This window comes from Chryseobacterium sp. MHB01 (assembly GCF_034651565.1).
Taxonomy (GTDB): domain Bacteria; phylum Bacteroidota; class Bacteroidia; order Flavobacteriales; family Weeksellaceae; genus Chryseobacterium; species Chryseobacterium nepalense.
The window spans coordinates 57,672-173,014 of record NZ_JAYEDA010000006.1 but is presented as its reverse complement, the minus strand read 5'-3'; the positions used below and the strand labels follow the sequence as shown (position 1 = coordinate 173,014).

Here is a 115,343-nt window from a genome sequence, read left to right as displayed (position 1 = left end):
TCTTATGTTAAAAAATTTGAAATCAATAAAGAAAAATACATCGGGAAACCTTTTTCTCTCCTGCTAAAGGATATGACTCAGATGCAGCCTAAAAAAAATAAATCCGAGTTTAGAGAAGGCACAACGAACCCTCTCCCGAGCACTTCTTTCTCATTTTCTGATAAAGATATCAATTCTGTAAACAATGTTACAATGACCATCAAATGGAAGGCTGATGACAGAGCAACAACTCCGTTGGAATTTTTTGAGCAGGAACACAATTACCGGTTTACGCCCAATGAAAAGAATTTTCTTGAGAAAAAAATTGTGATGGACATTACGGTATATAAGCGTTAATTGTTTAAAAATCCTGCTGTATATATCATTTCCCGTTGAAAGCAGACATGGTGTTATTGATTCCGGCAAATACAAATGACAAACTTGCTTTGGAGAACTTTTCAATTCTTTCCGGAAGTGTTGCGTTTTCTTCTTCAGTCCAGGTTCCAAGGACATAATCTACCTGCCGACCTTCGGAAAAGTCTGCCGAAATCCCAAAACGAAGCCTTGCGTAATTTTGTGTCTGAAGAACTTCATTGATATTTTTAAGTCCGTTATGCCCTGCATCAGATCCTTTTCCTTTCATTCTTAATGTTCCGAAAGGAAGTGCAAGATCATCCGTTACGATCAATATATTTTCCAAAGGAATATTTTCTTTTTGCATCCAGTATTTTACAGCATTTCCCGAAAGGTTCATATACGTATCCGGTTTTAAAACCAATACTCTTCTCCCTTTGTACTTCCCGTCTGCCATCCATCCGAAGTTGGTGCTGTTAAAAGGAGCTTCCAATGTTTCAGCAATTTTATCCGCCACTTTAAAACCTATATTGTGGCGAGTATTTTCGTACTCTGAGCCTTTATTTCCGAGGCCTACAATCAAATATTTCATTGAGAAATTTTTTGCAAAATTAAGGTATTAAAAACAAAAAACTCAATCTGTAATAGATTGAGTTTAGTAATATTTAAAGATTATTTTTATAGCGGTTTGTAAATGTAGTTTACACCGTATCCTTTTCTCATATACGTTTGGGCGTCATAATTGTAATCTGTAGATACAACTACTGGTACCGGTACCGGCTGCATCAGATCAGAAACGGATTTTCTTTTAGGACTGTTTGGAGACAGAATCCAGCTTTCCATGTCATTTTGCTCAGTAGATAACAATCTGGAAATTTTATAAGCCAGTGGCAATAGCGTAAAGGGATTGATCTGGGCATCATAATTGGAGTACTCATAGCCATATTTTGTGTTTACTGCACCGAATACACCTCCTGCGATAGGTCCGTAACCTCTTATTACTTTTGTTACATTATCCCCCGAATATTCATAGGTTGTTTCTGAAAAATTGCTGTACGCAAAAGGAACACCTATTGTTTCGTTTCCGGTCTGCATAACAATCTTGGCAAGTTTTGATGTTGTAGAATTGTATGTAAGATTATAAAGTGTTTTTGATTTTCTAAGAATAGTCCAAGGTCCAGGAGTTGTTGATGGCGGAACCGGGGCTGTTCTGTTGTATACGGAACGTGTTTCGGAAATAATTTCTAATCTTCCCGTATTGCCATAAGTGAACTGTTGTTCGTATGAAGTACTGTCTGCATCAGGTGTACCGTTATTATCAGCATCCAGAAAACCTTTGAAGGTTACCCTGCTTATCTTATCCCCACTATACTGTACATCTGTTACTGAAGCCTTTCTTGTATCCACTCTGGACACCTGGAGGCCGTTATAATGATAGGTTGCCAGTGTATCAGCATCAGTGATTTCTCTGTAAAGTGCACGTGCACCGATAAGTCCGGTATTATTGTTAATATCCAGCAACGGATTTCCGTCTTCATCCGATAAATCTTTACAAGAATGAACTGCAGAAATACCTACTAAAAGCAAAACAAAATAAAAAAGTCTTTTCATTCCAAGGTGGGATTATTTATTTTTCCACAAATATAGTTTTTTTTTGAATAAAAATCATGTTTTTATTCCTTTTCAAACAAAACTAATAAAGATAAAATGTAGTTATAAAGGCTTATATACATATTTAACAATCTGTCCGGGATCTGAAACCGGATAATTTTGAGCATCATACAGATAAGATTTCGGCACGCTGGTCTGCGGCGCACCCGAGCTTATTAAAGTGTTCTTTCCCGTATTATTAGATGACAATGCATTAAAATTAATTGGGAATAAAGTACCCGTAACTATAAAATATTCTTTCGGTAGAGTGGTATAAGGATTTATTTTGTTATCATAATTATCATATGCATATGACATGGTAGTTGAGGTTGAAGGATCCGGATTTCCACCATTCATGAGCATGGTTGTATAATCAAGCTTTGCCACGTTACCTGCAGCGAAGGTAAACTTATTTTCCACGTAATGGGTATAAGTAGCACTGCCTCCCATTTTTTTCTTCTCTACAATTCTGTATAACTGTCCGTTTGCATCATAATACACGGTGAAATCACTGTGGTTTGCGGAAGAAACTAACGTTTGGTCCATTGTTATTTCAGACAATTTCCCTCCGGTGTATGAGAGCGTATAGAGATGATTAATAACATGAGGATTTACATTATCCAGATATTTGATTTTTGAAATCTTGTCGCCGGAATAAGTAACCGTAGCGGTAATGGTATTGTTGCTCCCCGCATCTCTGATCAGCGCCTGAGAAAGAACTCCTGCATTCGTAATATACTCTTCCTGGTCAATATTTCCGTTTGTGATTTTACTCAAAATCCTTGGCCCTGTAATGGTTGTTCCGCCCGAATTACTATTATTTTGGTTAGGAGGATCTTCTGTAGTGTTATCACAGGAAACAGAAAAACTTAATGCCAAAAGAGCAAGAGATGAAATGAAGTATTTCTTTATCATACGTTATTAATTTTTAAGCTCTCAAATATAATTGAATTTCTTTGATCGGAAAACTAAATTTCGAGATAAATATTAAAGCAAAAATCTAAAAAAACTGTTTTTTTTTAGATTTAATTACATTTCATACCATCTAATAAGGCTGCAATACTGAAGTTGTAAAGACAGATTGTGCCATTGCAGCATTAAGAAAAGAAGTATTAACAGGAAAACCTATTCCCAACGTTCCTGAATTTATATTCCTTTTAGTACACGCTACTTTTACAGAATAATTGTTTTTAGGAACAATATCAGTAAGTGTTGCATTCAGGTTGAAAATTTTGTAAGTCCCATCCGTACCCAGTACGACATCTGTTCTTACAGCCTTTAGTTTATCATCCAGAAAAACACCACATGCAAATCCTGATGAAGAATTGCCATTTCCTGTTTTTTGTGCAGTTGTCTGAAATGAAAATACGACTTTGTTAGTAGGTTTACTGATTGAAAAAGTATCCTGCGTTCCGGATAGTACGGTCCAGGTATTATCAATTACAGAGTCTTCCGTATATGGAGTGGTAGCGCCGTTGGATCCGTTAAACGTTGCCCCAGACTGATCTATTAAAGTATTGATGAAGAAAATAGACATGCTGCCTTGTCCGTCAGCAATTTTTATATTTTTCCAGTCGTTTACAGTAAGATCGGAACTATTATGAAAAATCATCCCCGCTGTGCCTGCGTTTCCCTTTACAGTATTTGTTCCTCCTGTTCTCAGCTCATTTCGTATGTTAAGATCTCCGTTAATATCCAAGGTACCCACCGGAGTAGCCGTATTTATACCCACCTGGGCATATGAGCCAACCGAAGATAGTGAAATTATGATGATAAATATTTTCTTCATGATTTAGTTTGTTACTGGGTTAAATACTTCAGGAACTTCATAAGCATCCACTTTAAGGGATGACTGGGCAATAAAGCTGTCAATATTGGAAGCTACATTAATTCCTATACCAAGTGTTGCTGTAGAATTATATGATTTTAATCTAGCACAGGCTACGCTTACCGTATGATTACCTTTTGAAAGATTTTCTGCGATACCTATCTGATTGTGAGTGATAAATGTATTGGTCCCGGAGCTTGCCTTAATATTTCTTTGTCTTAAATTGACCAGTTTATCATCAACAAAAATTCCGCATGCATAATCTATGGAGATATCCGGATTGCCATTGGAAGGGAAATCTGCCTGCACCACAGTTTCAAACTGAAAATACATCTTACTTGTAGCACTATATAAAGTAAACGGCTGAAATAATGATGAAATTTTTCTAAACAAGTTTAATGTACTGATGTTTACATTTTTTACAAAGGTAGTCGATATTGTTGCAGCATTGGAAGATTCTTCCGAAGAGGTGAATTTTAAGCCTGTCCTGTCTGAAAATGAGCTGCTGAAAATGAGATAAAACTTATTCTGTTCATAGTCAGGAATACGTAAAGTTTTCCAGATGGGAGGATACCCTTCACCCTGAGAAACAAGTACCTGATCATTGATCCCGGTAGTGATCTGGTTATTGGTGGTATTCAATACAGATAATTTTCCTCTTAGATTCACATCTCCGTTTACATGAAGAACAGATTTGGGAGATCTGGTATTGATCCCCACCTGAGCACAAAGATAAATTTGGGTTACTGATAACAAGATTATTAATAGTTTTTTCATAATTATATTTAGTAAGTTACAAATTCAATGATATCTAATTTAAATACAGATTCTAAAGTAAATGCATTGGAAATTGTATTGCTATTAGAAATATTCCTACCTATTGTGAATTCAGTAGTCAGGCTAGAAGAATCTATCTTACGACAGGCTATTTCTATTTTCTGATTACCTGCAGGAATATTCTGTTCCGTGTAATTAAGTGTGAAAATATAATCCTGAAGCCCTTGCTTGGTGCTATTATTATTGGAAGAAATTTTATCGGGTCTTACTGCTACAAGCTTTCCGTTTCTGAAAACAGCACATGTAAAAGTAATATTTTGCGAAGTTGTTGCAGCCGGCGCTTTCATTTCAACGCCTGTCTGAAATTGGTAATTCAGCTTATTTTTACTGTTTTTAATGACAAAGTTGTTTTCCAGACCTGTAATTTTTACCCATTTTCCTTTAGTAATATCTGTAATATCATCTCCTATATTGCTTTGATATATTCCATCAGCAGCAACATTGGCAGAAAGACTTGTTATACCAACCTGATCTGTAGACAAATATGAATTAATTAACTTATACTGCCCTTCTTCCACAAAAGACACATTCAAAGACTTCCAGACTGGAGGCAGACCCTCGCCCTGAGAAACCAAAACCTGGCCATTAAGCCCGGCGCTACCCACTTGACTGGCAGTGCCTCCAACTCTGAGTTCTTTCCTTAAGGAAGCTGTTCCATTAACATCCAGCAAAGCATTTGGATTTTGTGTTTTTATTCCAACCTGTGCGTTTAGCGTCACATAAAAAAACAACCCGGCTATACATTTGTGTTTATTTTTTTTCATGGATACAAATATAAAAAAAATTCACACCGAGTTGATATACTTTAAAAAAAATAAAAAAACAAACTGTCTAAATATGATATTAAAGAATTAACCGGTCTTAAGCATTGATTTTAAAAGAGAATTTACCTCATCAACATTCCTTACTTTATCCTTCCGCATCATCAGCTGGTTGCCTTCTTTACCGGTTTTTTCTTTAAGCTGTGCTTCTGCCGGGTTTTGGGTAAGATAACTGATGATATGTCTGAATTTGTCTGTCTGATAAAATTTATCCTGTGGGTTACCCGGGAAATACCCCAGAAATACGCCATTCTTCATAACAATTTTCTCAAATCCGATTTCCGATGCCAGCCATTTTAAACTGACACTTTTAAGCAAATTCTTTGCTTCCTCGGGCAGATTTCCAAAACGGTCTTTCAATTCAGATTCAAATTTCTCGAGGTTTTTTTCGTTATCAATATCAGCAAGCTTCTGGTAGAGTAATAATCTTTCTTCCGTATTGGAGATATACGAATCCGGCAGCATCAGCTCAAGATCCGTATCAATATTAATATCTTTTGTTGTTTTAAAGAGCTTATTTCTTTCCTCCTCATTTTCAAATAAATTTTCAAATTCCTGGTCATCTTTCAGCTCCTCCAGTGCTTCCTGCATTAATTTCTGATAGGTCTCAAATCCCATTTCATTAATAAATCCACTTTGTTCAGCTCCCAATAGATCTCCTGCACCACGGATTTCAAGATCTTTCATAGCAATCTGGAAACCACTTCCCAAATCAGAAAACTGTTCGATGGCCTCCAGCCTTTTCCTGGCATCAGAGGTCATCATATCATAAGGCGGTGTAATGAGATAACAGAATGCTTTTCTGTTGCTTCGTCCTACCCTCCCTCTCATCTGATGCAAATCTGCCATTCCGAAACGTTGTGCATCATTAATGAAAATAGTATTGGCATTAGGAACATCCACTCCACTTTCAACAATCGTCGTAGAAACCAGCACATCATATTTTCCTTCCATAAAATCAAGGACATTTTTCTCCAGCTGCTTCCCTTCCATCTGCCCATGTCCCGTAATAACCTTTGCATCCGGTACCAGACGCTGTATTAATCCCGCAATTTCTTTCAGGTTTTCAACTCTGTTGTTGATAAAATATACCTGGCCGTCACGCTGGAGCTCATAGGAAACAGCATCCCGGATTATTTCTTCATTAAAGCCTACCAATTGTGTTTCCACAGGTTGTCTGTTCGGCGGTGGAGTCTTGATTACCGAAAGGTCTCTTGCAGCCATTAATGAGAACTGTAATGTTCTCGGAATAGGTGTAGCCGTAAGCGTGAGCGTATCAACATTGCTTTTAAGCGTTTTTAATTTATCCTTTACGGAAACTCCGAATTTATGTTCTTCATCGATAATCAGCAATCCCAGATCTTTAAACTTCACGGAACTGCCCGCCAGCTGATGCGTTCCGATAACAATATCAACCTTACCGTTTTTAAGTGCTTCCAGAGTTTCAGATTTTTGCTTGGCCGTTCTGAAACGGTTGATATATGATACATTTACCGGAAAATCTTTAAGTCTTTCTTTAAAACTCCTGTAATGCTGAAAAGCCAGAATTGTGGTAGGAACCAATACGGCAACCTGCTTTCCATCTGTTGCCGCTTTAAATGCAGCCCTGATCGCTACCTCCGTTTTCCCGAAACCTACATCCCCGCAAACCAGCCTGTCCATTACCGTATCTGCCTCCATATCTTTTTTCACATCAATGGTTGCTTTCTCCTGATCCGGAGTATCTTCATAAATAAAGCTCGCTTCCAGCTCGTTCTGCAGATAAGAATCCGGAGTGTAGGCAAAACCTTTGGCTGTCTTTCTTTGAGCATAGAGTTTTATAAGATCAAAAGCAATTTGTTTTACTTTCGCTTTTGTTTTCTGTTTTAAAGATTTCCAGGTTGGTGATCCGAGCTTACTCAAAACCACTTCACGTCCTTCAGGACCATTGTATTTTGAAATTTTATGAAGTGAATGAATGCTTACATACAAGAGATCCCCGTTTTTATAGGTAAGTTTAAAACATTCCTGAATTTTACCGTCATTATTTACCTTTACCAACCCCATAAACTTTCCGATTCCGTGGTCGATATGGGCAATATAATCTCCTATTTTCAGAGACATTAAATCTTTTAAGGTAAGCTGTTCCGATTTTGCAAATGTATTTTTTGCCTTATAGCGCTGATATCGGTCGAAGATCTGATGATCTGTATATACAAGCAATTTATGGTTATGATCTACAAATCCTTCATGAAGTTCAGATTTAAAACTTTTAAAAGGAAGCTCATGCTCCAATTCTTCAAATATAGATTCAAGCCTTTCTTTCTGCTTTTCTCCCGTAAATGAAATCCAGGTATCAAAACCGTTACTCTGTTTTTCTTCAAGATCTTCTATCAGCAGTTCAAAATTTTTATGAAACGACGGCTGTGGAATCTGATCTATTTTGATCTCCTCCAGATCAATAAGACCTTCAATAGAAACGCTTCCGAAATCTACCGTGGTAAATTTTTTGTAATCGAATAAAAATTCCTGATCGGAGATAAAAAGTTCCTGAGGCGCTCTGTGGGCAATATCCTTACTTAAAGTATCATATTTTTCCAGCGCTTTCTCATAGAACGTTTTAAGCTTCTGCATTCCGATAATCCCGTTTTTGGAAACCACCATACTTTCCTTTGGCAAAAGCTGAAGAAGAGAAACCCGGCTTCCGGTTACCGTAAAATTCATATTGGAAACCAACTGGAAATCCTCAACCTTATCTACAGAAAGCTGTGTTTCGATATCGAACGTTTTGATGCCTTCAATTTCATTCCCGAAAAAAGTAATACGGTAAGGCTTTTCATTGGAGAAAGAGAAAACATCTACAATCCCTCCTCTTACAGAAAACTCTCCCGGTTCAGAAACAAAATCGGTCTGTTGGAAATTATAGTGGTTCAGGAGTTCATCCACAAAATCAAAATCAAGCTGATCGCCCACTTTTATATGATGGGAAATGGCTTTAAAATCCTCCTTTTTAAGCACCTTTTCCGAAAGCGCGCCAGCGTAGGCCACAATTACTTTCGGAGATTTCCCCGATGTTATTTTATTAATAGCTTCTGTTCTTAAAACAAGATTTGCATTTTGGGTTTTCTCCACCTGATAAGGCTCAAGATGGGTTGCTGGAAAATACAGCACTTTATCTTTTCCCAGAAGGTCTTCCATCTCCGTATTGACATACAGTGCATCTTCTTTATCATCAACGATATAAAGAACAGTCTTTTTACGGGTGAGAAAAAGTTCGGCCACAACTATAGAAACGGCTGATCCTGCACTGCCTTTTACGGATATATGTTGATGGTTTTCCAGGTGAATGAAAATTTCTTTCCCAAATTCCTTCTGAAGGAGATCCGGAAGGAATTTTTCATTAATGGTTTTTAATTGCATAAAAAATAGTATAAACGACAAAAGCGATTTCGGGAGTTTTCCGAAACCGTTTGATCTTTACAAAGATACAACTTAATTTCCATTCCAGAATCACGCCAATTCTTCGTAAACAGAGTGTTTAAAGATAGAAATCTTAATTTTTATTAAAATCTTAAACAAAAAAGTTAAAATAAGTAATCATTTTTCTAAATGGCACATTGTTTGGAAATTCAAGACTACCAAAATTAAAGAATATTATTATGAAAAAAACAATCAGAATTTTAGGAATGTTCGTGCTATTATTTTTTGTAGTCACGACAATTACATCATGCAGCGACGACGACGATCCTGCCAACAATGATTTTTTTGCAGGAACTTACAGAGGTAGCGTAGGCTATACAGATGGAGACAACAACATCAGCTCGAATGACGGGAGTGTATTCGTAACAAAAATTGCAAGCGGAACCAAATACAACTTCGCTTTCTCAAACGGAATTCCTGATCTTAACGGAGTAGAATTTAACCAACAGGGCGATAATACTCTGGTAATGGTAGGATCTACAGCGACATCTTACATCAGAATTGATAATAATGAACTAAAAATATTATATTTAAAGGACGGAAAATCGTGGACGGCTAACTGTACCCGATAACCAACTTTTCATACATTATGTAAGGACCTGCTTTTCTTTATTAAAGGAAAGCAGGTTTTGTATTCTAAAAGACTTCTCTGAAAGGATGTTTAATGTTTTTTTAAGCTGTGATAAACTTTAGTTAAGGTTCTGAAATTGAGTTTTTTCAGTAAAAATTTTATATACCTTTGATTCAAGAAACAAGAAAAAAAAGTTCTTATGAAAAAATTCTTATCCGCAATGTCAATCGCACTTGGACTTGGCCTTGCAACCGCTCAGCAAACTGCTCCGGCAACTGCCGCCAATCATCACCAGCCAGCAAAAACAGCACAGGCTTCAAAGCCGGCCAAATCTGCAGCAACGGCTACACCAGCCAAAGCTGAAGCAGCTCCGGCAGCTGCGAAAATGAAAAAGGACGGAACACCGGACAAACGTTATAAGGAAAACAAAAAAATGAAAAAAGACGGTACCCCGGATAAGAGGTACAAAGAAAACAAGTAATACTCAACAATAGTTGTTATTTTCATAATCAAATTTCGAGAACCGATGACCACTCATTCATCGGTTTTTTGTTGGATATTGCTCATAAAGTTTCAAAGATTCTTCAGTTATTTATAAATTTGAAGAATGATAAACTTTCTTAAGAAAAATATCGCATTGCTTTGGGCAAAAAAACATGTGCGCAAAGCTGAAGAATTTAAAAAAAATGCTGAACAAAACCAGGAGAAATTATTATTTTCCCTTGTGGATACTGCTAAAAAAACGCTTTTCGGAAGAGAACATGATTTTGAAAACATCAGATCCGTTAAAAATTTCCAGGATAAGGTGAAAATTTCGGATTACGAAGACCTAAAACCTTATATTGAAAGAGTAAAAAAAGGACAGGCAAACATCCTTTGGACTGATGTTCCGGAATATTTTGCAAAAACTTCAGGAACAACTTCAGGCTCAAAGTATATTCCTATTTCCAAGGAAGGAATGCCATTTCAGGTGAAAGCTGCCCAAAGCGCTCTTTTTCATTACATTGCTAAAAAAAACAATGCCGATTTTGTAAACGGCAAAATGATCTTTCTCCAGGGGAGTCCTGAACTTGAAGAAGTGTTCGGGATTAAAACCGGTCGTCTTTCAGGAATTGTAGCCCATCATATTCCCAAATACCTTCAAAAAAACAGGCTTCCGAGCTGGGAAACCAATATCATGGAAGACTGGGAGGCCAAGGTTGACAAAATTGTAGAAGAAACGGAGAAAGAAAATATGACTCTCATTTCCGGGATTCCGCCATGGCTGATTATGTATTTTGAAAAGTTAGTGGAAAGACATAGCAAAAAAATCAAACATATATTTCCAAATCTTCAACTGATTGTGACAGGAGGCGTAAATTATGAGCCTTATCGCGACAAAATGGAAGAACTTCTCGGAGGAAAGGTAGATATCGTACAGACATTTCCGGCATCTGAAGGTTTTTTTGCCTTTCAGGATGACCATACAAAAGAAGGACTGTTGCTTTTAACCAACCACGGAATATTCTACGAATTTGTTCCTTTGGAAGAATATGGCAAGCCTGATGCGAGAAGATTAACTTTAAAAGATATTGAGCTTAACAAAGACTATGCTTTGATTTTAACTACGAATTCAGGATTATGGGCGTATTCTATCGGCGATGTAGTGAGATTTACCGGTAAAAATCCACACCGGATACAGGTAAGCGGCAGGACGAAACATTTTACGTCTGCCTTTGGCGAACACGTTATTGCGTTTGAAGTAGAGGAAGCAATGAAAGCAGCCATAGAGAATTGCCCTGCACAGATTACCGAATTCCATCTTGCCCCGCAGGTGAATCCTGAACATGGCCTTCCCTATCATGAATGGTTTATTGAATTTGAAAAACAACCTGAAAATCTTGAGCTGTTCCGGGATGAACTGGACAATCAGCTTAGAAAACGCAATACTTATTATGATGATCTTATTTCAGGAAATATTCTTCAGAAACTTTATATTACGGTTTTAAAGAAAAACGCTTTTCAGGAATATGCAAAATCACAGGGAAAACTGGGCGGACAAAACAAAATCCCCCGACTTGCCAATGACAGAAAAATTGCAGATTTATTGAAAATATATAAACTTTAAGCACATTTTTTCAATTCCGGAAACATATATTCGAAAAAAATTATAAATTTGGAAAACTAAAAAATAATAATGAAAGCATCTGTACTTTTAAAATCATCTTTATTAACGTCGTTATTTGTAATTTCATCTTGTGCAACCACAAAATATAGTATGGATACTGCTAAAAATGATTATTCCAATCTGGAGGCAGGAAGAACGTATACTGTAATGATGAGAGACGGTTCAGAAAATCAAAAAATATTATTCCGTAATGTAGATGGAGATAATATCATTGGGACTGCCGGCAAAAAAGACAGTACAGTTGTAACAATACCGAAGGCCAATGTTGCTGCCGTGAAAGACAGCAGAAAAGCAAAAACGGTAATAGGAGCTTCAATCATCGGAGCCGCTGGCGTTGCAGCCTTAGTGATCAGTGCATCACGTGCAGACAACTAAATAGATTTTATCTTTTAGGAGTCATTCAATTTTTCATTTAAAAATTTACCATATACATAGCCTTAAATCCATATTTGAGGCTATTTTTGTGGAATGATTTCTTTTACCCCGTTACAGACATTAAAAAATGTCGAGTTCAGAAACCTTCTTACGGGAAGATTTTTTATAGTTTTAGCATTCAGAATGCTCGCCACTTTATTGGGATGGTGGGTGTATCAATTAACAAAAGATCCGTTTTCAATAGGCCTCATCGGTTTCTCAGAGGTAATTCCGGCAGTAAGCTGTGCACTCTATGCCGGCCATGTGATTGATATGAACGAAAAGAAAAGATTATTACTGATTTGCAATTATGCTTATATTTTTTTAATCGGACTGCTGCTAATTCCCGCTTTTTTTAATGTAGAAATGCATTTTACGGGACATCAGATTACTTATTTTATCTATGGTGTAATTTTTTTCACCGGTATTGCAAGAGCTTTCATAGGACCTATCGTTCCTTCTATGATTCCTAAAATTGTAAAAAAAGACAACCTTCCGAATGCGGTTACTTTAAATCAGGCAACATTCCTCATTTCCTCTGTTTGCGGTCATGCAGCAGGCGGATTTCTCATTGGCTATTTTGGAGTAAAATGGACTCTTGTTGTAATTATTTCACTCATCTTTTTGGCATCATTATTTTTTTTCCAGCTAAATAAACAACATTCCGAATACAAAAAAGAGAATATTAACGTTATAGAAAGTATGAAAGAAGGAATTTCTTATATATTAAAAACAAAAGAAATTCTTGGTGCTCTTTGTCTTGATATGTTTGCTGTACTCTTTGGTGGTGCCGTTGCCATGATACCGGTGTACGCTACCGATATACTTAAAGTTGGTGCTGAAGGTTTCGGATTGCTGAATGCAGCTTCAGACATAGGTTCTATGTGCATCATTACCATTTTGTCCGTAGTTCCGCTGCGAAAAAATCAGGGTAAAATCCTGCTGGCGGTGGTTACAGGGTTCGGACTGTGCATTATCGGTTTCGGATTATCACGATTATACTGGCTTTCCTTTCTGTTTTTAATGATGAGCGGAATGCTGGATGGCATCTCTGTTGTGATCAGAGGAACCATTGTACAATTGAAAACCCCGGATAATATAAGAGGAAGAGTGCTTAGTGTGAACTCAATATTCATCATGTCAAGTAATGAAATGGGGCAATTTGAAAGTGGGGTGATGGCTAAATTGCTAGGAGTTGTACGCTCTGTAGTGTTCGGCGGAACAATGACTGTTTTAATTGCACTAGCCGTAGGAACCACCAATAAAAAATTGAGAAAAATGCAATATTAAGACAATAAAGATCAATTTATTAAATTAATTTTAAAAACTTTAATTTAAATTTAATAATTTTTTATATTTGTGATATAAAATTCCCTTACATGAAAAAAACTCTACTTATTTGTTTTTTGGTAATTGGTTTTTGCCTAAATGCTCAGAACTATACCGAAAAAGACTTCAAACAAACTGTTTCGCAGGTAAATAATGCTAAAACAGAAAACGACTTCGACAATGCTTTTCAAAAGCTTTCCAGGTACACTTCTACAAAACCTACGGAAAAATGGGAAGCGTATTATTATGCGGCAGTAGCCATGTATATGAAAGCAGAACTGCAGCTTAAAAAAACGCCATCCCAGGATGTTTCTGAAATCAATGCACTTGCCAGAAAATATGGAAAAGCAGCTTATTCAGACAACAAGCAGAATAATGCAGAAGCAGACATACTGCTAGGTTTGATCGCGCTTCAAAGATCTCAGATCAGCGGAGCAGATGCTAAAAAAGATCTGGAAGCGGCTTCGCAATTCATTGCAAAAGCTGAACCCAATGCACAGAACAATCCCAGGCTGGCTATATTAAAAGCCAAATTTCAGGAAAGATCCGGCAATAAAGGAAATGCCGAAAAACAATTTCAGAACGCATTGAAAGCATTTGAAAATAAAAATCCTTCTACCGGCTCAGCAACATGGGGCAGAATACTGATTCCATCTATGAATTAATCTAGCATTGCAAACTTTAAAACAACTAAAATGAAAAAAGCTCTATATATTTTTTTAATTTTAATTTCCCAGACCATTTTCGCACAATCCAGTTCAGATTGCGGCGGAAACGTACAGGTTTGCGGAAATACACCTATTTCTTTTACACCAACAGGTCCTGGTAACGTAATGGAAACCCTTGGAGGATGTTTAGGCACTGAACACTTCTCCATTTGGTACACTTTTACCATTGCGACATCAGGTACATTAACGTTTGTTATCAACCCGAATAATTTCAGTGATGATTATGACTGGGCTGTATATGGGCCTAATGTTACTTGTGGAAATTTAGGAGGACCTATCAGATGTAATTATTCTGCTGACGATGGCCCAACAGGACTTAACACAACCGCAACCAATACCTCTTCAGGCGCAGGAGGCTCTGCATTCTGTTCCAGCATGAACGTAGTAGCAGGACAAACCTATTATCTCCTTGTAGATAACTTCTCATCGAGCGCCAATGGTTTCGTATTGTCATGGGGAGGTACTGCTACACTGGTTTCACCTTTCAACAGTGCATTCCAGCCATATCCTTTCATGGAGCCGGGAACTCCAGGACCTACACCAAACTCTCCAAGAGAAGTTGTAGTATGTTCAAATCCTGCTGTTTTTGATTTTACAACGCTTTCAGCCGGTATTGTAAACAATAACCCGAACTTTAATGTATCATATTATTATAATCAAAATGATGCGATCTCGGGAAACAACCCTATTACGACACCTATTACCGTAAATACTACCAGTACCTATTTCTATGCAATTACCTATTCGGTTCCGGGGGCTCCGGCTACCGCTATTAACAGATGTAGAATTCCGGGTAGTTTCAAATTCATACAGAAAGCCATTACCGGGACCAATGTAACGCTAACGAAGTGTAACAATAACAACCAAGGGACTGCTGTTTTTGATCTTACGACGGCTAACGTAAATGCCGATCCTACGGTAACCCGAAAATATTACCCGACATTAGCGGATCTTAATGCCGGAACCAACGAAATCACAAACCCTTATCAATATGTTTCTGCTGGTGGTAGCGTGTATGTATTGCTCACTTCACCATTTGACTGTAAAGCAACTGCAATAATTACATTAGCCTTCTTCCCGGTAGTAACGGTAACAGAAGCAACGCTTAGATCTTGTTTCATCGAAACAAATCCCGCTACGGCTTCATTCGATCTTACAGTAGCACCAGTTACGACACAAACAGGAGTTAAAACGTATTATCCGTCAATGGCTGATGCAGTAGCAGGAACCAATCAGATTGCCAACCCAAGCACCTATATCTCTCCGAACGGCGTGGTATTTATAAAAGTAACGGATGGAAACGGATGTTACGGAGTCGCTAAAGTAAATCTAGTTGTTTTACCACCGGTATATTCAAATACGCTGGATGATAAGATCATTTGTATAGAAGATACAACAACGCTGGATGCAGGACCAGGATTTACAGGATATAAATGGAGCACAGGTGCTACAACACAGACCATTAATAACGTAACTGTAGGTACTTATTGGGTAGAACTGAAAACAGGAGACTGTATTACAAGACAAACCGTAAAAGTATATCCTTCTGATCAGCCTGTTATTTCCGGTATTGACATTGCCAACAATAGCGTTACTGTGAATGTTGTAGGTGGAACCGCACCTTACAAATATTCTCTTGACGGAATCAACTGGCAGGATTCTAACATTTTTACAAATGTTCCAAGAGGTGACAATTCAATATATGTAAAAGACGGATACGACTGCGATCCTATTACAGTTACTGTAGTTGTTCCGAATCTCGTAAATGTTATTACTCCTAACGGAGATGGTGTGAATGACGTAATTGATTATTCCGCATTGGCAAGTAAGCAAAATCTAATACTAAGTATTTTTGACAGATACGGTGTAAAAGTAGGACAAGCCGATAAATTCAACGGATACAAATGGGACGGAACTACAGGTGGCAAGAAAGTACCTACCGGAACTTATTGGTACACCGTAACATGGAATGAAAATGACAAGAAAAATACGCCATTCAAATTCTCCGGATGGGTGATGGTGAAAAATAGAGAATAAAGTAATAAAGAAAACCGCTTTCTTAAGCGGTTTTTTTCACATGTAAAAAATAATAAATTATAAAAATCATTTCTAATGAAGAAAGTACTATTGCTGACTGTTTTATTTTTCTCACAATTATTTTTTTCACAGTCGGATTGTATTACTGCTATTCCGGTATGTGGAAATTCAAATATTTCCTATGATCCTACCGGCCCCGGAACAGTTACTGATATCCCCAACCCTGCACCGGACTGGCTATGCCTAAAAGGTGGAGAACACTACTCTGTATGGTACAGCTTTACGGTAGCAACTTCGGGTACATTAACTTTCGAAATAACACCCAATGTAGATTTAACCCTTCCTGCTACCGCACCGGGAAACTCAGCCGATTATGACTGGGCAGTATGGGGACCAAGCCCTACATGCGGAAACTTAGGAACGCCCGTAACGTGTAATTATGCAGGAATGACGGGAACCTGGCCAAACCCAACCGGATTATCGGCCAACCCGCCAAATGCACCGAATGCAGGATACAATCCACCTATGAATGTAACTGCCGGCCAAACTTATGTTTTATTGGTAGATAACTTTAGTCATAATTCTTTAGGATTTTCTTTAACCTGGGGAGGAACTGCAACCCTTACTTCTGCATTTACAGACCCTGCATTAACACCGAATCCATTTATTGCACCAGGTTCTCCGGCTGCAAACCCTGCAGATCCGAATGAAATTTTAAAGTGTGCTCTGCCTACCATGTTTGATTTCAGTACTCTATCTACAGGAATCATCAACGGTAACCCGAACTTTACGGTATCTTACCATTTAACAAGCAATGACGCCATCACAGGAAATGCGCCAATTACGACGCCTATTATGGTGAATGCAACAACCATCTATTATTACAGATTAAAATATACCGATCCTGCCAACCCGAACAATCCTATAAACGGATGTTTCCAAGTTGGTAAATTCAAATTCAGATCAGGTAATATTGTAGTACAGGACGCAACAATATCTTCATGTAATTTCGATAATACCGGTATCGGGTACTTCGATTTAAATTCTGCGAATGTCTACAACCCTACCAACGTTACTAAAAAGTATTATCCTACCATGGCCGATCTGAACGCAGGAACCAATGAGATTACCAATCCTTCTTCCTATGCGTCTGCCGCTCCGAAAACAGTATTCGTAAAAGTTACAACTTCAGAAGGATGTGTAGGAACAGCCCAGATAACACTGCAGTTCTTACCTGCTCTTGATGTAGTTCCTACTACTGTAAAGGCTTGTAATAACAATAATGCAGGAACCGGAGTTTTTAATTTGACGACTGCAAATTCTTATCCGACTTCAACGAATGTAACCAAAAAATACTACCCTACCCTTGCGGACCTGAATGCAGGAACCAATGAAATTATAACCCCATCTGCATATACCTCTGTTGCTCCAAAAACAGTATACGTAAAAGTAAGAACGCCGCAGGGATGTACAGGATACAACCAGATTACTTTACAGTTTAATCCTGTTGTTGTAGTAAATGATGCCTCTATTGAAGAATGCTATATAGCTACAAATGTAACAACAGCTTCGTTTGATTTGACACAAACAGCAGTAACGTCTCAGACAGGAACTTCCAAAAAATATTTTAAAACAGAAGCCGATGCTGTAGCAGGAACAAATGAAATATTAAATCCCGCAGCTTACATTGCAACAACAAGTGTGGTATATGTGAGAGTAATTAATGACACGAATTGTTATGCTATTGCAAAAATTAACCTGAAAGTTTTACCTCCTGTAACATCTTCCATTCTTAAAGATAAGATCATCTGTATAGAAGATAAAACCACTTTAGATGCAGGTCCTGGATTTGACGCTTACGAATGGAGCACAGGTGCTACCACACAATCTATTTCCAATGTGTCTGCAGGTGTTTACTGGGTTAAATTAAAAACAGGAAAATGCTGGACATTACAGCCAGTAAAAGTGAGCGCTTCCGTACAGCCGGTTATTACCAATATTGAGATCACAAACGATTCTTTTACCGTAACCGTAAACGGAGGAAAAGGTCCTTACCAATATTCACTTGACGGTACGAACTGGCAGGATTCAAACGTATTCTCCGGGCTTCCGAGAGGCGAAAATACAGTATATGTGAAAGATTCTTATGATTGTAACCCTATCAGCGTTCAGGTAACGGTTCCTAATCTGATCAATGCCATTACGCCAAACGGGGACAACAAAAATGATTATATAGATTATTCAGCACTGTCATATAAGAAAAATGTTGTTTTCACCGTGTATGACAGATACGGAAACATGCTGTACCGTGCCGATAAAATCAGGAACTATACCTGGGACGGAACTTCCAATGGCAAGAAAATCGTAACCGGTACATACTGGTATACCATAACGTGGACTGAAAATGATAAAAACAATACCGAAACCAAATACAGCGGCTGGGTATTGGTAAAAAACATCGATTAATCAACCCGTTAATTTTCAAACACTTAAATCACCTCTTAACAGAGGTGATTTTTTTATGCACATCAACACAAAACCGCATTCTTATTATATTTTAACAATGTTGTGTTCATAAATTGTTGAATACTATTTTTTAATTGCTTTTCAAAAAAACTATCTTTGCAGAACTATGGCGCAGAAAGAAACATTATCTTCATTGACGAACGGAAACTTTGCAAAAGAACTCTCCATTGCTGACGGAAAAATGCCGCCAAATGCTCTGGATTTCGAAAGACTGGTTATCGGAACCTTTTTAATTGACAAAAAGGGTCTGGACCATTCTATTGATTTACTTACACCGGAAGTTTTTTATGATCCGAGACATCAGGTAATTTTTTCTACCATTTTAAAACTTTACGAAGGAAACCAGCCGGTTGACTTAATGACCATCATACAGGATCTGAAGAAGGAAGGCAGATTGAATCTTGCCGGCGGAGACAGCTATATCATTGATCTTACGATGGGAGTAAGTTCGTCTGCACATATCGAATATCATGTTCGTGTTATTCTCGAAAAATATATTTTACGAAGTTTAATTAATGTATCGGCGAACGTTATTGATGCCGCCTATAAAGAATCAACCGACGTTTTTGAATTGTTGGATAAAGCCGAACAGTCATTTTTCGAGATCACCAACGGAACGATCAAAAAAGGGTTTGATACCGCTAATTCATTAGTAAAGCAGGCCATTGACACCATTAAATCTTTAAAAGATAAAGAAGGGCTTTCTGGGGTACCTTCAGGATTCCGTGATGTGGATAAAGAAACCGGAGGATGGCAGAATTCCGACCTTATCATTATTGCGGCACGTCCGGCAATGGGAAAAACCGCATTTCTTCTTTCCATGGCAAGAAATATCGCTGTAGGACACAAAATTCCGATGGCTCTGTTTTCCCTTGAAATGGCTTCCGTACAGCTTATCACGAGGATGATTGCGTCCGAAACGAGAATTTCTTCCGAAAAATTAAGAAAAGGAACACTGGACGATGAAGAATGGCAAAGACTGTTCTCCAATGTATCAGAACTTGAAAATGCTCCGCTCTATATTGATGAAACTCCTTCTCTTTCTATCTTTGACTTCCGTGCAAAATGCCGTAGATTGGTAATGCAGCATGGTGTACGATTGATTATGGTCGATTATCTTCAGCTGATGACAGCCGGTGGCGGCGGAAAAGGAACCGGAAACCGTGAACAGGAAATTTCCATGATCTCAAGATCACTGAAAGCCATCGCAAAAGAACTTAACGTTCCTGTTATTGCTCTTTCGCAGCTTTCGCGTAGTGTGGAAACACGTCCCGGAAAAAGACCCCAGCTTTCCGACCTTAGGGAATCCGGAGCAATCGAGCAGGATGCGGATATCGTATCCTTTATCTTCAGACCGGAGTATTATAAAATCACCGTTTGGGATAATGATGAAGAAGGCCAGGAAACCTCAACGGAAAACCAGGCAGAGCTTATTATCGCCAAGCACAGGAACGGTGCAACTGCCGATGTACGCTTATCCTTCCTGAAACATTTTGCTAAATTCGGGGATATTGAAGCAGCTTTTGATGGCGGAATGGGTGGCGGATACCCTTCTAATTTTGGGTCTGCCGAACCAAGTGGCTTTGATAAGATTAAAACAACCATACAGCCCGGAGCAGCATTTGATCTTCCGAATAATTCCCAGGTATCAGGATCTTCTATGAATGATTTTGATGATGACGATGATTTTCCTTTTTAAAATAATTGATAGTTAAATCATTCCTTATTTTTTTAAACTAAATCTTAGCCTCAGCCTAAATCTGATATGAGAATTGAAATATACACCGACGGCGCATGCAGCGGAAATCCCGGAAAAGGCGGGTATGGAATTCTCATGCGGGTCCCCGAAAAAAACTACCAGAAAACATTCTCAAAAGGTTTCAGGAAAACTACCAACAACAGAATGGAGCTTCTCGCCGTAATTACTGCTCTGGAAAAACTGAAATCTCCTGAAAATGACATTCATGTTTATACCGACAGCAAGTATGTTGCCGATGCCATCAATCAGAACTGGCTTGCCGGATGGATCAAAAGAGGCTGGAAAAATGTAAAAAATCCTGATCTTTGGCAAAAATTTGTGGTATTGTACAATCTTCATAAGCCAAAAATGCACTGGATTAAAGGCCATGCCGGCCATTTTGAGAATGAACTGTGCGATAAACTTGCCGTAACTGCCGCAGCATCAGCAGATTTAGCCATTGACACTTACTTTGAAAATATGGAAAAGAATTCTCTTTTTTAATTTATATTCAAACTAAATACAAGTAATAACCTTTCAGTATTTACTGATATAACTTATCATTTATTATAAAATAACCATCTATTTCGGTAAAATTAACATTAAATATATATTTATTGATTAGGATTTAATATCTTTGACACGTCTAAATCTAAGTGTCTAATAAATGAGTAAAAAAATCTACCTCTTTTTATTGGTAAATGCATTGCTTCTTTTTCCGAAATATGCTTTATCCCAAACCTATCAGCTTACAGGAAATCCCGTAAATACAACAGGATGGACCATGGTCGCCCCCACTGTAGTTAATACAGATTTTGTACAGCTGACTCCGGACACCAACAACCAATCCGGATCAATCCGCTTAAACGATCCAATTAATCTTAAATATTGTGACAAGTGGCGCGTGGAGTTCGATTTCAGAATGGATTCCAACCAGACGGCCAATGGAGACGGTATTGCTTTCTGGTACCTTGCCAACCCGCCGGTAGCCAGCGTTTTAGGTTCAGGACTTGGTGTATCACAGAATGCGGTAGGATTTATCGTAGGATTCGACACCTACAACAATACCACTACTGCCGTAATGAGCAAAGTGCATGTTGCCTACGGACAAGTTGCCAACACTACCGATAATAATAATGTTGAATTTTTCAATGTTGCCGGAAGTTCTTTCCACTCACCGGACATGAACACCACGCTTCCTTTTCAGGGAACAACATATAAACATGTTGAAGTGACCGCACAGGTAGACCCCGCGGCTCCTGCCAACTGGATTGTAAAAATTACCATCGATGGAAATCAAATCTGTAACCAGTCTTTTGCCCCATCAGGAACAGCAGCGGCAATGACGATAGGTTATTTCGGATTTTCAGCTTCCACAGGAGGAAACAGATCAAGACATTCCATTAAAAACGTAAAGGTTTACATTGACAAAGTAGCCCTTAATCAGACAACAGTAACCGATACTTTTTGTCCGAACCCGACTACGGGACAGGGAACGGTAAATCTAACGAGTTACCAGAATCAGTTTGTAGCTAACCCTTCAAACTACACTTTCTCGTACAGTGTATCAGGAACCCCCATCACAAACCCTACGAATTACCAGTTCAGCGCCAATACCACTGTTTCGGTATTGGTTAAAGATAATTCAGGATTACTCTGTGACAACCCGGATGGTAAAATACAACTCAATCTATCACCATTTACTGCAACTCCGGCCACGCTTACTGCATGTAATAACAATAACGCCGGAACAGCAACCTTTAACCTTACTTTAGCAAATGTAAATGAACCCGCAGGCTCTACAAAAAAATACTATAAAACATTAGCAGACCTTACTGCCGGGCTTGAAATTTCAAATCCTGCAAATTATGTTTCTGCAGCGGGCACGGTATATGTAAAAGTAACCACACCGTTAGGATGTGTGGGTTCAGCACCAATTACGCTGGCATTTTTCCCACCGATCGTGTCAAATGATGCCACGATAGAATCATGTTTTATAGAAAATGCTCCTACAACAGCATCATTTGATCTTACACAGGCAAATGTGACTTCAGCATCAGGCATTACAAAAAAATATTATAAAACCGAAGCTGACGCACTTGCTGATACCAATGAAATTGTGCCGGCAAACAATTATATTTCGACATCGTCTACAGTTTATGTAAGAATCACCAATCTTGCCGGTTGTTTTGTGATTGTTAAAATAACACTTAAAGTTTTACCTCCTGTTTATTCTTCAGTATTAAAAGATCAGACGATCTGTATTGACGATAAAACAACACTGGATGCAGGCCCGGGGTTTGATACCTACTTATGGAGCACGGGAGCCACGACACAATCTGTTCAGGATATTACACCAGGCTTGTATTGGGTACAGCTAAAAACAGGAAGATGTATAACAAAGCAGATGGTAAGGGTAAATCCTTCACCTCAGCCTGTTATTGCTACGATCGACATTACAAACAATACCATTACCGTAAACGTAAAAGGAGGAAAAGGCCCTTATCAATATTCCCTTGACGGTGTAAACTGGCAGGATTCTAATGTATTCACAGGACTCGCGAGAGGTGAAGTAAAAGTATACGTGAAAGATGCTTATGACTGTACACCAATTCAGATACAGATTACGGTTCCAAATCTTATTAACGCCATCACCCCGAACGGCGATAATGTAAACGATGTGATTGATTATTCTGCGCTTGCTTACAAAAAAAATCTTGTTTTCACCATCTTTGACAGATACGGAAATAAGCTTTATCAAGCTGACAAAATCAGAAATTATAAATGGGACGGAACAACCGGCGGTAAAAAAGTAATCACTGACACATACTGGTACACCATTACATGGAACGAAAATGACAAAAATAGTACGCAGACCACTTACAATGGCTGGGTATTGGTAAAGAACAGAGAATAATAATTTACATTAAGATCACTTCGGTTTGCGGAGTGGTCTTTTTTTAAGCAATACTAAAACCAAAAACATAAATGGCCAACTAAAAAAACTCAATAATTAATAACCAATCACTTCATGAAAAACAATCTGCTCTCTTATTTTCTCCTGATTTTAATCTGCTTTTCCGGCAAAATTTCTGCGCAGACCTATCAGCTTACGGGCAACCCTGTAAATACTTCCGGGTGGGATCTGGTTTCCAGCGCCTCTGTCAATACGGATTTCATACAACTCACCCAGGACATCGGAAACCAATATGGAGCGATAAAGCTTCAGGATCCTATCAACCTGAAGTATTGCGATAAATGGAAAGTTGAATTTGATTTCAGGATTGACGGAAACGGAACTGCACAATATGGGAGAGGCGACGGATTTACTTTTTGGTACCTGGCCAATCCTCCTACGGGATTTGTTTCGGGAGGAGGTCTCGGAATTCCTGCTAATGCCAGCGGACTGATGGTAGGATTTGATATTTTTAATAATTCTACAGAAGGCCAAATGAGCAAAATCCACGTTCTGTACGGAACAAATAACGGGCTGAATAACAATATCGAGTACAATAATACCGCAGGAAGCACTTTTCATTCAGCAGACCTGAATCCTACACAGCCTTTTGTGGGATCAACATATAAACATGTAGAAGTAAACGGAGAAACAGATCCGGCCAACCCCACCAACTGGCTTATCAAAATAAGAATAGATGGTGTACTGATTGTTGACCAGTCTTTTGCCCCTTCAGGAGGAGCCACAGGCATGACGACAGGTTATTTCGGATTCTCTGCAGCAACAGGCGGAGCAAGTGCAAGACATTCCATTAAAAATTCAAAGATCTATATTGATAAAGTGCCCATCTTAACAAATACAATCAACCCTTTTGTATGTGTAAATCCGGCAACAGGAAACGGAAGTGTGGATCTAACTTCATTCCAGAACCAGTTTGTAACAAATCCGGCCAATTATACTTTCTCCTATTTCGGACCTGGGGGAACACCAATTGCCAATCCTGCCGATTATCAATATTCTGCAGGCACAACTATTATTACCGTTGTAGTAAAAGATCCTTCTTCCACATTATGTGACAACGGGGACGGAACTATTGTACTTACACCAAGTCCTTTTGCCGCCAATGATGTAACGCTTACCGGATGCAACAACAATAACGCCGGCGGAGCAGTGTTTGATCTTACATCAGCAACATTATCATCCGTTCCGGGAAGTACCGCTGTATTTTATAATACAATGTATGACCTCAATAATCATATCAACCCGATCACCAATTTTTCTGCTTTTCTTTCTCCTGCGGCTACTATTTATGCTCAGGTCACTACTCCACAAGGATGTACCGATGTAGCACAGATTACATTAGCATTATTTCCTGTAGTGGAAGTTCAGGAAGCAACTTTAAGAGCATGTGCTATTGAAAGCAATCCTTCAACAGGATTATTTAATCTTACAACAGCTCCTGTAACGACTCAAAACGGAGTTGTGAAACAATATTATCCTTCCCTAACCGATGCCCAAAACGGAACAAACTCAATTTTAACATTTAATTCTTATATCTCGCCAAACGGAGTCATTTATATTAAAGTTATTAACGGAAATGGCTGCTATGCCATCGCCAAGGTTAATCTTATCGTTATCCCTCAGGTTTTCTCAAACACTCTTGAAGATAAGATTATTTGTATGGAAGATACAACAACCCTTGATGCAGGACCCGGATTTACCGCATATGAATGGAGCACCGGCGCAACAACTCAAACAATTTCAAATGTCGGGGTGGGTACCTATTGGATAAAGCTGAAGGCAGGCGATTGTGAGGCAACCCAGACCGTAAAAGTCTATGCTTCTGACCAGCATGTTATCTCAAGTGTTGATATTTCAAACACGACCGTTACAATATATGTGAACGGCGGAACCGCACCTTATCAGTATTCTACGGACGGAATTAAATGGCAGGACTCTAATGAATTCAATAATATACCTAGAGGAGACAACCATATTTTTGTAAAAGATGCATACGACTGCAATCCTATTGACATCAATATTGTAGTTCCGAATATCATTAATGTAATAACACCGAATGGAGATGGCATCAATGACGCTATTGACTATTCTGCACTTTCAGGAAAACAGAATCTCATATTCAATGTATATGACCGTTACGGGGCCAAAATCCACCAGGCAGATAAATCCAACCAATACCGATGGGACGGAACTGCAGCAGGAAGAAAAGTTCCTACAGGAAGTTATTGGTATTCCGTTTCCTGGAATGAAAATGACAAGAAAAATACGCCTGTAAAATATTCCGGATGGATCCTTGTTAAAAACCGGGATTGAGAATAAAGTATCTTAAAGCTCACTTCAATATGAAGTGAGCTTCCATTTCAGCAGATTATGATACACATTATCTACTCACAGGCACTTTACAACAGCAATACACCGTACATGCCTTTTAAATTTAATTACATTTACAATCATAATTAATACGACTAGCATATGAAAAAAAACTACCTTTTTTTATTTTTTATCTTCACACTTTCTTTTTACAATACCCTTTTCTCCCAAACCTATCAGCTTACAGGAAATCCCGTAAATACAACAGGATGGACAATGGTAGCTCCCACTGTAGTCAATACAGATTTTGTACAGCTGACTCCGGACACCAACAACCAATCCGGATCAATCCGCTTAAACGATCCAATTAATCTTAAATATTGTGACAAGTGGCGCGTGGAGTTCGATTTCAGAATGGATTCCAACCAGACGGCCAATGGAGACGGTATTGCTTTCTGGTACCTTGCCAACCCGCCGGTAGCCAGCGTTTTAGGTTCAGGACTTGGTGTATCACAGAATGCGGTAGGATTTATCGTAGGATTCGACACCTACAACAATACCACTACTGCCGTAATGAGCAAAGTGCATGTTGCCTACGGACAAGTTGCCAACACTACCGACAACAATAATGTTGAATTTTTTAACATTCCGGGAAGTTCTTTCCACTCACCGGACATGAACACCACGCTTCCTTTTCAGGGAACAACATATAAACATGTTGAAGTAACTGCGGAAGTCGATCCTGCAGCTCCTGCCAACTGGATTGTAAAAATTACCATTAACGGAAATTTAATTTGCAATCAGTCTTTTGCTCCATCAGGAACAGCAGCGGCAATGACGGTAGGTTATTTCGGATTTTCAGCTTCCACAGGAGGAAACAGATCAAGACATTCCATTAAAAACGTAAAGGTTTATGTTGATAAAATTCCTTTGCTGCAGACTGCAATCACAAAAAATATTTGTCCGGATCTTACAGGAATGGCAACAATTGACTTAACAGCATTAAACTCCCAGCTTACTGCAGTTCCAAGCAATTATAATTTTGCGTATTATATAACAGGCAGCGGAACTCCAATAGCTAATCCAGCCAATTTCCAGTATAGCACAGACACAAATATTTCTGTAGTCATCAAAGATCCAACTTCAGTTTTATGTGATAATAATGACGCAACCATTTCCCTGAAAGTAGCACCTACAGTCACCACAACAGACGCTACCCTGAGAACATGTTTCCTGGAAACCAATCCATCAACAGGACATTTTGACCTTACCACAGCTCCGGTAATTACAACATCAACAGGTATTACAAAAAAGTATTACCCTTCTTTTACAGATGCTCAGAATCAAACCAATGAAATTTTAAATCCTACAAATTACATTGCTCCAAATGGTGTTATTTATATCAGAGTGAGCAACACATTCGGATGTTTCGATATTGCTAAAGTAACCCTTCAGGTAATTCCTCCGGTTTTTTCAACTGTTCTTCAGGATAAAATCATCTGTATAGAAGACACCACCACCCTTGATGCCGGAGCAGGATTTACATCCTATGAATGGAGTACCGGTGCAACAAGCCAAACAATTTCCAATGTGGGAGTCGGCACCTATTGGGTAAAATTAAAAACAGGCGATTGTATTGCAACCCAGAAAGTTAAGGTGTATGCTTCTGAACAGCCTGTAATTTCGAGTGTCGACATTTCGAATAATGTTGTTTCGGTATATGCAATCGGAGGTACTGCACCTTATAAATATTCCATTGACGGAATTAACTGGCAAGACTCCAATGAATTCAAAAATATTCCCCGTGGTGATCTTAAAATTTATGTAAAAGATGCTTATGACTGCCAGCCAATTGATATTACCGTGGTGGTTCCAAATATCATCAACGTGATTACGCCTAACGGAGACGGTGTAAATGACGGCATAGATTATTCAGCACTTGCGGGAAAACAAAATCTTGTTTTCAATGTTTTTGACCGATACGGAGCATTGATTCATAAAGCAGATATAACCAACCGATACCGATGGGACGGAACTATGGGAGGAAGAAAAGTTTCCACCGGAAGTTACTGGTATTCTGTTTCCTGGAATGAAAATGACAAAAAAAATACACCTATTACCTACTCAGGATGGGTGCTTGTAAAGAACAGGGATTAAATTATCAACCTTATTAAAAGCTTACGGCGGCCTGAAAGGCCGCCGTAAGCTTTTGTATCAACACGTGGCCAAACCTTCAAGGTTCCTTAACACCTATAATAATCACGCAGTAATAATTTCGCATATTTCGTGTTAAAACCGAATTAATTCACGTTCAATCCTTAAATTTGTGATATGAATTATTTGGAAGCTTTAAGCAGAAGATATTCTGTGAAAAAATTTAACACCGAGATTATTCCCCGGGAAATACTGCATAATATTCTGGAATCAGGAAAGTTATCTGCAAGCTCTCTGGGTCTTCAGCCTTATAAAATTCTTGTAGTGGAAAGTAAAGAGATGAAGGAAAAACTAATTCCGGCATTTTACAATCCGTCACAGATTTCCACCTGCTCGCATCTGATTGTTATTATTTCAAAAAAGAAATTGGATGAAAGCTACATCAACGGATATTTCAGACACATTTCGGAAGTAAGGGAAACTCCGGAGGAGAAACTGGACCTCTTCCGAAAAAGCATCAATCAGCATATTAATCAAAAAACTCACGATGAAATTTTCAACTGGGCAGAAAAGCAGTCTTACATTGTATTGGCAAACCTCATGTACGCTGCGGCTATTGAAAACATAGACACCTGTCCCATGGAAGGCTTTCGCCAGGATCTTATCGAGGAAATTTTAGAAATAAATCCCGAGTCAGAAAAGGTAACCGTTACCCTTGCTTTAGGCTACCGTTCGGAAGAAGATCATTTCCAGCACATGAAAAAAGTAAGAAAACCAAACGAAAAATTGTTTAAATTTATTTAATTATTTAGACGATTGTCTTAAACTAAGGATATGATAAAAGCGGATGTACTAGTAATCGGTTCCGGGATTTCGGGGCTTTCCTATGCCATAAAAGTTTCTGAGCAGCTTCCTGATGCCAAAATAATTATTGTAACAAAATCTGATGAAGACGAAAGCAATACCAAATATGCACAGGGCGGACTTGCCGTGGTTACGGATTCTAAAAATGATAATTTCGACAAACATATTGAAGACACCATGCGTGCCGGAGACGGTGAAAACAAACGTGATGTTGTAAAGATGGTCGTCACCGAAGCTCCTGCAAGATTCAATGAAATCGTGGAATGGGGTGCTAATTTTGATATGAAAAACGGCGAATTTGCTTTAGGAAGAGAAGGCGGCCATACGGAAAACAGAATTGTACACCACAAGGATATCACAGGTTTCGAAATCGAAAGGGCATTACTGGAAACAGCCAATAAAAGCAGCAATATTGAAATTCTTGACCATCATTATGTTATAGACATTATTACCCAGCACCATGTTCCCGGAAAAGAACTGAATGAAGGCGACATCCACTGCTACGGCGCTTATATTTTAGATGAAAAGTCTAAAAAAATAAAAAAAATCACCTCAAAAATAACTTTGGTAGCCACAGGAGGTGCCGGACATGTTTACAAAAATACTACCAATCCCACTATTGCTACAGGAGATGGAATTGCATTCGTTGCCAGGGCCAAAGGAAAGGTTTCCAATATGCAGTATTACCAGTTTCACCCCACCGCTTTATACAGTAAAATTGACGGAATGCTGTTTCTGATTTCCGAAGCTGTGCGTGGAGACGGAGCAAAATTAAGAACAAAAAGAGGCGAAAAATTCATGCAAAAATATGATGAGCGTGAAGAACTAGCCTCCAGAGATATTGTGGCACGAGCTATTGATGCCGAAATGAAAATTACAGGTGATGAATATGTAGGACTGGACTGCCGTGAAATGAATCATGAAAAATTCCTTGAACATTTCCCGAATATCTATAAAAAATGTAAAGATGAAGGAATTGACCCCTTCAAACAGCTTATTCCCGTAGTTCCGGCATGCCATTACCTCATGGGAGGAATTGAAGTAGACAAAGACGGACAATCTTCTATAAGAAATCTTTTTGCGGTAGGAGAATGTACCAATTCGGGACTTCACGGAGCGAACCGGTTAGCATCCAACTCACTACTTGAAGGATTGGTATTCGGGCATAATGCAGCCATTAAAACGGTTGAACTTTTAAATGAAAACCATTTTAATTTCGATGATCTCAAAGCTGTTCCCGAATGGAATGAAGAAGGAATGAAAATCATGGATGAAATGGTGATCGTCTCTTATCTCAGAAAACAACTTCAGGAAATGATGAGCGATCTTGTAGGAATTGTACGCAGCAACCGCCGTCTGAATATGGCACTTCAGAAACATCAGGAAATTGCTGCTGCCGTGGATGAAATTTACCACTATTCTATTTTATCTCCACAGCTTTCAGAATTGAGAAATCTAACAACCGTTGCTCACCTCATCATCACCCAATCAATGGAAATGAAGGAGAATAAAGGAGCTTTTTACAATAAAGACCTGGCTTAATATTTTAAAATTATTAAGAAAAATAATTTTTTACTTTTTATAAATCATGATCTTTCATTTGGAAAAAGATCTTGCTTTACTAATAAAATATGAAATATGAAAAAACCACCATACGTTACCGATAAAGCTTTAAAACAGTTTATAAAAAATGCTTTGGAAGAAGATATCCGGGATGGAGACCACTCTACCCTTTCTACGATCCCTAAAGACCTGGAACAAAGTGCCAAACTTCTGGTAAAACAGGATTGTATTATTGCGGGAGTAGAACTGGCAAAAATTATCTTTAAAACTTTTGATAAAAATTTAAAAATTGAAGCTTTTGTGAAAGATGGTGAGGCCGTTAAAATTGGCGATGTCGCTTTCATCGTAACGGGAAGCGCAAGATCTATTCTTTCAACGGAAAGACTGGTTTTAAACTGCATGCAGAGAATGAGCGGAATTGCTACCCTTACACATGACTGGGATTCCCGTCTTGTCGGCACTAAAACCAAGCTTCTGGACACAAGAAAAACAACACCGAATTTCAGGATCTGCGAAAAATGGGCCGTTGCCATAGGCGGCGGGACAAATCACCGCTATGGCCTTTATGATATGATCATGCTGAAGGATAATCATATTGATTATAACGGCAGCATTATCAATGCTGTAAAAATGGCAAAAGATTACATCAAAAAAAATAAGAAAAAACTCAAAATTGAAGTTGAAACCAGAAATCTCGAAGAGGTTCGTGAAGCGATCAACGCAAAAGTTGACAGAATCATGCTTGACAATATGGATATTAAAATGATGAAAGAAGCAGTTAAGATGATCAACGGCTCATGCGAAACCGAAGCATCAGGCGGAATTACGCGCGATCAGCTGAAAGAAATAGCTTCTACCGGGGTCACCTATATATCTGCAGGAGCTTTAACACACTCCGCCGAGAATATGGATCTTAGCCTTAAAGCTATAAAATAAAGTTGAATTTTTAATAAAAACCACAGCCTTTTGTTAAAAATTCAATAATGTGATTTTTTTCATGTGAAAATCCAATTATTATTCAATGCATTGTAAATCAGAATTATAGAGCTTATTAAGATTGAGTAAAAATTAACATAAAGTTAATATTAGTTAAAATTTATTTCCCGAATTTTGCAGAAAATTTAAATCTAACTATTACTAACGATTATGAAATTAATCAACAAATCAATGCTAACTGCGATAATCACATTATCTACAGCTAGTGTTTATTACGCTCAACAGGTTCAGGATTCTGCATCGAAATCTAAAGACATTGAAGAGGTAGTATTAACAGGTGTTGCCGATATCGCTAAAGATAGAAAGACTCCTGTTGCAGTTTCAACAATCAAAGAAGCACAGATTGTTGAAAGATTAGGAAATCAGGAATTTCCTGAAATCTTAAAAACAACCCCTTCCATTTACGCTGCAAAAGGTGGTGGTGGTTTTGGAGACGGGCGTGTGAACATCAGAGGTTTTGACACCAACAATACAGCCGTTATGATTAATGGGGTACCCGTTAATGACATGGAAGGAGGTACTGTATATTGGTCTAACTGGGCCGGGTTATCCGATGTAACTTCTGCTATGCAGGTACAAAGAGGTCTCGGTTCTTCAAAATTAGCTATTGCTTCTATCGGAGGTACTATTAACATTGTTACAAGAGCTGCGGACAAAAAAAGAGAAGGTAATGTATCAGTGGGCGTAGGTAATAACGGTTATTTAAAAACATTATTTTCATACAATACCGGAAAAAATGAAAAAGGATGGTCTACATCATTCTTAATGAGCAGAACTGCTGGTAATACATATATTGATGCCAGTGAATTTGAAGCATACAATTATTATTTTGCTTTAGGGTATCAGCCAAACAAAAAACACGATTTCCAGTTTACTTTTACAGGTGCTCCTCAATGGCACATGCAAAATTTCCAAAGTTCAATCGCTAACTTTATCAAGTATGGTAATGGAGTTGATGAGCCTAACAGAAGATATAATTCTAACTGGGGGATGCTAAATGGAGATGTAATGTCTCAATCCATCAACTTTTATAGCAAGCCGGTAGCATCTATCAACTGGGATTGGAATATTTCTGAAAAATCAAAATTATCTACAGTAGGATATGCTTCTTGGGGAAGAGGTGGAGGAACCGGTGTTATAGGAAGTATTAACGGAACAAACATCAACAGCTTACCTAAAACTGCAGAGGGACTTATCAGATTTGATGATATCGTGAGATGGAACCAAGGTCAGGCTGTAACAGGATTTGGTAATGTAAACGCTACTCCTGGTATTGCTACAAGAACAAACGGATTAACAAGAAGAGCAAGTATCAACTCACATGACTGGTACGGAATTCTTACCAACTTCCAGCATAAGATCAATGACAACTGGAATTTTTCAGCCGGATTTGACGGAAGATATTACTACGGTTACCACCCGGGAGTTTTAACTGAACTTTGGGGCAACACAAAATATATCGAAAGAGATAACAAAAATATTCCCGGAGGATATGATGTAACGTTTGTACAGGATCCGAAACCTTCTGCAAATCCTTTTGCAAAAGCATTAAAGAATAAAGATCAGGTAGTTTACAGAAACTACAACGGTGAAGTTCTTTGGGGTGGTATTTTCGGTCAGCTTGAATATACGAATGATAAGATTTCAGCATTTATCCAGGGATCTGCTTCAGAACAAGGATACAGCAGAATCGATAACTGGATTGTTGATGGCGTTACTATTCAGCAAGGTCAAACGGTAAACACCAAAACTCCTATGAAATTCTTATTCGGATTCAACGCAAAAGGAGGTATTAACTATAACATTGATGGAAAAAACAACGTTTTTGTAAACGTTGGCTACTATTCTAAGCAGCCAAACTTCAATGCGGTTTATAATTCAGCTCTTGCGGGAGCTACTACTTCAAACCCGGCATTTAATACGGCTGATGGTAGAGCAACAGGAAACCAGCAAATTGTAAATCCATTATTAACCAATGAAAAAATTGCTTCTGCTGAAGCTGGTTATGGGTTCAGAAGTGGTATCTTTAATGGGAATGTAAACCTTTATTATACTTCTTGGAAAGATAGATATCAGAGATTCTCAAATTTACCAAACATTCCAAATCCTGCCGGAGGAAACTATAGCAGGCCATACGCTAACGTAACCGGAATTCAGGAAATTCACATGGGAGTAGAATTTGAAGGAACTTTAAAAGCAACCGATTATCTATCATTTAACGGAATGTTATCTATTGGTGACTGGTATTATAAAGGAAATCCAATCGGAACTATTTTCGATGAGAACGGAACTCCTATTTTATTCAATGGTAAATCTGAAGTAACATTAGCATTTGACGGAGTAAAAGTTTCTGATGCAGCACAAACAACAGCCGCTTTAGGATTTACAGTGAAACCTGTGAAAGAATTAAGTGTATTTGGAACTTGGAACTACTATAACAACTACTATGGTCTGGTAAATTTCAATGGAGACTATTTAGTTGCTGCAGACGGATCTATCTCTAGAAATGCACAAAAAGGAGCATTAAAATATCCAAGCTACAATCTGTTTGATTTAGGTTTGTCTTATACATTCAATGTGGGAAGAGGTCAGAGATTAGTACTTACAGGAAATGTATATAACCTGCTTGATACTACTTATATTTCTGACGGTAAATCATCTAACCACGTAAAAGAGCTGGCTGATTTCAAAACTTCATCGAATACAGATGCACAAGCACAGGCAGCATATAACACATATATCAACAACCCTCTGAACTTCTATAAAGGTTTAGATACAAGCAATACAGTGTATTTTGGTTTTGGTAGAACGTGGTCTGCATCAATTGCTTTCAAATTCTAATCAAATAAAAACATTCGATTTTCTCAATATCAATCCCGGCTTTTCGCCGGGATTTTTGCTATATTTGTGTACTTTAAAAAAGAAAAAATTAGGATATGGATTTTTACAAAATTTTCCTTAGTGCCCATAAAGGCTTTGGGTATTTAGAATTAGTTTTAGTCGCTTTATTTACTGTTGCCCTTTTAACGGTCATGTTTGGGTTCAGCGGCAAAGTGAACAAATTCTTAAAGAAAACAACGCTTTTCACGATGATTTTCTTTCACATTCAGTTTTTAGTGGGAATTTGCTTGCTGCTAATTTTTTCTCCGGGCTTTAAAGCAGCTTTGGATTCAGGAACTTTAATGAGTGATTCTTACGCCAGGTTCCAATATGTAGAACATCCGTTTTCTATGCTGATCGCAGCCGTTTTAATGACAATCGTAAACAAAAAAGTAAAAGCCAACCCTACCATCTCTTTAGGAGTGGTGATTATGGGACTGATCGCAGTAGGTTTATTTGCATTCGCGTTCCCGTGGACAAGAGTCTTCGGGGCATAAATATATTAACAAAACATTTTTTAATTAAATCAATGAAAGTAGCTGTAGTAGGTTCAACAGGAATGGTTGGACAAGTTATGCTTAAAGTTCTCGAGGAGAGAAACTTCCCTGTCACAGAATTAATCCCGGTAGCATCCGAAAAATCTGTTGGTAAGAAGGTGAAGTATAAACAGGAAGAATTTACGATTGTAAGCATGAAAGACGCTATAGCTGCCAAACCTGATATTGCCATTTTTTCTGCCGGAGGCTCTACATCACTTGAGTTTGCACCACTTTTTGCCGAAGCGGGAACAACCGTGATCGACAACTCTTCTGCATGGAGAATGGATCCTGATAAGAAACTTGTCGTTCCGGAAATCAATGCAGATGTGTTGACGAAAGAAGATAAAATCATTGCCAATCCAAACTGTTCTACAATTCAGCTGGTGATGGTTTTAGGGCCTTTAAATAAAAAATATGATCTGAAAAGAGTAATCGTTTCTACATACCAGTCTGTAACCGGTACCGGTAAAGCAGCCGTAGATCAGCTGAACTCTGAGATCAGCGGAGATGAAACCATCGCCAAAGTATATCCTTATCAGATCTTCAAAAATGCTCTTCCTCACTGCGATGTTTTTGCAGATGATGATTATACGAAAGAAGAAATCAAGCTGATGAAAGAACCTAAGAAAATTTTAGGGGACGACACTTTTAACCTTACGGCAACTGCAGTACGTGTTCCCGTTCAGGGAGGACACTCGGAAAGTGTGAACATTGAGTTTGAAAATGAGTTTGACCTCGATGAAGTAAGAAAAATCTTATCCGAAACTCCGGGTGTTGTAGTGGTAGACAACGTTAAAAACAACGAATATCCGATGCCTCTTTATTCAGAAGGAAAAGATGAAGTTTTTGTAGGAAGGATAAGACGGGATCTCTCGCAACCCAAGACCCTGAATCTCTGGATTGTGGCAGACAATCTGCGGAAAGGCGCTGCAACCAACGCAGTACAGATCGCAGAATATCTTGTAGCCAACAACTTAGTATAAACTAACAAACATAAAAAGAGTCTCAGAATTGAGATTCTTTTTTTTATCAAACCTATGAACGTTCAGAAAAATAATAATAAAGATAAATTAGCCTTTCAAAAGCTAATTGCCGCTTTTGGAATCATCCTTTTTATAGGAAAGATCATCGCGTGGAAACTTACGGATTCAGATTCTGTATTTTCCGATGCCATGGAAAGTATCGTTAACGTAATCAGTGCGTTCATGGGATTGTACTCCTTATATTTGGCAGCAAAACCTAAGGATGAAGACCATCCCTACGGACATGGAAAAGTAGAGTTTGTAACATCAGGAATAGAAGGTGCCCTGATCGCCATTGCCGGTATGATGATTATCTACGAAGGAATCAACAGCCTTATCACCGGTAAAATACTGCAGAAGCTCGACTGGGGAATTGCCATCATTGCAGCAACAGCTATTATCAATTATCTTTTAGGCTATATTTCTATTAAGAAAGGTAAGCACGAAAATTCGCATGTCCTGATTTCATCCGGAAAACACCTTCAGTCCGACACCATTACCACATTGGGAGTGGTAATCAGTTTAATTGTTGTTTATTTTACCAAAATTTATTGGCTGGATTCGGTTGTAGCGCTACTATTCGGGTTTTATATCATCTATATAGGCTATAAGATCATCCGCAAATCACTAAGCGGAATTATGGATGAACAGGATCCCGATCTGTTGAATCAGATCATTAAAGTACTTGAAGAAAACCGCCGTACGGAATGGATTGATGTTCACAACATGAAAATCCAGCAGTTTGGCGCCAATCTCCATATTGACGCCCATATTACTTTACCCTGGTATTACAGCCTTCGGGATGCACACAATGAAATGGAGAAAATGATCATCCTTCTTGCAAAAAATACCAAAAGAAGTGTAGAGTTCAATTTCCATATGGACGACTGCAAACCCATCTCATGCCCTATTTGCCAGATTGCCGACTGCCCCGTTCGGGAACGGGATTTTGTAAAAAGAGTAACCTGGACCCCGGAAAATGTAACCTGCGTTGATAAACATACGGCAGAATAAAAAATCTCCGTGGCAAAAAGCTTACGCTTTTATTCCTAAAGCAGCTTTATAAATTGCAATTTCTTTTTCCATATCTGCTATTCTTTGTTCTTTTTCAGCAAGTTCTTTTACAATCTTAGCATCCTCGTTGAGAGGTAAAGACGGAGGATAGTAATCGGTAAGGGCTGTCAGAAAATCATACCCTATTACCATACTGAGGTTCCACAGGATACCGAACTGGAGAGAGGGCTGACGGAAATATTTGGCAATGGAAGAAGGAGTGAGTGCCATGCGTCTGGCTACCTCAGCCTGGGTAATTTTCTTTTCCCGCATTACCCTTTTTATTAACTGCCCGATATGAGGATGGGGATGTTGGCTTTTCTGCAGGTACTTTCTGTTAATCATCATAGTATTTTTTTAAGTTATTGTGTTCGCAAATCTACCTAAGATATATATTTCTACGTCTTAGACCTATATTTTTACGTCTTAGATATATCCGTATACATGTTACATATATAAAAATACATTTTAAATATCCAGCTATACGCTTTATATAGTACCATACATGTATTACATATATATTTATACATCTTAGGTATATCTAAATATATCTTAAACGCCTAAGTATTATTTTCAAACGTATACTGGCGGTAATAGAACAGAGGAATGATCAGCAATAGAATCAAAGGCTGGATCACAAACCTTCTCATATAAAAAGAAAAGAGGTAACCCAGCTCAAACCGGTCAGAAATGCAATACAGGTAGATTGGAAAAGTAATGGCAAAGACAATGACCATTAAAAGAGCTCCCTGTATAGTCCAGCGCTTATTGTTGAACCAGAAATGAATGATTAAACAGGAGAAAAAAAGATTCAGAAAAAACCTGAACAGGTGACCGGCCATCAGCTTCCCCCATTCAAAATCCGGAAAATGCTGGTTTTTATTGGCTTCATGAAAATAATCAAGGAAAGGATCATAAGAAAGCCTATCCTCGAAAACACGTACGGCAATAAGGCCGAAAACGCCTAAAATAACAACAAACCAGTTAAGAATTTTCATTTTTTAAAGCAAAGAATTTTATCCAGACCAGCCACAGAAGCACAACAGTTCCATAGATTACGGCAGGAAAAATAAAATCATGAAAAACTTTACCATATTCCTTATGATCGGTCATTACAATATTTAATCCCACAATTCTGAAAAGGTTCATTATATAAAGTAAAACAAGTCCCGCCAATATAAAAATAAAAGTTTTAAAACCTTTATAAAAGGCTATTACAAATGCAACAAAAAGGATCATTACCGATATCGCATTACATCCTTCCACCATTCGGGTCGGATAAAAATTTCTTACATAAAAATATACCTGCTCTCCCTTTACATCATCATAAAGCTGAGTAGGATACCCAAGATAATTCTGAACATCCTTTACCTGTTCCGTAATGAGACGAGAGAAAGGATCCAGACCTCCATAGCGGAAACTGTTCAGGTAATATTGGTAAGCAAGGAGTAACACCACGTATACAATAACGAAGCGTAACAAAATGTTTAACACCGGTTTAAAATCCTTTAACATGTAACAAAGATAGAAATTAGACTGTAATTTACTATATTTGTTTTGCCTATGAATGTTGAGAACGCAAAACGGTTTTTTGAAAATATTACAGGAAAAAAGTCTTCTGAGTTTATCACGTTAGCTCAAAGCGGCTCTTCGAGAGTAAATTTTTTCGCTAAAGCCGATAGAAAGTTTATAATTACTTACAATGAAAATATTATGGAAAATGAAAGTTTTCTGTATTACTCGAAAATATTTTCTGATTTAAAGCTCAATACACCTGCGATTTTTGCTGTTTCTGAAGACCGAAAAATGTATATCCAGGAATACCTTGGAGAAAATACCCTTTCCGATATTATCACAAAAGAAGGATTATCTGAAAATGTAAAAAACTTAGTTCGGCAGACATTGGAACAGCTTTATCAGCTGCAGATACTCACGCAGGATAAAATCAATTTTACAAAAGCCTTTGAATACGAAAGCTATGATGAACTTCCTGTAATTCATGATCTTTATTATTTTAAAAATTTTGTGGCCGATGTTCTCGAACTGGAATATCACAAATCTGCCTTGCTCAAAGAATTTAAAAAAATAGCTGTATTGATAGAGAATCTTGAGCCCAAGGGCTTGATGATTCGCGATTTTCAGTCCAGAAATATTATGGTAAATGAGCGGAATGTGGTTTCATTCATTGATTATCAATCTGCTATGAAAGGACCTTTCATGTATGATGTAATCTCATTTTTGTTTCAGGCAAAAGCCAATTTTCCGGAAGACTTTAAAAATGAGATGCTTAATTCTTACATCCATCAATTTGAGAGTGAAACTACAAAACAGGATTTAAAACGATCCATAAAACCACTCCAGATGATGCGATTTATGCAGGTACTCGGAGCTTACGGCTTCAGAGGTTTGATCCAAAGAAAATCTCATTTCATTGCAAGCATCGAAAAAGGAATTGAAAATATTACAACATTTGCAGACAGTTGGGAGAATATGAAAGAGTACCCTGAACTTAAAAAAGTGATTGAACAATTACGCTTGCCAAAAACAAGTTTAAAAATTAAGGATATCTTGAACCATTAAAGTTTTTAAGAAGTTAATGGTTAATTAAAATAAATTAAAAAATAAAATGCTACACATTGACATACACAGTTTCTCCTACAAAAAAGGAGGAATTCCGAAAGATACAACAGGTAACGGAGGTGGTTTTACCTTCGACTGCCGTGGTATTCTGAATCCCGGAAGAATTGAAGAATATAAAATCCAGACCGGCAACGATATCGGTGTTCAGGAATTTCTCGAAACAAAAACCGATATGCCTAAATTTTTAGACCTTATCAAGAGTCTTATTTCCATCAACATAGACAATTACCTGGAAAGAGGATTTGAGAACCTGCAGATCAATTTCGGGTGCACCGGAGGACAGCACAGGTCCGTATATTCCGCCATAAAGATAGCTCATTTCATTGAAGAAAAATATGCTGATAAAGTGGAAATAAGCCTGCATCACGATGAGCAGCACCAACTTAATCATAAGTAATGAGTAATGTGCAATAAGTAATATTTTTAAACTCGTTGATATTTTATTATTTATTGTTAATCATTTTATTACTCATTACCAATTACTCATTACTCATAAAATATGAAGGCTCTAATTTTTGCGGCGGGAAAAGGAACCCGGTTGAAACCATTCACTGATCATCATCCGAAAGCATTGGCGAAAGTGAATGATATTCCGCTTTTGGAAAGAAATATTAAATATTTAAAAAATTTCGGGATAAATGATTTCGTCATAAACATTCATCATTTTGGAAATCAAATAATTGATTTTTTAAACCGGAATGATAATTTCGGGTGTAAAATTGAAATTTCAGATGAATCTGAAGAGCTGCTGGAAACAGGAGGCGGCTTAATTTTTGCTAGAAAATTCCTCGATCATGGGGAAGATTTTCTTATTATGAATGCTGATATTCTTACCGATATGAATATCACACAATTTGTAGAATATCATAAAAAGATAAAAGATTTTGCTACATTAGCCGTTTCGGACAGGGAAAGCTCCAGAAAACTGCTTTTCAATGATGAGATGATTTTAAGAGGCTGGCTTAATGTACAGACCGGTGAGCAAAGGCTTGCAGAATTCAATAAAGGCTTCAGAGCATTGGCTTTTAGCGGAATTCATTGTATTAACCCTCTGATGTTTGACAAAATAAAAAGAACGGGCAAGTTTTCCGTGATGGAAGAATATCTTGACCTTATGCAGACGGAACAAATTCATGGATTTGTACATGAAAGCATATTGATAGATGTTGGAAAGCCGGAATCTATAAAACGAGCCGAAAAATATTTTAAATAAGTTGAAATGGAAGGAACCAGAGATGAGAGTTTGGTAAATCCTGAACTTGACAGTAATGACGTAAAACTTCAGAACAGTCTTCGACAGAAAACGTGGGATGAAACCATCACCAAAGACAGTTGGATGGTCTTTAAGGTAATGGCTGAATTTGTGGATGGCTATGAAAAGCTGGCCAAAATTGGTCCGTGCGTTTCTATTTTCGGATCGGCAAGATTAAAACCGCAAAGCAAATATTATAAAATGGCGGTGGAAATTGCAGAAAAAATCACAAAGCTAGGTTTCGGAATTATTACCGGTGGCGGACCCGGCATTATGGAAGCAGGAAATAAGGGCGCTTTCAATGTAGAGGGCAAATCTATCGGACTTAATATTGATCTTCCTTTTGAACAGCATTTTAATCCTTATATTAATAAATTATATTCCATGAACTTCGATTATTTCTTTGTGAGAAAAGTGATGTTCGTGAAATATTCACAGGGTTTTGTAGTAATGCCCGGAGGATTCGGCACGCTGGATGAGCTTACGGAAGCATTAACATTGATTCAGACCAATAAGATCGGAAAATTCCCGATTGTTTTGGTGGGATCTGACTTCTGGAGTGGTTTGCTGGACTGGTTTAAAGCCACGTTACTGAAAGAAAAAATGATCAATGAAGCAGATCTTGACCTTTACCGTGTGGTAGATACAGCCGATGAAGCAGTAGCACATATTAAGGCGTTTTATGACAAATATTCTGTAAATGTGAACTTTTAATTGGCATATTATTTGTCACTTTTAATAAACAATCATGATTGTAAAGCTATTATCTAAGATGAAAAATTATTTTTATATATCAGGAATATTAACACTTTTTGTGTTAATGAGTTTCATGAATGTAGACTTTTTCTCTTCAATGACAAAAGTGGACTATATCGAGGGAAGCAAAACCTTGAAGTTCACCACAAAAATGAATACAAACCATATTTCAGACGCTATTAAAATAAACCCTAATACGGCAGCATTTGAAGCAGAAGTAAAAAAATATGTAAACAATAATTTTGATGTGTATGTCAATGGCGCTCCTAAAACAATAACGTTCACAGGAAGCCAGGTAAGTGGAGAAACAGTATGGGTATACTTTGAAACGGGGGGCGTTTCAGATATTAATACCTTAAGAATTAAAAATACCATACTCCTCAGTGCTTTTCCTAAGCAGATTAACCTAGTAAATATCGCTTATAAAGGAAATCAGAGGACCATGAATTTCCAGCGGGGAAAAGAAGTGAATGAGGTTTCCTTTTAATTTAAAAACATAATATTAATATGGCCACTGCAGATGCAGTGGCTTTTATTTTTCATTTAATCTTAATTACTTAAAATATCATCATTAAGGGATTTATTGCGTAAAAATACCCATTATGAAATTTCAGCATTTATACTCTATCTTTCTCATTTCCAAACATATAAATTTGCTATGTAATATTACAAAACCAAAGTGGAGATCAGAAACCACTATAAATAACGAGGCGATTTCCGAAAAGCCAAACGAGTAGGAAAACCAAAAACAAAATTAATACAATGGACTTAGAATTAAACTCATCGAGCCAAGAGATTGACATCTTGGTAGTTATTGACACCGACTATGTAAAGTCAAATTACCCCAATCCAAGTCAGGATCCAAATAACCCGACAGGAATTGATCACAACAGTCAGCATATGATTGTATCAAACACAAATGCAATTTCGGGACAGGGTACAGCAGATTTAAATTTCAGTGCAAAGGCAGGAGATGAAGTGTCTTTCAGGAGCACTTCAATATCACAAAATTCAGATGATGCAGTAATTATATACAATATTAAATACTGGTCCGGCGATCAGGTCTTTAACACCTTTGTATATGATGCTGTAACAAGACAACAGGCCGTAGTTCCCAATTATAATTCGGCAAACGGACTGCCCGCAAATACTGCCAATATTACATTCTCAAGCTTCGATTCTAAAGTAAGAAGCACCGGAACTGAGAATTTCTATGTACAATTTGCACTCTATCAATTAGACCCAAATAATAGTAATAATCAGATATTATTTGGTTATTATTACTGGGATCCAACGATTACAGTTAAATAAGTCATATTTGAGATTCTTACAATGAATTTAAAAATTCACTGAAATAAAAAAGACTGTCTTTTGGACAGTCTTTAAATATTTAAATTTTAAAATCTTACTGAACCTGAATATTATCCAGCTGAATGGTCGTAGTGACACCACTTCCGTTTCCTGAATATTCAAATAAGATAAATCCGTTACCTGTTAAAGTAGTTGGGAACGTATAGGTTCCTGCCGGAGCTAATGTTCCGTATCCGCTTGTAGGAAGCACAGGAATGGTAAATGCAGAAGTAATATCTGTTTTGGTAGCCTGTGTAATATCTCCCAGCGGAGTATAGTTGGTAGTGTAATATACTTTTAAAGCATTCCCGTTGAAGAATCCTACGTTGACATCAAACTTTAAATTATTTGCAGCCGTAAAATCAACAGGCACCGCAAAATATGTTACATATGGTCCTGAACCTGAATTTGCACCAAGCTGAATATATTTATTGTTACTGAAAGTTTTCAGCTGCCAGTATCTGTTTCCTAAAACAGGATCGTTTACATATTTAGGATATACTTCAAGATTGGTAGGATTAGTAGGATAGCTTTCAAAATTTTCAAGGAAAGATCCTGAATAGGTGATAGCCGTACCCCCTTTTGGCGGTGTAGCATCTACTCTTGTTCCTGTAAATTTAATATCCGAAATACTTCTGATAAGCATCTGCCAGGTTGAATTATAACGGCTTACGACAAAAGTGATGTTTCCGTTTCCTGTAGGAAGAAGCTCTCCTCCCGTTTTAAAGAAGCCCGAATTTCTGATCACTGCAGAATTTCCTAATTTATCTTCGATGTTTCTGTCTGTATCCAACCCCTGTCCTCCAGCATCATAATCGATATATTTTTTTACAGTAGGATAAATTTCAGCAATATTAAACTGAACATCCGGTACTGTAACCAGAGTGTTGATTAAGGCGGGATTTTTAGCCTCAGCCAAAGAAGAAAGCTGCTTAGGAACAATGGTCTGGATATCCAAACCGTTTCCGTTACAAACTCCTGACATATATCTTCCTACAAGAGCCTGAGGAACTCTTCCGATAGCATAAACAGGATCTTCAGAACCTAATTTAACCGTTCCTCTGTCTAAACCAAGACGCAACCCTTTTGCATTAATTCTGATGTGTGCTCCTACCGGAAAATCAGCAAAATTACTTGCCTTATCAACTTCAATCTGCAGACCCACAGTAGGATCTGATGTCTTATCCTGAAAAGAAATGGTTTTATAGAAATTTCCCTGTTCATCAGATGACACAATATAACCGTCGAAAATCTGATCCGTAGTAATTAATTTATATCCTGTAGAAGGAGTTTGGGCAACGAAGTCAGCCATTGCAATAGTAGGCTCCGGAAACTTATTTGAACACTCGATAGGTGGTGTTTCCCACTCGTCGTTCTTCACGCAAGAGGACACTGCAGACAATACTCCTACTGTCAGAAATGCCGTTTTTAAAAAATTAGTGATATTATTCATAATTGTTTTATTTTTTATTAGAATCTGAATTGTAAGTTAACAAAATAGGAACGTCCCTGATTGTACCAGTATTTTGGTCCGAAAGAAGGCGTCGGGCTAAGATAATCTGTGGCAAAATCAACAGCTTTAGTTTCTCTTGTCTGCTCAAAGCCTCCAGTGATGTATTTTTTATTATCTAAAATATTATTAACAGATGCTGTGATTAAAAGATAATACTTTCCGAAAACGAAAGATTTTCCGACATTGGCATTTAAGAAAAATGCGGAAGGAAGTTTTACCGGTTTCAGCAAATCTCTTACATCATCATTCGTAAGACCGAGATATGGAGTACTTGAATAAGCATTCTGAATAAAATTATTTGTTCTTAATGCCGGAGCCGGATCCAGGTAATTATCATCCAGATAATTCCAGTTGGCACCTACCCACCAATATTTCGGGCTATTATAACGGAAGCCTAAAGAGAAAGCCTGCTGAGGAGTACCTCCCTGCTTGTAGTTTTTAATGTAAGCTTTCCCGAATGAAGTAACACTGCTTCCAGAAGCATCGGAAACAAGATATACATCCGGATTGTTTCTGTATACAAACTGTCCGTAGCTGGCCAGACCCTGCAAGGATAATGTTGGTAATACTTTAACATCAACACCCAATTCGGCACCCATGTTTCTTTTCTCAACATTAGACATTACCTGCGTTACAAAAGCACTCTGAACCTGAGAAACGGTTCCGTCCGGATTCGTGTTATTCAGCTGAATACCATCAGCAAAAAATCGCTGTACATTCGTCTCATTTTGGGTATCAACCAAATAAGCTGTAGCTCTTACTTTCACAAAAGGTGTACTTACCACATAGCTTAAATCATTTGCCGTATACACCGTACTTCTGATGGTAGGATTTACCAGAGCATTAATTCTCGGATTAATAAACAAATCTTCAAGGAACGGCGCCTGATTGAACATTGCTCCGTTATACACCAGGAAGTTTCTACCATTGATTCGGTAAACAACCTGTCCTTTCAGACCAAAATTCCAGAAGTTATAATCTTTACTTTTCCCGTAAGAATTTTCATATAAATAATGTTTGAACAATCCTTCTCTGCTTGAAGAAGAGTAACCCGCCAACGCAGAAACGAAAACATCAAAATTCCCAGTTGAAAATTTCAGACCCGGATTTACTTTTGCTTCCTGTCTTCTGAGAATATAGTTGTACATCATACGATCTCCCACTTTTACTTCAACATTGGAGTCCAGGGTATTGTAGAATCCGGTAGATCCAGGTTTTGCGGTTTCTTTGAAAGGGTCTACATTGATCGCATAATCTCCGCCCAAAAGATCTTTCATTTCACGGTAAAGCTCAGATCGGTAATTCTGATAAGAAACGTTTAAAATAAACTTGGTACGATCATTAAAATTATAAGTATAATGCGTTCCTGCATTAAATATTTTATCGTCGCTTACATCATCAACCAGATATATTTTCGAGCGTTTTCCGTTTAATCCGTAAAGTCGGGACATTTCAGCCTGATCTACAACATCAGTCTTCATATTGTTTCTGTAAATTCTGTCCCAGTTAATCTGCGTAACTTCCGGATCTCCGTTTGCCCAGCTGTTTAAGCTCGTATTATATCCATCAATTAAAGATGTAAATTGAGCGGGTGTGAATTGCGGATTATTTGTTGCGTTATAAATAATGCTGTTGAGATAATAACTCGGTAAATTCCTGTAGTACGTAGGAGACGGATTGGTTACACCATTCCAGTCTAAGCGGGAACCTCTGTCTTTACCAAGCTGATAAGAAACAGTAGTCCAGAGATTTGAGTTTTTATTGATCTTCCAGAAATCCTGTACCTGAAAGATCGGCTGGAAGCCTTTTCTTACTCTTTCACTTCTCTTTTCTCCATCCTGCCATCCCCAGTAAGAATTGTAGTGCACACCTCTGTAGTCATACACTTCCTGAGTACTCGGGCTAGCGGTAGATCTTCTGTATGGAGAACCGATGAAATTGAAAGTCATCGTATGTTTATCACTGAATCTTTTTTCAACACCAAGATAGGTTCCGTAGGCATCATAGAACGTTCCTTCCTGAATTCCTTCTTCAGCCCATCTTCTTGCGCCCATCAAAGTGAACGCCCAACCGCTCTTGCTCATTCCTGAGCTGTATCGCAGGGAAGTTCTGTTTCTGTAGTTTCTGTTGGTTAACGATTGAGTAAACTGAAACCCTTTTCTGTATTCACTGGCTTTCGTATTTTTATAAATAACCCCACTATTGCCACCGAATGCATATTCTGACGGAGAATGGTTGGTTGCGATTTCGGGATATCGGGTGATTTCATTAAGTCCGCCCCAGTTACTGAAGTCCACATTACCATTATCTGATTTTACCATGGACACGCCATTCATCATTGTTTCACCTGTTCTGCCATCAATACCTCTCGGACGGAACCAGTAAAACCCTAAATCAAACGCCGCAATCCTGTTGAATACATCCTGTGAAGACTGCAGCAAGCCTACTGTGGAAACCTGATTGCTGTTTTCATCGCTCTCGTCATCACTGTCAATGATTGCTAAACCCTGATCCGCGTTTGTTAGCGTAGAATAAAGGGTAATTACTCCTAAATCCTTTTTCTTCTCATTGTCCATTACATCAAACTCCATTACTTTGGTTTCATAATTCGGTTTGGTAATTACAATCTGGTAATGTCCCGGCATAATGTCTACAAACTGGAAATATCCTATTTTGTCCGCCGTTACATCATTGTCCTTCCCTTTTAGATCTACTTCTGCCCTTTCAACAGGCTTTCCATCAGCATCTTTCAGATACGCAGAAACAGTGGTCTGCGCAAAATAATATGAAGCTGGAAGCAGAGTAAATAAAGAGACTAATGATAGTTTTTTAATCATGAGTATATTTATTTTTAAATACTTTTCTTGTTAATTCTCAACAGTTTAAAAGTTGGGGAGGCAAATTTAGTCAAAATTTATAATCTACAATGTTTTTCAGGTTATTTTTTCTTAACATTGCAAACTTTTAAGAATCATTATAAGTAAAAATGCAACCTTCACATTTTAAATTTACAAATATTTAAAATGCCATCAATTAAAAAAAAGTAAATTTGCAGATTAAATTAATATTAATAATAACTCTAAGATAATGAAGAGATTTTCGAGTTTCCTGGCCATCTTTCTATCAGTGATGGCATTCTCTCAGCAACAGGGAAAACTGAGAAAGGTAGCAACAGTAGGATTTCTGAATGTAGAAAACCTTTGGGACACTATACGTTCGGCAGATTATATCGACGGAACAAAAGACATCAAGAATCCGGCGTTCCACAGAAGTATTCCGATGGATTCCATCAAATTTTTAGAAGCCGAAAAATATGACGGCGTATGGAGTGACGGTGCATTAGCGGGTAAAAAAGCAGTAAGATACCAAAGCGGCTCTGAAGAATTTACGCCACAAAGCCCCAAAAATTACAACACCAAAATTTATAAGGCAAAACTTGCCAACGAAGCAAAGGTGATCTCAGAAATGGGTGCTCAATATACAAAGACTGCTCCCGCGGTAGTCGGACTTATTGAGGTTGAAAACAGGCAGGTGATTGAAGATCTTATAAAAGAACCAGCCTTAAAGAAATACGATTACGGCATCATCCATTATAATTCCTATGATTACAGAGGAATCGACGTCGCGCTTATTTATCAGAAGAGAAGATTTACGCCCACCAATTCATTGAAAAAAGAATTGAAAATCTTCGGTGACAACGGAAAAAGGGAATATACAAGAGATATCCTTGTGGTTACCGGTTTCCTTGATAACGAAAAGGTGGCATTTTTCATGAACCACTGGCCTTCCAGAAGGGGAGGCGAAGCAGCTTCACTTCCTAAAAGGAATGCCGCAGCAGCTTTATTAAAACAGCAAATGGACAGTGTAAGAGCTGCGGATCCATCTACAAAACTTTTTGCGATGGGTGACTTTAACGATGATCCGGTAAGTTCAAGCCTAAAGAATTATCTGAAAGCTCAGCCAAGCCCGAAAGATCTTAGTGAAAACACACCGTATCTTAATTTAATGTATCCTTTGTACAAAAAAGGAGTTGCTTCTTTGGCTTATCAGGATGCTCCCAATTTATTTGACCAGATTATTGTTTCTAAAAATGTAATCTCAGATCAGGTGACAAAAGAATATTCGGTTTATAAAGCAGAAATTTTCGCGCCTCCTTATCTGGTGAACAAAGAAGGAAACTATAAAGGATATCCCTTCAGGTCCTGGAATGGCGATCAGTTTACAGGAGGATACAGTGACCACTTTCCGGCATTTGTAGTTCTCCAGAAAGAACCATAAACCTATAGCACTTATTTCGAGTGCTTTTTTTATGTACCTTTATCTGTATGAAAAATTTAGTATTCCTAATAATCATTATTCTTTTACCATTCAATTGTCTGGCTCAGGATAAGTCTAAAAAAGATAAAGAGAAATCCGAAATGAAACCATCTAAAAACGATGATGGCGAATGGGATCTCACAGTAATTGACACCCAGTTTGATTATTTCATGAGTGCCGTTGCAAAACCTATCAGTCAATATTCTGAATCTTACCTCAAAACGAAGAACACAATTTTAGTAAACGAATGGAATTCTTATTATTTTTCAGGCCGATACAGAAATATTATAGAATCTTCTATAGATTATGATCCTAAGGAAAATTACGGGATAAAATTTGAATATAAATTATATCAGGTTTTTGCATATGTTAATTGGAAATATGGATTGAGGATGAGCGGACTCTCAGGAAGTGATACTACTAGATATTAAAAAAGGTTCAGAATTGCTCTGAACCTTTTCTTTTTTATGAATAGTTTTAATTATTTGTTGAATAATTCCTCCACTTTATCCCAGTTTACTACATCGAAAAATGCAGCTACATAGTCTGGTCTTCTGTTCTGATAGTTTAAGTAATAAGCATGCTCCCAAACATCAAGACCTAACACCGGAGTTCCTTTTACATCCGCAACAGGCATTAAAGGATTATCCTGGTTTGGGGTTGAGGTTACAGAAACAGAACCGTCAGCATTTTTTACTAACCAAGCCCATCCTGAACCGAATCTTGTTTTAGCAGCATCAGAGAAATCAGTTTTAAATTTCTCAAAACCACCATATGTTTCAATAGCAGCTTTTACATTTCCTACCGGTTCTTTGCTTCCTCCCGGCGTTAAAATTTCCCAGAATAAAGTATGATTGAAATGTCCTCCTCCGTTATTTCTTACAGCCGGCTTATCAGTTCCTGTCTGGCAGATTTCTTCGATTGATTTTCCTTCAAGATCAGTTCCTTTAATTGCATTATTCAGATTATCGATATATGCCTGATGATGCTTGGTATGGTGGATTTCCATTGTTTTTGCATCAATTGTCGGCTCCAATGCGTCGTAAGCATATCCTAGTTTTGGTAATTCAAATGACATAATTTTATTTTTAATGTTATTAACCCAAATTTAACCATAAATAAGCCTACATTCAAAAAACAGGCATTACTTTAATAAATCTTTAACATTGATATATTGATTAGAAATGAATTGCAATAGTAAAAAGTTAGAAGTTAGAAGTTTAATAAAATGATTAAAAACAAAAAAGCACGAATCAAGTGATCCGTGCTTCTATTTAACAAAATAAATTAATTTATTATTTATTCATGGACATCAGGAATTCTTCATTATTAAGAGTTCCTTTGATATTTTTATCAACAAATTCCATCGCTTCTATAGGATTCATTTCAGAAAGATACTTTCTTAAAATCCACATTCTCTGCGAGGTTACCTCATCAAGAAGTAAATCATCTCTACGGGTGCTTGATGCTACAAGATCAATAGCAGGATAAATTCTTCTGTTGGCAATTTTTCTGTCCAGCTGAAGTTCCATATTTCCTGTTCCTTTGAATTCTTCAAAGATCACTTCATCCATTTTAGACCCTGTATCAATAAGTGCCGTTGCAATAATCGTTAAAGATCCTCCGCCTTCAATTTTTCTTGCAGCTCCGAAAAATCTTTTCGGTCTGTGAAGCGCATTGGCATCCACCCCTCCGGAAAGCACTTTTCCTGAAGCCGGTGTTACCGTATTGTATGCTCTTGCCAATCTTGTAATGGAATCTAACAGAATCACAACATCATGACCACATTCTACCATTCTCTGAGCTTTTGCCAGAACAAGGTTGGCAACTTTCACGTGCTTTTCTGCCGCTTCATCAAAGGTTGAAGCAATAACTTCCGCATTGACACTTCTTTCCATATCGGTTACCTCTTCAGGCCTTTCGTCAATAAGAAGTACCATCATGTAAACTTCAGGATGGTTTGCCGCAATAGAGTTGGCGATATCTTTCAGAAGCATTGTTTTACCGGTCTTCGGCTGGGCAACAATCATGGCTCTTTGTCCTTTCCCGATAGGCGCAAACAAATCGACAACTCTTGTAGAAATTGTAGATCCTTTTCCTGCCAGATTAAATTTTTCTTCCGGGAAAAGCGGAGTTAAATATTCAAAAGCAACACGGTCTTTAATGAACGCCAAATCACGTCCGTTAACTTCCGTTGGTCTTAATAAAGAAAAATATTTTTCGCCTTCTTTAGGTAATCTTACGATGCCTTTTACAGTATCTCCTGTTTTTAATCCGAAATTCCTGATCTGGGCAGTAGAAACATACACATCATCCGGCGAAGAAATATAGCTAAAATCTGATGAACGAAGGAAGCCGTAATTATCCGGTAAAATTTCCAGTACCCCTTCAATACTTACCATACCATCGAAACTGAACTCCTTTTTTTGTTCCGGGTGTTCATCATTTCTTTCAGAATGCTGTTGCTGCTGTTGCTTATTCTGATTATGGTTTTGATTATGGTTCTGGTTTTGGTTTTTATTCTGATTTCCGTTATTGTGCGGATTGTTGTTGTGTTGTCCTTTTTGGGATCTGGCCTGAGTTTGAGGGTTGTTTGGCCTTTCTTCTGCCGGAGCAGGTTCTGGAGATTCTGTGTTTTTGTGGGCTTCCGGTTTTTCCTGTGGTGTTTCTGTAACAGGTGCATTTGGTGTGGAAACTCTTTTCCTTTTTTTCTTTGCAGCCGGTGCTGAAGTATCTTCTGTTATTTCTGCCGGTTCTGCTTTTGCCTCTTCCTGGATAGGCTCCTGTAAAGGTTTCTCTTCTGTTTCTGTTTTTTCTTCAGCCTTTGGGGCTTCTTCGGCTTTAGCCTCTGTTTTAGGCTTGGCTGCTGTTTTTTTCGGAGCAGCTTTTCTGGCAGGAGCTTTAGCAGGTTTTTCCGTGGCTTTCTCTTCAGCAGTTATACTGCTTTCTGTGGCGTTGAAATATTCTTTTGCCACTTTGGGATTCGATGCCTGAAAGTCAAGAATTGCAAAGATTTTGTCATTGTCAGTGCTGTTTCTTGCAACTTTAACGCCCAAATCCTTTAAGATTTTAGTCAGCTCCGTTACGGATTTTGACCTTAACGTTTCAATGTTAAACATATTTAATGTAAAAAATGTAATTAATTGTGAGTAAGAAAAGTAAGTCCGGTGACTTTGGTTTTCAAGTACATTTGTATAATGCAAATCTACACTTATTTTTGAATTGTGCAAAATTTATGCTATTTTTGCAAGCAATTTAATTATAATGATACAAAGGATACAGACAATATGGACATTCCTGGCAGTTTTAGCCGCTGTGTTCCTGTTCATTACAGGTCAGGATGTAATCATTTCAGAGAGTCTGCCTGTGCTGGATACAGCGTGTGTAGTCCTTGTTTTGACTGGATTATTAAGTGTATTCAGTTATAAAAACAGAAAAAGACAAATTTTGCTGAATAACATCAGCATCATTATAAACGCTTTGTTGGTTGGTGTATTGATTTACTGGTTACTCAACTTATCCGGAGGAATTCAGTTTCCTGAGAAGGGTATTGAGCCAATATTTCCATTAATTGCGATTATATGTTTGTTTATTGCAAACCTATATATCAAAAAAGATGAAAGGCTCGTAAAATCTGTAGACAGACTTCGATAACCGTACAACGATTTTTTGAGTGAGAACAGCTTCTTTTACAGGAGCTGTTTTTTTTTATTTAATTGTCCCTTGTACACAGATTTATTTTTTCGGCTTTTCAATGCAAATAATGCATAGTGATGTGCAACATTTTTATTTAAATTGCGACAGATTATCTATAAATTGTATTACATGAAAAAACTCACTTACCTTACCTTTTCACTTTTCTCGGTATTTTCGTTCGCTCAGGAAGTTTCTAAAGAAAGGATTCAGACCGTCCTTTCAACGCTGGCTTCAGACGAAATGAAAGGACGCGAAATCGGAACCCAGGAAAATGAAAATGCAGCCAATTATATTGCAAAGCTTTTTAAAGAAAACAATCTGGAGTACTGCACGGGAAATTCTTACCTTGTACCTTTCAACTACAAAGGCAAAACGGTGTATAATGTTTGCGGGATTAAAAAAGGTAAAACAGATAAATATTTAGGCTTTTCCGGACACTTTGATCACATCGGAACCAGTAATAATTCCAAAGACAATATTTATAACGGAGCCGATGATGATGCTAGCGGAATCACAACACTTGTAGGAATTGCAGACTATTTTAAGAATAAAGACCCGAAATTCTCCATGGTTTTCATGGCCTTTAACGGTGAAGAGAAAGGAATGCTGGGATCAAAAGCTATTTCAACCGATAAAAATCTGGATAAAATTTATAATAACCTGACAGCTCTTTTCAATTTTGAAATGGTGGCAACAGAATCCGCATTCGGGAAAAATGCACTTTTCATGACCGGTGATGAATTTTCTGATCTGGATGAGCTTTTCAATGAAAACGCTGCAAACGGCCTCAAAATTAATCCGGATCCTTACGCTGCACAGCAGCTGTTTTACCGTTCGGATAATGTAAGTTTTGTGAAAAAGAAGATCATTGCCCATTCTTTTTCCACTGTGGATATGACAAAAGCCAGCCATTACCACAACGAAAGCGACGATATCAGTGTTGTAGATTTTGATAACCTCACTGAGATCATCAATAATTTGGGAAAAACGCTTGAAAAATTATCCCCAGACAATTTCAGTCCGAAATACAATAATTCTGTACGGTTTTAATCTTTCAGAAGCCACAGAGAAATCTGTGGTTTTTTATTTTTCATAAAATATTTGTAACAAAACCAGAGCCAGCAAAACATATTAGAGAAAGTAAAAGGTCTTTAAAAACGTCTTATCATTTAAATTTCCTTATTTTTGTAAATTAATCTAAAATTTAATGAGTTATTATAAACGAGCGATAGATAACATACTTCCCTATAAAAAATCAATTGCAGCCGGAATTTTCTTTAATATTTTATACGCACTGTTCAATATTATTGCCATGCTTTTCTTCATGCCGGTGCTGAATATCCTTTTTGATAAAGAAACAGAAAAGATTAACAGACAACCTACTTATGAAGGAATTTCAAAGGCAGGAACATTTTTAAAAGAAAGCTTCAATTACCAGATCCAGCAGGTGCAGATTGAGAAAGGACCGGAATACATCCTTCTTATAACTTGTATTCTGTTTATCACCATGTTTTTCCTGAGAAATATTTTCAGTTACCTATCGGAGTTTTACCTCACATTTTCACGAACCGGAGTTTCCAGAGATTTCAGAATAAAACTGCATGATAAAATTTTAGATTTACCGGTATCGTTTTTTACAAATTCCAGAAAAGGCGATGTCTTTGCCAGGATAACTTCTGATGTAAGTGAAGTAGAAGGCAATATTCTGAACAGTTTAATTGACCTTATCCGTTCTCCTATCGTAATCATCATTACCATGGGGTATCTTTTGTATTCTAATTTTGAGCTTACTATTTTTACACTTGTGGTTTTCCCGATTATGGGGACGCTAATTTCAATGATTGGAAAAAGCCTGAAAAAAGATACCGGAGAAGCCCAAAACGAATTGGGAAAAATGTATTCTTTTGTTGATGAGACACTGGTAGGACTGAAGATTATTAAAATCTTTGATGCTTCACCACAGATTAAGAAAAGATTTGATGACGTTCTCAATAATATAAGAAGACTCTCCTTAAAACTTTTTAAAAAGAAAGCGCTCGCTTCGCCGGTGAGTGAACTTCTGGGTGCTATTACTATTGGGATGATCGTTTACTTCGGAGGAAGGCTTGCCATTCAGGGAAAAGGCTTATCCGGAAGTGAATTCATTACTTACATTGCTTTATTTTACACGATTCTTCAACCTTTGAAAGCTTTATCTTCAGCGATCTCCAATATTCAGAAAGGAGAAGTTTCTGCCAAAAGAATTTTTGAAATTCTGGATGCGGACTATCATATCAAAGAACTGAATCACGCTAAAGAAATTAAAGATTTTGAAAGAAATGTAGAATTCAGAAATATTACATTCGGATATGAAGACCGTGAAGTCCTAAAGGATTTTTCATTATCCATTCCGAAAGGTAAAACGATAGCGTTGGTAGGACAGAGCGGCAGTGGAAAAAGTACACTGGCAAATCTGATAACCCGTTTCTATGATGTTAATGAAGGTGAAGTTCTTATCGACGGAGAAAACATCATCAATATAAAATTATCCAGTTACAGAAAATTATTCGGGCTTGTAACACAGGACAATATATTATTCAACGATTCTATACGCAACAATATTTCTCTGGGTAAGCCTGATGCTACTCTAGAGGAAATTCAGGCGGCAGCAAAAATTGCCAATGCCCATGATTTTATCATGGATCTTCCCAAGCAATACGACACCAGCATTGGTGAAGCGGGAGGAAAACTTTCAGGAGGACAGAAACAGAGGATTTCTATTGCCCGGGCGGTACTGAAAAATCCACCGATTATGATTCTTGATGAAGCAACTTCCGCGCTGGATACAGAATCTGAAAGATTTGTGCAGGATGCTCTGGAAAAAATGATGCAAAACAGGACTTCTCTTGTCATTGCCCACCGTCTTTCAACTATTCAGAAAGCCGACTGGATTGTAGTGATGGAAAAAGGAAAGATTATAGAACAAGGCACACACCATGATCTTATCGCAAAGAAAGGAATGTATAACAAGCTGGTGGAGCTGCAAAACTTCGATTAAATTTAATTTCAATAATGAATCCCATACAAGAGTATTTCTACAGACTGGAAGAGCCTGCAAGAAGTACTCTTCTTTTTTTACGCGAAAAAATCCTGAAATCCGACACGGAAAATATCACCGAAACGTTCAGCTTCGGATTGCCTTTTTTCAAATACAGGAAGAAAATGCTGTGTTATTTTAATTTCAGCAAAAAACATAAGAAATATTATATCAGCTTTTACCACGGCGACAGGATTGATCATCCGGAACTTCTTCAGGAAGGCAGAAAGAAATTCAAAATACTGTTAATTGATCCGACAGAAGATTTATCCCTTGAATTAATTTTAAGTTTGATTGATAAGGTTAAAAAGGTTTATTAATTACATTAAGCTTGTTTTCAGAAAATGGTTTCTGTACATTTTTAAATTTTGAACTGATGATAATTAAAGTGAACTTCCATTAATAAAAAGATCCCAACGTTTTAGAACATCGGGATTTTTATAATATTTTAAATACTTAATTTATATATCGAAGTTGATCTTTATTTTTTTATTATTTTATGCTTAAACTGAAGTCCGCCTTCAAGAGTAATATCCAAAATATAAACTCCAGCAGGATAATCTGAAAGATCTACTTTTGAATCTCTTACCTCATTTAATTTTCTTGCTTCTGCAGAATAAACAGCAATACTATTTATCTTTTTATCTGAACGGATATTCACAAAATCCGCTGTTGGATTTGGAAAGACAGAGACATCAAGCATAGAAACATCCTTTACAGATAATTGCTGGCTATTGCTCTGCATATACATTGAAAGGACGATTCTTCCATCCTGCCCATAAAAAATAGCTGTGGGTACTTCGTATTTTATTGTATGATTTCCTGCAGATAAAGAACCTGCGGTAAAGCTCCTGATAGGCACAGCATCACCCGGACACCAGTTATTCCAGGAAGTCCACCATGAATCAGGCTTTGGGCTGGCCCCGTAAATTCCGTTTCCCTGGGTATTATACATCCGGTAAGGCTCACATGAGGTTCCTCCGGGAGTAAAGGTCAAAACCTGACTATTGTCAAGGGATATAAAGTTTTGCCTTCTTACATATTCTTCTCCGTTGGTATTCGCTCCGTGAGGGGTTGAAACAATAAAAAATTTAGCATTGCTAACGCTTTGTGTAAGATTAAAATTAATAAGCCTCACTGTTTCACCCGGCTGGTCCGTATTATTATAATTATTGAGTTCATTAGAGTCTAAAAGCGGCAGTAAGCTATTGAATGTTGCTGTAACAGAAGGATCATTATAAGTAATAAAGCTAAGGGTTCCCGTAAATACATCATTTCTTCCGGCACAACCTGCAACCTGAGTATTTGCTGCATAAGGCACCCCGAAAACATCCAGTTCTATCCAAATATCATACGCATTCCGTATTGCCATATTACTGAAAACAGAATAAAGGTTATCTACCTGAAAAGAATAAGGAACTTCTGTTGGAGAAAGATTTTTGTTCATGAAAGGAGTAATATATCTTCCTATTTCTAATCTTTTTACAGAAGTATCGTTTAATGTATAAGAATTCTGACCTTTCGGAACCATTGCCAGATGAACACCCCCGATTCTGTCATAATTATCGCAAAGCGCTCCGATAGTTACGTTCATCTGAATTTTATTCTGAAAAGAATTGAGCTCTGCATCTGTTAATTTTTTTGCATATCTGAAATTAGAAAGCTTGATAGTATTTGGTGGTACCACCACAAAAACATTGGATGCGTACCCGTCATAAAATACAATTTGAGAAAATACATCCACCGATGTCTGGGCTGCAATTTTGCAAAGTCCTGTAAAAATTATTAAAGAAAGTAAATATTTTTTCATGAATATTAAATTATTCACCAAAAATACAAATTTAACTACCTCGAAATACCACAAAGTATCAAATAAGTATCAAAATAATTACTATAATATTATATTGATATAAATCTGCTAATGACTTTAATGATATTAATAAAGAAGACCGCTCCATCAGAAGCGGCCTTACCGTATTTTTAATAATTAATTAGTCTTTCATTCTTGCAATTACATCCAATCCTCCTTTTGTAATGTCGCCGATCTTACAGATAATCTCAGTATCCAGAGGAAGAAAAACATCCATCCGCGACCCAAATTTAATAAAGCCGAACTCGTGGCCTGCTTTCGCCTCATCCCCTTCATTGCAATAGAAAACAATTCTTCTGGCTACATATCCCGCAATCTGACGGAAGACTACCTGATGATTGGTAAGGCTCTCCACCGCGACGGTAGTTCTTTCGTTTTCCGTAGAAGACTTCTCATGCCATGCTACAAGATATTTTCCGGGGTGATATTTTTTGTAAATTACTTTTCCTGAAACCGGATATCTGCAGATATGAACATTAAGCGGAGACATAAATATAGAAACCTGAATTGCTTTTCCTTTTATAAATTCATCTTCTTCCACTTCTTTTATCATTACTACCTTTCCGTCTACCGGGGCAATTACATTTTCCCTATGATCAAGGATATCACGGTTTGGCACCCTGAAGAACCAGAATACAAGACTGTAAATAACCAATAAAGGCAGAATGATCACCAGTGACCACATTTCAAGGAAATAAATGGCCAATGCACTCAAAATGATAAACAATAAGGAGGCAACGGTGATTGTTCCTTTCGATTCTCTGTGTAATTTCATGAGATTAAATAAATTTTTCTAATATAAAGTACAAATATACGACAGGAACGCAGATTAAAAAACTATCAAGCCGATCTAATACTCCACCATGTCCCGGAATGATGTTTCCGCTGTCTTTAACACCAAAATTTCTTTTCAGCTGGCTTTCCACAAGATCTCCTACAGGAGCGAATGCGGCCACCAGAAATCCTACTACCATCCAGTTTCCACGAAGATCAGAATGATAATATTCGATAAAATAAGATAATACCAAAGTAAGCACAACACCACCGATATATCCTTCCCAGGTTTTTTTAGGAGAAATTTTAGGTGCCATTTTATGTTTGCCAAAGAATTTCCCTGTTAAATAAGCAAAAGTATCACTGCTCCATATTAAAACAAAAAGGAAAAAAACTTCCAGTGTGAATCTATCATCAAATCTTGAAAATTTAGGAAGGCCTAATGCAAAACTGAATGGCAAAGCTACATAAATAACCGCAAAAATAAGTTTTCCGCTGTCATAATATAATTCATTAGGATATTTGAATAAAGTGACCACAGCGATGACTATTAAAAGCAGAGCCAGAATTTCACTGAACCTGAAATCAAAATAAAAATCAAAGCTGAAATATCTTTTAGAAAAAATATAAAAAATAAAGATGATCAGTGGAAGAACCACCCATCTTTCGTACCCTTTGCCAAATTTCAGGATTTTAAAGCATTCCCATGAGCTTGCTCCTAAAAGAAACGTAATCAGTCCGTAGTAAAGATATTCCTGTTTAATAAGATCGGGACTTATATTATTGATGAGCTTTGCTCCAAAAGGAGTTGTACAAAGAATGATGATTGCTACATAAACAATTCCTGACAGGGTTCTTTGAATAAGGTTTTTGTCCAAAATTTTAAAAATTTATACGTTGATGCCTAATCTTCAAGCAACAATAAAAAAAGTTTGGTGTTGCTGTTGGAAGAAGTATCCAGTTTCGACTGTGCTCCGCTGATAGAAGTAAGGTTTTTGATATTCCCGTTTCTTTTGATTTTCCCCATCGCGTCATTGAGGTTATTCACAATCTGTGAAACGTTAGCCATTACAATAATCTTGTTGGGCAGTCTTGAAGAGTGGTAATGCAAAATATTATTATGGGAAAGCATAATTCTCCCGTCGTAGGCAATAAGATATTCACAGGTGATAAAACTTGCGTCATTATTACCCTGAAGTTCTTCAGTGTAAGGAGTTTTTACAACATTTAAAAAATTCTGGAGATCTTTATCCCAGCAGAAAACATTGCTGATTCCCTCTATTTTGATAATCTGGTGTAGTGTTTTTAATGCCTCTGCTTCATCCGCACAGTAATTGAAAAATCCTCCTGAATGAGTAAACAATTGGGCAAATTTATAGTCAAGATCCGCATTTTTAAGCGAATCTCCGAGCTTTTCCAGACTTGGCTTTTCTTCTTCTTCAGACTGGTTGGTAAGTTTGCTTACAAGCCTCTTGAATAAATTCAATTTAATTTATTTTTTTAGACACTTATACAAAAATATAAAATTATCATATAGAAATCTAAAAACGTGCCGATAAATATGAAAAAACCTGACAAATCGGAGACTGTCAGGTTTTTCTAATCTATTTCAAAAGATTTTTAGATTTGTGTAGGACTTTCAGGTGCCTGAATTTCACTATCTTCCTCTTTATCTTTAATGATAATTTCTTCATTCGGCTGCTGTGAGGCAGGAATCGTATTGGTAACCGGTTTTTCCGTTAATTCCGGGTCCCAAGCCCTTTTTCCGAATACTTCTTCAAGATCTTCTCGGAAAATTACTTCTTTTTCCAGAAGTTTATTGGCAAGCGCATCGAGCTTATCCTTATTTTCAGTCAGAATCTGAACGGCACGGTCATACTGAGTTTCAATAATGCCTTTGATCTCTATATCGATTTTTTTTGCTGTTTCCTCAGAATATGGTTTTCCGAAATTATATTCAGACTGGCCTGAACTGTCATAATAAGATATATTACCGATATTCGGGCTTAATCCGTAGATCGTAACCATTGCCTGTGCTCTTTTCGTAACACTTTCCAAATCAGAAAGAGCTCCTGTCGAAATATTGTTAAAGATTACCTGCTCTGCAGCTCTTCCCCCTAAAGTAGCACACATTTCGTCGAGCATTTGCTCAGTAGTCGTCAGCTGTCTTTCTTCCGGAAGATACCATGCTGCTCCTAAAGAACGTCCTCTCGGAACAATCGTTACCTTTAAAAGAGGTGAAGCGTGTTCTACCAACCATGAAATGGTAGCATGTCCTGCTTCATGATAAGCCACTCTTTTCTTTTCAGAAGGTTTAATCGCTTTATTTTTCTTTTCAAGACCACCGATAATACGGTCTACCGCATCAAGGAAATCCTGTTTTGTAACTGAAGTATGGTTGTTTCTTGCCGCAATTAATGCCGCCTCATTACATACATTGGCAATATCTGCTCCGCTGAAACCAGGGGTTTGTTTTGCTAAAAACTCTCGGTCTACATTATCATCAAGCTTGATTTTCTTCAAATGCACATCAAAGATCTGTCTTCTTTCATGCAATTCAGGAAGATCAACATAGATGGAGCGATCGAAACGCCCTGCTCTCATCAATGCCTTATCAAGAATATCCGCTCTATTGGTTGCAGCCATTACGATGACGTTGGTATCTGTTCCGAAACCATCCATTTCCGTAAGAAGCTGGTTTAATGTATTTTCTCTTTCATCATTTCCGCCTGAGAAGTTGTTTTTCCCTCTGGCACGACCAATCGCATCAATCTCGTCGATAAAAATAATTGCCGGTGATTTAGCTTTAGCCTGAGCAAATAAATCTCTTACTCTGGAAGCTCCTACTCCCACAAACATTTCCACGAAATCAGAACCTGAAAGTGAGAAGAAAGGAACCTTAGCTTCCCCTGCCACTGCTTTTGCCAATAGCGTTTTACCGGTTCCCGGAGGCCCTACCAAAAGTACTCCTTTAGGAATTTTACCTCCCAGTTTCGTATATTTTTCTGAATTTTTAAGGAAATCCACTACTTCCTGTACTTCTTCTTTCGCCCCTTCTAATCCTGCAACATCTTTGAAAGTCACCTGAATTCTTTCTTTCTCATCAAAAAGTTTTGCTTTGGATTTACCGATGGAGAAAATCTGTCCTCCGGGGCCGCCTCCGCTTCCCATTCTTCTGAAAAGAAGGAAATAAAATAATCCTAAAATAGCGATCCAGATTAATGCCTGAATCAGAATACTCATCAACGGGCTTTCACCTTCTGCATAATCTTTAGATGTGGTAATCTGAGGATTCTGTTGTTTTAAAGCATCGAATTTTTCAAGAAATAATCTCAGGTCTCCATATTTAAGCGTGTAATCTGCTTTTGGTGCCATCGAGAGGCTTGAAAAAGGGTTTGCTTTATCGTCTTTTTTTACGGTAGCTGTCTTGGCAGCCTGTGTTAAAAACACGTCAGCCTTCTGGGCTTGTTTATCTATTAAAACTCTCTGGATTTTTCCTGCCTGCATTTCTTTAAAGAAACCATCTTCGTCGATTGTCTTTGCTCCGCTGTCACCCATGGAATTAACCACAAAGAACAGCACGAGTGCTACAATCATGATAGGAAAAAACCAGTTAAATCCTTTATTGTTCATTGATACTTTTTAAAATTAAAATTCATTTTCGATTCTGGTAATGACAGCGTCACCCCAAAGCTCCTCTATATCGTAATACTCACGTACCTGTTTCTGGAAAATATGGACAACTACTGAAACATAGTCTACCAGCACCCACATTGCATTTTCAGTCCCTTCTACATGCCAAGGTCTTTCTTTAAGCTCGTTTCTCACTTTCTTTTCAACACTACCTGCGAGTGCGGCTACCTGCGTGTTTGAGTTTCCGCTGCATATCACAAAGGTCTCTGCGACAGAGTTTTCAATGTTTGAAAGATCGAAGATCATGATATCTTCTCCTTTTACATCCTGAATTGCCTCAACGATTTTATCTAATAATTCTTGTTTTTCTGCTGTTTTATTCATTAAAAAATACTATAATCTGCAAATTTATTGTTTTTCTTTCACTTTAGCCTTACTTTTAGCCCCCGAAAGTCTTAAAGTTTTCTTAAATGAGTCAACTCTTCTATTTAAAAGAATGCTCTTCTACTAATGACGAAATTTCCAAGTTTTTACTTTATGAAAATTCTGATTTTGTTGCGCTTCACACTTTTAACCAAACCCGGGGCAGGGGTCAATACGGAAATACATGGTCATCAGCCGCTGAAAAAAATTTAGCCTATACTCTAGCGATAAAGGCGGAAAATTTTTCGTTGTCCGGTTTCATGTTCAATTATTATACCGCAATTCTTATTCATGATTTCCTGGCCAATTTGACTGGAAATACCGTAAAAATAAAATGGCCTAATGACATCATCCTTAAAAATAAAAAAATCGTCGGAATTCTGATTGAAAAGAAAAAAATTAATCAAAATAATTATTTTATCGTTGGCGCAGGCTTTAATATCCTTCAGGAAAAATTTGATGAAATATCAATTGCAGGCTCTATTTTAACACAAACAGGACAATATTTCAATCTAAATGACTTCACGCAAGCTCTTCATGATTTTCTCGTTGAAAACTTTAATAAATTCCCCTCTGAAGATGAAATAATGAGCCGTTTCAACAACAGTCTGTTCAGAAAAGATGAGATTTCTGTATTTGAACTTAACGAAAAGAGACAAAATGGCATTATTAAAAATGCTGACAGAAATGGAAATCTATGGATTGACCTGGAGAATGATGGTTTACATTCATTTTATCACAAAGAAATAAAACTGCTTTACTGATTGGCTCTTTTCAGGTATAAGTATAGGGCAAGAGGAGAAAAAACAATGTTCGGAAACCACATCGCAAGAACCGGAGACATACTTTTATTCTCTGAAACCACTTTCAGGGCTTCAAATGAGAATACAAATACAAAGGCGAGCGAGATCCCTACCGCCAAGTTGATTCCTAATCCTCCACGTTTTTTTTGTGAAGAAAGCGAAAGCGCCAGAAAGGTAAGTATTACAATAGAAACAGGCATAGAAGTTCTCTGGTAAAGCTCATTCAGGTGGGCATTCAGATTGCTGTTTCCTTTTTCGGTTTCTCTTTGAATGAACTTGAGAAGTTCCGGGGTTGTTTTATTTTGTCCTAACAATTCATTAGGAAAGAGCTCTTCGGGATCATGACCGAAACTTTTCTTTATATCAAATCCATTTGACAGTTTTTCGGTGTCATCTTTATTGATGGTTTTTTCTGTATAAGAATTCAGTACAAAAACTTTTTTATCCTTATCCCAGGAAGCATCCGAAGCTTTAAGTTCGTACACCATCTTTCGGTTTTTATCGAACTTCTGGTAAATAAATCCAGATCCTCTTTTCTCCCGCTTATTCCAGGAATTGATAAAAATATATTCCGTTTTGCTGAGCTGTGCGGAAACCGGAGCTGTCCCCAACACTTTCTCTTTATTGGCAGCATTATACGTATACGCTTCGAGCTGATTTTTCTGAATATTTGCCCAGGGCAATACAAAATGGTTAATTCCTAAAGAAATTACAGCGATAAAAAGTGAAGTAAGCAAATAAGGCCTTGCAAACCTGTGGAAACTTGCCCCACTACTGATAATAGCAACAATTTCCGTGTTGTTTGCCATTCTGGACGTAAAATAGATCACTGAAATAAATACCAGAATAGAAAGAAATGTCATCACAAGATTAACAATCCAGAACGGATAAAAATGAACCAGAAAATAGGTAAGGTTTAATTTCGGATCAATAGCGGTAGCGTTTTCAATTCTGGGAATTTTCTGCTGAACATCAATCACCAGAACAACTACAGACAGCAATATCAGCATGAAACTGAAGGTTCCAAGGTACTTTCTTACAATATATCTGTCTATAATTTTCAGCATTATTTTATTTTTTAATGCGTTATAAATTGGTTTTATGTTTGATAGGATTTGCATCCTAATTTAGGTCGTCCCTTCGGGACTTCTATTTTGATATTTTTAAATTTACAATCGTTGACGAAGAACCGGAACAACCGAATTTTTCCATTCATAAAAATCTCCCGCTAAGATATGTTCTCTAGCAACTTTCACCAAATCCAGATAAAAAGCTAAGTTATGAATAGATGCAATCTGTTTGGCAAGATATTCTTTAGAAACAAACAAATGCCTTACATATGCTTTTGAATATTCTCTGTCTACGAAACTTGTTCCAAACTCATCCAGCGGCGAAAAGTCTTTTTTCCACTTTTCATTTTTCATATTCATTACCCCTTTCCATGTGAAAAGCATGGCATTTCTTGCGTTTCTTGTAGGCATCACGCAATCCATCATATCGATTCCCAGGCCGATTGATTCCAGGATATTCCATGGAGTTCCTACTCCCATAAGGTATCTTGGCTTTTCTTTTGGTAAAATATCGGTAACCTCATCGGTAATCCTGTACATTTCTTCTTCAGGCTCACCTACGGAAAGTCCGCCAATGGCATTTCCTTCAGCACCTGCTTCTGCGATTACCTGTGCGGATATTTTCCTTAAATCAGAATAGGTTGATCCCTGAACGATCGGAAACAACCTTTGTTTGTGTCCGTATAATTCGGGATTATTTTCTGTCCAGTCAATACATCTTTTCAGCCATCGGTGTGTAAGCTCCATGGATGATTTGGCCTGGTTGTATTCGCATGGATACGCAACACATTCATCAAAGGCCATAAAAATATCAGCACCGATCTGTCTTTGAATTTCCATGGATTTTTCCGGCGAAAACATGTGGTAACTTCCGTCGATGTGAGATTTGAATCTTGCGCCTTCTTCAGACATCTTTCTGCTGCTTGCCAATGAAAACACCTGAAAGCCCCCGGAATCCGTTAAGATCGGAAGATCCCAGTTCATGAATTGATGAAGACCTCCTGCTTCCTGCATGGTGTCCATTCCCGGACGAAGGTATAAATGATAAGTGTTTCCCAGAATAATCTGGGCTTTGATATCTTCTTTTAATTCTCTCTGGTGAACTGTTTTCACACTTGCTACCGTTCCAACAGGCATAAAAATCGGGGTTTGGATCTTACCGTGATCTGTAGTAAGCTCTCCGGCTCTTGCCTTTCCCTGAGAGGTTTTTTCTATGGTAAAAAACTTTTGCATTTTATAATTATCTTGATAAAAGAGGAAGATTTTCAGTATTCCCGGTCTTACTCATTTTATCCTTTACATATTTTCCCGCCTTCGGATCTTTTTTCAACAATATTTCCTGCGCATCTTCAACAATCCCGTTCATTTTCTCCTTCACCACATAATATTTAAAGCTTTCAATATAATCCGCTGAGTTTACATGATGGGTTTTGAGAACATATCTTGTTCCTGCCTCAAGATTTGAATTCGGATACATGAAAGTTGCCTGATCGTTGATGGCCAGATCTGCCATAATTTCAGCCATTTTATCCTGTGAAACAAGATTTTTTGGCTTATCAATATAATCTCCGCATGAGAATAAAGATATCAGTACGAAGAAGAAGATCAATTTTTTCATCAGTTAATTTTTATCTGTTTTGATGAAACTCTGCAGACACCTATTCTGAGCGAATATTTATACCGCATCATTTTCATAATCTGTTGATGATTGATTTCCATTTTAAATTTAAAACTCCAAAAACCGCCTCATGAATGATTCCGCCATTCATTTTGCTTTCTCCCAGGATCCTGTTGGTAAAAATAATAGGTACTTCTACAATTTTGAATCCTTTTTTAAAAGTTCGGAATTTCATTTCGATCTGAAACCCATATCCTTTTAATCTCACATTATCCAATCCGATTTCTTCCAATACGTTTCTTGAAAAACAGACAAAACCTGCTGTTGTATCATGAATAGGAAGTCCCAAAACAAATCGCACGTATTTTGAAGCAAAATAGGAAAGCAAAACCCTTCCCATTGGCCAGTTCACAACATTTACCCCTTTAGAATATCTTGATCCGATGGCCATATCAGCATTCAGACACGCCTCATAAAGCTTCGGAAGATCAGCCGGGTTGTGGGAAAAATCTGCATCCATCTCAAAAATATAATCGTATTTATTTTCAATGGCCCATTTAAACCCGTGAATATATGCCTTTCCTAATCCGTCTTTCACTCTTCTTACTGATAAATGCAAAAAGTGGGGATGTGTTTTCTGCAATTCTTTTACCTGCTCTGCGGTGCCATCGGGAGACGAATCATCTACTACCAGAATATGAAAGTCATCTTCCAATGCAAAAACTGCGGAAATAATATTTTCAATATTTTCCTTTTCGTTATAGGTGGGAATGATGACGAGCTTTTTCATTTCAGTTTGCAAAGATAGTTTATTTAACCTTTTTATTTTATACAAAATAATCTATAATTTTGCAAAAAAATACCCTTTGCCGTTATCACAACATTTTACAAATCACATAAGAATACCTGAGAACAACGATTGGGTGATCTTTATATTGTTGGGCTGCATCTTTTTGTACCTTTTTATGATGAATATCATTGAGAGGGGAGCCAATTTAAAAGACTTTCTGCTACAGAAATATTTTGATGCGAGTAACAATCTTCCGAGCTGGGCGATCACTTCCTGCGTTACCGCTCTTACTTTATCCGTACTGATTTCGCAGTATATTCCTACTGTCCCAAAGTATATTGCCGATCTTCAGGTCTTGGGATATCAGCTGAACAAATTCGGATTCTGTTTACTTGCAGTGATCTTTTTTTATATGATTAAATCCGGTTTGGGATTTTTATTTTTTCAGAGTACGGGTGACGGAAAAAAGTGGACTGTTTTTTATTTTACCGCGACAAAATTTTATTTTATACTGTCTTTCATCCTTATTGTTTTATGTGTAACTCACTATTATTTCCCGCTGGACAGAAATAAAATGTTTTTGTATTACTTCTACTTTTTTTCTTTTGTATTCATTTTCAAGGTTTTTTTCTATTTATTTCATAAGAATAACATCTTACCTGAAAAATGGTATTATAAATTTTTGTATATTTGCACCCTCCAAATTGCACCTCTTTTGTTGCTTTGGAAATTATTATTTTTTTAATAACTGTCAATGATGAGAATAAAGTCAATATTGGTTTCTCAACCAGCGCCAAGTGAGTCGTCTCCGTACCTGGATATTGCAAAGAAGGAAAAGATAAAAATAGATTTCCGCCCTTTCATCCACGTAGAAGGAGTTGACAATAAAGAATTGAGAACACAGAAGATCGATCTTACGCAATATACCGGAATTATTTTCACGAGTAAAAATGCGATTGATCATTACTTCAGATTAGCAGAAGAGCTGCGTTTTGCGGTTCCTGACACGATGAGATACATCTGCCAGTCTGAAGCAATTGCCAATTATCTTCAGAAACATATTGTGTACAGAAAAAGAAAGATCAGCTTCGGAGAAAAGAATTTTTCGGATCTTCTTCCTTTATTCAAAAAATTCCCGACAGAGAAATACCTTTTGCCATCTTCTGATGTATTGAGCCCTGATATTGTGAAAACAATGGAAGCCTCCAATGTAGACTGGAAAAGAGCCATCATGTACAGAACGGTTTGCAGCGATCTTACCGATATCAATGTAAAAGATTACGACATGCTGATATTCTTCAGTCCGCAGGGTATTAAATCATTACAGCAGAATTTCCCGGACTTCAAACAGGAAGAAACAAAAATTGGCGTTTTCGGAACCACAACGTTGGCTGCTGCTGAAGAAGCAGGGCTGAAAGTAGATCTTATGGCGCCTACAAAGGAAACTCCGTCTATGACAATGGCTCTGGAAAAGTTTATCAAATCGCTTCACAAGTAAGTTTTACGATAAAATATAAAGCAACCGTCTTTTCATACAGAAAAGATGGTTTTTTTTTAACTAAATTTGAACAAGAATTAATATTGAATGGAAGCTCCAAAGGCAAAAAAAATAGAAAAAATCCTTGAAACACACAGTGATAAAAGAATTGACAATTATTTCTGGCTTAATGAAAGGGAAAATCCGGAGGTCATAAAATACCTTGAAGAAGAAAATGCCTACGCTGATTTCGTCATGAAAGATACGGAACCACTGCAGGAACAACTTTTTGAAGAAATGAAAGCCCGTTACAAAAAAGATGATGAATCATTACCTTATTTTTTCAACGGGTACTGGTATATTGTTCGTTATGAAGAAGGAAAAGAATATCCTATTTTCTGCAGAAAGCAGAAAAGCTTAGACAACAATGAAGAAATAATTCTTGATGTTAATATTCTGGCGGAGGGCGAAAGCTATTTCGAAGTGGGAAGCGTTGCCGTTTCTCCGAATAATGAACTCGCTTCCTTTTCAACGGACAATGTAAGCCGTAGAATTTACAGCATCAATTTTAAAGATTTAAAAACAGGCAAAATCCTTTCGGATAAAATTGAAAATACCACTGGAAAAGCAGTCTGGACCAATGATAATGAACATGTTTTTTATATCAGAAAAGATGAAAGCTTAAGAGCTTTTCAGGTATTCAGGCATAAACTTGGAACGGATACTTCAGAAGATGTTTTAATTTTCCATGAAAAAGATGATACTTTTGATGTGAATGTTTTTAAAACAAAATCTTTAGAATATATTTTTATCGCAAGCTCCAGCACCATTTCGGACGAACATCGATTTATTCCTTCGGATAACGTTTTTGCAGACTGGACAATTATTCAACCGAGAATCGACGACCTGGAATATTCTGTGGAGCACTATGAAGACGAATTTTATATCATCACTAATGCTGACGATGCATTTAATTTTAAAATCGTAAAAACAAAGATCAGCAACTGCGGCATAGAAAACTGGGTTGATGTTATTCCTCACCGCCCGGAAGTTCTCCTCGAAGGTTTCGAGATTTTTAAAAACTATCTTGTTCTGGAAGAAAGAGAACAAGGACTCCTGCAGATTAAGATCATTGATGAAAAAACGCAGGAATCTCATTATCTGCCTTTTTCAGATCCAACATATACGGCCTATATCGGAGTGAATCTTGAATTTGACACAGAAGTATTACGCTATGGCTATACTTCCTTGACGCAACCAAGCTCAACATATGAATATAATATGAAGGAAAAAACCACCAAACTTCTTAAGCAACAGGAAGTTTTGGGCGGAAAATTCCTTGCAGAAAATTATATCTCCGAACGAATCTGGGCAGACTCAAGAGACGGAAATTCAAAAGTTCCGATTTCTTTGGTTTATCATAAAGACACAAAAAAATCTGCGGATACTCCTTTACTTTTGTATGGTTACGGAAGTTATGGACATACCGTAGACGCAAGTTTTTCGAATGTGAGGCTGTCAATTTTAGATAGAGGTTTTATTTATGCCATTGCTCATATCAGAGGCGGAGAATACCTTGGAAGAGAGTGGTACGAGGAAGGGAAAATGCTATTCAAAAAAAATACATTCTTCGATTTTATTGATGCCGCCAAATTTTTAGTGAAAGAAAATTATACGTCTGCGAAACATTTGTACGCGATGGGCGGAAGTGCGGGAGGTTTGCTTGTAGGTGCGGTTATGAATTACGAGCCATCTCTATTCAACGGTATTGTTGCTCAGGTTCCTTTTGTGGACGTGGTTACCACCATGTTGGACGAAACCATTCCATTAACGACTGGGGAATATGATGAATGGGGAAATCCAAACGATGAAGAATACTATCAATACATGAAGGAATATTCACCTTACGATAATATAGAAGCGAAAGAATACCCAAATGTACTGATTACAACAGGCTTGCATGATTCTCAGGTACAATACTGGGAACCCGCGAAATGGACTGCAAAGTTACGTGAGCTTAAAACCGACAATAACATTCTCATTTTCAAGACCGACATGAGCGCAGGCCACGGCGGAGCAAGCGGAAGATTTGAATCTTTAAAGGAAGACGCTTTAGAATATGCGTTTTTATTAAAATTAGAAAACAAAAATGATTAACGAAGCAGAATACTGGCAGAAAATAGAACAATTTTTCGTTGAAAATTTTGATACGGAAAAGAATGCACCGATAGAAACGTATCTGTTCCTGATTGGCCTTCAGGAACTGGGCAGCGGTCAGCAGAAATATACAAAAGACGACAAGGTGAATCTCATTCATATCGCAGTATGCAGATTACTGGAACCTTTCGGATACTATAAATTTTCTCACTACGATGATGACGGCTATCCCCATTTTGAAAAACTGGAAGATCTTCCCGAGCTGAAACCAAATGAGCAGCAGCTTTTAATGAAAAAAGCGATCATTCAGTATTTTCAGGATGAAGAAATTGTTTAAATTAAAATGAAATAAAAAATGGAAAGTAAATACTTTCCATTTTTTGTGCTTTAATTTTGATTAAAGCCTGTGAAATTTTACATTAAAAAACGGACTAAAGTCCGCTCTTATTAATATTTAAATATCATAACTACTGAGAATACTTTCCAATTGATTTAAACCCGCTTTGAAACCTTGTTCAAATCCCATCTCCAAAAGCTGGTTCATCGCTTGTTCAGATGCAAAATGAATATTTACCGTTACTTTCGTACCCTCTTCCACTCCTGTAAATCCGAACAGCCATTTTGTTTCTGGAAAATCCGGGTTTGCATTTCCGTTTTCATCGCAGAAAGAGTCTGTCCCGTCGAAGCTCCGGTGTTCCGTTATTTCTCCGTACTTTACTTTAGCATAATGCCTTTCTCCTTCAGGACCTAGCATTGAATACAGCCATGTTCCCCCTTTTTTAAATTCGTGAGTTTTTGTTTCACATTGCCATGGTTTTGGAGCCCACCATTGATCAAGCAATTCGGATTTCGTGAAATAATCCCAAATTACAGAAACTTCAGCATTATACATTTTCATGACATAAATACTGGCAGATTCCGGATCTCTGTTAAAAATGATTTCAGATTTCATATTAATATTTTATAGATACAAATCTAGTTTTTATTTAGAGAACACTCTTTTTCTATGATAAAGAATTAAAAATTTATAAATAAATGTTAAAAAACGCATTTTTAAGAAAAATTACACAATTTTATGGCTCGTTTTTTGTTTATGAACTCATAAAATATTTAATTTTAACATTCTGTTTTTTAAATTTATTAAGTAATGAATAATAAATTCATCCCAATAATATCGGTGTTTATGACGATTTCACTGATTGTATTCGTCACGCTCCAGTTTTATTGGCTGAAAAGATACTATGGTGCATTGGATCAGGATTTTTCTTCCAAAGTTTACTCTGCACTGGAAAATACATCAAAAATTATTGGTGAGGCTGAAGTGGATAAGTACCTGAATGTTGAAAATAAAGATTTCAGAAACACCATTCTTGCTAACAATAATCAGCCTTCTCTTACCACCATACAGCAGGTAGAAGATTCCGGAACACAGAGACAAATTGTCTACTCCAAAAGTATTATTGAAAAGAACCAGCTTCCCATTTCGCCAAAAGGAGACTCCCTGAATCTCACCAAACTGTATTCAGATGAAGCATCCTACAAAATAAAAAGAGATACTACTAACCGCGAGCTTCTCACCGCAGATATCAACCGTGATATTGAAAATGGTGATTATGCCATGAAAGAATTTGTGAAAGTAAGTGGTAATAACCTGCCGATTACTAAAAGAGTAGATGAAAAAACATTGGATTCCGTGATTACCAAAGAATTGAGGATAAGAGGAATTTCGGCGACTTTCGGATATGGAATTATCGATAAAAGCAATAAGCTTACGAGTGTTGCCAACAAACTGTACAAGGAAAAAAATAACAATAATACGTACAGCTATCCATTATTTACAGATTCTAAAGAAAGAACATTATATACGCTGGCGCTGGTTTTTCCTAAAAAGGAATATTCACTGGCAATGAACAACTGGCCGATGCTGCTTGGAACTTTCCTGTCTTTGCTTACGATTCTGGGAATTTACATTATCTCCATCAATTATATGATGAGACAGAAAAAACTGGCAGAAGTAAAAACGGATTTTATCAACAATATGTCTCATGAGTTTAAAACGCCGCTGGCAACCATTTCTGTAGCTACCGACTCTCTGGCAAATGATAAAATTGCAACTAATCCGGATAAGGTAAAATACTATTCCGAACTGATAAAACAGGAAAACCTGCGAATGAAAAAACAGGTGGAGAATGTATTAAACATGTCAAAGCTTGAACGAAATGAAGTAAAGCTGTTCTTAAAAGAAACCAATGTAAGAGAGCTCATTAAAAGGACAACAGAATCTTTTAATCTCATTATTCAGCAAAGAAACGGAACACTGATCCAGGAATTCAATGCAACGGAATATAATTTTAAAATTGATGAATTTCACATTTCCAATATGCTGGTAAATCTTCTGGATAATGCCAATAAGTATTCTCCCGAAGCACCCGAAATTTCTATAAAAACAAGAAATGAAGGACATTGGTATGTGATAGAAGTTTCAGATAAAGGAATGGGAATGGAAACTCAGAATAAAACGAAAATTTTCGAAAAATTCTTCAGAGAAGAAACAGGAAATATTCATAATGTAAAAGGACAGGGGTTAGGACTTTCTTACGTGAAAAAGATTGTAGAACTTCATAAAGGTCAGATCCTAATAGATTCCCAAAAAGGAAAAGGGAGCATATTTACCATTAAGCTGCCGATGAATTAAATAGAAATCAACCAAATAAACAAATATAAGGAGAGAGTGACATGTTCATTCCAGTTGTTAAACATTAATAAGTCAAACTATGAGCAACAGAATATTATTAGTAGAAGACGACCAGAGTTTCGGGGCAGTACTGAAAGATTATTTAACCATCAATAACTTTGAAGTTACTCTGGCCACAGATGGAGAGCAGGGATTAAAAGAGTTCACCGAAAATGAATTCGACATCTGTATTTTCGATGTGATGATGCCTAAGAAAGACGGATTTTCATTAGCTGAAGACGTAAAAAAAATTGATAAAAATACACCTATTATTTTCCTGACAGCAAGAAATATGAGGGAAGACATCCTGAAAGGATATCAGCTGGGGGCAGATGATTATATCACCAAACCTTTTGATACGGAGTTGCTTCTGTATAAAATAAAAGCGATCCTTCAGAGAAGTTCAACGCTGGAAAATGAAGAACAGGAACAATTCAAAATCAGTAACATCTTCTTTGATTCCATGCTGAGACAGCTGAGAGTGGGAGACAATGAATATAAGCTTTCCCCTAAAGAAAACGAACTGCTGAAACTTCTGTGCATTCACAGAAATGATTTTATGCCAAGAGATCTTGCGCTAAGAAAAATCTGGAAAAAAGAGAACTACTTTACAGCAAGAAGTATGGATGTTTATATTGCAAAATTACGTAAGCTGCTGAAAGATGATGAAGGATTGGAAATCATCAACGTACATGGTGAAGGATTCAGGCTTTTGGTTAAAAATTAATTATAAAAATCCTTATGATAAATATAAATTAGCAAAACAATTCAAAATGTTTTGCTAATTTTGTTTTTATATGAAGAATATAATTTTTAGCGTAATTGCTATTTCTATAGTAACAGTTTCTTGTAAAAAAGACGAAAGGGCTACTTACATTAAAGAAGAAGCCGGTGTTCAGCAGCCTGCCATGACGGCAAATCAGGCTCCCAAAGCTTCATTGCTGGACCAGGCCGGAATCCAGCCTGCACAAACCCCTTCTGCAGCAGCAGCAGTTACAGCTCCCGGAATGAATCCTCCTCACGGACAGCCGGGCCACAGATGCGACATTCCTGTAGGACAGCCTCTGAACAGTAAACCTGCACAGGCTGCGACAGCAACAACTAATCAGGCACAAGCCATCCAGATTGATCCCAATTCTTTACAGCCCGGAAAATTCTCTGTGGAAAATGGAAAAGCTCAAAATATTAAAACAGCAAAAGGAATGAATCCGCCGCACGGTGAACCGGGCCACAGATGTGATATTCCCGTAGGACAGCCATTAAACAGCAAACCTGCCGCCCCTCAACCCGTACCGCAGAACATTGCCCAAAATACGCCTGCTCCTGCGCCTACGCCCGCACCGACAGGTCCAAAACCTGCTTTAAACCCGGCTCATGGAGAAGCCTGGCATAATTGCAGCGTAAAAGTTGGTGATCCTTTACCATAATTTTGTATTTTTGCATTGATGAAACTCATTCAGATCATAACAATTGTTTTTTGTTTAGGAATTTTCCTGATTCCTAAGGATAACTTTTATGCTCAGAATAAGCAGGAAACATGCTGCAAAGAATCTTCGAAAAACTCATGCTGTAAAAAACAGCATACAGAACATTCTAAAGAAAATCACAGCAATAAACAGAAAAGTTCTTGTAATGATGATTGCTGCTCCTATTGCGCAATGTGTTACAGCTTTATAGAAACACCTTTTTCCAGAAGTCTTAAACTGGATATTTCATATTATAAATCCAACAAAAATCTAAATTTCCAGTACTCCGACCCTTATCTGTCTGGTCGTCTGAGAGAAATCTGGCAACCTCCGAAATTAGGTTAATTAATAAGAAATAACAATGTACAAGTTATCAGTCTATTAATGATGGTTAGACAATTACATTGTTAATGGCTACATTAATTTAATTAATCTAAATCTTAAACAACAATGAAATTATATATTTCCAGGATTATTCTTGGTCTATTCTTATTATGTTCACCTTTCGTATTGGCACAGCATCTTTCTAAAAACCAGTTTAAAGTTAAAGGAAACTGCAACTTGTGCAAAGAAAGAATTGAAACAACCGCAAAAAAAGCAGGGGCAAAAACAGCAAACTATTCTGTAGACTCACAGATTTTAACAGTAGAAACGGATGATAATGTTTCCCCAAACGAAATTTTAAAAGAAGTTGCAAAAGCCGGGCATGACAATGAAAAATTTCAGGCCGATGAAGCTTCTTACCAAGCACTTCCGGCCTGCTGTCATTACGAAAGAAACAGTACACAAACTTCTGAAGAGCATTATATGCACGCAAAGGCGGAAAATGAATTTTATGTAAAAGGAAACTGCGAATCCTGCAAAGCAAGAATTGAAAAGGCAGCAAAAGATGCCGGAGCAGATTCTGCAGAATGGAATGCAGAAAAACAAACTGTCGCTTTAAACTTTAATTCCCAAAAAACTTCAGCAGATGCCATATTAAAAAAGATTGCGGAAGTGGGACACGACAATGAAAAGTATAAAGCCAGCGACAGCACTTACAAAAATCTGCCGTCATGCTGCTTATACGACAGGGAAATTCCGTTTGGAGAGACCAATCCGAAAGTCCATACTGAAGAAACTACAGAAGCCGCTCACAACCATAATGCAGGAACCAGTCATGAAAAAAACATTGAAGGCGTTACCGTAACGGCATCAAAAGCATCCACTTCACTTAATAAAAAAGAAGCCGGATTAATTTTTAATATCGATAAAAAAGAATTATTGAAAGCCGCGTGCTGTAATTTATCCGAAAGTTTTGAAACAAATGCAACAGTAGATGTTTCTTTCAGTAATGCGGTAACAGGTACCAAACAGTTGAAAATGTTGGGCCTGGATCAGAAATATACCAGCCTAACCAAGGAATTGCTTCCGGAGATCAGAGGACTTGCTTCCGCTTACGGATTAAATTTTATTCCCGGAAGATGGATTGAAAGCATTCAGCTTACAAAAGGAGGAAGCACTGTAACAAACGGTTATGAAAGCATAACAGGGCAAATCAATACAGAATTACTGAAAAATTCTGAAAAACCTGAAACTTCGCTAAACCTTTTTGCAGATTTTAACGGAAGAACTGAAGCTAACATCACCAGTGTTTCCAAGATCGACGACAAATGGTCACAGACTTTTCTCCTTCACGGAAATGGAACTTTCGGTGATACGGATATGAATGATGACGGCTTTTTAGACAGGCCGAAAGGCACACAGCTGAATGCCGCGTACTTACTGAATTACAACGATCTGGAGAAATCGGGATTCGGTTCTCATTTTGGAATTAATTTTATTAAAGATGAAAGAACTGCAGGCCAGGTAGGATTTGATAAAAAAATTCCACAGGACAAACAATCTCTTTACGGCGTAGGCATCGATATTTCAAGATTTCAGGTATGGAATAAAACAGGCTATGTTTTTAAAGGGAAACCTTACCAGAGCCTTGGCTGGATGAATCAATATACTTTTCATCAGCAGGACAGCTTTTTCGGATTGAGAAATTATTCCGGAAAACAACATACCTATTATTCAAATTTAATTTTTGAAAGTATTCTTGGGAACACGAATCATAAATACAAAGCCGGTGCAAGCTTCATGTATGACGGATATGACGAAAACTATTTAACGCAAAATTTTAAAAGAAACGAAATCGTTCCGGGAGCATTTGCAGAATATACTTTAACGGGATTAAAATATACATTGGTAGCAGGAGCAAGAATTGATTTTCATAATCTGGCGGGAACACAGTTTACCCCGAGATTGAATTTCAAATATGATATTACTCCACAGACTATCTTAAGACTGTCTGCCGGAAGAGGCTTCAGAACAGCAAATATTTTTGCGGAAAGCCAACAGCATTTTGCCTCCAACAGGAATATTCAGATTCTTGAAAACGGAGGAAATATTTACGGATTGAAACCGGAGATTGCCTGGAATTATGGAGCAAGCCTTCAACAGGAATTTAAATTATTCGGAAGAAAATCTTCCATTGTTGCAGATTTTTTCAGGACAGATTTTCAGGATCAGGTGATGGTAGACCTTGACCGCTCACCTCAACAGCTAACCTTTTATAATCTTGAGGGAAAATCTTTTGCCAACTCATTCCAGACCCAGTGGGATCTTATGCCTTTCAAAAACTTTGAATTGAAATTTGCCTATAAATATTATGATGTGCAGGCCGACTACCTGAACGGAAGAAGAGCTGTTCCTTTTATGGCAAAACACAGAGGCTTTGTAAATGCAGCCTATTCAACCAATAAAAATGATAAAGGCGGCTTCTGGAGCTTTGACACGACTTTAAATATCGTAGGAAAACAAAGGCTTCCGGATACTTCATCCAATCCTTCACAGTTTCAGCTTGCAGCATATTCACCATCTTATAGTGTTCTGAATGCACAGATTTCAAGAAATTTCAACCAGAAAATAAGAGCTTACCTGGGTGGCGAAAACTTAACTTCGTACTCACAAAGCAACGCGATTGTCGATTTTAAAAATCCTTTCGGAAATTATTTTGACGGCGGAATGGTTTACGCTCCTATCATGAAAGCCAATTTTTATGTAGGACTGGATGTAACATTCTAATCTTTACAAATATTTAACCTTAAATTAAATAGCATGGTTTCAATCGTAATAAAAGAAACCATGCTTTTTTGTATCTTTAAAGTAAAGTAAAATCATGTCGCAAACGCTTATTTTTGAAGATCAGTATAAAAGACTCGGTATTGAAAATTTTTGGGAAAATAACCTTGAAACCATTAATGGTAATAAGTTTCGTTATGATATTAAAATTATGTTTATTCCGTCGGGTTATGAAATGTCGGTAGATTTTAATTACTTTGAGATTACTCAGCCCAGCCTTTTTTTCTTAACGAATCAGCATGTCAAAATTATAAAAGCGCAGGAAAAGGCGAAATTATTATACTATAATCGTGATTTTTACTGTATCCAAATCCATGATAAAGAAGTTGCTTGTGACGGACTTTTATTTCATAATATTTTCGAAATTCCTTTTGTAGAGCTTGATCGCGAAGAAGATATTATCATTCAGCAGCTTTTTCAAAATATTGAACATGAGCTTGAATCGAGAGATTCTTCTGCAGAAGAAATGATCCGGACGTATGTGAAGCAGATCATCATCCGCGCTACAAGAAAATGGAAAAAACAGAACCTTGACAATGGATCTATAAAAGTCCCCAGTAATGAAGTCGATATTTTCCGTGATTTCAGCAGGCTTCTGGAAATTCACTTCAGAGAAAAACATAATGTATCTGAATATGCAGAGCTTCTGCATATAGCTCCCAAAACATTAACTCATAAATTTAAAAGCCTACAACTAGAATCTCCCAATCAGCTAATCATCAACAGAATAATTCTCGAAGCCAAAAGACTTCTTATTTATACCGATAAAACCGTAAAAGAAATTGCCTATGATTTGGGATATGAAGATCCGGCATATTTCAACCGTCTCTTTACGAACAAAACAAAAAATACTCCTGCGCATTTCAAAAAAAGCTACACATCGGGAAAAAAGTACAACATTTAAGGTCTTTTATGTATTTATCCAGACCAAAACACAATATATCTTTGTAACATCAAAAATAAACAATAGTAACAACAAAAAAATTAAAGTATTATGAGACGTAACGCTACAGCCGTTTGGAACGGTAACATCAAGGAAGGTAAAGGACATTTAACTACCCAAAGCACAACCTTAAACGAAACGCAATATTCATTCAACAGCCGTTTTGCGGACGGAGTAGGCACAAATCCTGAAGAATTGCTGGCTGCAGCTCATGCAGGATGTTTTACCATGAAATTAAGCGCAGAACTTTCCCAGGCAGGATTTACCCCTGAAGAATTAAAAACAACTTCTGTAATTACCCTTGATCCTAGTGTAGGAAAAATTACAAAATCAGAGCTTACTTTAACGGCAAAAGTTCCGGGAATTTCAGAAGAAGATTTCCAGAAATATGCTAAAATTGCAGAAGAAGGATGCCCTGTAAGCGCTGCATTTAATTTTGAAATTACCCTAAACGCAACTTTAGAAAATTAAGATACCATAGTTGCTACGATTAAAGATCAATAGGAGCGGGCTAAAGCCCGCTTTTTTATAGTGTACCTGTGGCTTTAACCAAAACTTAAGAATTTTTAATTGTATATATTATTTGATGCTGAGAACTATTCAATATTATTTAATTATAAATTAAATATACCGATTGGTATATTTTCTGTATATTTGTATAAAATTCTGATCTAAATGTCTAAAGCTGAAAAAACAAGACAGTTCATCATTGAAAAAACGGCATCTCTTTTTAACACCAAGGGATATACCTCTACATCACTTTCAGACATCACAGAAGCTACCGGGCTCACAAAAGGAAGCATCTACGGAAATTTTGAAAATAAAGATCAGGTCGCTTTAGAAGTATATAAATACAACGCCGGTCTTTTAAAACAAAGCATGTCCCGGTCTTTCGGTGATGAATTTCCCTCTACGATGGATAAGTTAAATGCATTTGTTGCATTCTACAGAAAAAACTGGCAGTCGGTTTTTTTAAACGGAGGCTGTCCGCTGATGAACGCTGCCACCGAAGCTGATGACACTTTTCCTATGCTTAAAAAGCAGGTAACTCAATCTTTCACAGAATGGATCTCCAAGATTTCGGAAGTAATTATAGAAGGTCAGAAAAACGGAGAGTTGTCTGCCAATGCTGATTCGGAAGAATATGCTTCAATTTTTATTATGCTGATTGAAGGCGGAATCTTATTATCTAAAACAACCGGAGAAGAAAAATTTTTAAACCAGGCATTAGACAGAGTTTTACATATCATTAACAAAGAACTGAATATACATCCATCATAAATATCACCCTATGGAAACAAAAAGAGTGGCCATCGTAGGATACAACAGAATCCCGTTTGCCAGAATTAATACTGCTTATACGGAGAAGAGCAATCAGGATCTGCTGACTGCCGCACTGAACGGGCTGATCGACCGCTGCAACCTTCAAGGAAAACTTTTGGGAGAAGTTGCCGGAGGCGCTGTTATTAAACATATTTCCGAAAGCAACCTTATCCGGGAATCGGTGATGGAAACGGCTCTTGATCCCGCCACTCCCGGATGTGACCTTCAACAGGCCTGTGACACAGGAATTGAAGCAGCAATTTATATTGGAAATAAAATTGCTTTAGGCCAGATCGAGAGTGGTATTGCCTGTGGCGTTGAAGCGATGAGCAATATTCCATTCGAAACCTCCGTCCGGTTAAGAAAAGCTTTACTAAAGGCCAATAAAGAAAAATCTGTTTTCGCTAAAATCAAACAATTACTAAACCCGAAATTGAAAGACTGGATGCCGGTTCCATACAAAGGACAGGAACCTAAAACCGGGCTCGTGATGGGTGGACATACGGAAATTACTGCAAAATATTATGAAATTTCCCGTGAAGATCAGGACCTATTGGCATTTAAAAGCCACCAGAATATGGCAAAAGCATACGATGAAGGTTTCTTTGATGATATGATCTCTCCTGCTTTCGGATTGGATAAAGACAACAATCTCCGCCGCGACACAAGCCTTGAAAAACTGGCCCAGTTGAAACCCGCCTTTGATAAACAAAACGGAACTTTAACAGCGGGAAATTCCACACCGTTTACCGATGGCGCTTCTGCCATTTTACTTGCCAGTGAAGAATGGGCAAAAGAAAATAATCTTCCGGTTCTGGCCTATATCACATATGCTGAAGTAGCAGGAATAGAATACGTCGAAAATAAGCAGAATTTATTACTCGCTCCGGTTTTTGCCGCCGACAGAATGCTGAAAAAAGCAGGAATAAACCTTGAAGATTTCGATTATTATGAAATTCATGAAGCTTTTGCTGCGCAGGTTTTAGCGACATTAAAAATCTGGGAAAACGATGATGTGGCCAAAAAATTCGGACTTGAAAAGTCACTAGGAAAAATTGACCGGAATAAACTGAACGTGAAAGGCGGAAGTCTTGCTGCCGCACATCCTTTCGCGGCAACAGGGGGAAGAATCATTGCCACCCTGGCAAAACTTTTAGATGAAAAGGGCAGCGGAAAAGGTTTCATTTCCATTTGTGCAGCCCGCGGACAGGGCGTTACCATGATATTAGAAAAATAAATAATGGACAGACTTGCGCAATTAAAACAGTTTATAGGAAAAGAATTCACCCAATCGCCATCCCCTTTTATGAAATGGCTGAATCCTGTAATTCTTTCCGCAGAAGAAGGACAATTGGAATTTCAATACACCATACGGCAAGAATGGCTGAACCCGCTGGGAAATCTCCATGGTGGGATCACAGCCGCAATTATCGACGATATCATTGGCGCCACTATGTTTTCGTTAAATGAAAATTCTTTCATAACTACCATTAATAATGTCATTGATTATTTTTCTACCGCCAAAGAAAATGATATTATTGTTGCAGAAACAAAAATCATTAAAAGAGGAAAGCAATTCATAAATGCGCAGTGTGAAATCTGGAATGCAGACAAATCACGGATTATTGCAAGAGGAACTTCCAATTTATTCAAAATAAACAATTAAAAAATATCATCGTTTTATAGATTGATGATACACACCTAATAAAAGATAAATATCTATCAATGAAAAGAGTAGTCATTACAGGTCTCGGCGCAGTAACACCTTTGGGAAACAACGTAGGAGAATTCTGGAAAAACAGCATCAACGGAGTAAGCGGGGCCAACAAAATCACTCATTTCGATACGGAAAAATTTAAAGTGCATTTTGCCTGCGAAGTGAAAAATTTTGATCCTAAAGCTCATCTAACGCACAACGAAATCAAAAGAAGTGATCTTTTTTCACAATACGCCATGTATTCAACAGCTGAAGCGCTGAAAGATTCAGGGCTTGAACTGGAAAATATGGATCCCTTTGACACCGGCGTGATCTGGGGAACCGGACAAGGCGGAATGTGGACCTTTGAAAGTGAAGTCATGAATTTTGCGGCAGGCGACGGGACACCAAGGTTCAACCCCTTTTTCGTTCCGAAGTTCATCGCCAATATGGCTTCAGGAATGATTTCAATGAAATTTGGACTGCAAGGAATCAACTATACAACGATTTCAGCATGTGCTACAGGGAATACGGCATTGATGGATGCTTTTAATTATATCAGGCTTGGAAAAGCAAAAGTTATTGTGAGCGGAGGATCCGAAGCAGCCATTACACCAGCTTCCATCGGAGGATTTTCCATTATGAAAGCAATGTCTACAAGAAATGATGATTTTGCAACTGCAAGCCGGCCTTACGATGCAGACAGAGATGGTTTTGTTATGGGAGAAGGAGCAGGTGCTTTAATTCTTGAAGAATATGAACATGCAAAAGCAAGAGGCGCAAAAATTTATGCAGAACTTGTGGGAGCTGCCATGACTGCGGACGCCTATCATATGACCGCGCCTCATCCGGACGGTATCGGAGCCATTAAAGCCATGCAGCTTGCATTAAAGGAAGCTCAGATCAACACGGAAGATATTGATTACATTAACCCTCACGCAACCTCAACCCCGATGGGAGATCTTGTGGAATTGAACGGAATAAACAAATTATTTAAAGGAAGTAAAAACCTCGATATCAGTGCAACAAAGTCGATGACCGGGCATTTGCTGGGGGCAGCAGGAGCCGCCGAAGCGATTTTATCCATTAAAGCCATCGAGACAGGAATTATCCCGCCAACTATTAATCTTCACAACATAGATGAAAATATTCCCAGAGATATCAATATTGTTTTTGGAGAGGCTAAAGAGAAAACCATCAATTACGCTTTGAGCAATGCTTTTGGTTTTGGTGGCCATAATGCAACATTGATTTTCAAGAAGTTTTCATAATAAAATATTCTTATCAAAAAAGCAGTCTGCTATTCAGACTGCTTTTTTTATTTAATCAATTAAAATAATTCTAATGATGATCAGAAATGAAGAAACTGTCGCCATGATCAGGAATAGGAATATAAAGCCTTTCCCATGTTTCTCCTTCTTCAAATTCCCAGCTGTGCCCTTTTTCTTCTACGTCTTCAGCAAGTAGAATAATTCCGGGTTCAATAAGAAATGTATTTCCGTTACTCACTTTAAACCGGATTTTACCCTTTACGGTTACCACATATTGTTTTCTGGGTGCAGGATGATCAGATTTCTCCCATTCTTCAACGGTATTGCTGATGCGGAAAGAAGTGGTACTGATTGTTTTCAGAACAGGAAGTTTTCCCGTTTCAAAAGTACTGCTTCCGTCAGGAGTGTTCATTAATCGTATTGCTGGAATAAATTCCGAAGTTTCATTCATTTATATTGACGTTTTCAGCCATTCTGATTTAGAAAGATAATTTTGGTCCGGATAATAGATAAAAAGAAGATTTCGCCCTTTGATCGTATTAATGATTGGCTGGGTAAGATCTCTGGGTACAGCCGGACAACCCCAGCTTCTTCCAATTCTTTTGTGCATTGCTGCAAATTCATCACTTACATAATCTGCGCCATGCATTACGATTGCTCTTCTGTATGCCGCATCATTAAATCCTTTATCCATTCCCAACAGTCTCAGGGAAAATCCATTGTCCCCATTGTATGTTGCATCCGTAATATAAAAACCTAAACTGCTCTGAAGTGAGCTATCGGTATTAGAAAAATTCGTTGCAAACTCTTCTCCGGTATTTTTACCGTGCGCTACCAGTGAGTTGAACAATACCTTTCTCTCATTCATATCAATTACCCAAAGTCTTTTCGTATTTGAGGACATGGAAAAATCGCATACCGTAAGTAAATGCGAATCCTGATTAAGCAAACCAGCTTTCTTCAAATTCTCAAACCCTGTTAAGGCTTTGAAGAAAACTTCTTCGTTAAGCTCATGCCCTTGTTCAAATGCGATAGACCTGTATAACTCTTCTGAGGATGATACTGTTTTCTCTGTGGTGTTCTCCGATTTTTTGTCGGCTACTCTTTCAATCTTTTTTGTACTGATTTCATTCTTTGTCTCTTTTTTTTCCGGTGACAGGTAGAATGAAGTAGTGACCATGTAAACAATACTTAATAAGCTATAAAATCCTTTCATTCAATAATATGTTAAATCCAATTGAGTCAGCAAATGTATAAAAACATACCTATCTGGAAGAATAACTCCACTAGTTTAACTCAAATTTAAGAAACTTTAACTTACTGATTTCGTGAATAAAAACTATTTTATATCTGTTCATCCGAAACAAACTCCAGGCTTACGGAATTCATACAGTACCTTAATCCGGTAGGCTTCGGCCCGTCGTCAAAAACATGCCCAAGGTGGGAATCACATCTTTTACAAAGTACTTCTACCCTATCCATTCCGTAGGTTACATCTCTTTTATAATAAACCCCTTCTTTATCTGCTTCAAAAAAGCTCGGCCACCCGCAGCTGCTGGAAAATTTTTCAGTAGATCTGAACAGATGATTTCCACATACCGCACAGTAATATTCTCCCAGTTCATCAAACTCATTGTATTTTCCGGTAAAGGCTCTTTCGGTTGCTGCTTCTCTTGCTACAGCATAGAGTTCCGGCGAAAGTATTTTTTTCCATTCTTCGTTGGAAATATTCACCGCTGTTCTATCTGTTCGTGAGTAGTATGGATTGTTTTTTGCTTCGTTTTGCATAAGATTTACTTAAAGATTTAGGTAACTAAAAGTTGAACCACAAAAATTATAAAAGTTTTTAGCCAAAATTGATCCTGGTGAATTTCACAGTATATAAAAATCTAGTGTGTACTTCAGCAGAAATATTTCAACTTTGAATATCTTGAAAATTCTTTTGTGACTTTTGTGGTAAAAAATATATACCAAATGTACTAAATTTGAGAATATGAATGATGAGGCCAAAAGAAAACAATTAAGAAAATACAAAGCATTTGCCACAGGACTGTTCCTTTTGATGGCGGCCATTTTTATTGCCACCACTCTTCTCCAAAAAAACGTAGATTCCCACTGGGTAGGTTACGTACGGGCTTTTTCTGAGGCAGCCATGGTAGGTGCGCTTGCCGACTGGTTTGCGGTTACTGCGCTTTTTCGTCATCCGTTGGGATTACCCATTCCTCACACCAACCTTATTGAAAACAGCAAGGAGCGACTGGGTGATAATCTCGGCAGTTTCGTGGTGAGCAATTTTCTTTCTCCACAGAATATCAGACCTTACATGATGAAGCTGAAAATTTCAGGCTTTGTGGGTGAATGGCTTTCAAAGGAAAAAAACCAGGAGATCCTCATTAAAAATCTTTCGGATATTGTTCTGGATATTCTCAATAAGCTTGACGATACTGCCGTAAGCCAGTTCATCAGTAAAAAAGTTCAGGAAATGACCGATGATATCAAACTTAATAAAATCGTAGGAAACGGGATTGATTATATTATTGAGAAAAATGACCATCAGAGAATGGTAACCAATCTTTCGGCACAGATCAAAAATTATATTCTTGAAAATGATGAACTCATTAAAGAGCGGGTAAAAAAAGGAAGTTATACTTTTATTCCTTCTTTTGTTGATAATAAAATTGCTGATAAAATCGCCACAGGTCTTTCAGACTTTTTCAGGGAAATTGAAGAAGATCCGCGACATGAAATCAGGAACCTGATTACCCAAAAAATTCATGATTTTTCCGTTGACCTGAAAGAAGACCCGAAATGGGAGGAAGAATTTAAAATTATTAAAAACGACCTTCTGAAAGGCGATAAATTGAACGAATACTCCAATGACATCTGGGTTTCCATCAAAAATACATTGAAAAACGAACTTCAGGAAGAAGATTCTTCTTTAAAAAAATATATTTCTAAAAACCTGAATGAATTCTCCGAAAATTTGAAAACGGACGCAAACCTTCAGAATAAGATTGATGACTGGATTCGGGTAACGGCTTATAAGTATATTCTTAGAAATACGCATCAGTTTGGAAACCTCATCAGTTCCACTGTAGGAAACTGGCAGGGAAAAGAGCTCAGTGAAAAACTGGAACTGGAAGTGGGGAAAGACCTTCAGTTCATCCGGGTGAACGGAACTTTAGTGGGAGGACTGGTCGGACTGGTTATTTATACGATTGCACATTTTTTTCTTTAAAACAATAAAAAAGAGAGTTCATAAACCCTCTTCTTAATTTTATCTTGAAATTCTGCTTGCCCGTGTTAAAAGCGCTTTATTAATATCATTGATCAATTCCGGCCCTTCATAAATAAATCCTGTATACAGCTGCACCAGCGTTGCTCCAGCATCCAGTTTTTCCAGGGCATCTTTTGCCGAATGAATTCCTCCAACACCAATAATCGGGAAAGATCTGTTGCTTTTATCGGAGAGATATTTAATCATTTTCGTACTTCGCTCGCGAATCGGTTTTCCGCTGAGACCACCGTTTCCGATCTGTGCCAACACTTCCGGTGATGTTTTCAAACCTTCCCTGTTAACCGATGTATTGGAAACTACAATTCCGTCAATTTTCGTTTCTGAGATCAGATCAATGATTTCATCAAGTTGATTGTTATTCAGATCCGGAGCAATTTTCAGTAATATAGGTTTTTGTACAGCTTTTGACTGGTTGATTTTTTTTACTTCGGTAATTAACTCCCTCAGATACTCTACATCTTCCAGCTTGGCGTGGCTTCCTACATTCGGACAGCTTACATTCAGCACAAAATAATCTACATAAGGATGAAGACCTTCAAAACACTCCAGGTAATCTTGGGTATAGTTGTCCGGTGTGGTGTCTGTATTTTTACCGATGTTCCCGCCGATGATGATTTTCCCTTTGTTACCTTTCAGTTTTCCGATGGCAGCTTCCAGTCCGTCGTTATTGAACCCCATTCTGTTGATGATTCCGCCATCTTCTATTAAACGGAAAAGCCTCTTCTTAGGATTCCCGGCTTGTGCTCTCGGCGTAACCGTACCTATTTCTACAAATCCGAAACCCAGATCTCCCAATTCATTAAATAAAACGGCGTTCTTATCAAAACCCGCAGCCAACCCGACAGGATTTTTAAATTTCAATCCAAAGACTTCTCTTTCCAGACGTTTGTCTTCAATAGGTTTCGGTAAAAATAATTTAGTGAGAAATCCGAAATTTTTCAGCATTGCAAAAGTAAAATGATGAACTTCTTCAGGATCAAATTTGAAAAGAATCGGGCGAATGAGCGATTTGTACATTAAAAAAAAGTTTTACAAAAATACTCATTTTAAAATTAATGTTCCATTAACCTGTGATATTAATGAAAAAAAAAAATATATATACTGTCTATAACAGCTGCTGGATTTATTTTAATCTTGAATTCGTAATCAACGAAATATTAACAATATATTTAAACACTTTTAGTACAATAAAGTTGTCAAATAATTTTCAAGAGCTATTTCCCGCTTTCCATTACAATCTTTTTTTCAAAAAGGATTTTCATTGCAATCGGGGCTAGGATTGCAGTCGCTTATTCAATAGTATGAAATTAGCCCAATTTGTGATTCCATAGGAACTGAAAGCATTAATGTTTTGTTTAGATCCTTCCAGGATGATAAACTGCATGTTAAGAATAGGCACTCAAATCCAGGTGCAGAATATCTCCAATTTTTTTAAAATCATTATCTATTGTAGCATTGACTGTTATTTTCTCGCCGGAAATCGGATGATTAAATGCCAGCTGATGGGCATGCAGCGTCATTTTACTGATGCCAAATGTCTGAAGCCACAACTTATTCTGCTTATTACAGCCGTGTTTCCGGCAGCCTAAAATAGGATGTAAAATATGTTTAAAATGCTTCCTCAACTGATGGAACCTTCCTGTTTCAGGAGTTGCTTCAACCAGACAGTATCTTGAGGTCTGATGTTTTAGAAAAGGCAAGTCTATTTCCGAAGTCTGCAGGCGACGGTAGTAGGTAACAGCATTCTGCGTCACTTCATTTTCATTGACCAGGTCATAATCAATGGTTTCTTCTTCTTTGGCCCAGCCCCGCAGAATTGCAATATATTTTTTCTCTACTTCCCTCGTGGCAAACTGATCGCTCATGATTCTCAATGTCTCTCTATCCAAAGTAAACAGCAAGACACCCGAAGTTTTCCGGTCTAAACGGTGTACCGGATACACTTTTTGCCCGATCTGCTTTTTTAATTCCTGAATGGCATAGGTATCCGCTTCTCCGGAATAAAAAGATTTATGAACCAATAATCCGCTGGGTTTATTGATCGCAATAAGATGTTCATCTCGGTAAAGAATTTCTAGCATCCGGCAAAAGTAGAGAATTTCTATTAATCCTAACGGGTTTTAAAACCTGTGAGGGTTGTTTGAAGTTTGCGATCCTAGTCCTGATTGAGCGGCATGTCTGAGCTCATTTTCCGGGATTTAGGCAGCGCGGCTTCGCCGCGCCGCCTAAATCCCGGAAAATAGCGAGTAGCGAAAGCAGGTTCCCGACTCCTAAAATCCTGCGTTATAAAAACTTCTGTATTCTCACTTCCAACTTCCGGGTTTTTCACTATTTTTGCAACTTCAGACGTTAAAAATATGGCAAAACAAGAAGATGTTTTCAAGAAAGTGATTTCTCACGCTAAAGAATATGGTTTTATTTTCCCTTCGAGTGAGATCTACGATGGTTTATCCGCTGTTTATGATTATGGACAGAACGGTGCCGAACTCAAAAATAATATCAAGCAGTACTGGTGGAAAGCCATGGTACAGCTTAATGAAAATATTGTCGGCATTGATTCAGCAATCCTGATGCACCCTACAACATGGAAGGCATCGGGCCACGTAGACGCTTTCAATGATCCATTGATTGACAATAAAGATTCTAAAAAACGTTTCAGAGCAGATACTTTGGTGGAAGATTACTGCGCCAAGATTGAGGATAAAGAAAAAAAGGAAATTGAAAAAGCAGCCAAAAGATTCGGAGAATCATTTGATAAAGATCAGTTTGTGGCCACCAATCCTAAAATACTGGAATACAGAGCCAAAAGAGAAGCCATTCTTTCAAGATTAGCAAAATCTCTGGAAAATGAAGACCTTGCCGATGTAAAAGCGTTAATTGAAGAGCTGGAAATTGCCGATCCCGATACCGGTTCTAAAAACTGGACGGAAGTGAGACAATTTAACCTGATGTTCGGGACGAAACTCGGTGCTTCCGCAGATTCTGCGATGGACCTTTATTTAAGACCGGAAACCGCTCAGGGTATTTTCGTTAACTTTTTGAATGTTCAGAAAACATCACGACACAGGCTTCCTTTTGGGATTGCACAGATCGGTAAAGCATTCAGAAATGAGATCGTTGCAAGACAGTTTATTTTCAGAATGCGTGAATTTGAACAGATGGAAATGCAGTTCTTCGTGGCTCCGGGAACAGAATTGGAATTCTATGAACAGTGGAAGCAAAAACGTCTGAACTGGCACTTAGCTTTAGGATTAGGTGATGAAAATTACAGATTCCACGATCACGAAAAGCTGGCGCACTATGCGAATGCTGCGGCTGATATTGAGTTTAATTTCCCGTTCGGTTTCAAAGAACTTGAAGGTATTCACTCCAGAACGGATTTCGATTTAAAGGCTCATGAAAAACATTCAGGAAGAAAATTACAATTCTTCGATCCGGAAAGAAACGAAAACTATGTTCCTTACGTAGTAGAAACTTCTGTAGGTCTGGACAGATTATTTCTTTCCATTTTCTCTCATTGCTTAAAAGACGAAGTATTGGAAGACGGTTCCGAAAGAACAGTTTTATCATTACCACCGGCTTTAGCACCGATTAAAGCTGCTATTCTTCCGTTAATGAAGAGAGATGGTCTAGCAGAATATGCCGAGCAGATCTTCAACGACCTGAAATACGATTTCAATTTATTCTACGAAGAAAAAGATGCCATCGGAAAACGTTACAGAAGACAGGATGCCATAGGAACGCCTTACTGTATTACGATTGATCACGATTCATTAACGGATCACACCGTAACGATCAGAGACAGGGATACGATGCAGCAGGAACGGGTTCCTGTTTCAGAGTTGAGAAGAATCATTGATGAAAAGACCAACTTCAGAAATTTACTTTCAAAAATATAAATGAAAAGCCTTGAGAAATCAGGGCTTATTTTTTGTTAAAATGTCATTCTATATGATATTTTCAAATTTAGCTTACATTTGTTTCAAGATCTATTGATATGACAATTCTTATTTATTTTGTTACATTTATTGTAATTGCCGCAGTACTTTTTTATCTTTCAGGTTACAGTTATATTTTTAACGGAATTTCAAAAACCTATCTGAAAGGAAAAATGAGCGCCCATATTGATGATGGCAAATTTTTCTCCTACAATCTGATTGCGGCTGGAAATCCTGTTCCCTGGGAAAAACATGCGGATTATAACAAAATCCCATTACCTAAAAATATAGTTGATGATTTGATTCACTCCAATACTGCTTCTTTTCTTGTTGTAAAAAACGGCAAAATCATCCATGAACAATACTGGAACGGCTACAATGCATTATCAAAAACCAATTCTTTCTCCATGGCAAAAGCAGTTACCGTGATGCTTTTAGGAAAAGCGATTGAAGAAGGAAAAATCAACAGTATTGACAATAAATTTTCTGATTATTTTGATGAATTCAGAAATAAGAAGTTTACAGAAAGTTTGACACTGAGAAATCTGGCACAAATGGAATCCGGACTTAACTGGGAAGAAAACTATAAAAATCCATTTCTGCCAAACGCAAAAGCATATTATGGGAGAAGCCTTATAAAAGCTACCTTTTCAAGAAAATTCAAGCAACATCCCGGAGAAAAGTTTGAATACCAAAGCGGTTCTACCCAACTTTTGGGTTTTGCTGTGAGAAAAGCGGTCAGCCAGACTCTTGCGAGCTATTTATCTGAAAAAATATGGATTCCGCTCGGAATGGAACATCAGGCAGAATGGAGCACCGACGAAAGCGGGATGGAAAAAACCTACTGCTGCATCCATGCTACAACCCGGGATTTCGCAAAGCTGGGACAGTTATTCCTGAATAACGGAAAAGCAGGAGACCAACAAATCCTGAATCCTGATTTTATTAATCAGATGCGCACCCCGACGAAAAAATCTGAAGAAATTTACGGAATGGGATTCTGGATCAATGATGACAATCCCATTAAACACTATTATTTTTTAGGGCTGCAGGGACAATACATCATCATGGTTCCTGAACACAATATGGTTATCGTAAAAACAGGAAGCTACAACAATCTTCCGAAAAATGACCGCGGAAGACCGGATCAGGTAAAGTTCCTTGTGAATGAAACCGTACAATTATTTGCTGACTAATGGAATCTGAAATTGGCTTCCGTAAAAGTATTGTTCTTAAGAAAAGCCTCATATTCCGGGGATAACTGCTTTCTTCCGTAAGTATTTTCTCCGCTCATGCTTCCCAGTCGTACTTTATCTTTCCCGAATTTCTTATTCATCGCATCCATCGCTTTCATAACCGGTAAATGTTGGTTTTGGGTGTCTTCTTCGAACAAGTTAATCAATCTCTGGTCTTCAGGGACAAAATCATTAACGATCACTCCCGCTTTTTTATAATGAAATCCTTCTTTGAAAACAGCCTCAAATAGTTCATTTACCACTCTTCCTATCAAGATAGAAGAATTGGTAGGATTGGGAAGAACCCGTGTGATGGCATTTTTGTATTCCGGCAAATCTTTTCGGAAACGGTTGGTCTGTACAAAAACCGTTACCATTTTACAACATGTGTTCTGCTTCCGCAATCGTTCCGAACAGTACATCCCGAAGGTTTCCACCCTTTCGCGTACATCTTCCTTTTTGGTAAGCATCTCCATAAAGCTTCTGGTTACGGCAATAGATTTTTTCGGAGAGGGAGCATCCAGTTCCAGCTGTCGGATTCCTTTAAGCTCATTGATCATCCTTACGCCGTGGATTCCCATTATTTTACGCACCCACATTTCCGGTTTCTGAAGCAAATCCCATGCTTTATGAACGCCGTTATCATGCATTTTTATGGCAAGCCTGCGGCCGATTCCCCACACATCTCCAATATCTAACCACTTTAAAGCTTTCTCGATTTTTTCGGATGAATCCATTATAAACACACCATCAAAATTATCCGGATATTTTTTTACAATTCTATTGGCGACTTTGCATAAAGTTTTTGTAGGAGCGATGCCAATACTTACCGGAATATTCGCTTCCTTCCCGATCCTGTTCTTGATTTCAATACAATAATCATGGATATTGATGTATTTAAACCCTGTAAAGTCTAAAAATAACTCATCAATACTGTATACTTCATAATCCAGTACATATGATTTTGCAATCTCAATAACCTGCTGGCTTTTAAAATTATACAATTCAAATTTTGCAGAAAAACTTTTCACGTCATGCTCTTTGAACAGTTCTTTATATTTAAAAGCCGGCGCAGCCATAGGAATGCCCAGATCCTTGGCCTCTCTGCTTCGGGACACCACGCATCCGTCGTTGTTGGAAAGCACAACAACGGGCTTATTTTCAAGCGCCGGATCTAGGGTTCGTTCGCAGGAAACAAAGAAATTATTACAGTCTACCAGAGCATACATAATGAAAAACGGGACAATTCAATACGCAAAATTATAACTTTTAAATCATAATATTATGTTTAATATAAATTTTAACATTAAATTTAAATTACTGATAAACAGATGTTTAAATTTATTTTAATACGTCAAGTTTTGTCGCTACAGACCTATAATTTTGTTTTCCAAAACGCTAAATTATTAATATGGATAAAGTAACATTACAAAGAATTGAAAAGCTCCATCCTTTCGTGCGGGAAGAAGTAAAACAGATTATTAAAGATTGCAATGAGGCCTTAACCGGGAGAGCAAAAGTAAGAATTACGCAAGGGCTGAGAAGTTTTGAAGAACAGGAAAAACTCTACGCCATTGGAAGAATTACCTCAGGAAAAAAAGTGACCAATGCCAAAGCCGGGCAAAGCATTCACAATTATGGACTGGCCGTTGACATCTGTATGATGATTGATGGTAAAACAGCCAGCTGGGATACAGCCAAAGACTGGGATAATGACAAGGTAGCCGATTGGTACGAATGTGTGAAAATTTTTGCTAAATACGGCTGGGAGTGGGGTGGTAACTGGAAGACCTTCAAAGATCTCCCACACTTTGAAAAAAAGGAAATTCTTACCGAAAAAGGAATTATAAAAACAAGCTGGCGAAAACTCATTAAAATGAAGCGCGATAAAGAGGACTATGTGGCATTTTAATTCTCCTTTGTTTGAAAAATTATTTTAACACGACAAGTTCTGTCGCTTTCCCGTACTACTTTTGCTTTGAGAGAAACACCAAACCATCTCTAAATAATAAAAAAAACCAATAGCCATTTTTAAAAGTCTATTGGTTTTTATTGTCTTTAGCTGACTGGTTTTCTCCAAAAAAAGTAAAATCAAATGAAAAAGACAACCATTCTTTCTTTGGACGGGGGCGGAATCAGGGGAATTATCACCTGCATTATTCTGCGTTACATAGAAGAACAGCTGCAGATTTATGATAAGCCGGGAGCCAAACTCGGTGATTATTTTGACTTTGTTGCCGGAAGCAGTACAGGAGGTCTGATTGCATCTATTATTCTATGTCCCAATGAACACCGAAAAGCAAAATATTCCATCCAAAAAGGGCTGGAGCTTTATGCTGAAAAAGGTGGCGACATATTTCAGGTTTCTTTTTGGGAAAGGCTGGTCAATCCCTTTGGATTGATTAATGAAAAAATCTCCCAGGAAGCACTCGAAAAAAACCTTAATGACTTTTTTGGAAGTTTAGAATTAAAGGAACTGATAAAACCGTGTTTAATAACGAGCTATGATATCGAAAACAGAAGAGCGAAACTCTTTAACTCCTGGAAAGCCCGGATTAATACAGATAATTTTTATGTAAAAGATGTCTGCAGGGCAACCTCAGCGGCGCCTACATATTTTTCACCGGTTCAGATCAAGTCTTTATATGGACAAATTTTCAGCCTGATTGATGGCGGCATGTTTGCCAATAATCCATCGCTCTGTGCTTATGCGGAAGCCCGGAAAATTCCTTTTGCAGAGATTTTAAAGGATCAACAGAAAACCAATCATCCTGCGGTGAATGATATGATCGTTATCTCCATCGGGACAGGTATTGAATCAAAATCTTATTCCTTCAGAAAATTGGAAAAGGCAGGAAAGATAAGCTGGGTAAATCCTATCATTGATATCTTAATGTCTGCCAATGCAGAAACAGTAGATTATCAGCTTTGCCAGATGTTTGATACATTGGACCAGCAAAACCAGAAAAACTACTACCGGCTTAATCCCTCATTGAAAAATGCTTCTCCGGCAATGGATAATGTAAGGAGATCCAATATTGAGAATCTGATACAGGCAGGACTTTGCTTTATTGATGATAACCGTGATATCCTGAATGAAATCGTTCAGAAACTAATCTTACACAAAACATAAGCTTTTTACCTTATAAAAAGGAAAAATAAGTTATTTACCTTATAAATTATTTTAAAAAAATAATTTTATACGTCAAGTTTTGTCGCTTTCACCTGGTATTTTTGAATCAAGATTAAAAACAATAACCAAAAAACGAAATACCATGAAAAAATCCTACAAATTGTAGTTTTGATTTGAAATTTCAATAGCCGACCCGGACTATAGCTCCCAAACGTATCCGACAACAATATTATTCAGCTTCCTGCTGAACAGGATATGTATTACCCATGAATATCAGTTTGCTAGCACTGCTATATAATCAATTTATTAACCATTTAAACCATTAAACATTATGGCAAATTTAGTACAAGAATTAAACAGTTTAGATTTCAGCGTTTACATCGGCGGTCCGTTACAGGCTGCGGTGAAAGCACAGCATGACGCTTCCATTTCACAGGTCAATTTTATTAAAGAGGTTGGTTTTACTCCCGGAACCAACGGAGGTCCTGAATTACTGAAATATGTAGATTTTAATTACAAAAAATCGGTGCCTAATCCGGATGCCGGGAAAACTCTTGAGCAACTAAAAGCAGAAGGAAAAGTAGACGCAAGTGCTACTGTTATTCCAGCAATATACAGCAATCCTTTTACGGATGCAGAAGTTAATCTGAAAGTGCCTTTTCTTACCATGCTTACTGTTCCTGCTTTAAGAATTGATGAGATGACCATTGATTTTAACGCAAAACTAAACTCAGTGGAAACCCAAAATGTTTCCAGTGAATTCAGCGGTTCCGCAAGCCTAAGCGCAAAAATCTGGAAGGTGAAGTTTAATGCATCCGCATCGTACAAAAAGACTTCATCCAGCACTTCTACAACCGAAAGAACGTATACTCTGGGAGTTCATGTGAGAGCGGTAAATGATGAATTGCCGGCCGGCCTTGCTAGGGTTATGGATATGTTGGAAGACAGTATTTCCGCAGTCAATAAATAATTTTCCGGATGGCTGCTCTGGTGGCCATCCTTTTTCCAACCATTATTATTTTAAACAATTTATCATGCCAAAATTATATGAATATCTGGGAGGCATTGTATCTGAAATTGCCAATTCCCGAAAGATGGCCGATCTTCAGACCTTACAGATCGCAAAAGAATATGCACAGGATGAAATGCTGAAAAATTTTTCAATCCCAAGAATGAAAATAGGAACAGTAGATCTTACCATTCCTTTTGCACAGGGAGGAAAACTGCCCATTCTCAAACTTAGAGATTTCGCTTACGACGAAATCACCAAAGTTTTGAAAACAGGTTACAACGCTGCTGATACTTCAAGTGATCAAAAGCTCAGGGTTTTCCTGGCAGACATGGAAATATATTATGATGACCTTATTTATCAAATGAAAAAAGACAATATACAGGTCATCACTCCAGAAAAAGAAAAAGACTTCTATATCATTCCCGATTATATTACAGATTATTGTTTAACGCTTCCCAATTTCACCTGGGGTGAAGTAAAGTCGGAAACGCTCAAAAACAGCATCAAAAACCGCACGCTTCTTGAGGCTAAAAAAGTGCTTGAGAATGTAGAGGAACATGATATTATAGTAGAAGCCGGCAAGCTGATGAGCATTGATCCCAAATATCTTATTTATGCAAAAATGAGCGTGAGCGAATCCGGAATGGAATGGTCAAGATATGAAGACATTAATGGAAATATCATTGAAACCCTAATTCCCGAATAATGAGAAAATCGCAATTTATTCTGGTAAACCTACTTAAGGAGAAGCTGCAGGAATTTCCGGGAATTGTTTCTTCACTTGAAAAAAAAGATCATCATTTTATTGATAAAATTATGCTCTGGCTGAAAGCTTCGGAAGATATTTTATCCACTTACAACATCAGTGAAGTTTCTGAGATGGCAGGTTTCAGAAGTAAAATATTAGCTGCAAAAATGACAGAAGGCAGAGGAAACAATATCAAGAAAAACCAGACCAAGGCAGCAGCAGATGCTCTTTATAACATTCAAAATACCATACTTACCATTCTGAGTCCTTTCGAAAGAAAAATGAATGACTGCCGGGAGATTGTAAAACAGCTGTTGGTGCTTACGGCTCAAACACACACCCAGATGTATGATCAAAGTATTCCTTTTGAAGATTTCATCCGGAGTGTATGGCTGTATATCCTGTCTGAAAATGACCTTAAAATGGGAGCTATAAAACTAAAATCAATACTTTCTGAAATGGATATCCTTATGCTCATGGGCGACGAAATTGAACTAAGTGATTTCACTTAATATATTTTTAATGATAATCCAGGGTAATTCAAATAACCATTGAAATTAAATTAATAACCATGAAAACTTAAATTATCATCATCTGAGCTTCAGAAATTTATCATTAACTATAACCAATCTCATGTATACTATGGAAACACCAAATCAACATTACGATACTGTTTCTGATGCCCCCCTTTATACCATTGACTGGAGCGACATCGAGAATGCAGAAAACGATTATGAAAACTACCTTGATGCTATTGAAACATTTTTCAAGGATGACTTTGAAAACGACACTCTTGAAGATGAAATATAAAAACTACCTAACCTTTCACATAAACAGCATAAAACTCCGCAGCGCCTGCTACTGCAGAGTTTTATGTTTTTAGATTAAAAAATACTAGCCTCTTGCTACAATTTTAATTTCTACCATTTGTCCGGGCAAAGCAAGCGCACTTACAGCGACTATTGTACTGGCAACTATACATGCTTCACCATAAAATTCTTTTCCGGTAACTTTTCTTGCCTCAAAGCCCTGCTGCATGTCCGTCACATAAATAACTTCTTCCGTTATATCATCTGCAGTCATTCCAAACCCGGAAAGTAGTTTTCCAATGTTCTCATAAGTCTGCCTGAACTGATTTTCCATACCGTCAGTAAGTACACCGTCCATATTATGACCTAGCTGACCTGAAATCCATACCGTGTCTCCTTTCTTAACTGCCTGAACATATCCATATACTGCTTCCCAGGGCATATTGAACGTTTTAAACTCTTTAGTAGTCATATTTTTTATTTAAATCATAACTACTTTTACAACTTCAGCACCCTCACGTTAAAACACTGGTTTTAAACAATTAAAAACATTAACCCTTGAATAAATTTTATCGAAATATCGTAAATTAGTCTGAAAAATTATGATTGATAAAAACTTTTCAAGCAATGCTGACTTTTAAAACTTATCCACAAAAATAAAACACGACACATTTTGTCGCATTAAGCATTTATATTTGTCTCAGACAAGGTAACCATGAACGCAAGCGTTCCATGAAATTAATAACCGTAGAAACTGCATCATAAATTATATCCGAATGAAAAAAGATTTTTACCTGACAAGATATGCTTTGATCATTAAAAGATTAGAAAGCTCTCCTGCTACTTATCCTCAACTGGAAGACTATCTGCTCAATTCTTTTGAATTTCAGGATGCAGGAATCAAAAGCTATTCGATACGGACTCTACAGCGGGATATAAGGGAAATTTCCGATCTGTTTAACCTTTCCATTCACAACAAAAAGAAAGGCGACAACAGATATTATATTGAGAGCCGCCCGATCATGGAAGTTGATGAATACAACCAGAAATTACTTGAATCTTTCCAGGTAAGCAATGCTCTGAATCTTCATCCGGATTTTTCAGATTTTATCTTTTTTGAAAGCAGAAAACCTACAGGAGTTGAGCATTTTTATGATCTGTTTTTTGCCATCAGAAATAAAAGAATTGTTTCTTTTGAGCATTATAATTATAAAAATAAACTGATGACTTCAAGAAAGGTACACCCGCTGGCATTAAAAGAATCCAAAGACCGGTGGTACCTCATTGCCATTGACACAAAGGATAAAATGCTGAAATCTTTCGGGCTGGACAGGATTAATTATCTTGATGTGAATGATAAACAATTTAAAGAAAAGTACAAATATAACTTCAGGGAACATTTTAAAAATGCTTTCGGTGTTATGAATCTTACTGCACAGAATCCTCAGAAGATTGTTCTGAAATGCAGCAGACATCAGGGCGAGTACATCAAAAGTTTTCCGCTTCACCAATCCCAGAAAGAAATAAAGGAAACGCCGGAAGAAATCTATTTTGAATTCTTTCTTCATCCTACCTATGATTTTATGCAGGAAATTTTATCGTACGGAAAAGAAGTTCAGGTTTTAGAACCGAAGATTTTAGTTGATGAAATACGCAACCATCTGCAGGAGTCCCTGAACAGCTATCTGAAAGAGTAAACAATGTATTGTATTTTTGATTACATTTACATAAATATATCACAGTGAAATTCCTGCTTCCATACTTTTTCTTCTTAATTTCTTCTTTTTGTTTTTCCCAGCAGACTGAAGATTTCAGGCTTGTTAAACAATATTACAATCAGCATCGTTCTATGCTGGGACAGGAATTCAAGAAAAAATTTGATGCGGAAACAAACCAATTCCATAAAGCTTCCATAAAAAGCGATTATCAGCTTTTCATGCAGAAAATGGATAGTATAGAAAATGTTGCGCTTACCGGCGTTTTATTAAAAACAAAGAACCTGGAAGACCTGGGAAGACTGCACCTCATAAAAACAAATACATCTTCCCAGGCTTCGGCTGTACCCACTGTAATTACCGATAAAGCAGCAGACTATCCCGGAGGCATAAATGAACTCAGAAAAGAAGTTTCCGATCTGTTTTATCTGGGAGGTGTTCATTCTGAGGTTAAAACGATTAAAACAATTGTTGCTTTCATTGTAGAAATTGACGGCACGATAACAAATGTTGAAGCACAGGGAGAGAATTTTACTTTTAACAGACAGGCTGAAATTGCCCTATATTCTGTTCCAAAGAAATTTTTCCCGGCTGTTGTCAATGGAAATCCCGTGCGATACCGTTTCCGGCTTCCTTTAACAATGAAACTTGAAGATTAACATGTTTACCGACGAATATTTTATGAAAATGGCGCTCAGCGAAGCGCATCTTGCCCTTGAAAAAGATGAAGTTCCGATTGGCTGTGTGGTGGTTTCCAACAACCGGGTCATTGCAAGAGCACATAACCTCACCGAAACATTGAATGACGTTACTGCCCATGCGGAGATGCAGGCCATTACTTCCGCCGCTCATTTTCTTGGCGGAAAATATCTTAAAAACTGTACGCTGTACGTCACGCTGGAACCCTGTGTAATGTGTTCCGGAGCCCTTTCGTGGTCACAGATCTCAAAAGTAGTAATCGGCGCAAGAGACGAGCAGCGCGGTTTCATCAACAAACATCTTACCCTCCATCCTAAAACGGAAATCGTAACCGGAATTATGGAAAATGAATGCTCTTCTATTGTAAAAGAATTTTTCAGATCAAAGAGATGATGAATTAAGATTAAGGCTTAGAGTCAGGTCTTCAAAAACTTGTATATGAATTAAGCATACACTTACCAGACTTAACATCAGCCTTACAGATCTTTTCCTAAAAAATAAAGTCCTTTCAGCGTATGAAGCCTGTCCATCACATGGATTTTATCCGTTAAAGGTTTATATACATGGGATACTCCGCCTGTAGCTACTACAAAACAATTATCATCCACCTCATCATTAATCCTGTCTACAAAACCTTCCACCATTCCTAAAAATCCGTATACCATTCCGCTCTGCATACAGGTAACAGTATCCAATCCTAAAACGGTTTTCGGTTTCACCAGCTCAATTTCCGGAAGCTGGGCAGTCTGACTGATGAGTGAGTTGAGAGCAGTAATAATCCCCGGAGCAATAATCACGCCTAGGGTTTCGCCATCTTCTGCAACACAGCTTGCTGTAAGCGCCGTCCCGAAATCCAGCACAATCTTCTTCCGATCCGGGTACATATTATGGGCCGCTACCAGATTGGCATAAATATCAGTTCCCATCTGTTTGGATTTTGCCTGAACTCCGGATGGAGTATTTCTGTCGACAATCACCGGATTGATCCCATGGATCTTCCTGATAGCCGAACTCATTATTTTTGTGAGCTGAGGCACTACAGAACCCATGATGATCTTATTAATTTCTTTTGGCTGAATTTTATAGGTCTGGTATAGCATAAGCATCTGAACATAAAGCTCGTCTGCCGTTCTGTAAGGCTTAGTATTGATGACCCACGAAATATCGCAGTTATCTTCATTAAAAAGACCGAATCTGATATTGCTGTTTCCTACATTAATTACTATTGAATTCATTTATTTGGTCTAATGGAATCACTAATTATTTAAGGCTTTAAATTTAATGATTTTATATAAGCCTGCTTACAATCTTCAAAATAAGTTTTATGGTGAAAGGAAATGCTTTAATAAAAATCCCTGCAGAAATTTTTCTGCAGGGATTTTTTATCTATGTTAAAACGTTATTTCACTTCAACAAAATTATCTTTCATATTCACATCGGCCATTCTTTCACTGAAATCTATTCCTAAAACAGACAACTGCGATTTTGTGTAAGGAACGGTAATAACGTATTCCTTTTGGGTCCAAGGCCAATAAGGCATTGTCTTGAATTCTCCGTAAGCATCTTTTCCTTTCCAGGTGTGGGTCATGTTCATCGGAATCTGATAGGTGATCACTTTTTTATCAGACGTTATTATGCTAAAATCAACCGGCATTGGAACCTGACCGTTATTTACCAGGGTAATGGTTGTAGATTTTGCTTCGTATTTCACATCTTTGATTCCGTAATCTATTGTTTTGGTTGTATTGATCCAGTAATGATGAAACCACTTCAGATCCATTCCTGAAACTTTTTGGGCAATATGCAGAAAATCTCTGTCGGAAGGATGTTTTAGCACCCATTGATCGTAATACTGCTTCAGGGTTTCCGTTAAATTCTGTTCACCCATAATATACCCCAGCTGCACAAGATACAGTTCCCCTTTTACGTAAGAAGCATAAGTATAGGAAGTACCGTTGTCATGATGATCTCCCAGCCATACTGCAGGCTCTTCAATTCCTTTTTTAATAAAATTCCTGTAGCCGTTGATTGAATTCACGAAAGGATTTGGAAGTTCCTGTGCCGGTGGAAATAACTGATTCATCACATATCCTTCTGCATAGCTCGTGAAACCTTCATCCATCCACGGACGCATCGGTTCGTTGGTAGCCAACATCTGCTGGTACCAGGAATGAGCCCCTTCATGGGCCATTAATCCCATCAAGCCTTCAATATCCTGAGCTTCACCTAAAATCATGGTGCACATGCCGTACTCCATTCCGCCATCACCACCCTGAATGAAAGCATATGTTGGGTAGACATATTTCCCGAAGCGCGCATTCATTAGCTGGTAGTACTTTGTAAGATAAGGCTGCGCCTCTTCCCAGACCTTTGTTTTATCGTTATTCTGATATACCAGGAAGACTTTTGGACCTTGCGGAACGTCAAAGCTTTTTACAATGTAGTCTTTATCTGCAGCCCAGGCGAAATCCAGAATGTTTTTAGCAGTCCACTTCCATGTTGCTTTATTTTTATCTGCTTTAATTTTTGCATTCGGATCATACCCTTTTACATCTTCGGGATTTTCCAGAATTCCTCCTGCTCCGATTACATAATCTTTGTTGATTTTAATGGTAACATCAAAATCCGCGAATGGTGCATGAAATTCTCTTCCGATATAATCAAAGGTTGCCCAGCCGTCATAATCATATTCTGCAATTTTCGGGTACCACTGGGTCATGGTCATATCCACCCCTTCCCTGTTGTTTCTTCCGCTTCTTCGGATCTGCTGCGGAATCACGGCATCCCATTCTAATGTAAAGGTTGTTGAAGAATTTGGCTTAATAGTCTCGGCCAGATATACTTTCATAACCGTTTCCTGAATTTCATATTTCAGCGTTTTGCCGTTTTGTTTAATCCAGTGAATATTCTGAGCACCTTCCTGATCTTTCGGGATAGAGGTAAGTCTGGAAATTCCGTCTTTCTGCAATCTTGAATCGCCGCTTTTTCCTTGTCCGGCAACTCTCTGATCCATCATCGAATTAGGCTTAAAGGCATTCCAATACAGATGAAAATACACTACATTAAGTTCGTCCGGAGAATTGTTTTTATAATCCAGTGTCTGTTTGCCTTCATAAGTGAATTTTTCAGCATTAACATCAATATCCATTTTGTACTTCGCATTCTGCTGATAATAAGGCCCCTGCTGAGCATGAAACTGAGAAATGATAAACGCAAACAGGATTGCAAAAGATCTTTTCATTTAAATTTTTTATTTTCTAAAGATATGTATTTAAATAAAAACCTCAAAAATTGTAATTATTGTTGAGGTTTTATTCTATTCATAAAGTTTAGATTAAAATTATTTAAGTTGTTAAATTTTGTCCGCTGATTTACATATTATGCAGATTCTTTTTGTTGAAGCAGTTTTTTAATTAAAGTAATCTGACCTAAATGATAATAGCAATGTTCAATCATTCCATCAATATTCCTGAGATACGTACCGTATTTTTCATCAACGAATCCTTCACTCATTTTAGAATCGGGCATCTGCTCTAGCAAGGCTGCAAATTTTTCGGCATCTTTCCATAATTTGCTCTTTAGATTTTCCCATTGTTCTTCAGATTCTACCGGAGGAAGATCAAAGCTGTACTGATCTCTTATTTCCAGATCTCCGCCTTCAAAAACATGGATAAGTCCGGCAATATAATAATCAATATGAAAAGTAAGCATGGCAATGGTATTCAGAGAACCTATTTTAGCGGTAGCCTGTTCCATATTTACATTAGATAACTGATCTTTAAAATTGGTATTGGCAATCCATAAACCATCCAGCAACACTTCACGGAATCTTTTGGCTAATTGTGATGTTGAGCTCATTTGTTTTTAATTTTTTTAAAGATAAGTTTTCTAAACACAAATTTCTCAAATAAAAAACACAATTTTAAGCACAAAATTTTGTAATTCATGGTAAATAAAAAATCCCCCAAGGTTTTTAGAAACATTGAGGGATTTAGATTCTATAATAAAAATTATTTTTTCACAGAAACTTCTTTCTTTCCGCTTTGTAAAATCTTTTCTAATATTCTTAATGTAATAAGATAAGTAGGCTTCACTCCTGTCAGTCCTAAACCGCCTGAAGAAAGCGTACTCCCTGTTTCCAATGGATTATCCGAAGCGTAATAAGCATACATCACAAAAAGATCCGGTGTAATATGATGCCTGATCTTAGACGCCACCTGAATAGCTTTCTGGTAATGTGCTCCTTCCATTTCAAGTCCGATGGCTTTCCACGAGGTATTCATAAAATAAGAAAGAATATCCCTGTTTTGGAGTGAAGTTCCCAATACGGTAATCATTGGCCCTTCAAAAGCCTGCAATTCATCATCTTTAAAATCTTCCGCTTTTAAGGCATTTTCAAATGGATAATTATCTGCTGTTCCTTCAAAAATATGTGAGGTCGGGATCATGATATCACCTTTACCTCCGGCGAGAATTCCTGCTTTACCCATAATGGAAACGGACTTTACTTTCATCATATAGACTTCGCCTTTATGCTCAAAAGGTCTAAGCAACTCATCCATTACTTCAAAAGCCTGCTCTCCGAAAGCATAATCGAAAACCATGATTACATCATCGCCTCCGAATTTAATATCCTGAAAAGGCGTATTTTTAAGTTCGGCTTTGCTGAGGTCGATGATCTGAACATCAATATTACTTCCGCTCTTATCATTAATATAGATCATCCCTTGCTCAAGCGCATATTTCGAAACTTTGTCGCGAAGCTCTTTTTTATCAGAAATTTCCCCGTAAAGTTTGTAGTCGACCTTATGATCCTTCTTTTTGAGGGCTTCATTGGCATACAGCATATTTTTCACCGAATGCATATTGGCTGAAATAATATGGAGCGGACGCATGTGAAGATCGTTTTCATACAAAACCTCTTTCACTTTTTGAGCCCACTTTTCACCGAAATAATGATGCCCTACTCTTTCTTTCAATATGGCACTGAAATGAATTTCACGCTCTCTGGTTTGTTTTGCATCCTCAAGACTCACTTTAGCAAGATTATAGATGATTTTGAAAAGACGGTCCGGATTATTATCTTCACCGAAAGTATTATAAGCATTTAAAGTTTCATCAAAAGTCCGTCCTATAAGAGAAGACAGGTGAATGAGCGCAACTTCTTTTTCTTTTCTGCTGAATTTCTTTTCTCCTTTTACTACTTCTTCAATGATTTTGAAGGCACGAGTCGGCTTCCAGTTTTCATCCTGAATGAAAGCCAGGTTTCTTACCTTATCCGCTTCTATAAATAAGAAAGTTAAATGCGTAAGAATATCATAGATCTCGGAACGGCCCAAAAGCACTTCGATATTCATCTGATGTTCATCGATCCTGTAGCAGTTTCTTCTTCTCTTTTTGGGAACAATCGGTTCGAAACTTCCTTTATCAAAACCTTCATCTGAGGTAAGATGAATGAAAGCACATTCTTCAATTCCTTCCGGAAGCCTGTCCAGCACATACATCAAACCGTTCAGTTCGAGTTTACTAGGCACATTCATACTTCCGTAGATTTCCGGATTGATGGTCTTTAACAAACTTCTGATCGTCTCCCCCGAAACACCGGCAGGTTTAAAAAAACCTCTGTAAAAGAGGTGTCTCATAGAAATATACAATCTTTCAATTGCTTCCGTTGTTTCTCTAGCTCTAGAATTTGTCATAAAATAAATTTCACACAAATATACAAAATCTCCGTCTAAATTATTTTAAGTGTCTTTTAATAAATGGCTTAACATAATATAAAAGAATGCTATCTATTTGCAATTTAAACCGAAAAGTATTCGAAACACTCAAACCTTATCATTCTAAAATCTCAGAAGTTAATCAGGAGCTTTTTCCCGCTTTCTGCTGTATCTTTTTTGTCCTCCGATTTTTAAGCCCTACGCAGACAAAAAAGGATGCCGCGGCAATCGGGGCTAAGAAAAACCGGAGGCTTCGAGTCCCTCAGCCTCCGATTTAATCATAATTAATAAAATAAATGAAACTTTTAGTAATGCTTATGGTATAAATTTATAAATTGTACTTATCTAATAATAGAGTTGTTGCCAGCAGTTCACAAACAGACTAGGTCTTTTATTTATAACTCTACTTTAACAAAACCCCTCTTAAAACTTACATCCCCATTTAAATTTTCATTAATTTTACAATTACCCCTTAATTTTTTAGGGTCAAAATATTTTTTATTCATTTTTTTCGTAAATTTGCATCGTAAAAATCAAACCTAATATGTCAACTTTAAGATTCAAAGCGTTAGAAACTTTACCATTTAAGGACTTTAGAAGAGATAATTCTGTAGAAGTTCCTGTAAAACTATCCGAATTGTTTTGCCAAAATGTTTTCTCAGAAGAGACAATGAGAGAATATTTAACAAAAGAAGCATTCAATTCAATTATGGATGCAGTAAAAAAAGGAACTAAAATCCAGAGACACATTGCAGACCAGGTAGCTGTAGCAATGAAAGACTGGGCCATGAGCAAAGGCGTAACCCATTACACGCACTGGTTCCAGCCATTAACAGGAAGCACTGCTGAAAAACACGATTCTTTCTTCACCCCGATTGAAGGCGGAAGAGCTATCGAAAGATTCAGCGGAAATTTATTGATCCAGCAGGAGCCGGATGCATCTTCTTTCCCGAACGGTGGTATCAGAAACACTTTTGAAGCGAGAGGATACACAGCATGGGATCCTACATCTCCGGCATTCATCATGGGAACAACTTTATGTATTCCTTCCATTTTCATCTCTTATACCGGAGAGACCTTAGATTATAAAGCGCCTCTTTTAAGAGCACTTAACGCTGTGGATGAAGCTGCAACCAATGTAATGCAGTATTTTGACAAAAATGTTACCAAAGTAACGCCTACTTTAGGTTGGGAACAGGAATATTTCCTGGTAGATTCAGCATTATACCAATCCCGTCCGGATCTTGTATTAACCGGGAAAACTTTATTAGGACATTCTCCCGCAAAAGGACAGCAATTGGACGATCATTATTTCGGTTCTATCCCTACGAGAGTAATGAACTTCATGATGGAATTAGAAGTGGAGTGCATGAAACTGGGAATTCCTGTAACGACAAGACATAATGAAGTAGCACCAAACCAGTTCGAGCTTGCACCAATGTTCGAAGAGGTAAACGTTGCCGTTGACCACAATTCTTTATTGATGGATGTAATGGCAAGAGTTGCCCACAGACACCATTTCCATATTTTATTCCACGAAAAGCCATTCGCAGGTGTAAATGGAAGCGGAAAACACAATAACTGGTCTTTAGCAACCGATACCGGTGAAAACTTATTAAGCCCTGGAAAAAATCCTAAGAAAAACCTACAGTTCTTAACATTCTTCGTGAATACTATCAAAGCGGTTCATGAATATGCAGACCTTTTAAGAGCAAGTATAGCTTCAGCAAGCAACGATCACAGATTAGGTGCCAACGAAGCTCCGCCGGCAATTATCTCCGTATTTATCGGAAGCCAGCTTTTCAGAGTACTGGAAGAGCTTGAAAAAGTAAAAGAAGGAAAACTTTCCCCAGACGAAAAAACAGATTTAAAACTGAATGTTGTTGGAAAAATTCCTGAAATTTTGTTGGATAACACCGACAGAAACAGAACTTCTCCTTTTGCATTTACAGGAAATAAATTCGAAATCAGAGCGGTTGGATCTTCTGCAAACTGCGCAGAATCTATGACGGTAATGAATACCATCGCAGCAAAACAGCTTCGTGATTTCAAAAAAGAAGTGGATGCATTAATTGAAAAAGGCCTTAAGAAAGACGAAGCTATCTTCAACGTATTGAGAGAGTACATCAAGCAGTGTAAAAACATCATGTTTGAAGGTGACGGATATTCTGACGACTGGGCAAAAGAAGCTGAAAAGAGAGGATTAAATAATTTAAAAACCACTCCTGAAGCTCTTAAACAGGAAATGGATGAGAAGTTTTTATCGCTTTATGAAGAGTTGGGAATTTTTACTCACAGAGAAGTTGAAGCAAGAAACGAAATCAAATTAGAAAAATATTCAACGGTTATTGATATTGAAGCAAGAGTATTAAGTGACATCGCAAGAAACCATATTATTCCTTCTGCTTTAAATTATCAGAACAGACTGATTGAAAACGTAAAAGGTCTTAAAGAAATCTTTGGAGATAATGAGTTCAAATCTCTGGCAAAAGAACAGATGAGCTTAATCACAAGTATTTCTGAGAATGTATCTAAAATAAAATTAGGTGTTGAAGATCTTATCAAGGCAAGAGAAGAAGCTAAAGCAGTTACTGAAAGCCAAAAGCAGGCGGAAGATTACTGCAATAAAGTGAAGCCACTATTCGACGATATCAGAGAAGCATCAGATGCTCTTGAAATGATGGTGGATGATGAGCTTTGGCCAATGACAAAATATAGAGAAATGTTATTTACAAAGTAACATCTGTAAAGTTCCATATTAGTTAAACTCTCCGGTAAATACCGGAGAGTTTTTTTATCACACTTTAAGAATGTATTCCAATTCAATATTAACAACAATCTGGATTTCAGTAGAATAATCATTTAAAATATTTCTAAAAAATATTATTTATCAAATTCTTAAAATTAGAGTTATTCATCAGATACCACAGATTCTGAAGCATATATGTTTTTATTTTGTTAAAGAATCTTAATAAAAAAAACCGCTAACATACCCAAAATAGGCCGTTGCGGTTTATTTTTCTTTAACATACTTAAATAATATGTTAAAATGTGTTAAAAAAAGAACATGATAATATTCATATCAAAGCCCTTTTGTAGGGAATACATATTTTTGTATTGCTTTTGAAAAATACTTATTCCTTTAACACGGTAATCAAATATATATGAAGAAAAGAGTTTTGTTTTATTTAGTTGCTTTAGTTTCTACAGTATCGTTACAATCATGTGTTACAAATTATGTAGTATCAAAACCAGCAACTTACGCTAAAGAATACAAAACAGATGCCAAACTAGCTTCTATTGACACTCACAAAATGGAGCAGGACAAGCAACAACTGATTAATTCATTTCTTGCAGAAAAGGCAGCTTCTTTAGCAAATGCTAAAAATTCCATTAAAAATTCTGAGATTGCAAAAGCAATCATGCACAATAAAACCATCGACAATATTTTAACAGAAGCACAGACTTACCTGGGAACTCCTTACCGATACGGAGGGATGACCAGAAACGGGATAGACTGCTCAGCTTTTGTTCTTTCCGTTTTCGGGGCAGCAGCAGGGCTTAGCTTACCAAGAGTAGCAGCTTCCCAGTCTCAGGAGGGAGAAAAAGTAGAAAAAGAAAATCTTCAGAAAGGAGACCTGATTTTCTTTTCTCACGGAAGAAGAATTTCTCACGTAGGTATTGTAGAAAGTGTATCGGAAGATGGTGAAGTGAAATTCATTCACGCTGCCACCTCAAAAGGAGTAATGGTTTCTTCACTGAACGACTCTTACTGGGGTCCGAAGTACAGATTCGGAAAAAGAATCATCAATGAGAACGGAGAAGCAATCAACAATCTTGCAGCAACAACTCCCGCATCAAACGGAACAAATTTTTAATTTTAAATAATTGATTTAAATAATGAAACCATCAAAATTTTTGATGGTTTTTTTATTGCTGATTTTTTTTGCTTTGCAAATCCACACTTTCAAAGAAGAGAATCACTTTTCTTTAAATCAATCTGATAAAAACTTATATAAATAACTATGCGTTTTTATCAATTTCTATATTGAATTGAAGCAATAGTCCATGAACTTGAGAAAGTGAAAATCTTGCCTTTTTAAGCTTATTTTGGGAAGGATCAATGGAATAATTAAATGATGTTCTGAAATCAGCTTTTTCGAGATTTGTATTGTCAAATACAGCGCCGGACAGATCACAGTTATTAAATATTGCAAGTGAGAGATTACATTCTGTAAAATCAGCCTCAATTAATTTTGAATCTATAAATGAAGTTTTTTTAATATTCGTCTTGTAGAAAACAGAATTATTTAAATAACATCCGTCAAACCTAAACGACCTTCCAAATTCGTTGCATTCGTTAAAATGAAGGCCGAACATCTTACATTCTTTAAAGATAACTTCCCGGAAGGCGGTTCTACAGAGTTTTGCCATGCTTAGATTACAGCCTGTAAATTCACAGTTATTAAAACTGAAACCAGAAAGGTCAGCATATTCAAGATTACAATTCCGAAAGATACAGTGTTCATATTCTCCTCTTTGAATTTGTGAAAAATCTGCATTTTCGAAAGTTTGATCTAAAATGTACACTTCTTCCATAATTATGATTTAATTGAAAAATTATCTCTTGCTGAGATGCAGAGATTTTGATACTATCCGAGACTTACCGCTTATACCAAGCTATTCTTATCCGAATAATTTAATTTAAAGAAAATAAAGGTCATCATCGAAAAGGCAAGCAGAGAACTTCCTCCATAACTGAAATAAGGCAAAGGAATTCCAACGGTCGGAAACAAGCCCATAACCATGCCTAAATTAATAGTAAAGTGCATTAAAAGGATCGAAGCAAAGCAGTATCCAAAAACACGGTTAAACCCCGATTTCTGTTGTTCTGCCAGATAATAGATTCTTCCAATGTAAACCATGTAGCAAAGGATCAGCAATGCACTTCCTGCAAAGCCCCATTCTTCGCCAACGGTGCAGAAAATATAATCGGTTTCCTGTTCGGGAACGAATTTACCCTGGGTAACAGAACCTTCACGATATCCTTTCCCCCAAAGTCCGCCAGATCCGATCGCTGTTTTTGAATACAGCAAATTGTATCCCGATGTATCTCTGAACGCTTTTTCACCTTTATAGAGTACTTCAATTCTTTCTCTCTGGTGCTTTGGAAGTTTTTCTAAAATATATGGCGAACCGAAAGCCAATCCGCAAAGTAAAACAACCGATCCTACAATTCCCGAAATGGAAATAATATTCCATGACATTTTGTAGTAATTCATGGCAATCCACCCTCCTACGATCAAAACAATGGCAAGGGCAACCCAAATAGGATTAACAGCCAGGGAAATGAGGAAAACTGCAGCAAAAAGAAATCCTACTCCAAATAATAATCCGCTAAGTCCTTCCCTGTATAATGCAATGAAAAATGCGATAAAAACCAACATGGAACCCACATCAGGAATAGCCAGAACCACCACTGCAGGAATTCCGATAATAGCTAATGTAGTCCAAAATGATTTTTTATTCTTTAAATTAAATTCAGGACCGGAAACATAATTGGCAAGCATTAAAGCGGTCCCGATTTTGGCAAACTCCACCGGCTGCATCGTAAAACTACCGAACTTGTACCAGTTTTTCTGGCCGAGAATCTCTTTACCGAAAGGAAATAACCCAATCAGTAACAAGACGCCACCAATATAAATAATCCCTGACATATTTTCAAAGAACTTACTTCTTCCCACGAAAATTACCAGCCCTACAAAAAGTGAAATACCAAAGAAAATCAATTGCTTTTCTCCTAATTTCTGATCTACACTGTAAATATTTGCAATGGCAAAAGCACAAAGCAGAAAATACAGACCGAGACCTAATTTATCTATTCCTTCTGCCCATTTCATTGCTTAGCCGGTTTTGTTTTATTTACATTCTTTTTTTCCTCTTCTGCCTTTTTCTGCATTTTAGCCTTCTGTTCCTTTATCAATTTTAAGCTGTCCAGAATTCTTTTTTGCTTTATAGAATCCTCACTTGGCTTGTAAAGGCCTTTACGCTTGAGATCGGCAATCCATTGTCTTTTGTATTCAGGCATAAAACTGGAGGTCACCATTTTCTTATAGAGGTGTTCACGTTTGATGTCTCCTGTAATATATTTTTCAGCAATAATTGTCGCTGCCGGACCAGCCCAGGTTGCTCCGAATCCTGCATGTTCCATAACGGCTGCTACTACAATCTTCGGTTTATCCGCAGGAGCGATCAATACAAAAATCGAATTGTCCTTTCCCTGAGGCACCTGCGCAGTGCCTGTTTTCGCAAGCTGGGTAAAATCACTTGATTTTAAGCCTCGTGCCGTGCCATTCAAAACAACAGCTTCCATACCTCTTAATACAGGATCAAAATGCTTTTTATCAACTAAGGTCTGATGTTTCTTTTTGAATCTTGGATCAGGATTTGGTTTTCCGTCAATTGCTTTAACGATATGAGGAGTATAATACCATCCTTTATTGGCAATAGCAGAAACATAGTTGGCAAGCTGAAGCGGCGTTACCAGTACATCCCCCTGTCCCATTCCGTTGTAGATGGCACCGGTGGACATCTCGTCCCAGTTTTTAAAGTCTGTTCTTTTAGAACCACTGGCTTTCATAATGGCTTTAAATCTATTTTCATAGAAATCACCAGAAGGGATTCTGCCTCTGGTTCCTACTGCAAAATCATTATTTAAAAATTCACCTACCCCAAAGCTGCTCATGATTTTTTTCCACTCATCAACACCTCTGGAAGGATTTCCGGGATATTTTTTAATGATCGCAATAAAAGCATACGTAAAGAAACAGTTACTCGAAACCTGAATAGAAGGGATTAAAGGATCTGCACCGCCGTGACCTTTAATTCTTTTTCCTTTATAATAAAACCCGCCACCGCAGGGAAAAATCGTCTTCTCATCCATTACGCCCATCTGCATTGCCGCAAGAGCAGTTAACAATTTAAAGGTAGAACCCGGCGGATATGCAGCCTGAAGTGACCTGTCAAAGGTTGGTTTATTTTCGTAAATCGTATCTTTTGAAAGAGCGTAGAGATTCCTTGATTTATTTGGGCCTGTAAATAGATTGGGATCAATATCAGGACCTGTTGCGGCCACCAAAACTTCGCCGTTATTAGGATCAATAGCCACAATTGCACCATGCTTGTTGACCATCATTTCCTCTGCAATTCTTTGGAGGTCATAATCAATAGTAAGGGTGATATCTTTCCCGGTAACCACATCTTTATCAAGAGATCCGTTTTTGTAAGGTCCTACATTACGAAGCTTAATATCTTTCTGAATGTACTTCATTCCCTTGATCCCCCGCAATTCTTTTTCATACGCCTTTTCAATTCCCGTTTTACCGATGAAATCTCCGGGCAGATAATAGGCAGAATCTTTTTTGATCTCTCTTTCGTTTACTTCACTCGTATATCCCAAAAGATTTCCGGAAGTTGAAACCTCATACTGGCGCTGTGGCCTTGACACAATACTAAATGCCGGATATTTAAATATAATCTCCTGAACCCTCGCAATATCTTCCCTGCTGAGATTTTTCATGAAAGTCATCGGCGTCAGTTTGGAATAATATTTTTCTTTCTTAATGGCATCAATGGTTCTGATAAAATCGTTTTTAGAAATTTTCATCAGATTACAGAAGGCAATTGTATCAAAATCAGGTCTCATGAGAGCCTGTGTAAAAGAAATCTCATAGGCAGGCTGGTTTCCCACCATAATTTTCCCGTTCCTGTCAAAAATAACTCCACGCTGTGGGATGACATATTCTATTTTAATGGAAGTATTGGCGGCATTAAGCGCATACCTATCGGTAAAAAGCTGTAAATAAGCCAATCTCGCTATAAAAATCATAGCGATTATCAGAAGAACGGAAAAAATTTTTAAATAACGTGTGTTCAAACTTTTTGTTTGATTTTAAATATTAATGCGTAGATAACTATAAATATAAATGAAATTATACTCGTTACCAATACATTAAATAATATTTCAAAAAATCTGCTCAGCTTAAAAAACTCTATATATTGTACTAAAAGCTGATGCAAAAAGATGCTCGTAAATAAAAACAGCAAAAACTGCGCCCACTGTAGGGACTGAAACGAGAAGAAATCTGTAGAAGTATCTGTAGAAGTTCTAAAAATCAATGTCCTGAAATAAGCAATCAGGGTGGTTGCAAAGGCATTGATTCCCCAGGAATAGAGGAATGCGTCAACCGACAGTCCAATCAGAAAACTCAATGCTAAAAATTGAAATTTATTTCTGAAAAAAGGATAAAACATGACAAATACAGGATAAAGCACCGGCGTATACTTTCCGAAAATGGTGATCCTGTTCAATACAAAAATTTGTAATGCAACCAGGAAAATCATGATTAATATGTCCGTAAATAAAGTTCTGCTAATCATCTTCCTTTTTTATTACAGATTGCATCGTATCCTGAATTTTTTGTACTTCCGCTTTTTTAAGGTTTTTAACGACATAAACTTTACTCAGTGCTCCCATTTTCTCACTCAGCTCAACCGAAATATCCCAAAACCCTGTTTTATTATCAACGGAATATCCTGCTACAGTACCGATCATTACACCTTTAGGAAAGATTGCTGATTTACCATCGGTTACTACAGTATCACCAATTTTCAGGGCTACGTATTTTGGAATATCAGCAAGGTGCATTACTCGGGAATTATCCCCGTTCCATGTAAGCGTTCCGAAATACCCCGAATTTTTAAGAGCAGCATTGATCCTGATTTTATTTACACTCAACACCGACTGTACTAAAGCATAGCTGTCTGTAGAGTTGATCACAATCCCTGCAATGCCTTTAGGAGCCATAACTCCCATTTGCGGAAATACGCCATCTCTTCTTCCTCTGTTAATGGTAAAATAATTGTTTCTTCTGTTGATACTGTTGAAAACGATTTCACCATCTACAAATGTATAGATCTGTCCGCCTCCCAGCGTATCATGAACTTTCCTGAACTGAGGATTTTTAGTGCCCTGTTTTCCGTAAAGCTCCATCATTAAGGCCTTATTTTGCGTAACAAGGTCTTCATTGATCTGTTTAAGCTTCAGATAAGAAACCCCTTCATCAATATATCCCGAAACCCAGGAATTCAAGGCAGCAGACTGTCCTGCGATCCAGGATTTCTGCATGGCATTTTTAGAGAATATCAGAATCAGAGCAATAATTTGCAGAAATATAAAGAAAACAAAAAGTGCATTCTTCGAAAATAATCTCAGCAAAAATCCCATTCAGATATATGTCGTAAAAAGTTAGAATTATTTTATTAAGAAATTGAATTTATCCATATTCTTAAGTGCGATTCCTGTTCCGCGAACTACAGCTCTCAACGGATCTTCTGCAACGAAAACAGGAAGACCTGTCTTTTTGTGCAATCTGTCCGCCAAACCTCTCAATAAAGCGCCACCACCAGCAAGATAAATACCTGTTTTATAGATATCAGCAGCCAATTCCGGAGGAGTAAGGGAAAGCGTTTCCATTACCGCATCTTCAATTCTGATGATGGATTTGTCTAAAGCTCTTGCGATCTCTTTATAGCCAACCATGATTTCTTTAGGTTTTCCTGTAATCAGGTCTCTACCCTGTACCGGAATATCTTCGATATCAACATCAAGGTCCTCAACGGCAGAACCCACTTCAATTTTAATTCTTTCCGCAGTTCTTTCCCCGATATAAAGGTTGTGATGAGTTCTTAAATAGTATGCAATGTCATTGGTAAATACGTCGCCAGCAATTTTTACAGATTTGTCGCAGACAATACCTCCCAGCGCAACTACTGCAATTTCCGTAGTACCGCCGCCTATATCGATGATCATATTTCCTTCCGGTTTCTGAACATCAATTCCTACTCCAATTGCAGCTGCCATTGGCTCATAAATCAGACGTACTTCTTTTGCGTTTACTTTTTGTGCCGAGTCTCTTACCGCTCTTTTTTCAACTTCCGTAATCCCTGAAGGAATACAGATTACGATTCTCAAAGCCGGCTGGATAAATTTACCTTTAATTCCTGGAATTTTTTTGATAAATTCTTTAATCATGTGTTCAGAAGCATGGAAATCGGCAATTACACCGTCTTTAAGCGGACGGATTGTTTTGATATCTTCATGAGTCTTACCCTGCATATGTTTCGCCTGTTCACCGACAGCAATCGGTCTTCCTGTTGAACGTTCAATAGCAACAATCGAAGGCTGATCTATAACAATTTTATTATTATGGATGATAAGGGTGTTGGCGGTACCCAGGTCTATCGCAATCTCTTGCGTAAACATATCGAATAAACTCATACTTTTACTTCTGATTTTTTAAAGAGTTACAAAGATATAAATTTAAGACGTCTAAAGAAATTTAACATGCAGATAATTTGGTTAA

General features: G+C 37.5%; 105 protein-coding genes (1 of these 105 only partly in view). 63 read left to right on the top strand and 42 right to left on the bottom strand.

All coding sequences use genetic code 11. The annotated features are described in order from the left end of the window. Positions 1-336 carry the 3' portion of a hypothetical protein gene (locus U9K52_RS11765; RefSeq protein WP_322926632.1) on the top strand. It extends 105 nt beyond the left edge of the window, so only the last 336 of its 441 coding nucleotides appear in the window; its start codon lies beyond the left edge, outside the window; the stop codon is at positions 334-336. Positions 337-361: 25 nt separating this feature from the next. On the opposite strand, the gene pth is transcribed toward U9K52_RS11765, so the two are convergent. The 7 genes from pth to mfd all read right to left on the bottom strand — a co-directional run bounded on the left by pth (position 362) and on the right by mfd (position 8,868). Beyond that, the gene (gene pth, locus U9K52_RS11760) at positions 362-925 is read right to left on the bottom strand and encodes an aminoacyl-tRNA hydrolase (protein WP_322926631.1); all 564 of its coding nucleotides are present in this window, start codon (positions 923-925) and stop codon (positions 362-364) included. A gap of 86 nt (positions 926-1,011) precedes the next feature. Beyond that, positions 1,012-1,944, bottom strand: coding sequence for a hypothetical protein (locus U9K52_RS11755; protein ID WP_248389868.1), 933 nt, complete (start codon positions 1,942-1,944; stop codon positions 1,012-1,014). Between the two features lie 102 nt (positions 1,945-2,046). After that, complete coding sequence (locus U9K52_RS11750) at positions 2,047-2,898, bottom strand: hypothetical protein (protein ID WP_322926630.1); 852 nt, start codon at positions 2,896-2,898, stop codon at positions 2,047-2,049. Between the two features lie 130 nt (positions 2,899-3,028). Next, entirely contained in the window at positions 3,029-3,772 is a 744-nt protein-coding gene (locus tag U9K52_RS11745; protein ID WP_263601732.1) for a hypothetical protein, read from the bottom strand. A gap of 3 nt (positions 3,773-3,775) precedes the next feature. After that, the gene (locus U9K52_RS11740) at positions 3,776-4,588 is read right to left on the bottom strand and encodes a hypothetical protein (protein WP_322926628.1); all 813 of its coding nucleotides are present in this window, start codon (positions 4,586-4,588) and stop codon (positions 3,776-3,778) included. An 8-nt stretch (positions 4,589-4,596) separates the two neighbouring features. Then, positions 4,597-5,412 carry a hypothetical protein gene (locus U9K52_RS11735; RefSeq protein ID WP_322926627.1) on the bottom strand — a complete coding sequence of 272 codons (816 nt, stop codon included), beginning with the start codon at positions 5,410-5,412 and terminating at the stop codon, positions 4,597-4,599. Positions 5,413-5,499: 87 nt separating this feature from the next. Beyond that, positions 5,500-8,868, bottom strand: coding sequence for a transcription-repair coupling factor (gene mfd, locus U9K52_RS11730; protein ID WP_322926626.1), 3,369 nt, complete (start codon positions 8,866-8,868; stop codon positions 5,500-5,502). 239 nt (positions 8,869-9,107) lie between these two features. On the opposite strand from mfd, the gene U9K52_RS11725 reads away from it, so the two are divergent. The 20 genes from U9K52_RS11725 to U9K52_RS11630 all read left to right on the top strand — a co-directional run bounded on the left by U9K52_RS11725 (position 9,108) and on the right by U9K52_RS11630 (position 36,757). Then, complete coding sequence (locus tag U9K52_RS11725; protein WP_263601735.1) at positions 9,108-9,500, top strand: hypothetical protein; 393 nt, start codon at positions 9,108-9,110, stop codon at positions 9,498-9,500. A gap of 198 nt (positions 9,501-9,698) precedes the next feature. Beyond that, the gene (locus U9K52_RS11720; protein ID WP_263601736.1) at positions 9,699-9,980 is read left to right on the top strand and encodes a hypothetical protein; all 282 of its coding nucleotides are present in this window, start codon (positions 9,699-9,701) and stop codon (positions 9,978-9,980) included. A gap of 126 nt (positions 9,981-10,106) precedes the next feature. Continuing rightward, on the top strand, positions 10,107-11,606 hold the full coding sequence (locus U9K52_RS11715) for a GH3 auxin-responsive promoter family protein (RefSeq protein ID WP_322926624.1): 1,500 nt from the start codon (positions 10,107-10,109) through the stop codon (positions 11,604-11,606). 69 nt (positions 11,607-11,675) lie between these two features. Further along, positions 11,676-12,041: a hypothetical protein gene (locus U9K52_RS11710; protein ID WP_248389843.1), complete on the top strand. Its 366-nt coding sequence runs from the start codon at positions 11,676-11,678 to the stop codon at positions 12,039-12,041. 93 nt (positions 12,042-12,134) lie between these two features. Next, complete coding sequence (locus tag U9K52_RS11705) at positions 12,135-13,370, top strand: MFS transporter (RefSeq protein WP_312174899.1); 1,236 nt, start codon at positions 12,135-12,137, stop codon at positions 13,368-13,370. 89 nt (positions 13,371-13,459) lie between these two features. Further along, positions 13,460-14,074, top strand: a complete 615-nt coding sequence (locus U9K52_RS11700; RefSeq protein ID WP_322926621.1) for a hypothetical protein — start codon at positions 13,460-13,462, stop codon at positions 14,072-14,074. Positions 14,075-14,104: 30 nt separating this feature from the next. Then, positions 14,105-16,174 carry a T9SS type B sorting domain-containing protein gene (locus U9K52_RS11695; protein WP_312174901.1) on the top strand — a complete coding sequence of 690 codons (2,070 nt, stop codon included), beginning with the start codon at positions 14,105-14,107 and terminating at the stop codon, positions 16,172-16,174. 75 nt (positions 16,175-16,249) lie between these two features. Continuing rightward, on the top strand, positions 16,250-18,640 hold the full coding sequence (locus U9K52_RS11690; RefSeq protein ID WP_322926620.1) for a T9SS type B sorting domain-containing protein: 2,391 nt from the start codon (positions 16,250-16,252) through the stop codon (positions 18,638-18,640). Positions 18,641-18,806: 166 nt separating this feature from the next. Next, positions 18,807-20,399: a replicative DNA helicase gene (gene dnaB, locus U9K52_RS11685; protein ID WP_248389833.1), complete on the top strand. Its 1,593-nt coding sequence runs from the start codon at positions 18,807-18,809 to the stop codon at positions 20,397-20,399. Between the two features lie 66 nt (positions 20,400-20,465). Then, positions 20,466-20,942, top strand: coding sequence for a ribonuclease HI (gene rnhA, locus U9K52_RS11680; protein WP_248389832.1), 477 nt, complete (start codon positions 20,466-20,468; stop codon positions 20,940-20,942). 163 nt (positions 20,943-21,105) lie between these two features. Further along, complete coding sequence (locus tag U9K52_RS11675; protein WP_263601742.1) at positions 21,106-23,355, top strand: lectin-like domain-containing protein; 2,250 nt, start codon at positions 21,106-21,108, stop codon at positions 23,353-23,355. Positions 23,356-23,469: 114 nt separating this feature from the next. Next, positions 23,470-25,728 (top strand): T9SS type B sorting domain-containing protein, encoded by a 2,259-nt coding sequence (locus tag U9K52_RS11670; protein ID WP_322926617.1) that lies wholly within the window; start codon positions 23,470-23,472, stop codon positions 25,726-25,728. Positions 25,729-25,887: 159 nt separating this feature from the next. Beyond that, the gene (locus U9K52_RS11665; RefSeq protein WP_322926616.1) at positions 25,888-27,882 is read left to right on the top strand and encodes a lectin-like domain-containing protein; all 1,995 of its coding nucleotides are present in this window, start codon (positions 25,888-25,890) and stop codon (positions 27,880-27,882) included. A gap of 174 nt (positions 27,883-28,056) precedes the next feature. Beyond that, the gene (locus U9K52_RS11660) at positions 28,057-28,683 is read left to right on the top strand and encodes an NAD(P)H-dependent oxidoreductase (RefSeq protein WP_263601745.1); all 627 of its coding nucleotides are present in this window, start codon (positions 28,057-28,059) and stop codon (positions 28,681-28,683) included. A 30-nt stretch (positions 28,684-28,713) separates the two neighbouring features. Continuing rightward, positions 28,714-30,285, top strand: coding sequence for an L-aspartate oxidase (gene nadB / locus U9K52_RS11655; protein ID WP_248389810.1), 1,572 nt, complete (start codon positions 28,714-28,716; stop codon positions 30,283-30,285). A 96-nt stretch (positions 30,286-30,381) separates the two neighbouring features. Beyond that, positions 30,382-31,242: a carboxylating nicotinate-nucleotide diphosphorylase gene (gene nadC, locus U9K52_RS11650; RefSeq protein WP_322926613.1), complete on the top strand. Its 861-nt coding sequence runs from the start codon at positions 30,382-30,384 to the stop codon at positions 31,240-31,242. Positions 31,243-31,473: 231 nt separating this feature from the next. Continuing rightward, positions 31,474-34,143 (top strand): TonB-dependent receptor domain-containing protein, encoded by a 2,670-nt coding sequence (locus tag U9K52_RS11645; protein WP_322926612.1) that lies wholly within the window; start codon positions 31,474-31,476, stop codon positions 34,141-34,143. A gap of 95 nt (positions 34,144-34,238) precedes the next feature. Continuing rightward, positions 34,239-34,679 (top strand): hypothetical protein, encoded by a 441-nt coding sequence (locus U9K52_RS11640; protein WP_248389801.1) that lies wholly within the window; start codon positions 34,239-34,241, stop codon positions 34,677-34,679. A gap of 32 nt (positions 34,680-34,711) precedes the next feature. Further along, complete coding sequence (locus tag U9K52_RS11635) at positions 34,712-35,704, top strand: aspartate-semialdehyde dehydrogenase (protein WP_322926610.1); 993 nt, start codon at positions 34,712-34,714, stop codon at positions 35,702-35,704. A gap of 54 nt (positions 35,705-35,758) precedes the next feature. Beyond that, a complete protein-coding gene (locus tag U9K52_RS11630) occupies positions 35,759-36,757 on the top strand; it encodes a cation diffusion facilitator family transporter (RefSeq protein ID WP_263601748.1) in 999 nt (332 codons plus the stop codon). Between the two features lie 21 nt (positions 36,758-36,778). Here the strand turns inward: U9K52_RS11630 and U9K52_RS11625 are convergent, their stop codons facing one another. From U9K52_RS11625 to xrtF, 3 genes are all read right to left on the bottom strand, one after another. Next, a complete protein-coding gene (locus tag U9K52_RS11625; RefSeq protein ID WP_322926609.1) occupies positions 36,779-37,144 on the bottom strand; it encodes a helix-turn-helix domain-containing protein in 366 nt (121 codons plus the stop codon). Between the two features lie 212 nt (positions 37,145-37,356). After that, positions 37,357-37,794 carry an exosortase F system-associated membrane protein gene (locus U9K52_RS11620; protein ID WP_322926608.1) on the bottom strand — a complete coding sequence of 146 codons (438 nt, stop codon included), beginning with the start codon at positions 37,792-37,794 and terminating at the stop codon, positions 37,357-37,359. Beyond that, on the bottom strand, positions 37,781-38,311 hold the full coding sequence (gene xrtF / locus U9K52_RS11615) for an exosortase family protein XrtF (protein ID WP_263601750.1): 531 nt from the start codon (positions 38,309-38,311) through the stop codon (positions 37,781-37,783). The genes U9K52_RS11620 and xrtF overlap by 14 nt, the downstream gene beginning before the upstream one ends. A 48-nt stretch (positions 38,312-38,359) precedes the next feature. On the opposite strand from xrtF, the gene U9K52_RS11610 reads away from it, so the two are divergent. From U9K52_RS11610 to U9K52_RS11585, 6 genes are all read left to right on the top strand, one after another. Next, positions 38,360-39,376 carry an aminoglycoside phosphotransferase family protein gene (locus U9K52_RS11610; protein ID WP_263601751.1) on the top strand — a complete coding sequence of 339 codons (1,017 nt, stop codon included), beginning with the start codon at positions 38,360-38,362 and terminating at the stop codon, positions 39,374-39,376. A 46-nt stretch (positions 39,377-39,422) separates the two neighbouring features. After that, positions 39,423-39,833, top strand: a complete 411-nt coding sequence (locus U9K52_RS11605) for an RNase adapter RapZ (protein WP_263601752.1) — start codon at positions 39,423-39,425, stop codon at positions 39,831-39,833. A 102-nt stretch (positions 39,834-39,935) separates the two neighbouring features. Further along, positions 39,936-40,649, top strand: coding sequence for a nucleotidyltransferase family protein (locus tag U9K52_RS11600; protein ID WP_322926606.1), 714 nt, complete (start codon positions 39,936-39,938; stop codon positions 40,647-40,649). 6 nt (positions 40,650-40,655) lie between these two features. Continuing rightward, positions 40,656-41,402, top strand: coding sequence for a TIGR00730 family Rossman fold protein (locus U9K52_RS11595; protein WP_322926605.1), 747 nt, complete (start codon positions 40,656-40,658; stop codon positions 41,400-41,402). Positions 41,403-41,460: 58 nt separating this feature from the next. After that, the gene (locus tag U9K52_RS11590; protein ID WP_322926603.1) at positions 41,461-41,931 is read left to right on the top strand and encodes a DUF6702 family protein; all 471 of its coding nucleotides are present in this window, start codon (positions 41,461-41,463) and stop codon (positions 41,929-41,931) included. A 275-nt stretch (positions 41,932-42,206) separates the two neighbouring features. Then, complete coding sequence (locus tag U9K52_RS11585; RefSeq protein ID WP_248389768.1) at positions 42,207-42,755, top strand: inclusion body family protein; 549 nt, start codon at positions 42,207-42,209, stop codon at positions 42,753-42,755. A 94-nt stretch (positions 42,756-42,849) separates the two neighbouring features. Here U9K52_RS11585 and U9K52_RS11580 read toward each other — a convergent pair whose 3' ends face one another. After that, entirely contained in the window at positions 42,850-44,247 is a 1,398-nt protein-coding gene (locus tag U9K52_RS11580) for a DUF5689 domain-containing protein (RefSeq protein WP_248389766.1), read from the bottom strand. Between the two features lie 17 nt (positions 44,248-44,264). Continuing rightward, entirely contained in the window at positions 44,265-47,144 is a 2,880-nt protein-coding gene (locus tag U9K52_RS11575; RefSeq protein ID WP_248389755.1) for a carboxypeptidase-like regulatory domain-containing protein, read from the bottom strand. A gap of 250 nt (positions 47,145-47,394) precedes the next feature. Between U9K52_RS11575 and U9K52_RS11570 the strand changes: the two genes are divergently transcribed. Further along, positions 47,395-48,585: a hypothetical protein gene (locus tag U9K52_RS11570; RefSeq protein ID WP_322926601.1), complete on the top strand. Its 1,191-nt coding sequence runs from the start codon at positions 47,395-47,397 to the stop codon at positions 48,583-48,585. Between the two features lie 47 nt (positions 48,586-48,632). Continuing rightward, entirely contained in the window at positions 48,633-49,055 is a 423-nt protein-coding gene (locus U9K52_RS11565; protein ID WP_248389748.1) for a DUF6146 family protein, read from the top strand. 50 nt (positions 49,056-49,105) lie between these two features. On the opposite strand, the gene U9K52_RS11560 is transcribed toward U9K52_RS11565, so the two are convergent. Both U9K52_RS11560 and rho read right to left on the bottom strand, forming a co-directional pair. Next, complete coding sequence (locus U9K52_RS11560) at positions 49,106-49,702, bottom strand: superoxide dismutase (protein ID WP_248389745.1); 597 nt, start codon at positions 49,700-49,702, stop codon at positions 49,106-49,108. A 217-nt stretch (positions 49,703-49,919) separates the two neighbouring features. Next, positions 49,920-51,743 carry a transcription termination factor Rho gene (gene rho, locus U9K52_RS11555; protein WP_322926598.1) on the bottom strand — a complete coding sequence of 608 codons (1,824 nt, stop codon included), beginning with the start codon at positions 51,741-51,743 and terminating at the stop codon, positions 49,920-49,922. A gap of 145 nt (positions 51,744-51,888) precedes the next feature. Here rho and U9K52_RS11550 point away from each other — a divergent pair, with 145 nt between their 5' ends. The 4 genes from U9K52_RS11550 (at position 51,889) to U9K52_RS11535 (ending at position 55,716) form a co-directional block, all read left to right on the top strand. Beyond that, positions 51,889-52,278, top strand: a complete 390-nt coding sequence (locus U9K52_RS11550; protein ID WP_248389740.1) for a DUF4293 family protein — start codon at positions 51,889-51,891, stop codon at positions 52,276-52,278. 171 nt (positions 52,279-52,449) lie between these two features. Continuing rightward, positions 52,450-53,370: a M28 family peptidase gene (locus U9K52_RS11545; protein WP_263601757.1), complete on the top strand. Its 921-nt coding sequence runs from the start codon at positions 52,450-52,452 to the stop codon at positions 53,368-53,370. A 157-nt stretch (positions 53,371-53,527) separates the two neighbouring features. Then, positions 53,528-55,357 carry an ABC transporter ATP-binding protein gene (locus tag U9K52_RS11540; protein ID WP_248389734.1) on the top strand — a complete coding sequence of 610 codons (1,830 nt, stop codon included), beginning with the start codon at positions 53,528-53,530 and terminating at the stop codon, positions 55,355-55,357. A gap of 14 nt (positions 55,358-55,371) precedes the next feature. After that, entirely contained in the window at positions 55,372-55,716 is a 345-nt protein-coding gene (locus tag U9K52_RS11535; protein WP_248389731.1) for a DUF1801 domain-containing protein, read from the top strand. 161 nt (positions 55,717-55,877) lie between these two features. On the opposite strand, the gene U9K52_RS11530 is transcribed toward U9K52_RS11535, so the two are convergent. The 6 genes from U9K52_RS11530 to rsfS all read right to left on the bottom strand — a co-directional run bounded on the left by U9K52_RS11530 (position 55,878) and on the right by rsfS (position 62,057). After that, positions 55,878-57,206, bottom strand: coding sequence for a peptide-N-glycosidase F-related protein (locus tag U9K52_RS11530; RefSeq protein WP_263601758.1), 1,329 nt, complete (start codon positions 57,204-57,206; stop codon positions 55,878-55,880). 181 nt (positions 57,207-57,387) lie between these two features. Next, the gene (locus U9K52_RS11525) at positions 57,388-58,041 is read right to left on the bottom strand and encodes a phosphatidylserine decarboxylase family protein (RefSeq protein ID WP_248389725.1); all 654 of its coding nucleotides are present in this window, start codon (positions 58,039-58,041) and stop codon (positions 57,388-57,390) included. Positions 58,042-58,045: 4 nt separating this feature from the next. Next, positions 58,046-58,918 carry a phosphatidate cytidylyltransferase gene (locus U9K52_RS11520; protein ID WP_322926592.1) on the bottom strand — a complete coding sequence of 291 codons (873 nt, stop codon included), beginning with the start codon at positions 58,916-58,918 and terminating at the stop codon, positions 58,046-58,048. Between the two features lie 26 nt (positions 58,919-58,944). Then, positions 58,945-59,526 carry an LUD domain-containing protein gene (locus U9K52_RS11515; protein WP_322926590.1) on the bottom strand — a complete coding sequence of 194 codons (582 nt, stop codon included), beginning with the start codon at positions 59,524-59,526 and terminating at the stop codon, positions 58,945-58,947. Between the two features lie 134 nt (positions 59,527-59,660). After that, a complete protein-coding gene (gene ftsH / locus U9K52_RS11510; protein ID WP_263601761.1) occupies positions 59,661-61,673 on the bottom strand; it encodes an ATP-dependent zinc metalloprotease FtsH in 2,013 nt (670 codons plus the stop codon). Positions 61,674-61,688: 15 nt separating this feature from the next. Next, positions 61,689-62,057, bottom strand: a complete 369-nt coding sequence (gene rsfS, locus U9K52_RS11505; protein WP_029298073.1) for a ribosome silencing factor — start codon at positions 62,055-62,057, stop codon at positions 61,689-61,691. 86 nt (positions 62,058-62,143) lie between these two features. On the opposite strand from rsfS, the gene U9K52_RS11500 reads away from it, so the two are divergent. Next, the gene (locus U9K52_RS11500) at positions 62,144-62,860 is read left to right on the top strand and encodes a biotin--[acetyl-CoA-carboxylase] ligase (protein WP_322926589.1); all 717 of its coding nucleotides are present in this window, start codon (positions 62,144-62,146) and stop codon (positions 62,858-62,860) included. Here U9K52_RS11500 and U9K52_RS11495 read toward each other — a convergent pair. From U9K52_RS11495 to U9K52_RS11480, 4 genes are all read right to left on the bottom strand, one after another. Then, complete coding sequence (locus U9K52_RS11495) at positions 62,854-63,963, bottom strand: LptF/LptG family permease (protein ID WP_263603842.1); 1,110 nt, start codon at positions 63,961-63,963, stop codon at positions 62,854-62,856. The genes U9K52_RS11500 and U9K52_RS11495 overlap by 7 nt on opposite strands. A 105-nt stretch (positions 63,964-64,068) precedes the next feature. Continuing rightward, positions 64,069-65,202, bottom strand: a complete 1,134-nt coding sequence (gene tgt / locus U9K52_RS11490; protein ID WP_248389701.1) for a tRNA guanosine(34) transglycosylase Tgt — start codon at positions 65,200-65,202, stop codon at positions 64,069-64,071. Between the two features lie 7 nt (positions 65,203-65,209). Beyond that, positions 65,210-65,587, bottom strand: coding sequence for a DUF4296 domain-containing protein (locus U9K52_RS11485; protein ID WP_263601763.1), 378 nt, complete (start codon positions 65,585-65,587; stop codon positions 65,210-65,212). Positions 65,588-65,660: 73 nt separating this feature from the next. Continuing rightward, positions 65,661-66,377, bottom strand: coding sequence for a polyprenol monophosphomannose synthase (locus U9K52_RS11480; RefSeq protein ID WP_248389697.1), 717 nt, complete (start codon positions 66,375-66,377; stop codon positions 65,661-65,663). Between the two features lie 175 nt (positions 66,378-66,552). On the opposite strand from U9K52_RS11480, the gene U9K52_RS11475 reads away from it, so the two are divergent. From U9K52_RS11475 to U9K52_RS11460, 4 genes are all read left to right on the top strand, one after another. After that, positions 66,553-67,122 (top strand): DUF4271 domain-containing protein, encoded by a 570-nt coding sequence (locus U9K52_RS11475; protein WP_323673793.1) that lies wholly within the window; start codon positions 66,553-66,555, stop codon positions 67,120-67,122. A gap of 12 nt (positions 67,123-67,134) precedes the next feature. Then, the gene (locus tag U9K52_RS11470) at positions 67,135-67,875 is read left to right on the top strand and encodes a uroporphyrinogen-III synthase (RefSeq protein WP_248394978.1); all 741 of its coding nucleotides are present in this window, start codon (positions 67,135-67,137) and stop codon (positions 67,873-67,875) included. A gap of 87 nt (positions 67,876-67,962) precedes the next feature. After that, positions 67,963-70,011 (top strand): S9 family peptidase, encoded by a 2,049-nt coding sequence (locus U9K52_RS11465; RefSeq protein WP_248389695.1) that lies wholly within the window; start codon positions 67,963-67,965, stop codon positions 70,009-70,011. Next, complete coding sequence (locus tag U9K52_RS11460; RefSeq protein WP_248389692.1) at positions 70,004-70,348, top strand: hypothetical protein; 345 nt, start codon at positions 70,004-70,006, stop codon at positions 70,346-70,348. Before U9K52_RS11465 ends, U9K52_RS11460 begins: the two co-directional genes overlap by 8 nt. Before the next feature lie 117 nt (positions 70,349-70,465). Here the strand turns inward: U9K52_RS11460 and U9K52_RS11455 are convergent, their stop codons facing one another. After that, the gene (locus U9K52_RS11455; RefSeq protein WP_248389674.1) at positions 70,466-70,963 is read right to left on the bottom strand and encodes an SRPBCC family protein; all 498 of its coding nucleotides are present in this window, start codon (positions 70,961-70,963) and stop codon (positions 70,466-70,468) included. A 195-nt stretch (positions 70,964-71,158) separates the two neighbouring features. On the opposite strand from U9K52_RS11455, the gene U9K52_RS11450 reads away from it, so the two are divergent. The 11 genes from U9K52_RS11450 to fabF all read left to right on the top strand — a co-directional run bounded on the left by U9K52_RS11450 (position 71,159) and on the right by fabF (position 82,612). Beyond that, positions 71,159-72,706 carry a HAMP domain-containing sensor histidine kinase gene (locus tag U9K52_RS11450; RefSeq protein WP_322926583.1) on the top strand — a complete coding sequence of 516 codons (1,548 nt, stop codon included), beginning with the start codon at positions 71,159-71,161 and terminating at the stop codon, positions 72,704-72,706. Between the two features lie 79 nt (positions 72,707-72,785). Continuing rightward, on the top strand, positions 72,786-73,472 hold the full coding sequence (locus tag U9K52_RS11445) for a response regulator transcription factor (RefSeq protein ID WP_027380477.1): 687 nt from the start codon (positions 72,786-72,788) through the stop codon (positions 73,470-73,472). Between the two features lie 70 nt (positions 73,473-73,542). Continuing rightward, positions 73,543-74,172, top strand: a complete 630-nt coding sequence (locus U9K52_RS11440; protein ID WP_263601767.1) for a hypothetical protein — start codon at positions 73,543-73,545, stop codon at positions 74,170-74,172. A gap of 18 nt (positions 74,173-74,190) precedes the next feature. Continuing rightward, positions 74,191-74,556 (top strand): hypothetical protein, encoded by a 366-nt coding sequence (locus U9K52_RS11435; RefSeq protein ID WP_248389665.1) that lies wholly within the window; start codon positions 74,191-74,193, stop codon positions 74,554-74,556. A 105-nt stretch (positions 74,557-74,661) separates the two neighbouring features. Beyond that, positions 74,662-77,322, top strand: a complete 2,661-nt coding sequence (locus U9K52_RS11430; protein WP_322926579.1) for a TonB-dependent receptor domain-containing protein — start codon at positions 74,662-74,664, stop codon at positions 77,320-77,322. Positions 77,323-77,416: 94 nt separating this feature from the next. After that, complete coding sequence (locus U9K52_RS11425) at positions 77,417-78,283, top strand: AraC family transcriptional regulator (protein WP_322926578.1); 867 nt, start codon at positions 77,417-77,419, stop codon at positions 78,281-78,283. Between the two features lie 90 nt (positions 78,284-78,373). After that, complete coding sequence (locus U9K52_RS11420) at positions 78,374-78,793, top strand: OsmC family protein (RefSeq protein WP_263601770.1); 420 nt, start codon at positions 78,374-78,376, stop codon at positions 78,791-78,793. Positions 78,794-78,997: 204 nt separating this feature from the next. After that, entirely contained in the window at positions 78,998-79,603 is a 606-nt protein-coding gene (locus tag U9K52_RS11415) for a TetR/AcrR family transcriptional regulator (protein WP_322926576.1), read from the top strand. 10 nt (positions 79,604-79,613) lie between these two features. After that, complete coding sequence (locus tag U9K52_RS11410) at positions 79,614-80,882, top strand: acetyl-CoA C-acetyltransferase (RefSeq protein ID WP_322926575.1); 1,269 nt, start codon at positions 79,614-79,616, stop codon at positions 80,880-80,882. Between the two features lie 3 nt (positions 80,883-80,885). Continuing rightward, positions 80,886-81,311, top strand: coding sequence for a PaaI family thioesterase (locus tag U9K52_RS11405; protein WP_322926574.1), 426 nt, complete (start codon positions 80,886-80,888; stop codon positions 81,309-81,311). Positions 81,312-81,370: 59 nt separating this feature from the next. Further along, positions 81,371-82,612, top strand: a complete 1,242-nt coding sequence (gene fabF, locus U9K52_RS11400; protein ID WP_248389645.1) for a beta-ketoacyl-ACP synthase II — start codon at positions 81,371-81,373, stop codon at positions 82,610-82,612. A 70-nt stretch (positions 82,613-82,682) separates the two neighbouring features. Here fabF and U9K52_RS11395 read toward each other — a convergent pair whose 3' ends face one another. The 3 genes from U9K52_RS11395 to msrB all read right to left on the bottom strand — a co-directional run bounded on the left by U9K52_RS11395 (position 82,683) and on the right by msrB (position 84,400). Beyond that, positions 82,683-83,063 carry a hypothetical protein gene (locus U9K52_RS11395; protein ID WP_263601774.1) on the bottom strand — a complete coding sequence of 127 codons (381 nt, stop codon included), beginning with the start codon at positions 83,061-83,063 and terminating at the stop codon, positions 82,683-82,685. Beyond that, on the bottom strand, positions 83,064-83,828 hold the full coding sequence (locus tag U9K52_RS11390) for a murein L,D-transpeptidase catalytic domain family protein (RefSeq protein ID WP_248389639.1): 765 nt from the start codon (positions 83,826-83,828) through the stop codon (positions 83,064-83,066). 128 nt (positions 83,829-83,956) lie between these two features. Then, positions 83,957-84,400, bottom strand: a complete 444-nt coding sequence (gene msrB, locus U9K52_RS11385; RefSeq protein ID WP_248389636.1) for a peptide-methionine (R)-S-oxide reductase MsrB — start codon at positions 84,398-84,400, stop codon at positions 83,957-83,959. A gap of 205 nt (positions 84,401-84,605) precedes the next feature. On the opposite strand from msrB, the gene U9K52_RS11380 reads away from it, so the two are divergent. Next, entirely contained in the window at positions 84,606-85,850 is a 1,245-nt protein-coding gene (locus U9K52_RS11380; protein ID WP_322926572.1) for a DUF445 domain-containing protein, read from the top strand. 39 nt (positions 85,851-85,889) lie between these two features. Here U9K52_RS11380 and U9K52_RS11375 read toward each other — a convergent pair whose 3' ends face one another. Both U9K52_RS11375 and U9K52_RS11370 read right to left on the bottom strand, forming a co-directional pair. Further along, complete coding sequence (locus U9K52_RS11375) at positions 85,890-86,927, bottom strand: quinone-dependent dihydroorotate dehydrogenase (RefSeq protein ID WP_263601776.1); 1,038 nt, start codon at positions 86,925-86,927, stop codon at positions 85,890-85,892. Positions 86,928-87,295: 368 nt separating this feature from the next. After that, on the bottom strand, positions 87,296-87,991 hold the full coding sequence (locus tag U9K52_RS11370) for a pseudouridine synthase (RefSeq protein ID WP_263601777.1): 696 nt from the start codon (positions 87,989-87,991) through the stop codon (positions 87,296-87,298). A 276-nt stretch (positions 87,992-88,267) separates the two neighbouring features. On the opposite strand from U9K52_RS11370, the gene U9K52_RS11365 reads away from it, so the two are divergent. Together U9K52_RS11365 and U9K52_RS11360 are read left to right on the top strand one after the other, a co-directional pair. Further along, positions 88,268-89,809, top strand: a complete 1,542-nt coding sequence (locus tag U9K52_RS11365; RefSeq protein ID WP_322926570.1) for a glycine--tRNA ligase — start codon at positions 88,268-88,270, stop codon at positions 89,807-89,809. Between the two features lie 98 nt (positions 89,810-89,907). Continuing rightward, on the top strand, positions 89,908-91,044 hold the full coding sequence (locus tag U9K52_RS11360) for a serine hydrolase (RefSeq protein WP_322926569.1): 1,137 nt from the start codon (positions 89,908-89,910) through the stop codon (positions 91,042-91,044). Here the strand turns inward: U9K52_RS11360 and U9K52_RS11355 are convergent. Continuing rightward, complete coding sequence (locus U9K52_RS11355) at positions 91,041-92,312, bottom strand: Y-family DNA polymerase (RefSeq protein ID WP_263601780.1); 1,272 nt, start codon at positions 92,310-92,312, stop codon at positions 91,041-91,043. The genes U9K52_RS11360 and U9K52_RS11355 overlap by 4 nt on opposite strands. 182 nt (positions 92,313-92,494) lie before the next feature. On the opposite strand from U9K52_RS11355, the gene U9K52_RS11350 reads away from it, so the two are divergent. From U9K52_RS11350 to U9K52_RS11325, 6 genes are all read left to right on the top strand, one after another. After that, complete coding sequence (locus U9K52_RS11350) at positions 92,495-92,995, top strand: M15 family metallopeptidase (protein ID WP_248389612.1); 501 nt, start codon at positions 92,495-92,497, stop codon at positions 92,993-92,995. Positions 92,996-93,178: 183 nt separating this feature from the next. Beyond that, positions 93,179-94,216, top strand: a complete 1,038-nt coding sequence (locus tag U9K52_RS11345; protein ID WP_263601781.1) for a patatin-like phospholipase family protein — start codon at positions 93,179-93,181, stop codon at positions 94,214-94,216. Positions 94,217-94,547: 331 nt separating this feature from the next. After that, positions 94,548-95,186 carry a DUF2589 domain-containing protein gene (locus U9K52_RS11340; protein WP_263601782.1) on the top strand — a complete coding sequence of 213 codons (639 nt, stop codon included), beginning with the start codon at positions 94,548-94,550 and terminating at the stop codon, positions 95,184-95,186. A 64-nt stretch (positions 95,187-95,250) separates the two neighbouring features. After that, positions 95,251-95,934, top strand: coding sequence for a hypothetical protein (locus tag U9K52_RS11335; RefSeq protein ID WP_263601783.1), 684 nt, complete (start codon positions 95,251-95,253; stop codon positions 95,932-95,934). Next, entirely contained in the window at positions 95,934-96,488 is a 555-nt protein-coding gene (locus U9K52_RS11330) for a hypothetical protein (RefSeq protein ID WP_322926567.1), read from the top strand. The genes U9K52_RS11335 and U9K52_RS11330 overlap by 1 nt, the downstream gene beginning before the upstream one ends. 130 nt (positions 96,489-96,618) lie before the next feature. Continuing rightward, complete coding sequence (locus U9K52_RS11325; RefSeq protein ID WP_322926565.1) at positions 96,619-96,786, top strand: hypothetical protein; 168 nt, start codon at positions 96,619-96,621, stop codon at positions 96,784-96,786. A gap of 84 nt (positions 96,787-96,870) precedes the next feature. Here U9K52_RS11325 and U9K52_RS11320 read toward each other — a convergent pair whose 3' ends face one another. Further along, on the bottom strand, positions 96,871-97,257 hold the full coding sequence (locus U9K52_RS11320; protein WP_322926564.1) for a Rid family hydrolase: 387 nt from the start codon (positions 97,255-97,257) through the stop codon (positions 96,871-96,873). Positions 97,258-97,561: 304 nt separating this feature from the next. Here U9K52_RS11320 and U9K52_RS11315 point away from each other — a divergent pair, with 304 nt between their 5' ends. From U9K52_RS11315 to U9K52_RS11305, 3 genes are read left to right on the top strand one after another with little or no spacing between them, the layout of a single operon-like run. Further along, positions 97,562-98,482 (top strand): helix-turn-helix transcriptional regulator, encoded by a 921-nt coding sequence (locus U9K52_RS11315; RefSeq protein WP_248389598.1) that lies wholly within the window; start codon positions 97,562-97,564, stop codon positions 98,480-98,482. A 44-nt stretch (positions 98,483-98,526) separates the two neighbouring features. Next, on the top strand, positions 98,527-99,159 hold the full coding sequence (locus U9K52_RS11310; protein WP_263601787.1) for an energy transducer TonB: 633 nt from the start codon (positions 98,527-98,529) through the stop codon (positions 99,157-99,159). A gap of 1 nt (position 99,160) precedes the next feature. Next, positions 99,161-99,592 carry a nucleoside deaminase gene (locus U9K52_RS11305; protein ID WP_248394977.1) on the top strand — a complete coding sequence of 144 codons (432 nt, stop codon included), beginning with the start codon at positions 99,161-99,163 and terminating at the stop codon, positions 99,590-99,592. Between the two features lie 83 nt (positions 99,593-99,675). On the opposite strand, the gene U9K52_RS11300 is transcribed toward U9K52_RS11305, so the two are convergent. From U9K52_RS11300 to U9K52_RS11285, 4 genes are all read right to left on the bottom strand, one after another. Further along, positions 99,676-100,434 carry a type III pantothenate kinase gene (locus tag U9K52_RS11300; RefSeq protein WP_322926562.1) on the bottom strand — a complete coding sequence of 253 codons (759 nt, stop codon included), beginning with the start codon at positions 100,432-100,434 and terminating at the stop codon, positions 99,676-99,678. A 164-nt stretch (positions 100,435-100,598) separates the two neighbouring features. After that, positions 100,599-102,440 (bottom strand): M1 family metallopeptidase, encoded by a 1,842-nt coding sequence (locus U9K52_RS11295; RefSeq protein WP_322926560.1) that lies wholly within the window; start codon positions 102,438-102,440, stop codon positions 100,599-100,601. Between the two features lie 137 nt (positions 102,441-102,577). After that, a complete protein-coding gene (locus U9K52_RS11290) occupies positions 102,578-103,057 on the bottom strand; it encodes a hypothetical protein (protein WP_322926558.1) in 480 nt (159 codons plus the stop codon). A gap of 152 nt (positions 103,058-103,209) precedes the next feature. Then, positions 103,210-104,898: a DUF6909 family protein gene (locus U9K52_RS11285; RefSeq protein ID WP_248389588.1), complete on the bottom strand. Its 1,689-nt coding sequence runs from the start codon at positions 104,896-104,898 to the stop codon at positions 103,210-103,212. A gap of 565 nt (positions 104,899-105,463) precedes the next feature. Between U9K52_RS11285 and U9K52_RS11280 the strand changes: the two genes are divergently transcribed. Both U9K52_RS11280 and U9K52_RS11275 read left to right on the top strand, forming a co-directional pair. Beyond that, positions 105,464-107,659 carry a glutamine synthetase III gene (locus tag U9K52_RS11280; RefSeq protein WP_263601792.1) on the top strand — a complete coding sequence of 732 codons (2,196 nt, stop codon included), beginning with the start codon at positions 105,464-105,466 and terminating at the stop codon, positions 107,657-107,659. Between the two features lie 424 nt (positions 107,660-108,083). Further along, entirely contained in the window at positions 108,084-108,797 is a 714-nt protein-coding gene (locus U9K52_RS11275) for a C40 family peptidase (protein WP_248389576.1), read from the top strand. A gap of 145 nt (positions 108,798-108,942) precedes the next feature. Here the strand turns inward: U9K52_RS11275 and U9K52_RS11270 are convergent, their stop codons facing one another. From U9K52_RS11270 to U9K52_RS11245, 6 genes are all read right to left on the bottom strand, one after another. Continuing rightward, positions 108,943-109,518, bottom strand: a complete 576-nt coding sequence (locus U9K52_RS11270) for a pentapeptide repeat-containing protein (protein WP_322926557.1) — start codon at positions 109,516-109,518, stop codon at positions 108,943-108,945. 71 nt (positions 109,519-109,589) lie between these two features. Continuing rightward, entirely contained in the window at positions 109,590-110,819 is a 1,230-nt protein-coding gene (gene rodA / locus U9K52_RS11265; RefSeq protein WP_248389570.1) for a rod shape-determining protein RodA, read from the bottom strand. Beyond that, complete coding sequence (locus tag U9K52_RS11260; RefSeq protein WP_322926555.1) at positions 110,816-112,807, bottom strand: penicillin-binding transpeptidase domain-containing protein; 1,992 nt, start codon at positions 112,805-112,807, stop codon at positions 110,816-110,818. The genes rodA and U9K52_RS11260 overlap by 4 nt, the downstream gene beginning before the upstream one ends. A gap of 44 nt (positions 112,808-112,851) precedes the next feature. Then, a complete protein-coding gene (locus U9K52_RS11255; RefSeq protein ID WP_090000063.1) occupies positions 112,852-113,358 on the bottom strand; it encodes a rod shape-determining protein MreD in 507 nt (168 codons plus the stop codon). Beyond that, on the bottom strand, positions 113,351-114,205 hold the full coding sequence (gene mreC / locus U9K52_RS11250) for a rod shape-determining protein MreC (protein ID WP_322926551.1): 855 nt from the start codon (positions 114,203-114,205) through the stop codon (positions 113,351-113,353). The genes U9K52_RS11255 and mreC overlap by 8 nt, the downstream gene beginning before the upstream one ends. A gap of 27 nt (positions 114,206-114,232) precedes the next feature. Continuing rightward, the gene (locus U9K52_RS11245) at positions 114,233-115,258 is read right to left on the bottom strand and encodes a rod shape-determining protein (RefSeq protein WP_027381028.1); all 1,026 of its coding nucleotides are present in this window, start codon (positions 115,256-115,258) and stop codon (positions 114,233-114,235) included. Between the last annotated feature and the right edge of the window lie 85 nt (positions 115,259-115,343).

What these genes read in the sequence shown, in the direction of transcription:
- pth (WP_322926631.1), bottom strand. Translation starts at nt 925, where the DNA reads ATGAAATATTTGATTGTAGGCCTCGGAAATAAAGGCTCAGAGTACGAA.
- U9K52_RS11755 (WP_248389868.1), bottom strand. Translation starts at nt 1,944, where the DNA reads ATGAAAAGACTTTTTTATTTTGTTTTGCTTTTAGTAGGTATTTCTGCA.
- U9K52_RS11750 (WP_322926630.1), bottom strand. Translation starts at nt 2,898, where the DNA reads ATGATAAAGAAATACTTCATTTCATCTCTTGCTCTTTTGGCATTAAGT.
- U9K52_RS11745 (WP_263601732.1), bottom strand. Translation starts at nt 3,772, where the DNA reads ATGAAGAAAATATTTATCATCATAATTTCACTATCTTCGGTTGGCTCA.
- U9K52_RS11740 (WP_322926628.1), bottom strand. Translation starts at nt 4,588, where the DNA reads ATGAAAAAACTATTAATAATCTTGTTATCAGTAACCCAAATTTATCTT.
- U9K52_RS11735 (WP_322926627.1), bottom strand. Translation starts at nt 5,412, where the DNA reads ATGAAAAAAAATAAACACAAATGTATAGCCGGGTTGTTTTTTTATGTG.
- mfd (WP_322926626.1), bottom strand. Translation starts at nt 8,868, where the DNA reads ATGCAATTAAAAACCATTAATGAAAAATTCCTTCCGGATCTCCTTCAG.
- U9K52_RS11725 (WP_263601735.1), top strand. Translation starts at nt 9,108, where the DNA reads ATGAAAAAAACAATCAGAATTTTAGGAATGTTCGTGCTATTATTTTTT.
- U9K52_RS11720 (WP_263601736.1), top strand. Translation starts at nt 9,699, where the DNA reads ATGAAAAAATTCTTATCCGCAATGTCAATCGCACTTGGACTTGGCCTT.
- U9K52_RS11715 (WP_322926624.1), top strand. Translation starts at nt 10,107, where the DNA reads ATGATAAACTTTCTTAAGAAAAATATCGCATTGCTTTGGGCAAAAAAA.
- U9K52_RS11710 (WP_248389843.1), top strand. Translation starts at nt 11,676, where the DNA reads ATGAAAGCATCTGTACTTTTAAAATCATCTTTATTAACGTCGTTATTT.
- U9K52_RS11705 (WP_312174899.1), top strand. Translation starts at nt 12,135, where the DNA reads ATGATTTCTTTTACCCCGTTACAGACATTAAAAAATGTCGAGTTCAGA.
- U9K52_RS11700 (WP_322926621.1), top strand. Translation starts at nt 13,460, where the DNA reads ATGAAAAAAACTCTACTTATTTGTTTTTTGGTAATTGGTTTTTGCCTA.
- U9K52_RS11695 (WP_312174901.1), top strand. Translation starts at nt 14,105, where the DNA reads ATGAAAAAAGCTCTATATATTTTTTTAATTTTAATTTCCCAGACCATT.
- U9K52_RS11690 (WP_322926620.1), top strand. Translation starts at nt 16,250, where the DNA reads ATGAAGAAAGTACTATTGCTGACTGTTTTATTTTTCTCACAATTATTT.
- dnaB (WP_248389833.1), top strand. Translation starts at nt 18,807, where the DNA reads ATGGCGCAGAAAGAAACATTATCTTCATTGACGAACGGAAACTTTGCA.
- rnhA (WP_248389832.1), top strand. Translation starts at nt 20,466, where the DNA reads ATGAGAATTGAAATATACACCGACGGCGCATGCAGCGGAAATCCCGGA.
- U9K52_RS11675 (WP_263601742.1), top strand. Translation starts at nt 21,106, where the DNA reads ATGAGTAAAAAAATCTACCTCTTTTTATTGGTAAATGCATTGCTTCTT.
- U9K52_RS11670 (WP_322926617.1), top strand. Translation starts at nt 23,470, where the DNA reads ATGAAAAACAATCTGCTCTCTTATTTTCTCCTGATTTTAATCTGCTTT.
- U9K52_RS11665 (WP_322926616.1), top strand. Translation starts at nt 25,888, where the DNA reads ATGAAAAAAAACTACCTTTTTTTATTTTTTATCTTCACACTTTCTTTT.
- U9K52_RS11660 (WP_263601745.1), top strand. Translation starts at nt 28,057, where the DNA reads ATGAATTATTTGGAAGCTTTAAGCAGAAGATATTCTGTGAAAAAATTT.
- nadB (WP_248389810.1), top strand. Translation starts at nt 28,714, where the DNA reads ATGATAAAAGCGGATGTACTAGTAATCGGTTCCGGGATTTCGGGGCTT.
- nadC (WP_322926613.1), top strand. Translation starts at nt 30,382, where the DNA reads ATGAAAAAACCACCATACGTTACCGATAAAGCTTTAAAACAGTTTATA.
- U9K52_RS11645 (WP_322926612.1), top strand. Translation starts at nt 31,474, where the DNA reads ATGCTAACTGCGATAATCACATTATCTACAGCTAGTGTTTATTACGCT.
- U9K52_RS11640 (WP_248389801.1), top strand. Translation starts at nt 34,239, where the DNA reads ATGGATTTTTACAAAATTTTCCTTAGTGCCCATAAAGGCTTTGGGTAT.
- U9K52_RS11635 (WP_322926610.1), top strand. Translation starts at nt 34,712, where the DNA reads ATGAAAGTAGCTGTAGTAGGTTCAACAGGAATGGTTGGACAAGTTATG.
- U9K52_RS11630 (WP_263601748.1), top strand. Translation starts at nt 35,759, where the DNA reads ATGAACGTTCAGAAAAATAATAATAAAGATAAATTAGCCTTTCAAAAG.
- U9K52_RS11625 (WP_322926609.1), bottom strand. Translation starts at nt 37,144, where the DNA reads ATGATGATTAACAGAAAGTACCTGCAGAAAAGCCAACATCCCCATCCT.
- U9K52_RS11620 (WP_322926608.1), bottom strand. Translation starts at nt 37,794, where the DNA reads ATGAAAATTCTTAACTGGTTTGTTGTTATTTTAGGCGTTTTCGGCCTT.
- xrtF (WP_263601750.1), bottom strand. Translation starts at nt 38,311, where the DNA reads ATGTTAAAGGATTTTAAACCGGTGTTAAACATTTTGTTACGCTTCGTT.
- U9K52_RS11610 (WP_263601751.1), top strand. Translation starts at nt 38,360, where the DNA reads ATGAATGTTGAGAACGCAAAACGGTTTTTTGAAAATATTACAGGAAAA.
- U9K52_RS11605 (WP_263601752.1), top strand. Translation starts at nt 39,423, where the DNA reads ATGCTACACATTGACATACACAGTTTCTCCTACAAAAAAGGAGGAATT.
- U9K52_RS11600 (WP_322926606.1), top strand. Translation starts at nt 39,936, where the DNA reads ATGAAGGCTCTAATTTTTGCGGCGGGAAAAGGAACCCGGTTGAAACCA.
- U9K52_RS11595 (WP_322926605.1), top strand. Translation starts at nt 40,656, where the DNA reads ATGGAAGGAACCAGAGATGAGAGTTTGGTAAATCCTGAACTTGACAGT.
- U9K52_RS11590 (WP_322926603.1), top strand. Translation starts at nt 41,461, where the DNA reads ATGAAAAATTATTTTTATATATCAGGAATATTAACACTTTTTGTGTTA.
- U9K52_RS11585 (WP_248389768.1), top strand. Translation starts at nt 42,207, where the DNA reads ATGGACTTAGAATTAAACTCATCGAGCCAAGAGATTGACATCTTGGTA.
- U9K52_RS11580 (WP_248389766.1), bottom strand. Translation starts at nt 44,247, where the DNA reads ATGAATAATATCACTAATTTTTTAAAAACGGCATTTCTGACAGTAGGA.
- U9K52_RS11575 (WP_248389755.1), bottom strand. Translation starts at nt 47,144, where the DNA reads ATGATTAAAAAACTATCATTAGTCTCTTTATTTACTCTGCTTCCAGCT.
- U9K52_RS11570 (WP_322926601.1), top strand. Translation starts at nt 47,395, where the DNA reads ATGAAGAGATTTTCGAGTTTCCTGGCCATCTTTCTATCAGTGATGGCA.
- U9K52_RS11565 (WP_248389748.1), top strand. Translation starts at nt 48,633, where the DNA reads ATGAAAAATTTAGTATTCCTAATAATCATTATTCTTTTACCATTCAAT.
- U9K52_RS11560 (WP_248389745.1), bottom strand. Translation starts at nt 49,702, where the DNA reads ATGTCATTTGAATTACCAAAACTAGGATATGCTTACGACGCATTGGAG.
- rho (WP_322926598.1), bottom strand. Translation starts at nt 51,743, where the DNA reads ATGTTTAACATTGAAACGTTAAGGTCAAAATCCGTAACGGAGCTGACT.
- U9K52_RS11550 (WP_248389740.1), top strand. Translation starts at nt 51,889, where the DNA reads ATGATACAAAGGATACAGACAATATGGACATTCCTGGCAGTTTTAGCC.
- U9K52_RS11545 (WP_263601757.1), top strand. Translation starts at nt 52,450, where the DNA reads ATGAAAAAACTCACTTACCTTACCTTTTCACTTTTCTCGGTATTTTCG.
- U9K52_RS11540 (WP_248389734.1), top strand. Translation starts at nt 53,528, where the DNA reads ATGAGTTATTATAAACGAGCGATAGATAACATACTTCCCTATAAAAAA.
- U9K52_RS11535 (WP_248389731.1), top strand. Translation starts at nt 55,372, where the DNA reads ATGAATCCCATACAAGAGTATTTCTACAGACTGGAAGAGCCTGCAAGA.
- U9K52_RS11530 (WP_263601758.1), bottom strand. Translation starts at nt 57,206, where the DNA reads ATGAAAAAATATTTACTTTCTTTAATAATTTTTACAGGACTTTGCAAA.
- U9K52_RS11525 (WP_248389725.1), bottom strand. Translation starts at nt 58,041, where the DNA reads ATGAAATTACACAGAGAATCGAAAGGAACAATCACCGTTGCCTCCTTA.
- ftsH (WP_263601761.1), bottom strand. Translation starts at nt 61,673, where the DNA reads ATGAACAATAAAGGATTTAACTGGTTTTTTCCTATCATGATTGTAGCA.
- rsfS (WP_029298073.1), bottom strand. Translation starts at nt 62,057, where the DNA reads ATGAATAAAACAGCAGAAAAACAAGAATTATTAGATAAAATCGTTGAG.
- U9K52_RS11500 (WP_322926589.1), top strand. Translation starts at nt 62,144, where the DNA reads ATGAGTCAACTCTTCTATTTAAAAGAATGCTCTTCTACTAATGACGAA.
- tgt (WP_248389701.1), bottom strand. Translation starts at nt 65,202, where the DNA reads ATGCAAAAGTTTTTTACCATAGAAAAAACCTCTCAGGGAAAGGCAAGA.
- U9K52_RS11485 (WP_263601763.1), bottom strand. Translation starts at nt 65,587, where the DNA reads ATGAAAAAATTGATCTTCTTCTTCGTACTGATATCTTTATTCTCATGC.
- U9K52_RS11480 (WP_248389697.1), bottom strand. Translation starts at nt 66,377, where the DNA reads ATGAAAAAGCTCGTCATCATTCCCACCTATAACGAAAAGGAAAATATT.
- U9K52_RS11475 (WP_323673793.1), top strand. Translation starts at nt 66,553, where the DNA reads ATGATGAATATCATTGAGAGGGGAGCCAATTTAAAAGACTTTCTGCTA.
- U9K52_RS11470 (WP_248394978.1), top strand. Translation starts at nt 67,135, where the DNA reads ATGAGAATAAAGTCAATATTGGTTTCTCAACCAGCGCCAAGTGAGTCG.
- U9K52_RS11465 (WP_248389695.1), top strand. Translation starts at nt 67,963, where the DNA reads ATGGAAGCTCCAAAGGCAAAAAAAATAGAAAAAATCCTTGAAACACAC.
- U9K52_RS11460 (WP_248389692.1), top strand. Translation starts at nt 70,004, where the DNA reads ATGATTAACGAAGCAGAATACTGGCAGAAAATAGAACAATTTTTCGTT.
- U9K52_RS11455 (WP_248389674.1), bottom strand. Translation starts at nt 70,963, where the DNA reads ATGAAATCTGAAATCATTTTTAACAGAGATCCGGAATCTGCCAGTATT.
- U9K52_RS11450 (WP_322926583.1), top strand. Translation starts at nt 71,159, where the DNA reads ATGAATAATAAATTCATCCCAATAATATCGGTGTTTATGACGATTTCA.
- U9K52_RS11445 (WP_027380477.1), top strand. Translation starts at nt 72,786, where the DNA reads ATGAGCAACAGAATATTATTAGTAGAAGACGACCAGAGTTTCGGGGCA.
- U9K52_RS11440 (WP_263601767.1), top strand. Translation starts at nt 73,543, where the DNA reads ATGAAGAATATAATTTTTAGCGTAATTGCTATTTCTATAGTAACAGTT.
- U9K52_RS11435 (WP_248389665.1), top strand. Translation starts at nt 74,191, where the DNA reads ATGAAACTCATTCAGATCATAACAATTGTTTTTTGTTTAGGAATTTTC.
- U9K52_RS11430 (WP_322926579.1), top strand. Translation starts at nt 74,662, where the DNA reads ATGAAATTATATATTTCCAGGATTATTCTTGGTCTATTCTTATTATGT.
- U9K52_RS11425 (WP_322926578.1), top strand. Translation starts at nt 77,417, where the DNA reads ATGTCGCAAACGCTTATTTTTGAAGATCAGTATAAAAGACTCGGTATT.
- U9K52_RS11420 (WP_263601770.1), top strand. Translation starts at nt 78,374, where the DNA reads ATGAGACGTAACGCTACAGCCGTTTGGAACGGTAACATCAAGGAAGGT.
- U9K52_RS11415 (WP_322926576.1), top strand. Translation starts at nt 78,998, where the DNA reads ATGTCTAAAGCTGAAAAAACAAGACAGTTCATCATTGAAAAAACGGCA.
- U9K52_RS11410 (WP_322926575.1), top strand. Translation starts at nt 79,614, where the DNA reads ATGGAAACAAAAAGAGTGGCCATCGTAGGATACAACAGAATCCCGTTT.
- U9K52_RS11405 (WP_322926574.1), top strand. Translation starts at nt 80,886, where the DNA reads ATGGACAGACTTGCGCAATTAAAACAGTTTATAGGAAAAGAATTCACC.
- fabF (WP_248389645.1), top strand. Translation starts at nt 81,371, where the DNA reads ATGAAAAGAGTAGTCATTACAGGTCTCGGCGCAGTAACACCTTTGGGA.
- U9K52_RS11395 (WP_263601774.1), bottom strand. Translation starts at nt 83,063, where the DNA reads ATGAATGAAACTTCGGAATTTATTCCAGCAATACGATTAATGAACACT.
- U9K52_RS11390 (WP_248389639.1), bottom strand. Translation starts at nt 83,828, where the DNA reads ATGAAAGGATTTTATAGCTTATTAAGTATTGTTTACATGGTCACTACT.
- msrB (WP_248389636.1), bottom strand. Translation starts at nt 84,400, where the DNA reads ATGCAAAACGAAGCAAAAAACAATCCATACTACTCACGAACAGATAGA.
- U9K52_RS11380 (WP_322926572.1), top strand. Translation starts at nt 84,606, where the DNA reads ATGAATGATGAGGCCAAAAGAAAACAATTAAGAAAATACAAAGCATTT.
- U9K52_RS11375 (WP_263601776.1), bottom strand. Translation starts at nt 86,927, where the DNA reads ATGTACAAATCGCTCATTCGCCCGATTCTTTTCAAATTTGATCCTGAA.
- U9K52_RS11370 (WP_263601777.1), bottom strand. Translation starts at nt 87,991, where the DNA reads ATGCTAGAAATTCTTTACCGAGATGAACATCTTATTGCGATCAATAAA.
- U9K52_RS11365 (WP_322926570.1), top strand. Translation starts at nt 88,268, where the DNA reads ATGGCAAAACAAGAAGATGTTTTCAAGAAAGTGATTTCTCACGCTAAA.
- U9K52_RS11360 (WP_322926569.1), top strand. Translation starts at nt 89,908, where the DNA reads ATGACAATTCTTATTTATTTTGTTACATTTATTGTAATTGCCGCAGTA.
- U9K52_RS11355 (WP_263601780.1), bottom strand. Translation starts at nt 92,312, where the DNA reads ATGTATGCTCTGGTAGACTGTAATAATTTCTTTGTTTCCTGCGAACGA.
- U9K52_RS11350 (WP_248389612.1), top strand. Translation starts at nt 92,495, where the DNA reads ATGGATAAAGTAACATTACAAAGAATTGAAAAGCTCCATCCTTTCGTG.
- U9K52_RS11345 (WP_263601781.1), top strand. Translation starts at nt 93,179, where the DNA reads ATGAAAAAGACAACCATTCTTTCTTTGGACGGGGGCGGAATCAGGGGA.
- U9K52_RS11340 (WP_263601782.1), top strand. Translation starts at nt 94,548, where the DNA reads ATGGCAAATTTAGTACAAGAATTAAACAGTTTAGATTTCAGCGTTTAC.
- U9K52_RS11335 (WP_263601783.1), top strand. Translation starts at nt 95,251, where the DNA reads ATGCCAAAATTATATGAATATCTGGGAGGCATTGTATCTGAAATTGCC.
- U9K52_RS11330 (WP_322926567.1), top strand. Translation starts at nt 95,934, where the DNA reads ATGAGAAAATCGCAATTTATTCTGGTAAACCTACTTAAGGAGAAGCTG.
- U9K52_RS11325 (WP_322926565.1), top strand. Translation starts at nt 96,619, where the DNA reads ATGGAAACACCAAATCAACATTACGATACTGTTTCTGATGCCCCCCTT.
- U9K52_RS11320 (WP_322926564.1), bottom strand. Translation starts at nt 97,257, where the DNA reads ATGACTACTAAAGAGTTTAAAACGTTCAATATGCCCTGGGAAGCAGTA.
- U9K52_RS11315 (WP_248389598.1), top strand. Translation starts at nt 97,562, where the DNA reads ATGAAAAAAGATTTTTACCTGACAAGATATGCTTTGATCATTAAAAGA.
- U9K52_RS11305 (WP_248394977.1), top strand. Translation starts at nt 99,161, where the DNA reads ATGTTTACCGACGAATATTTTATGAAAATGGCGCTCAGCGAAGCGCAT.
- U9K52_RS11300 (WP_322926562.1), bottom strand. Translation starts at nt 100,434, where the DNA reads ATGAATTCAATAGTAATTAATGTAGGAAACAGCAATATCAGATTCGGT.
- U9K52_RS11295 (WP_322926560.1), bottom strand. Translation starts at nt 102,440, where the DNA reads ATGAAAAGATCTTTTGCAATCCTGTTTGCGTTTATCATTTCTCAGTTT.
- U9K52_RS11290 (WP_322926558.1), bottom strand. Translation starts at nt 103,057, where the DNA reads ATGAGCTCAACATCACAATTAGCCAAAAGATTCCGTGAAGTGTTGCTG.
- U9K52_RS11285 (WP_248389588.1), bottom strand. Translation starts at nt 104,898, where the DNA reads ATGACAAATTCTAGAGCTAGAGAAACAACGGAAGCAATTGAAAGATTG.
- U9K52_RS11280 (WP_263601792.1), top strand. Translation starts at nt 105,464, where the DNA reads ATGTCAACTTTAAGATTCAAAGCGTTAGAAACTTTACCATTTAAGGAC.
- U9K52_RS11275 (WP_248389576.1), top strand. Translation starts at nt 108,084, where the DNA reads ATGAAGAAAAGAGTTTTGTTTTATTTAGTTGCTTTAGTTTCTACAGTA.
- U9K52_RS11270 (WP_322926557.1), bottom strand. Translation starts at nt 109,518, where the DNA reads ATGGAAGAAGTGTACATTTTAGATCAAACTTTCGAAAATGCAGATTTT.
- rodA (WP_248389570.1), bottom strand. Translation starts at nt 110,819, where the DNA reads ATGAAATGGGCAGAAGGAATAGATAAATTAGGTCTCGGTCTGTATTTT.
- U9K52_RS11260 (WP_322926555.1), bottom strand. Translation starts at nt 112,807, where the DNA reads ATGATTTTTATAGCGAGATTGGCTTATTTACAGCTTTTTACCGATAGG.
- U9K52_RS11255 (WP_090000063.1), bottom strand. Translation starts at nt 113,358, where the DNA reads ATGATTAGCAGAACTTTATTTACGGACATATTAATCATGATTTTCCTG.
- mreC (WP_322926551.1), bottom strand. Translation starts at nt 114,205, where the DNA reads ATGGGATTTTTGCTGAGATTATTTTCGAAGAATGCACTTTTTGTTTTC.
- U9K52_RS11245 (WP_027381028.1), bottom strand. Translation starts at nt 115,258, where the DNA reads ATGAGTTTATTCGATATGTTTACGCAAGAGATTGCGATAGACCTGGGT.